We start from the raw sequence: 114,045 nt of genomic DNA on the forward strand, positions 1-114,045 counted from the left end.
GGCCGCGTGGGCCGCGCGCGTGTGCTCGAGCTCGCGGTCCCGGCCGACGAGGTGCCCGGCGACCCGATCTCGGCTCGTCGAGACGGAGGAGGGGTCGGTCACTGGACCATCGTTCCCGCATCGACGGGCAGCGTGACGCCGGTGATGTAGCGCGCCTCGTCGGAGGCGAGGAACACCATCGCGTTGGAGATGTCGAACGACTCGAGCATGTCGATGCCCATGGGGTTCATCTGCTTGGCCGCCTCGGCGAAATCGGCGGCCGTGGGGTTCTCGAGGTCGGGTCGGAAGAGCTTCGCGATCGTGTCGTTGGTGACCATGACCGTGTTGACCGAGCCGGGATGAATCGAGTTGACCCTGATGTGATCAGGAGCCAGCTCGAGCGCGAGCGTGCGCATGAGCCCGACCACCGCGTGCTTTGACGACACGTAGTGCGCGAAGTTCGGGTAGCCCATGAGGCCGGCGACGGAGCTGGTCAGAATGATCGACCCGCCCTGCTCGTTCTTCTTGAGGTGCGGGATCGCCGCCTTCGCCGTGCGCCAGACTCCCGCAACATTGATGTCGAGGGTGTCCATGAAGATGTCGTCCTCGAGCTCGTGCGCGAGCGCCGGTGCCGTGAAGACGCCCGCGTTGCCGAGCACGACGTCGAGGCGCCCGAGCTGCGCGACACCGACGTCGACCGCGCTCTTGACCGCCGCGTAGTCGCGCACGTCGGCCTTCGTCGCGATGATGCGCCGGTCGAGCGCCTCGACCTGCCGCACCGTCTCGTCCATGTCTTCCTGCGTGGCGGGTGCGGAGGGCGAGCCCTTGATCTCGTCGAGCAGGTCGAAGCCGATGATGTCGGCGCCCTCCTCGGCGAACCGGATCGCATGCCTGCGACCCTGACCCCGGGCGACACCGGTGATGAATACGACCTTTCCGTCCAAACGCCCCATTGCGCTCTCCTTACTTGTGGATGTGCCCGGCGATCGCGGCTGCGAGCCGGGTTGGTGCGGTGGGGGCGACGGGCCGTCGCCCCCACCGACGCTCAGCAGACGACCATGCCTGCGTCGACCGAGATCTGCGTGCCCGTGACGAACTTCGCCTCATCGGAGGCGAGCCACAGCACCGCGTTGGCCTGGTCGACCGCCTGAGTCGTGGTCTCGGGCAGGACGCCGTAGCCGCCCATGACGATGCCCGGGTTCTTCTCGATGTACTCGGGGAAGGCCGCGCCCATACCGCCCATCGGCGTGTCGACGCCGCCCGGGTGGATGGTGTTGACGCGAATGTTGAACCGCCCGAGCTCGAGCGCGTAGGCCTTGCCGAGACCGGTGACTCCGTGCTTGGCCGCGATGTAGGCGGTCAGGAACGGCAGCGCGACGAGCCCGGCCGCCGAGCTCGTGAGGATGATCGAGCCCGCCCCGCGCCCCTTGAGGTGCGGCACGGTCGCCTGCACGGTGTGCCACACTCCCGTGAGGTTCGTGTCGATCGTGTTCTTCCAGATCTCCGGCGTCGTGCTCTCCGCATCGGCGATGATGCAGATGCCCGCGTTGGCGACGACGATGTCGAGGCCTCCGAGCTCGGCGACCCCCTCGTCGACGACACCCTTGAGAGCATCGAAGTCGCGCACGTCCGCTTCACGCGCGACGATGCGACGGTCGAGGGCCTCGATCTGCTTCACGGTCTCGGCGAGGTCGTCGGGCGTCGCGTGGTCGTACTGAAGGTCGGGCACCGGCCCGCAGAGGTCGACGGCGATGATGTCGGCCCCCTCCTCGGCGAGACGCAGCGCGTGAGCGCGGCCCTGGCCACGCGCCGCTCCGGTGACGAACGCTACTTTTCCTGATACACGCCCCATCGCGTGCCTCCTTCGTGGTCGATGCTGCAATCGGGTGCCGCGAACCGCGCGGCGCGGTGGTAGGAGGGTGCACACCCCCGCCGTTCCGGCGACTTCCGGCCACGGTGTGGGTGTACGAGGTGAGCGGGCTGGGCTCGGCGATGGTGGTGGGTCCGGCAGCTCCTAGTGGGCGTTTCCGCAGGCGCACCCTGCGGCCTTTGACGTTGTGGGGGAGAACCCGGCGAGGGGGCTCTCGGCGCAGGCGTGCGCCGGCAGCGCATCCGGGCGACGAGTGCTCAGCGTGAGCGGCACCGGGCCCGTCGACCCGCGCGGCCGAGGCGGCGAGGTGCGGTGCGAGTGGTCGCCCGAGGGTTTCGGCAGGGCATCCTCGGCCCGCTCGGCCAGCAGCTGCTCGCCGAAGCCGCGCACGCACTCGGGGTCGGGGCCGTCGATCGGCAGGCCCGTGAAGAACTTGGCCGCCATGCAGCCGCCACGGCACGAGTCGTAGAACGAGCAGCTCGCGCAGGCCCCGCCGCCCGTGGGTTCCCGCAGGCGCTGGAAGAGCTCGCTCTCCCGCCACACCGCCTCGAACCCGCCGGGAGTGCGAATGCTGCCCGCGAGGAACTCGTCGTGGATCGCGAAGGGGCAGGCGTAGACGTCGCCGATGGGGTCGATGAGGCACACGACGCGGCCGGCGCCGCACAGGTTGAGGCCGGGCAGGGCGCTGCCGAACGCGGAGAGGTGGAAGAACGAGTCGCCCGTGAGCACTCCCTCGCCGTGGGCGACGAGCCAGTCGTACAGCTCGCGCTGCTGCTCCGGCAGGGGGTGCAGGTCGTCCCACACGTCCGCTCCGCGACCGCTCGGTCGAAGGCGCGTGAGCCGCAGCTGCGCATCGAAGCGATCGGCGATGGCCTTGAACTCGTCGAGCTGCGGGATGTTCTCGCGCGTGCACACGACCGAGATCTTGAAGCCGCGGAACCCCGCGTCTGCCAGGTTCTGCATGGCCCGCATCGCGGTGTCGTACGACCCCGGGCCCCGCACGTGGTCGTTGACCTCGGCGGTCGCCCCGTCGAGCGAGATCTGCACGTCGACGTAGTCGCTCGCGGCGAGGCGCTGAGCGACCTCGGGGGTGAGCTTGATGCCGTTCGTGGAGAACTTCACGCCGACCTGGTGGTCGGTCGCGTAGTCGACGAGCTCCCAGAAGTCGCTGCGCACGGTCGGCTCCCCGCCGCCGATGTTGACGTAGAAGACCTGCATGCGCTGCAGCTCGTCGATGACGGCCTTGCACTCCTCCGTCGTGAGCTCGCGCGGGTCGCGCCGACCGGAGCTCGAGAGGCAGTGGCTGCAGGAGAGATTGCAGGCGTAGGTGAGCTCCCACGTCAGGCAGATGGGAGCATCCAGACCGGCTTCGAAATGGCCGATGAGGGTGCTCGAGGTACGCGCCGGGGTTGTGGGCGCCGAGGTCGCGGGCGCCGACGTTGCGGCGGGTGCGGTCGAGGCGGGGGCCGTGAGCGTCATGCCGCCACCTCGCTCTCGGCGGCGTCGACGAGCATGCTCGACTCCACGAGCGTCGCGATCGCGCCGCGGTAGCGCTCGACCTGCGTGGCGTGCACGGCGGCCTCGGCGAGCGCCTCGCCGACGGTGCGGCGGCCGTCGCACGCGCGCACGGCGTCGAGCAGGCGCCGATCCTTGAGAAAGCTCAACTGGCGCGTGCCGAAGTGGTAGAGCAGGGCTCCGAAGGGCTCCGGGCGTACGGAGACCCGGGGGTGGATGATGAGCGTGCGATCGAGGCTGAGAGAGTCCATGACGGTCTCAGTAGACGCCGCACATTCCGTCGATGGAGACCTCCTCCACGAGCGACTCCTCCTCGACCAGTTCGGTGTCGATCTCGGCGTCGGGGCCTACGGTGGGGGCAGTGTCGTCGCGCACGGTGTTCTCCTCCGTCTTCGTGCGGCCTCGATGCCGCACTCGATGAGCGCTACTGTATTGGCACTCAGTGCCGAAGGGAAGGGTCTTCACAGGAAAGATGCAAGAACTCGCCGACAATGAGGGCGCTCGCGTCGTGCGCATCGGTCGCCAGCCGGCCACGACGCACGCCGAGATCAGCCACACGGGCCTTCGGCTCTTCATCGAGCGCGGCTTCGACCAGGTCACGGTCGACGACATCGCGGCGGCGAGCGGCATCGGCCGCCGCACCTTCTTTCGCTACTTCCCCTCCAAAAACGACCTGCCGTGGGGGCAGTTCGACGACATGCTCGATGGCATGCGAGAGCATCTCGCCTCCCTGCCCCGAAGCCTGCCTCTGCGGGATGCCCTGCGCATCGCGATCGTCGTGTTCAACCACATTCCCGAGGGCGAGCTGCAGTACCACCGCGAGCGCATGACGCTGCTACTCACAGTGCCCTCCCTCGTGGCGCACTCGACCATCCGCTACGCCGCCTGGCGCCAGGTCATCGCCGACTTCGTCGGGGAGCGCCTCGGCATCGACCCGGCGGGGCTGACGCCGCAGACGATCGCGTTCGTGTGCCTCGGGGTATCGATCGCCGCCTACGAGCAGTGGCTCGCGCACGAGGACGCGTCGCTGAGCGACCTGCTCGACGAGGGCTTTCTCGCCACGCGCGACCTCATGCTGCTCGACGAGCCTCGGCCGGCATGACCGGCGACGCGCTGCCCGACGTCATCGTGGTCGGCGCGGGCGGCGCGGGCGCACCGCTCGCGACGCGGCTCGCGCAGCGCGGGCGGCGCGTCCTGCTGCTCGAGGCGGGCCCGGTGCCGGCCCCCGCCTCGGTGCGCGATGCCTCGAGCCTGGCCGCGGCCATGGCCGGGCATCCTCTCGCCGCGGTCTACCCCGGTGTGCTCACGAGCGGTCGCCCTCACACGGTGACGCGAGGACGCGTTGCGGGCGGTTCCACGGCGATCAACGGCTGCTACTTCCGACGCCCGCGCGCCCATGATCTCGACGACTGGGCGGAGACGGCCGGGGACGCTCGATGGTGCGCCGCCCGGACTGCCGAGATGTGGGAGCGGATCGAGAGCGACCGCGAGTACGGGTACGCTCCGGGCCACGGAAGGCGCGGGCCCATGCCCATAACGCGCGATGACCTCGCTCATCCGCTCAGCGCGGCCCTCGTCAGTGCCGGGCTCGATGCCGGCCTGCCCCTCGAGCTCGACAAGAACGCGAGCCCCGACGGCGCTCCCGGCGTCGGCCCCACCCCCACCAACGCGCTCGACGGCGAGCGCTGGAGCACCGAGCGAGCGTACCTGGGCCTGGCAGCCGATGGCCTTGAGGTGCGGGGCGGCCACGAGGTCGTCGGCATCGTGGTGTCGCACGGCCGCGCCACGGGGGTGCGCGTGCTCGTCGATGGTCGGCTCGAGACCCTGCAGGCCGGGCTCGTCGTGCTGAGCGCCGGCGCGATCGCCACGCCGCAGCTGCTCATGCTGAGCGGCATCGGGCCGGCGAGCGCGCTGCGCGGCGCGGGTCTGGAGGTCGTGCTCGACGCACCCGCCGTGGGCACTCGGCTCAGCGACCACCCTCAGCTCGCCGTGATGTTCACGGTGCCGGAGCATGTGGGCGGCGTAGCCGCGGAGACACCGCTGGGCGTCTCCCTGCACGCGTCGAGCGGCGAGAGCCGCGACACCGGGGCCGCGGTGCCGGGCGACCTCGAGGTGCTCTCGTTCCTGCTCCCGCTCGGGCGCATGCTCGGCCTCTCGCCGAGCGACGATCGGCTGAGCCTGCTCGCCTCCCCCCTGCGCGGGTCGACGCAGGGTCGGCTCCTCCTCGACCCGGCTGATCCGACCGCGCCCCCGCACGTGCACTTCCACTATGCCGAGAGCGCGGAGGATCGCGCGCGCCTGCGTGCCGCCGCGCGGTTCGCAGCAGGGCTACTGACGAGCGCGCCCATGGTCGAGCTCGGGGCACGCGCCGAGCACCCCTCGCTCGCACAGCTCGACGATGACGAGCTCGACGCCTGGATGGGCACCTCTCTCTCGACGGCGTTGCACTCCTGCGGCACAACGCCTCTGGGCACCGACCCCGCCACCTCGGTCGTGGACGGACGGGGCGCTGTGCACGGCATCGCGGGGCTCCACGTTGCCGACGTCGGCATCCTGCCGCGCGCGCCCACGGGAGGACCGGCAGCCACGGCGGTGCTGATCGGTGAGGTCATCGCCGACGCCCTCACCGAGGAGCCCTAGGCCCTAGAACGCGAGCTCGCTCATCGCCGGGGAGGGGTTGCCGAACCGGTGCGCGGTGAGCGACACCGCCTGCTCGCGCAGGAACGGCAGCAACTCGACGCGGCCCGCGACCGTGACAGGGTTCGACCAGATGGCGACGTCGGGGTCTCCATCGAGAGCGGCGAAGAGGTCGCGCGCGATCTCCGCGGCCGGGCGAGCGCCGGGCGCATCCCGAGACCCCGGGTCGACGACCGTGCCGTCGCCCCCGATGAGCCGGATGCGCGCGGGCCGCTCCTCGAGGACGCGAGCCGTGAACGCGGCATCGCCCTCGATCTCGACCGATGTGACCCGCAGGCGCGACTCGCCGGCCTCGATCGCGGCGAGCAGGCGCGCCGGGACGGGCGCCGCGCTGCTCAGCTGCACGCGGGCGCCGACCCGCGTGGCCGCCAGGAGCACGCGCACGAGCCCGACCGTGGGGGCGCCCTCGGCGGCGCGCACGGTGACGTCGGTGCGGCGGTAGCGCAGCACGTTGCGCTCGACCCCCAGCCCGGAGGCGTCGCGGCTGATGCCGAACTCGTCCTCCCACGCCGCCTGGTCGCTCAGCGCGCCCGCGCGGGCAGCGTCGAAGCCGACGAAATCGAGCGCGGGCTGGGCGGCCTCGAGCAGGCGCCGCACGCCGTCGTGCAGGCCGCGCACGCTGAGGTTCTGCTTCGGCTCGCGCGGCACGGGGTGCCACGAGCCGAAGCCCATGACGTAGGAGGGCCCGCCGGCCTTCGTGGAGCCGCCGACGCTCGAGCGCTTCCATCCGCCGAAGGGCTGGCGGCGCACGATCGCTCCCGTGATGCCGCGGTTGACGTAGAGGTTGCCCGCTTGCGCCTGCTCGAGCCAGTGGTCGACCTCGTCGACGTCGAGCGAGTGCAGACCGGCAGTGAGACCGAACGATGTCGCGTTCTGGAGGGCGATCGCCTCGTCGAGGGTGCGGGCGCGCATGATGCCGAGGACGGGCCCGAAGTACTCGGTCGTGTGGAACTCGCTGCCCGCCGTGACGCCGCGGCGCACGCCGGAGCTCCAGCTGCGGCCCTCGTCGTCGAGCTGGCGCGGCTCGATGAGCCACGACTCGCCCTCGCCCAGCGTCGTGAGCGCCCGCAGCAGCTTGCCCTGCGCGGGCTCGATGAGCGGGCCGACGATCGTCGTCGGGTCGGTCGAGGCCCCCACCTTCATGGTCGTGATGGCGTCGACGAGCTGCCGCTCGAAGCGGTCGGAGTCGGCGACGGAGCCGACGAGGATCGCGAGCGAGGCTGCCGAGCACTTCTGACCGGCGTGCCCGAAAGCGCTCTTGGCGAGGTCGGCGACGGCGAGGTCAAAGTCGGCCGAGGGCGTCACGACGATCGCGTTCTTGCCGCTGGTCTCGGCGAGGATCGGCAGGTCGCTGCGCCACGATCGGAACAGCGCCGCGGTCTCCCACGCCCCCGTCAAGACCAGCCGGTCGACGCTCGGGTGGCTCATGAGGGCCTGGCCGACCTCGTTCTCGGGCACGTCGACGAAGCGCAGCACCTCGCGCGGCACGCCCGCGTCCCACAGCGCCCGCACCATGACGGCGGCGCAGTGCCGCACCTGCGGCGCGGGCTTGATGACGACCGAGCTGCCGGCGGCGAGCGCGGCGAGCGTGCTGCCGGCGGGGATGGCGACGGGGAAGTTCCACGGGGGCGCGACGACGGTGAGGCGCGCGGGCTCGAAGCGCGCGTCGTCGATAGAGGCGAGGTCGTGCGCGCTCTCGGCGTAGTAGTGGGCGAAGTCGATGGCCTCGCTGATCTCGGGGTCGCCCTCGGCGAGGGTCTTGCCGGCTTCGGCCACCATGACCTCGAGGAGGTCCGCGCGGCGCGAGGCGAGCATCCGACCCGCAGCGTGCAGAATCTCCGCGCGCCCGCCAGCGCCGCGATCGGCCCATCCGGATGCTGCGCCGCGGGCCTCGCTCACGATGCGTTCCAGCGCGCCCACCTCGGTGACCGCCGCCTGCTGCACGAGCTCCGAGCCGGGCAGCCGCCCGCTCTCGAGCCCCGCCGCCGCAGCGCGGAGCACCGCCCGGCCCCACTCCCGGTTGGCGGGCAGCGCGGGGTCGGTGTCGGGCTCGTTGTCGAAACCGGTCAGTACTCCTGTGCCGGACGGCAGAGGATGAGGAGCGTCGGCGAGCCGGTTCTGCACGCGGTGCACCTCCGGTGCTCCGGGTGCCGCGGCGAGGTCGTCGAGAGCGGCGCGGAATCGCCCTTCCTCGCGCGCGAAGATGGTCGCGTCGTCGACGAGCTCGAAGACGCCGCTCATGAAGTTCTCGGTGCTCGCGTTCTCTTCGAGCCGGCGGATGAGGTAGCTGATGGCCGACTCGAAGTCGCGCGGGTGCACGACGGGCGTGTACAGCAGGAGGTGCCCGACGGTGCGGCGCACGGCGTCGGCCTGGTCGGGAGCCATGCCGAGCAGCATCTCGAACTCGACGCGGTCGGTCACCCCGCGTGAGTCGGCGAGCAGGTGCGCCCACGCGATGTCGAAGAGGTTGTGGCCGGCCACGCCGATGCGCACGGCGTCGACGCGGTCGGTGTGGAGTGCGTGGTCGAGCACGCGCTTGTAGTTGGTGTCGCTCGCCTGCTTGCTGGGCAGCACAGCGACGGGCCAGCCGTGCACGGCGGCGTCGACGCGCTCCATGGCGAGGTTGGCGCCCTTGACGACTCGCACCTTGATGCCGGCGCCACCCGCGGCGCAACGTGCCTGCGCCCACGCGGTGAGGCGTTCGAGGGCGGGGAGCGCTTCGGGCAGGTAGGCCTGCAGCACGATGCCCGCCTCGTACTGGCGCAGGGTGGCGCGGTCGAGGAGACGCTCGAAGACCTCCATGGTCAGGTCGAGATCACGGAACTCCTCCATGTCGAGATTGAGGAAGGTGGGGCGCACACCGAGCGCGGCGGCCTCGTAGAGCGGCACGAGGCGGTCGACGACACGCTCGACGGTCTCGTCGAACGACCACATGGAGAGTTGGCTGACGATCGCGGAGACCTTGACGGAGACGTAGTCGACGTCGTCGCGATCAACGAGGTCGCGGATGCCCTGCAGGCGCCGGTCGGCTTCGGCGTCGCCGAGCACGGCCTCGCCGAGGAGGTTGATGTTGAGCCGGTCGCCCTCGGCGCGCAGCTTCTGAAGCGTGCGGCCCAGTCGGGAGGGGGTCGCGTCGATGATGAGGTGCCCGACCATGCCGCGCAGCGCCCGTCGCGCGATGGGCACGATGGGCCACGGGAAGAGCGGGGCAAAGCCGCCGCCGAGGCGGATCAGGAACCGCAGGTACCAGGGCAGGAAGCGGGGGATGCGCTGACTGAGCTGTTCGAGGTTGCGGGCGGCGACCCGCAGGTCGTCGGGTCGTGCCACGCGGTCGACGAAGCCGAGTGCGAACTCGAGCCCGACAGGGTCTTGCAGCAGACCGGCCAGGCGGGTGGCGCTCGCATCGGGCGTGACCCCCTCGGTCTGGCGCAACCAGTCGCGCACGAGCTCCACGGCGGGCTCGGCGAGGACGGTGGGAGTGCTGGGTGCGGTGCTGTCGACGCTCATGCCCCCAGTCTGCGCCCTTCAGTCGTGCAGGAAAAGTGACGATAGGCGTACAGTTTTGTTCGGGATGCTCGAACACTCGTCCGTGCGCTACCTGGAGGCTCCCCATGCTCGACCTTCGCCGGCTCAGCCTGCTGCGGGAGGTGCACCGCCGGGGAACCCTGCACGCCGTCGCGCGGGCGCTCTCCTACAGCCCCTCGACGATCTCGCAGCAGCTGAGCCTGCTCGAGCGCGAGGCGGGGGTGGCGCTTCTCGAACGCTCGGGGCGCCGCGTGCAGCTCACGCCTCAAGCCGAGCTGCTCGTGGCCGGGGCGAGCCGGCTGCTCGACGAGATGGAGCGGCTCGAGGCCTCTCTCGTTCCCTCCACGCAGGAGGTGACGGGCACGGTGCGGCTCGCGGTGTTCCAGTCGGCGGCACTCGGCATCGTGCCGCAGGCGCTCACCTTGCTCGCGGTGGAGCACCCCCGGGTGCGTCTGGAGATCACCCAGCGCGAGCCGGAGAACGCGCTCGACGAGGTCTGGGCCCGCGAGTTCGATCTCGTGATCGCCGAGGAGTACCCGGCGCACGCGGCGCCGCGCCGTCGCGAACTCGACCGCGTGCCGCTCGGTCGCGACGCTCTGCGCCTCGGGGTGCCCACGGGCAGCGGAATCCGCTCGCTCGCCGACGCGGCGGAGCACGCATGGGTCATGGAGCCGAGGGGCACTGCGAGCCGGCACTGGGCCGAGCAGTCGTGCCGCCTGGCCGGCTTCGAGCCCGACGTGCGCTTCGAGACAGCCGACCTTCAAGCGCACATCCGCCTCGTCGAGGCCGGGCATGCGGCGGCGCTGCTGCCCGACCTTGTATGGGGAGGCCGGCCACCGACCGTCGAGCTCGTGACGCTCGAGGGCGACCCGCACCGCACGATCTTCACCTCGACGCGCGCTGCGGCGGCCGCACGGCCGGCGATCGTCGCCGTGCGGGGCCTTCTCGCGCGCGGGCTAGGGTGACGCCATGACGCAGCGACGCGACGTGGTCATCATCGGGGGCGGGCACAACGGGCTCACGGCCGCCGCCTACCTCGCCCGGGCGGGCCTCGAGGTGCTCGTGCTCGAGAGGCTCGACGTGCTGGGCGGCGCCGCCGTCTCAGCCCAGGCGTTCGACGGGATCGACGCGCGCCTGAGCCGCTACAGCTATCTCGTGAGCTTGCTGCCTCAGCGCATCATTGACGACCTGGGGCTGAGCATCCGCCTCGCCCCCCGTCGCTATGCCTCCTACACGCCGCTGCCGGGTGGGCCGGGCGGTCTACTCATCGACACCGAGGATGCCGCGGGAACGGAGGAGAGCTTCGCGCGCGTGGGCGCGAGGAAGGACGCGCTCGCGTGGCAAGAGTTCACCTCGGCGACCCAGCGACTCGCGCGCGCGCTGTTCCCGACGATGACCGACCCTCTGCTCACGCGGCAGGAGGCGCGTGCCGCGGTCGGCGACGACCTCTGGCATCGATTCGTCGAGCAGCCCGTCGGGCAGACGATCGCGGATGCCTTCACCCACGATCTCGTGCGCGGCGTCGCGTACACCGACGCCCTCATCGGCACCTTCGCCCCCACGGTCGATTTCTCGCTGCGGGCCAACCGCTGCTTCCTGTACCACGTGATCGGGGGCGGCACGGGCGACTGGAACGTGCCGATCGGCGGCATGGGCGCCGTCACTGGCGAGCTGACCCGCGCCGCACGCCTCGCGGGCGCCGCCCTCACGACGCGCGCCGACGTGACCTCGGTGAGCCCCGACCGCGTGGTGCGGTACCGCACCACCGACGAGCACGGCGAGACGACCGAGCACGCCGTGAGCGCGGGGCACGTGCTCGTCAATGCCGCGCCCCACGAGCTGGCGCGCCTGCTCGCCGCGGCCGGCGCCTCCGACGAGGTGGGGGCCGCGGCTCCCCCCGCGGAGGGCGCCCAGGTGAAGGTCAACATGCTCCTCCACCGCCTGCCCCGGGTGCACGACGAGTCGGTGGCCCCCGAGGCCGCCTTCGAGGGAACCTTCCACATCAACGAGACGTTCACGCAGCTGCAACGCGCCTTCGTCGCGGCGAGCGAGGGCCGAGTGCCTCAGCCGATGCCCGCTGAGATCTACTGCCACTCGCTGACCGACCCCAGCATCCTCGGCCCCGAGCTGCGTGCCGCGGGAGCCCAGACGCTCACCGTCTTCGCCCTGCAGGCGCCTGACCGCCTCATCACCGAGGCCAGCAACGAGGGCATGCGCTCGACCTTGGAGCGCGCCGTGCTCGATTCGCTCGACTCCGTGCTCGCCGAGCCCATCGAGTCGATCGTCATGACGGACGCGCAGGGCAGGCCGTGCATCGAGACGAAGACGACCCGCGACCTCGAGCACACGCTGCGCCTGCCCGGCGGCAGCATCTTCCATGGCGATCTGGACTGGCCCTGGGCCGACGAGAGCGCGGACCTGGATGCTGCTGCCGAGCGTTGGGGCGTCGCCACGGGTCTCGACGGCATCCTGCTGTGCGGTTCGGGCGCCCGGCGCGGCGGCGCGGTGAGCGGACTCGGCGGCCACAACGCCGCGATGGCGGTGCTCGAGTCGCGCTAGCGGAGCATCCGACCCCTCCCGGCGTCGACTCCCCGTTCAGCGCGCGCGGTGGTCCTCGATGGTGGCTTTCGGCCCGAATCGCGGCGCCACGACCCCGCTCAGCGTGATGAGCCGCACCACGCGCTGGCGCTGCCCCGCGAATGGCGCGAGCAGCGACAGCATGCCGTCATCATCGGTGCGCTCGCCCGTCACGTAGTGGCCGACGACGTGGCTGAGATGGGCATCCCCGACGCTCACCGCATCGGGGTCGCCGTGCGCGCGCTGCGTGATCTCTGCCGCCGTCCAAACCCCCACGCCCGGGATCGAGGTGAGCGCGGCCACGATCTCGGGGCCACCGCGGCCGAGCTGCAGGGTGCGCTCCAGGGCGGGTGCGACCGCCGCCACGCGGCGTGCCGTGCGCACGCGCTGCGGGCCGACGCCCGCACGGTGCCAGTCATGGTCTGGGATGCTCCGCCACCCGTCCGGCGTCGGCACGACCCGCATGCCCTCCGGTGCAGGCCCGGGCGGCAACTCCCCGTGCTGCAGGAGCAGGCGGCGCCACGCGCGCCGGGCCTCCACGCCCGTGACCTTCTGCTCGAGGACCGCGGGAACGGCGGCCTCGAGAACGAGGCCGCTGCGGGTCAGCCGCGCTCCAGGGCGGCGGCGCTGCACCGAGGCAAGCGCGGCAACGGCCTGGGCCGGCCAGCCCGGAACGTCACGCTCGGCGGTGAGATCGAGGGATTCGGGGTCGTCTCCCTCTCCGAGGAGCGCGGGCGCCTGCGCGATGCTCCACTCAGCTCCAGGGCCCCACGCGGTGACCCGCACTGCTCCGCCGGCGGGGGCGAGCATCGGTGAGAGGTGCAGGGTCGCCGGCCCGTCGGGGGTGCGCTGAGTGCGCCACACGCTGCCGTCGGGCATAGATCGCGAGGTCGGGTCGCCGCGCCCGCGCTGCAGGGGTGAGAGGGTCGCGCCGAGGTCGAGAGGATGGCCGGGGCAGTAGTCGAGCGCGGACTTGGCGCTCGTCGGTCTCACTCCTCGGTGATGCGCACGACGACCGATGCGGAGCGGGAGCGCCCCCGCACGCGGCCGAGGGCGCGGATGGCACGGAACTGGGCGCCGTACTTGTCGAGGAACAGCTCGTCGAGCCTCGCTGACGCCTCGGCGCTGTCGTCGACGCTCGCCTGCGCGGCCACGATGGGTGCTCCGTCGCGCGGATGACCGACACGATCGCACGCCTGGAGTGTCACCGCGGGGGTGTGGCGAATCCGCTTGACCTTGCCCGCGTCGGCAACGGTGGTGACGAGGAGAGCGTCACCGTCTCTCGCAACCCACACGGGTGTGCGCACGTCGATACCGGAGCGTCGGGTGGTGGTGAGGAGCGCATACTGCTCGTCGCCGAGCGCGAGCAACGGGGAGGGGCCGGTCATGCCGCCACGCTAGAGGGGGCGGCTGAATGCAACGTGCGCTTTCTGCCGCCCCCGGAGCGGACCGCCGTGCGGTCCGCTAGAAACCGGTCGTCGTGAACAGCGCAGCGCTCGTGAGAGCCACGCCGATGCCGATGATCAGGCCGAGCACGAGGAAGATGATGCTCAGGATGATCGCCCACTTCGCGAAGGGGTTGGCGTAGCCTGCGGCCTTCGACTGGTTGTTGGCCACGATGCCGAGGATGAGGCCGAGAAGGGTGAAGAGGAAGGCGAGGACGAGGGCGACGATGCCGAGAGTCTTGCCTGGATAGTCGGCGGGGCTCGCGGCGGGCTCGGAACTGTAGGGCGTGGGCTCGGACATGCTGGGCTCCTCACAGGGTGGGGGCAAACCCGGGGCGGGCTTGCCGTCGGAAAAAAACTCTACCGGCTGAGGGCGTCTGTTCTGAAGGGGCCATGCCGAAGGTCGGCGAAGCGCGTTTCGGAGGGTGCTGCCGAGGCACCAAGATAGAACCCATGAGAATCGGAATGCTCACGAGCGGCGGCGATGCGCCCGGGCTCAACGCGGTGATCCGCGGCGCCGTGCTGATCGGCCAGACGGTGCACGGGCACGAGTTCGTTGGCCTGCGCGATGGATGGCGGGGGCTGGTCGAGGCGGACACCATGCCGCTCGGTCGCAACGAAGTCAAGGGCATCAGCAAACAGGGCGGCACGATCCTCGGCACCTCCCGCACGAACCCCTTCGAGGGGCGCGGCGGCGTTGACCGAGTCAACGACGTCATGACCGAGCTCGGGATCGATGCGATCATCGCGATCGGCGGGGAAGGCACCCTCGCGGCGGCGAAGCGCCTGACCGACGCGGGGATCCGCATCGTGGGCGTGCCGAAGACCGTGGACAACGACCTGGACGCGACGGACTACACGTTCGGCTTCGACACGGCTGTGCAGATCGCGACGGAGGCGATGGATCGCCTTCGCACGACGGGGGATGCCCACAGCAGGTGCATGGTCGCCGAGGTCATGGGGCGGCACGTCGGATGGATCGCGCTGCACTCAGGCATGGCAGCGGGCGCGCACGCTGTGCTGATCCCGGAGCAGCGAACGAGCATGGAGCAGATCGCGGCCTGGGTCTCCAGCGCCGCCGCGCGCGGCCGAGCGCCTCTCGTCGTCGTCGCGGAGGGCTTCACTCTCGACTCCATGGACGATCCGCATTCGGAGCGCGGTCTCGACGCGTTCGGCCGCCCTCGCCTGGGTGGCATCGGGGAGATCATCGCCCCACTCATCGAGGAGCGCACGGGCATCGAGACGCGAGCGACCACCCTCGGCCACATTCAGCGTGGTGGCACGCCGACCGCCTTCGACCGCGTCCTCGCGACGCGGCTCGGCATCGCCGCGGTGAGCGCCGTCACGAACGGCGACTGGGGCCGCATGGTCGCCCTGCGCAGCACGGAGATCGTGACGGTGCCGTTCGCGGAAGCCCTCGGCACGCTCAAGACCGTGCCGCAGTCGCGCTACGACGAAGCGGCGATGCTGTTCGGCTGAGCATCCGGTGCACCGCCCCTCCCAGACCTCGCGCCCAGACCGTGCGCGCGCATAGTGTGGGCGCATGACGCGAGGCTGGCAGCTCACGCGGCGTGACGACGGAGTCGACGCTCGGCTGGTCGACGACGTGGGCGACCTTGGCCCGGGAGACGTGACCGTCGAGGTGACGTGGTCGGGCATCAACTACAAGGACGCGCTCGCCTTCACCGGCAACCCTGGGGTCATGCGTCTCGACCCACTGGTGCCGGGCATCGACCTCGTGGGGCGGGTGAGCGCGAGCGACGACGCCCGCTGGACCATCGGTGACCGCGTGCTGCTCAACGGCGACGGCGCCGGTGAAACGCACCACGGCGGCCTCGCTGAGCGGGCCCGCGTCTCGGGCGCAGCGCTCGTGGCCGTGCCCGACTCTCTCACCGATCGGCAGGCGGCCGGCATCGGCACAGCCGGCTTCACCGCCATGCTCGCCGTACTCAGCCTCGAGGATCACGCTGCGCCCATGGACTCGGTGCTCGTCACGGGAGCGAGCGGAGGCGTCGGATCCTTCGCGATCGCCCTGCTCGCACGCGCCGGTGCGACCGTCATCGCCTCCTCGGGCCGGCCCGAGCATGTCGAGCACCTGCGACGGCTGGGAGCAGCCGAGATCATCGACCGCGACGAGCTCGATGTCGACAGCCGGCCGCTCGACACGCAGACCTACAGCGCCGCGATCGACTCGGTCGGCGGTCGCACGCTGGCGACGATCCTCAGCCGTACGCGGCACGGCGGCACCGTCGCGTCGTGCGGGCTCGCGGGAGGCTCCGAGCTGCCCACGACCGTGATGCCCTTCATCCTCCGCGCAGTGACGCTCACGGGCATCAACTCCGTGCACTGCCCGACCGTGCATCGCGAACGAGCCTGGCAGCGGCTCGCGCGCGACCTGAACGCGGAGGTCATCGACGCCATCATCACCGAGACGAGTCTCGACGACGCGCGAGCCGCGGCGGCGAGCCTGCTCACCGGTGGGGTGCGAGGTCGCATCGCCGTCGAGGTGCGCGGAGCATCCCGATGAGCGGCGCCAGCGCGCTCGGCCTGATCGCCGCGGGCATCGCGGTCGCCGCCCACCTCGCGATCTTCGTGCTCGAGAGTGTTCTGTTCACCCGGCCCGCTGTGCGCCGACTCTTCGGTGTGCGGTCGGCCGACGACTCGGCGCCGCTGCGGCTCTTCGCGCGCAATCAGGGTGTCTACAACCTCGGGCTCGCGCTCGTCGTGGTCGTCGGCGCCGCGCTCATCCTCACGGCGCCGTGGGGCGCCCTATCCGGAGCCGAGGTCGCTGGCCCCGCGCAGGCCGCGATCGGCATCGGCGTGCTCGTCGCGGGCTGCTCCGTGATGGTGCTGGCTGCGCTCGCTCTCGCGGTGACCGCACGGCGGTTGTGGCCGGCCGCGCTCGTGCAGGGAGTGCCGCCCGTCATCGCGATCGGAGCGCTTCTTCTGCTCTGATCTGCGGCGTGGCGGGAGAGGGGCACCCGACTCGTCAGGGCACGACAGGGGGGCAGTGGTCGTCGGGGTCCATCGCGTACTCGGCAAGTGCGCGAACGAGCGCGCTGCTCGACCGCTCCTCCGCGATCCGGTGCACGGTGAGGCCCGCGGCGCGCGCGTCGAAGGCGGTGCGCGGGCCGATGCAGGCGACCACCGTGCACTCGGGCAAGGGCGCGAACTGTTCGGCGATCTGCCGGGCCACACTGCCCGAGCTCACAAGCAGACCGTTGATGCGGCCCTCCGCGATCTCGGCGACAATGTCCGGCGGCGCGGCGACGCCGACCGTGCGGTAGGCACTGACGAATCGCGCGTCAATGCCGCGATCGCGCAGTCCGCTCACCAGGGTGGGCTCGGCGATCTCCGACTGGGGCACGAGAACGCGCGATCCGTCCGGGTCGGGCCATTCCTTGACGAGGCCGCGAGCCGAGTGGTCGCTCGGCACGAAGTCGACCGGGTACCCGGCGAGCTGCAGGGCCTGCGCGGTGGTCTCGCCGACAGCGGCAACGCGCGTGCCCTCCGGCAGCCGGACGCCTTGGCCCAGAAGAACGTCCACTGTTGTCGCACTGGTCACGACGAGCCAGCCGTACTCTCCCGCGCGCAGTGCTCGCAGCTCCGTGTCGAGCGCGGCCTGGTCGTCGGCGCCCGCGAAGTTGATGAGCGGCGCGATCACCGGTGACGCCCCGAGGGAGCGCAACTGGGCGGCGATGCCGTCGCCCCACTTGCCGCCGCGCGGCACGAGAACGCGCCAGCCGAGCAACGGCTTGATGACCGGCAGCGCGCCCGTGGGCGTGCGGTCGATCGTCATGTCTGCGGGTGGGGACATCACGTTAATGATGACCCTGGAGCGCGCAGAGTCATAATCGAGCCCCCGAAGGGCTTGGCGACGCTCAGTCGTCGCTGAAGATCGCCCACGCGACGAGCCCGACCACGACGACCGCGGCAGCGGTCGCCCCGATGATCCACGGGACGGGGTTCGACTCGTAGGAGGCCTGAGCGCGCTGAGCCGCCTCGGTGCTGCGCTTCTTGACGTCGAACTTCTCGTCGATCGCGTCCAGCGTCTGCTCGAGCTGCGCGCGCGTGGCCGATACGGTGCTCTTCACATTGCTCGTCGCCGTGTCGACGGTGTTCTTGACGGTGTCGCTCATGAGTTTACTCGCTTCCTGAGCCCGCGAATGGCGCGGACATCTTCCTTAACGCTGTCGATGGTCTCGGTGGGGGTGGGGGGAACGCCGCGCTTGAGCTGCCCGTAGCCGACGAGGCCGATGAGCGCCGCGAGCACGAGCAGGATCCCGCCGACGATCAGGGCGGCGGCCCAGGCCGGTACGACGAGAGCAAGCGCGAGCACCCCCGCCGCCGTGAGCACGAGCGCCGCGAAGAAGGCGAACACGCCTGCTCCGACGAGCAGGCCGGCGCCGATGCCCGCGGCCTTAAGCTTGCTCGAGATCTCCGCCTTCAAGGCCTCGATCTCGGCCTGCAGCAGTTCGACGATGAGTCGAGGCACGTCCGCGATGAGCGAGATCAGTCCTCGACGGGAGCGTCCTTCCGGGGGGGTGGTCATCGTCTACCCCCGCTCAGGACTTCGTCGACGAACTAGAGCCCTTGGCGGACGAGCTCTTCGTCGTCGAACTCTTGGCGGCAGAACTCGTGCCGCCGCTCGAGGTCGACTTCTTCTGGCCACCTGAGCGTGAGCCGGCGGCCTTGGTCGTGCGGGCCTTGGTCGTCCGAGCCGTGGAGGTGCGGCCAGTGATGCCGCCGACAATCTTCTTGGCACTGTCGGAGACGAATCCGGCGACCTCGGGAGCCTTGTCTTTCACGAAGTCCTCGGCCTGCTCGACCCTCTCCTGCACGCGCGGGTCGTTCCAGAGCCGCGCCGACGCGGTCTTGATCTGCTCGTAGCGCTCGCGGCCCGCGCGAGTGCCGAGTATATAGCCGACGCCGAGTCCAGCGGCGAACAGGATCTTGCCTCTCATGGCTCCTCCTTCTGCGATGGGCACGGATGTGGAGCGTCCGCGAAATTCCAGCGTAGCGCCGTCCGACCCGTACCCGCCGGGGAATACGGAGGGGATTCCCAGGGCAGTGGGGAGAGGCGGACCCCCGCAGCAGCCGCTGTGGCCCGTCATCACTACGACAGGGCGCGCACCGTTCGCTGAGCGTGAGCGATGATGGCGGCGAGGTCAGGGCCCGCGATCTGCTCACCGACCATCGGGATGCTCGCTGTCGCGTCGACGGCGTCGGCCCGGTGCCATGTGGTCACCGCTGACCCCAGAACGCTGCGCGAGGACACCTCCGTCCCCATCACGCGGCTGGCATCGGCCCGTGCCTGCTCGGCGGTGACGTCGCTCTCGTAGGTCAACCGCAGCACCTCCCGATCGTGAGCGACCTCGCGCACCCACTCCCAGGTGGCCGAGACATGGTCGAGGGCTCGGGCGCGCACGCTCGAGCCGCGCGCCACGACCACGCGAGAGCCGCGGGGGGCGCCCTCGATGCCGGAACCGTCGAGCACGAGTGTGACGACGTGCACTGCCGCGCGTGTGCCAGCCCCGACGAGCCCCGGTGCGGCGACGATCACGCGCCCCGCGATGTGCTCCCCATCCCGATCGGGGTCCGCCGTGGCGACGACCACGCCCTTCTCGTGCACCTCCGCGACGCGCGTGCCGTAGAGGACGGACACGCCGAAGCGGTCGAGTTCGGTGAGCAACGCGTCGACGAGCACCGTCATGCCGCCCGCGAGGCTTGCGGTCTCGCCGTGAGCGGGAGCGTCGAGGCGAAGACGTGTGACCGCTCGGCTCAGTGAGTTCTCGCGCAGCAGATGGTGCACGAGACCGGGTACCGCGCTGACGGGTAGCTCGTCGGGATGACGCCGGTGCCTATCGTCAACCACAGGCGCCACAAGCTTCTCGAGCACGCCGTCGCCCATGCGGCGTCGCACGAGGCCTCCGAGGGTGGCAGATCTGGCCCCCCAGGGGCCTGGCATCACGGCATCGAGCATTCCGCGCCAGGCGTGCCGCGTACCGGTGATGCTGACCACATCGGCCGACAGCGGAGCGGAGGGAATGCCGAGGAGACTCATCTCTGGAAGGCGTACGCAACGATCCTCGGCGCTGTGCAACCAGGTCGTCGCCTCCCGGCGGCGCACGATTCGTTCGCCGAGGCCCAGTCTTCCGAGATAGTCGCGCATCACATCGTCACGGGTCGCGAACGAGTCTGCGCCGACGTCAAGCCGCAGGCCCGCGATCTCCTGCGCGCGAATCTGGCCCCCGGCCACGGAGTCGGCTTCGAGAACCCGCACGGTGTAGCCCTGCAGCACAAGCTCGCGCGCTGCGACCAGACCCGCGATGCCCGCGCCGATGACGAGAGCGTCGCGCGGCGAAGCGTCGCCTGCTTCGGCACCCTCGGACGCGGAGCCGTTCACGCGTGAAGTCTCTCGAGGACCGCGAGCAAGGCCAACCCGTACGCCTCGGGTGCAGAGATGCTCTCGAACGGTGTGCGCTGGCCCGCCAGTTCGATCGTCACGCGGTATCCGTCGTCGATGACCTCCAGCGAGCGGAAGGCGGTGCGCAGCAGATCGCGCAGCTGATCTTCGTGCGGCAGCCACAGGGTGTCACCGAGGTCGACGGAGTCGAGGGCCCACTCGGTTGTGCCGTTGAAGCCGAGCACGGTGCCCGAGGGGTACTCGTGTGCCTCGATCGTGAGTTCGCTCACCGTGAAGACGTCGGCGTCGAGCTCGTGCCGGTCGATATGGAAGCGGTCACCAGACCGAGGGGTCCACGACAAACCCGCGTCCCGCAACGCTCTCGCGAGTCCGGTGCTGATCATGCCTCCAGGGTGACAGCACGAACCGGGTGCCGCCTGGAGGGCGGCACCCGGTTCCTTGCGGCTTTCCAGCGCGCTAGGCGTCGACGCGCCGACGCGCCACGACCATGCCCATTCCGGTGAGGGTGATGAGCAGCGCCGCGAGCCCGAAGGCTCCGGTCAGGTCGCTCGCTCCCGTGAGGGCCAGAGTGGGCAGGTCACCGCCAGCGAGATCGGTGCACTCCTGCTCGGGCACAAACGTGTACTCCCATTCCGTCTGCGTCTCGGCCGCGAAACCGAATCCGAAGTCCGCCACCGCCTCCACCATGACGGTGGATCCGGTCTCAGCGTCATAGGTGCCGGGCTCGGTCGCCGTGCCGTTGACAAGCCAGGAGACTCCCTCAGTCTCGCTCAGTGTGTAGGTACCGAGGAGGTCGTCGCAGTCCGGGAGGGTGAACGACGAGTTCGGAACCACGAGCGGGAAGGTGTCCAAGCACCCGCCTTCCGGTTCGGTGAAGGAGAGATTCCAGGTCGTCTGCGCTCCGTCGCTGAACTCGATATCGTCTCGATCAGGGGCGATCGAGGCGACGATCTCCACGTCCGTTCCCGCGAGAGGAACCGGGTAGAGGCCGGGCTCGACGGTCTCGCCGTCGATCGTCCACACGACGCCGTCGGTCTCCGAGAGCGTGAAGGAGCCACCGAAGAGGCAGTCGAACGCGGTGGAGTTCACGGCGGGGGTGACGAGCGTGGGCTCCGGCTCGGGGTAGCTGCACGGGTTCTCGTTCGTCGACGCGGTGCCCTTGCTCAGGCCATCACCCCAGTGAACCTTCATCCCACCAGTCGCACTATCCAGAGCGAAGAACAGGTCACCGGCGATCGACACACCCTCATGGATGACCGTGCCACCCACCTTCACCTGGAACGGAACACCAGCCTGGTCAGAACGAATCCGCACGATGTACGTGTTCGCATCCCACTCGGTGGCATCGCCCGCGTACTCCGTGTTCAGAACCGGACCATCCTCCACCGTCTTGCACATGAACGTGATGTTCATCACCGCCGGCTCCGGTGCGTCGGGCGCGGGACACTCGCTCACGCTCGGCTCGCCCTCCTGACCACCGCCGGTGCGGTTGTCCTCACCGAGGACGTAGGAACGGCCCTGCGCGTCGGCAAAGTAGGAACCCACCCCCTGGTAGTCGGGAATTGCGTTGACGCTGACGCTGATCGGGTTGTTGCCCGTCTGAAGGCGCTCGTCGACACCGGGCGTGCCGACGTACTTGCAGACGAATACTTTGGCGGAGCCGTTGGAGCTGGCGATCACCGTCGCCGGCGCACTCTCGCTCGTATCGTCGTCAGGGGCGGCGACGGCGACGCTCGCGCCACCGAGGCTCATACCGAGGGCGAGGACGGTGGCCGTCATCGCGGCGAGGAAACGCTGTCTAGACCTCATGGTGGTTGCTCCGTTTTCGGGTAGTGGAGCCTCGCGCGTCGGGTACGGCGTGGGAGGTCCGGGGGGTCTTCCGGTGTACTGCTTCTCTGTTCAGTTGTGATTCGTGTTCAGTGGTGATTCGTGAGTGGTGATTCGGGTGATGCAACCCGGCGCGACAGGCCGTTTTCGGGTCGGTCCGGCGCGCCGGGCTGCGTTGTGGTCGCGGGAGCTACTCCATCAGCTGGCGTCGAAGAACGAAGCCCAGCCCCGCGAGGATGATGATGACCGCTCCGATCCCGACGCCGGTGAGGGCGTTGCTGGCACCGGTGATCGCGAGCGTCGGCAGGTCGCAGTCGCTCTCGTCAGCCGCACCGATCGTGAGCGGGAAGCTCACAGGGTCACTGCCGGAGTCGTTGAGGCTGTCCTCCGGATCGGTCAGAACGGCGGTTACCACGTAGTCGCCTGCGGGCAGCACCGTCGTCTCGTCGGTGAGCTCCTGCTCGTTGTCCGTGCCGTACGCGAGGTAGTAGCGAACCGGGTTCGGGTTCACTTCGGGTCCGGTCGAGAACTGAACGGTGATCGAGCCGCTTGTCACACCGAAGGGTGTGCAGACCTCGTTCGTCGCGGTGGCGCTCGCCGGCCAGTTCGCCAGCTCGGGCAGCTGGCAGCCGTCCGGGTAGGTGTTGAACGTGCGATCCAGCGGCGCCGGCTGGTTGGGGTCGAGCACATAGCCCGGGTTGGCTACTGGCGTCGCGAGCACATAGTCGCCCGGATTGGCGGTGAACGTCTTCGACACCTCGTTCTCGCCGAACACGACCTCGAAGGGCTCGTCGCTGTTGACCGTCACCCAGTAGGTGAGGCCTTCCACGAAGTAGAGCGTGTACGTCGCCGTGAGGCACGTGTCGACGTACTCGAAGGGGTCGATGACGGGCAGCTGCAGGCAGAGCTCGTCGTTGGGACCCTCGAGAGTTCCGGTGAAGGTCAGCGTCTTGCCGTCCGACGACACCTCGCGGCCCTCGACATCGACGTCCGGGCTCTGGTCGAAGGTCGTGTTCGCGCCGATCGCCGTGAAGACGACCGTGTAGTCACCGTTGTCCTCTACCGTCACCTCGTCCAGTGCGGCGAGCTCGGTGTCGAAGGCGAAGCCGTCCACGTCGAGACCCTGGGGCTCGAGGCACGTCGCGTCGGTGAAGGCGAGGAACGCGTTCGTCACCGGGAGGACGCAGTCCTCCTCGCCGAGCGCCGGTGCTAGATCGCCTGTAGCGGTCAGCGTCGACTCGCCGTTGCCGAACCGGCTGCCGGACGGCGCAGTGAAGACTACCTCGTAGGATCCGCTCGTCTCACCGTCGTCGACGATCGACCATGTGACTCCGTCGGAGACGGTGAAGCCTGACTCGTCGAGACGCTCGGCGCTGAAGCACGACGGGGCCGACGTGGCGACGGCGGCCGTGGCCTCCGCGCACTGGCTCTCGTCAGCCGGCAGGAGCGAGATGGAGAAGGTCTTCGTCTTGGCGCCGTCGCCGAACAGGTAGCCGTCCGCTGCCGTGGCCACGATGACGTACAGGTCATCGCTCACGTTCACGGTTCCGAACGACGCGTTCTGCGTGGAGAGCTCCGCGTCATCCCAGGACTGACCTGACTCGCAGTCCGGGTCGGGCAACGTCACGGACGCCGAAGCGACTCCGCAGTTCTCGGTCGCGGACATGACCTCCACGTCGAACGGCGAGGAGTCGGCGGCGAGCTCGGAGCCGTCCTCGGCGACCGCCGTCACGCTGTAGGTGCCGGCTTCGAGGCCCGCGAGCGTCGCCCCCGGCGCGAAGGAGCCGTCGATGCCCGCGACCGAGTAGCTCGCGATGCCGTCGACGTCACCGAAGATAATCGTGCCGTCACCGTCGAGGCAGTTCTCCGGCGTCGACGTCGCCGTCGGAGTCACCGGGCAGTCGACGTAGTCACCGAGGTCGAACTCCCATTGCGTGGTCGTTCCCGGGGCGAAGACGTAACCGTTCATGGCGGTCGCGACCACCGTGAAGACGCCCTCCTTCGCGTCGCCGACAGCGACCGTCTCGAGCCCGGCGACGGAGCCATTCTCATCAGCGGCACCGCGGTAGACGGTGTAGCCGACATAGGGATTCTCGACGTTCGAGATGTCGATCGAGCCGTAGGTGCCGCACTCGACGATGGGAGTCGCGGTCGGTTCGTTCGGCTCGGCCTCGTTGCAGCCGGGCGTCATCACCAGGTACGTGGGCTTCGGTCCAGTGAAGCCCATGTTGTGCAGGAACTTCTCCGGGAAGGGGTTGTTCGGTCCGAACAGCTCCGTGCCGATGTACGGCATCGAGGTGAAGGATGCGTAGATGTCGCCCTGACCGCACTGGACGGGCGCGTGGAAGTAGTAGGTGCCAACCGAGTCGATGTAGCCCTCGTCGTGGTCACCGGCCGGGTCTGTGCCTCGCAGGGTCTGTGGCCAGACGCTGTCGAGCTTGGCGAAGTCCCAGGCCGCCGCGACGACCCAGAAGGGCTTGCACAGTTCGTCGCTGTAGCCGTCCATGGCGGTGACCGTGATGAGGCCCGAGTTCTTGGGGTTCGACTCGGTGAACGTGCTGAGGTTGTAGTAGCTGTAGGAGACCGCGCTCTTGGGCAGGCACGGCAGTTCGACCACGACGCAATCGGTGGGTTCCAGGAATCCGAAGGTCCACTCCGTCTGCGTCTCCGCAGCGAAGCCGTAGTCGTCGCTCTCGGTCTCCGCGCGCACATCGATGGTCGTTGCGGTGGCGACCGGGTAGGTGCCCGGGGCGACCTCGGCGTAGTCGCCGCCGTTGGTCGAGACGGTCCAGACGACGCCTTCGACGTCGTCGAGCGTGTACGAGCCGTCGGCATCGCAGGTGATCTGCTGCATCGATGCCGTGGGAACCACGAGCTCCTGGGTCGGCAGGTCACCGCAGGTCACGAACCTGTTCTCGTCGCGATCCTGGTTGAAGTAGGTGCTGTTGAACTGCACCCACTCGATCGTCCACGTTCCCGTGAAGTACGGCCCGTACTCGAAGATCAACAGCCCCGAGTTCAGCTGCTCCTGCGAGATCGGCACCTTGACGCTCTCGATGCCGAAGGCAGGGGCGAACTTGAGGAAAGCGTGGAAACCCGAGGTGCTGTCAGGATCTCCGTTGGCGAGCTGGTTCTCGTTGATCTCGAGGTTGATCTGCCCTCGCACGCCGTTGTAGACGACATCGACGTTGATGTGGTCAGCGCCGTTCAAGGGCCGCTGCGTCTCGTAGCTGATCTCGACGCAGTCGACGATCATCGTCGGGTCGGGCGTCGACACGATGCGGTACCCGACGTGGGAGGTGCCGTGCCCCGTCTGCGCCTTGAAGTCGAATGAGGAGCCGTTGTACGCGCTCGAGTCGATTCCCGCAACGATTGTCGACCCCTTCACGCAGAAATCGACGTCATAGCCCGACGCGATGGTCCAGCTGAAGGCTCCGTTCTGTGACCACGTCGCTGAACCCCAGGGTGCGCTGAAGGTGCCGCTGCTGGCATCCATCGCCCCCGGCTTCTGGTACCCGGCCTTGTCGCACGTGAGACCGTTCTCCTGGGTGAAGGTGACTCCCGTGATGGTCGGCAGTGACGACGACGGAGGTGTGGACATCGCGGGCGTGACGCCACCGACCGCGAGACCCAGCCCGACGATGGCGGTCGTGGCGGCGGCGAGGATACGACGGCGCAGGGAGGCGGCGCGTTCGGCACGGCGGGTTGCTTTGCGAGACATGATGGTGCGCTCCTGGGGGGGTTGGAGCCCCACGCTGCGGGGTGCGCAGCATGGGTACGTCGGGTTACCGCTGATCGAGTCGCTGGGTGCGCCGGGATCCGGGGAGATCGTCGGCGCCGACACGGTCGGCCGGGTGTGGGTGTTCGGGTGCTGTATCGACCCTGCGTCAACATCGGGTAGACGCAGTTCGAGAACATGGGGAGACTACTCTGTCCGCCCTTTGGGGGACAATACGGACAGAATGGTCTACCCCTGGATTGGGGAGAGCAATGATCAATTCTCAGTGCACGAACTCGAGAAGGTCAAGCCCGAATGTGCGCAGGGCGTCGATCACCCGCAGCCGTCGACCGAGATCGCTGTCCTCGAAGTGCACAGAGACCGCGTAGGAGACACCAGCGCGCGGGCCTCGGAGCACGCCCGCCTCCGATCGAACGCCCGCATCCGTGCCGGTCTTGTTCACCATCCAGGTGTTGTGCTCGACGCCGAGGTGCGCCAGCGGATCCCGGCCGAACGATCCCGCCACGAGAGACAGGTCAGCGTTGAGCGAGAGCCACCCGAGCACGCGGCGACTCGTCTCCCCGTCAACGATGTGCCCGTGCGTCAGAGCATGGAAGAGCCACGCGAGTTCCGCCGTCGAGCCCACCGACAGCTGCGGGGCGTGGTCGGGACCGCGTTCGTCCCGCACCCGATCGAGCAATGCCGTTCGCGCGAGGCCGAGCGCCTCCGACCGGGCGCGGACGGCTTGCAGTCCGATCTGGCGCAGCAGGGCGTTCGTGGCGAGGTTGTCACTCGTCGCGCCGACCAGCGCAGCGAGATCGCCGAGGGGGAAGGCTGGCGCCTGAAGGTGCCGCCACAGGCCACTGTCGGCCACTGCGTCGCCCTCGGTCCGGTCGATGATCGCGAAGTCCGAGACCGAGCGATCGGTCAGCCGCGCGCTCACCTCGATGAGGAGGAGGATCTTGCCGACGGACGCGGTCGGCAGCACGATACGCTCATCGACCGCGAAGACGCTGCTGCCGGTCGCCAGATCGCCGACAGCGACCGAGACGCGTGCGCCCTCGAGTGCGAGCGCCCCCAGCGCCCGATAGGAGGCCCTGAAGCCCGGCTCGCGATTCTCCGCACGGTGGCGCGCCACCGGAGGGGCGCCCGCGTGGGCTCCCGGAGCTCGGGTCAGGGGCAGGTCTACCAAATGGTCACACGCTCCTCGGGCGAGAGCCACAGCGCGTCCGCCGGCGTCACCTCGAAAGCATCGTAGAAGGCGTCGATGTTGCGCACGATCTGATTGCACCGGAACTCGTTCGGCGAGTGCGGGTCGATCGATAGGAGGCGCAGCGCCTCCTCCGGTCGGATCGCGATCTGCCACGCCTGAGCCCAGGAGAGAAAGAACCGCTGCGCTGCCGTGAAGCCGTCGACAACGGGAGGCTCGGCACCATCGAGCCAGATCAGGTATGCCTTCCACGCGATACCGAGACCGCCGAGGTCGCCGATGTTCTCGCCGATCGTGAGGGCGCCGTTCACGTGGTGGCCGGGCGTCTCCCGAGGTTCGAGCGCGTCGAACTGCCCGATCAGAGACGCGGTGCGCGTCTCGAAGGCGGCGCGATCCTCCTCCGTCCACCAGTCGAGCAGTCGCCCGTCGCCGTCGTAGCGCGAACCCTGGTCGTCGAAACCGTGCCCGATCTCGTGCCCGATGACCGCGCCGATGGCACCAAAGTTGGCCGCAGCATCCCGATCGGCGTCGAAGAAAGGGTGCTGGAGGATCGCGGCGGGGAAGACGATCTCGTTCATGCCCGGGTTGTAGTAGGCGTTGACCGTCTGGGGGGTCATGAACCACTCGTCGCGGTCGATGGGCTTGCCCACCTTTCCGAGCTCGCGCTGGAACTCGAACTCGCCCGCGGCGCGCACGTTGGCCAGCAGGTCATCCGCCGAGATCTGGAGCGTGCTGTAGTCGCGCCAGCGCACCGGGTACCCGATCTTGGGGGTGAAACGCTCAAGCTTCTCGAGAGCCTTCTCGCGGGTCGCCGGGGTCATCCACTCGAGCGTTGAGATGCTCTGCCGGTAGGCCTCCACGAGCGTCGCCACGAGGGCGTCCATCTCCTGCTTCGCCTCGGGCCGGAAGTGGCGCTGTACGTAGGCGGCACCCACCGCCTCCCCCATTACTCCCTCGACGAGGCCGACGCCCCGCTTCCACCGTGCGCGCTGCTCCTGCGCGCCGGTGAGGGTGCGGCCATAGAAGTCGAAGTTCGCCTCCACGAAGGCCGCCGAGAGGTAGGGGGCGTACGAGCGCACAATCGACCAGCGCAGCCAGTCGAGCCAGTGATCGAGCGGCCGCCCCGTGAGCTCGGCCGCGAACCCGGAAGTGAATTCCGGCTGCCGCACGACCACCTCGGCGAGCGCAGCTGCTGGAATGCCGTAGCCCTCTCGCCACGCATCGAGCCCGACACCCTCCGCTGAGCCAGCCCACTCATCCCACGTGCGCAGGTTGTACGTCGCCTGGGCGTCCCGGTTGCGCACGTTGTCCCAGTGGTGGCCGGCGAGCGCGGTCTCGAGGGCCATCACGCGCTCGGCACGAGCGGTCGCGTCGCCAAGGCCCGCGAGCGCGAGCATCCTCTCGATGTGCGCGAGATAGGCGCTGCGCGTCGCCTCGTGCGCGTCGACGCGGTAGTACGACTCGTCGGGCAGGCCCAACCCGCCCTGCTCGACGAGCACGACGTAGCGCTCAGGGTCGCCGGGGTCGTTGTCGACGAAGAGCTGCACGACGCCGCGGGCTCCCTCGCGCTCCAGGCGCCCCATCGTGGTCAGGAAGCCGTCGATGTCGGAGACCGCGTCGACCTGCGCGAGGAGGGGCTCGAGAGGAGCGGCTCCGAGCGCCTCGATGCGCTGCTCGTCCATGAAGCTGGCGTACAGGTCGCCCACCTTGCGCTCGGCGCTCCCGGGCTCGGCAGCCTGCGCCTCCTCGATGATCTCGAGCACCGCCTTCTCCGCCTCTTCGGCGAGGATCATGAACGACCCGTAGCGCGCCTTGTCAGCCGGAATCGGCGTGCGCGCCTGCCAGAGTCCGTTCACGTGGCGGAACAGGTCGTCCTGCGGTCGGATGCTCGGGTCGAGTTCTGCGCGGTCGATGCCGCTCGCGAAGGCGTCAGTCACGAGAATCGAGCGTAGTCGGGCTCGCTGATGCAGACCATGAGGAGAATCTCCGGCGATAGCGTGAGGGAGTGCGCGCCGCCCGAGCTCTCGACCGCGACATCCTGCGATTCGCGCTCCCCTCGCTCGGGGCGCTCATCGCCGAGCCGCTGTTCGTGCTGACCGACACGGCCATGGTCGGCCACCTCGGTGTACAGCCGCTCGCCGGCCTCGGCATCGCGAGCACGATCCTGCAGACCACGATCGGCCTGCTCATCTTCCTCGCCTATGCGACGACACCGATCGTGGCCCGGAGGATCGGGGCGGGTGACGAGCGGGGCGCGCACGCGGCCGGCATCGACGGCCTGTGGCTCGCACTCGCACTCGGGCTCCTGCTGCTGGTGGTCATGCTGCCGGCCAGCCCCTGGCTCGTCGCGCTCTTCGCCGCCGAGGCCGCGGTCGCGGACGCGGCCGTGGTCTATCTCGCGATCGCCTGGTGGGGCATCCCCGGCATGCTCCTGGTGCTCGCCGCCACGGGCGCGCTGCGCGGACTGCAGGAGGTGCGGATTCCGCTTGCGGTGGCCGCCGTCGGATTCGCGGCGAACATCGCCCTCAATGCTGTGCTCATCTACGGGCTCGGGCTGGGCATTGCCGGCTCGGCGATCGGCACCGCCATCGCCCAGTGGGGCATGGCGGTCGTGCTCGTCGCCGAGACCGTGCGCCGCGCGCGGGCGGCCGGTGCACCGCTGCGCCCGGGTACCGCGGGGCTGCTCGCCGCAGCCCGCGCCGGATCCTGGCTGCTGGTGCGCACACTGAGCCTGCGCGTCGCGCTGGTCGTGACCGTGGTCGTCGCGACCTCGCTGGGCACGGTCGAGCTCGCGGCCACCCACGTGTGGTTCGCGCTGTACGCCCTCCTCGCGCTCGCCCTCGACGCTCTCGCCGTCGCCGGTCAGGCGCTCATCGGGCGAGGCCTCGGCGCTGCCGACGTGCCGCGCGTGCACGCGATCACCCGTCGACTCGTCACCTGGGGCTTCGTCGTGGGTACCGCACTCACAGCGCTGCTGCTCGCGTGCATTCCCCTCCTGCAGATCGCCATGACCTCCGACGCCGCGGTTCGGGATGCCCTGCCGCTCGCCATCGCCATCCTCGCGCTCGGCCTGCCGCTCGCCGGAGTCGTGTTCGTGCTCGACGGCGTGCTCATCGGGGCCGGTGACGGCAGGTATCTCGCCCTGACGGGGGTGCTCACCCTCGCCGCGTACGCGGTGGCCCTGCCCTTCGTGAGCTCGCTCGGGGTTCTGCTGGGGGCGTTCACACTCATCTTCCTGGGCGCCCGTGCCCTCACGCTCGGCGTGAGGGCCCGGGGCAGGAGGTGGATCGTGACCGGCGCCACCGCCTAGTTCTGAAAGGCCTCCTTGGCCTCGTCGCCGGCCTGCTTGAGCTTGGCCCTGGTCTGGTCGACCTTGCCTTCGGCTTCGAGCTGCTCGTCGTCGGTGAGCTTGCCCGCGGCCTCCTTGGCCTTGCCACCGAGCTCTTCGCCCTTGTTGCGCACCGTGTCGTCGATACCCATCATGAACCTCTCTTCTCTCGTGAAGCGTTCGTTCGGACGCCTCCCACGTTTCCACTGCGTGAGGGCCCGCGGCACCCCCTTGACAGGCCGGCGGTGAGGTGTTCCGTGGGCGGACTCGATGACAGCGCTGGTAGCGTCGCCCTCGTTCTGCGCACCTCACCACCGCAGTCCATCCTCCGAAAGGTCGCAGTGACCACTCCCTCTTCTTCGTCCCGCTCGTCGGGCGCTGCTCGGCCGAGCCTCGCCGCGTGGCGCCTCGCTGTCTTCGTGGTCTTCGCCATCAACGGCCTCGCGATGGCGAGCTGGTTCGCCCGCACGCCCGCCATCCGGGATGCGCTGCAGGTGCGCACCGACGAGTTTGGGGTACTCATCGCGGGCATGGCGGTCGGGTCGATCGCGGGCCTCCTCGGTTCCTCCCACGTCATCGCGCGCATCGGCACGCGTTCGACGCTCCTCGTGGCCCTCACCGTGAGCATGGGGTCGATCGCGCTCCTCGGCGTGGGCTCGGCGACGCTCGGCTCTTACCCTCTCGTCCTCCTGGCGCTCGTGCTGTTCGGCGCGACGACGGGCATCATCGATGTGGCGATGAACGTGGAGGGTGCGGGCGTCGAGCAGGCGCAGGGGCGCAGCATCATGCCGTGGTTCCACGCCTCCTGGAGCCTCGGAACGATCGTCGGGGCCGCCGCGGCAGCGGGCCTCGCCGCGCTCGGCGTGGCGCTCGACGCCCACCTGCTGGGCATGGCGGCCCTGGGTCTCGTCGCGAGCGTTGTGGCCGTGCGGCACCTGCCGCGGCACCGCGCACTGCCGGGTCTCGATGACGACGGTGCCGGCCCCGAGCGCTCGACCTTCAGGGAGCGCATGGCGATCTGGCGCGAGCCGCGCACGCTCATCATCGGTGCGATCGTGCTCGGCATGGCCTTCGCGGAGGGCAGTGCGAACGACTGGCTCGCCCTCGCGATGGTCGACGACCGCGGTGCGGACGAGGCGACGGGCGCGCTCGCGTTCGGCATCTTCGCGACGGCGATGACAACCGGTCGCATCGCGGGCGTGTGGGTGCTCGACCGCTTCGGCCGCGTGCCCGTCCTGCGCGCGAGCGCGCTGCTCGCGATGGTCGGTCTTGCCCTGCTCATCCTCGTGAACCACCCCGCCGCGGCGGGCATCGGCATCTTCGCCTGGGGGCTGGGCGCCTCGCTCGGGTTCCCGGTCGGCATGTCGGCAGCGGCGGATGAGCCGTCGAAGGCCGCGGCACGGGTGGCCGCGGTGGCGACGGTGGGCTACTTCGCGTTCCTGGTGGGGCCGCCCCTTCTCGGCTTCCTGGGTGAGCAGTTCGGCCTGCTGAACGCCTTCTGGGTGGTGCTCGTGCTCATCGCGGTGACCTTCGTCGCGACGCCGGCCGCGCGTGAGCGCGGCGACTCTCGGCACGCGACACCGGTTCGGGATGCCCCGCACTAGCCTCGGCCCATGACAGGTTTCTCGCCGCCAAGGCCCGCCCTGCCACTCGACCTCGATCTGAGCGGCCGCGCGGCCCTCGTCACGGGCTGCGGATCGGCCGAGGGCATCGGCTTCGCCGCCGCTCGCGCGCTCGCCGAGCGGGGCGCCCGCGTCGTCATGACCGCCACGACCGACCGTGTCGAGCAGCGCGCCGCCGAGCTGCGCTCGCTCGGCACCGTCGAGCGCCAGGTCGAGGCGCACGGTGTCGTGGCGCGGCTCGAGACCGAGCAGGGTGCGGCGGGCGCTGTCGCGGCCGCGGTCGAGGCGGTGGGCGAGCTGAGCATCCTCGTCAACAACGCCGGCATGATCGCGACGGGCGAGGAGTTTCCGCGGGGCGACATCGCGATGAGCGTCGAGGAGTGGCGCAGCGCCGTCGACGTGAACCTCACGAGCGTGTTCCTCGTGACGCGCGCCGCGATCGCCGGCATGCGGTCTCAGGGCTGGGGGCGTGTCATCAGCGTCGCCTCGACGACCGGTGCGGTGCAGGCGGCGCGCGATGACCTCGGCTATGCCACCGCGAAGGCAGGAGTGCTGGGATCACGCGCGCGCTCGCGGTCGACGAAGCACGCCGCGGCATCACCGTCAACGCCGTCGCGCCGGGCTGGATCGCCACCGCCTCGCAGCTGCCGCAGGAAGCGGAGGAGGGCGAGCTCGTGCCGATGGGTCGCAGCGGCACCCCCGACGAGATCGCGAGCGCGATCGCCTGGCTCGCCTCGCCCGGCGCCTCGTACATCACCGGCCAGCTCGTCGTCGTCGACGGCGGCAACGGCATCGCCGAGGAGCGCCGTCCCGACCTCTGGGGGTGACCGCTCGGCCGTAGGCTGAACGGATGCGCCTCGTCATCGCCCGCTGCTCTGTCGACTATGCGGGCCGGCTGAGTGCGCACCTGCCGCTCGCGACGCGGCTGCTCATCCACAAGAGCGACGGCAGCCTGCTCGTGCATGCCGACGCGCTCAGCTACAAGCCGCTCAACTGGATGAGCCCGCCCTGCACGCTCGTCATCGACGAGCCCGACGACGACCAGCGCGAGGCCGGGGTGCTCGAACTGTGGCGCGTCACCCACGCGAAGACGGCCGACCTGCTCGTCGTGAGCATCCACGAGGTGCTGCATGACTCGGCGCACGAGCTGGGTGTCGACCCCGGTCTGCAGAAGGACGGCGTCGAAGCTCACTTGCAGAAGCTGCTCGCCGAGCACCTCGAGCTGCTGGGCGACGGGTACACGCTCGTGCGCCGCGAGTACATGACGGCGATCGGGCCGGTCGACATTCTGGCGCGCGACGCGAGTGGAGCATCCGTCGCCGTCGAGATCAAGCGGAGGGGCGGCATCGACGGCGTGGAGCAGCTGACGCGGTACCTCGAGCTCATGAACCGCGATCCGCTCCTCTCGCCCGTAGCCGGCGTCTTCGCCGCGCAAGAGATCACGCCGCAGGCGCGCACGCTCGCCGAAGACCGGGGCATTCGCTGCCTGCTGCTCGACTACGACGCCATGCGCGGCCTCGACGACGGCGTTCCCCGGCTGTTCTGATGCTCGTCGCGGGCGACGGCCGGAGGCGGTGTGCGCGCACCGTAGGCTCAAGCTCATGCCCCACTACTCGGCGATCCTGCTGGACCTCGACGGCACGGTCACCGATTCGGCCCCCGGCATCACCGACACTCTCGCGTGGACCTTCGCCCAGCTCGGGATGCCCGTGCCCCCGCCGGAGGAACTGCTCCGCTATGTCGGCCCTCCCCTGCTCGACTCGTTCCGCGACCGCGCTGGCCTGACCCTCGAGCAGCGCGAGCGCGCCCTCGAGGTGTACCGCGAGCGCTACCTCGACCGCGGTGCGTACGACTCGACCCTGTACCCCGGTATGGGGCTGCTCGTGCGCGATATCGCTGAGGCGGGCATCCCGCTCAGTCTGGCGACCTCGAAGCCCGAGACGCCCGCGACGCTCATGCTCGAGCACTTCACGATCGCCGAGCACTTCGACCTCATCACGGGGGCCTCCGACGACGAGGTGCGCAGCGCGAAAGCCGATGTCGTCGCTGAGGCTCTCGTGCGACTGGCGGGCATCGGCGCCGACCTGAGCCGGCCCGTCATGATCGGGGACCGCATCCACGACGTCGAGGGTGCCGCGGTGCACGGCATCCCGACCATCGCCGTGGCGTGGGGCTACGGCGACGCGGAGGAGCACCGGCACGCCCGCGCGATCGCGCACGACGTGGACGAGCTGCGCACTCTGCTCGGTCTCTGACGAGACGTCGATCAACCAGGGGGCGCTGGCGCGTCAGCGCGCCAGCCGCTCCACCACGGCGCCGAAGACGCCCGGTAGGCGCGCGGCGGTCGGCACGATGAGGCTGCGGGCAGGCGAGGTCGCGGCAGCCAGGAGCCCCGCGGTGAGCAGGCGGAAGTCCCGCGTCGCCCGCGCCCATGCCCGCTCGTAGCCGGGCAGGTCGTCGGCGGCGAGCCGCTCGGCGAGCACGCTCGCCTGCGCGAACCCGACACGCAGGCCTTCGCCGGTGAGCGCATCCACGTAGCCCGAGGCGTCCCCGACGAGCGCGATGCGGCCGGCCGTGCGCGCCGTGCTGCGCTGTCGCAGCGCTCCCGCCCCGCGCAGGTCGCTTGCCGACGCGGCCCCGTCGAGCCGCTCGCGCAGCTGCGGCGCCCGCGCGATCGCGGCGTCGAGGTCGGCGGGCCTGCCACCGAGCACCGCGACCCCCACGGTGCCGTCGTCGACGGGTGTGACGTACAGCTCGCAGTCGTCGAGGTAGGTGACCTCGACGAGGTCGCTCCACGGCGCGACGGCGTAGTGCCGGCGGAGGCCGAAGCGCGGTGCGCGCGGCGGGAGGCCGCGAGCGCGCCGGTGCAGGCCGGCGACGTCGCGCACCCGGGAGTGCAACCCGTCGGCTCCGGCGAGCCAGCGGGCGCGCATCCCGTTGACCGTCACCCCCGCCTCGTCTTGCGCGATGTGCTCCGCCTTCTCGGCACGCACCTCGATTCCGACCGCGTTGATCCGATCCCGCAGCGCGGCGTGCAGCACGAGTCGGCGCACTCCTCGGCCCGGCGCACCGGCGAAGCGGTGCGCGACCTCCCGGCGCGCGTCGCGATAGCGGATGCCCGCGATCGGGTGCCCCGCCGGGTCGACGCCGAGCGTGCCGAGGGCAGCGAGGGCTCCCGGCATGAGCCCCTCGCCGCACGCCTTGTCGATCGCGCCCTCGCGCGGCTCGAGCACCACCGGCGTCAGGCCGCGCGCGTGAGCCTCGAGCGCGAGCGCGAGCCCGACCGGCCCGCCCCCGACGATCGCCAGGTCGGCGTTCACTCAGGCCTCGCGCAGCGCCGCGAGCGCGCGGTTCTCGGTGGGAATGCGGAAGCCCAGCAGCAGGATCGCGTTGAGCACGGTGAAGACGAGGGCGGTGATCCACGCCGAGTGCACGAGCGGCAAGGCGATGCCCTCGATCGCGACGATCCAGTAGTTGGGGTGGCGCAACCACGACCAGCGGTAGGGGCCTCGCGTCACGCGGGTCGCGCCGGGCACCACGATGACGCGCGTGTTCCACTGCTCGCCGAGCGCCCAGATCACCCAGTAGCGACCGGCCTGGCAGAGGAGGGCGATGACGAGCATCGGCCAGCCGAGCGCGCCGAGGAACGGTCGGTCGAGGAGGACGACCTCGGCGATGCAGGCGAGCAGAAGTCCCGTGTGGAGGACCACCATCGCCGGGAAGTGGCCGAGCCCGTGCTCTACGCCGCCGCGTGCGAAGGCTCGGGCCGCGTGCCGCCGCGAGATGACGAGCTCGACGACGCGCTCGGCGCCGGTCAGCAGCACGAGACCGATGTACAGGCCGACACTCATGATCATTGACTCCTCACGACCACTCCAGCAGCACGAGTTCGGCGGTGACGCCCGGCCCGAGGGCGAAGAGCAACGCGCGGTCACCGGCAGCCCGCTCGCCCACGGCGGCGAGCACGTGCAGCACGGCGGCAGACGACATGTTGCCCGTGCGCTCCATGACTCCCCAGCTGACATCGAGGGCGGCCGGCTCGAGCTCGAGGCAGTCGGCGAACGACTCGAGCACGCGAGGGCCGCCGGGGTGCGCGATCCACACGTCGATGTCGTCGCGAGTCCACCCTCGCTCGGCGAGCAGCTCGTCGACGCCGGCCGCGAAGTGGCCGCCGATGAGCGCGGGCACTCCTGCCGCGAGCATCAGGCGGAAGCCCGCGCTGCCGATCTGCCAGCCGATCATCTCGGCGCTGTCCGGATACAGGGCGCTGCGGCTGCCGACCACGCGCGGCAGAATCACCCGGCGCCCCGTCGCACGGGGGTGCTCGTCACCGACCATGACGACGGCTGCCGCGCCATCGCCAAAGATGCCGGTGCCGACGACGTTCGCCATCGAGTGGTCATCCCATTGCAGCGTGAGCGAGCACAGCTCCACGCTCACGAGCAGGGCAACGCCCCGCGGATGCCCGGCCAGGTAGTCCGCGACGCGGGCGATCCCGGCCGCGCCCGCCACGCAGCCGAGCCCGAAGCTCGGTACGCGCCGAAGATCGGAGCGGAAGCCCATGCCGGTGGCGAGGAGCGCATCGAGGGAGGGGGCGCCGAGGCCCGTGACGGTCGTAAAGAAGAGGTGGTCGACGTCCTCCACGGCGAGACCCGCTTCGTCCAGAGCGAGGCGCACGGCGCGCTCCGCGAGCGGAAGGGCGTGCTCCACGAAGAGCTCGTTGGTCTCGGTGAACCCGCTCAGGCCCCGATAGGCGGCGAGCGGTAGAGCGAGGTGCCGGGTGCGGATGCCGCTGGAGGCATGGATGCGCTCCATGACCGAGCGTGTGCGAGCATCCTCCGTCATGCCGGCGGCGAGCGCCGCCGTGATCTCCTCCTGGGCGTGCTCGTGATCCGGCAGCGCCGGGGCCACGGAGAGAATGCGCGCCATTCGCGCACGCTAGCAGTGCCGAGTGAGCGTTCCGCGTGACATTCAGCACACCGTAGGCTGAGGAACCCGCGCCTCCTCCCCGCCTGGAGCCCCTCATCGGTCAGCCACCTCCCACGACAGAGATTCCCCTGCCGCTCACCCCGTCGACGTCGCCCGTCGACGTCGTCCGGCGGCATCCTCGAGGTCGACTGTGGTGGTGGGCGGTGGTCGTCGGCGCTGGCATCGTCTCGGCGCTCACCGCGCCAGGGCAAACGGCGGGCTTGAGTCCGCTCGTCGATCCCCTCATTCGAACCCTCGATATCACGCGCACCGAGATCAGCACGGCATACCTCATCGGCACGCTCGTGGGGGCGGGCGCGTTGCCGTTCATCGGGCGTGCGCTCGATCGCTGGGGGGCACGCTCGGTCATGCTGATCGTGGGGTCCGTCTTCGCCCTGCTCCTGGCTGCGGCAAGCTTCGCGGCCGACATTCTCGGCCTCACCGGTGCCTTCGCCGGCCTGCGAATGGCAGGCCAAGGCGCGCTGTCGCTCGCGGCTGTCACCATCGTCGCCCGCACCGTGTTCCATCGCTCGGGGCTGGCGCTCGGCATCACGAGCGCAATCGGTTCCGCGGGAATCTCGCTCGCACCCCTCGGCGTCGAGAGACTCGTCGCCGCGACTGATGTGCCAACCACATGGCGTGTGGAATCGCTCGTCGTGCTCGCGATCGTGGTGCCCATCGCGCTCCTCCTGCCGAAGGACTCTCCCGTGCGCGGCACCTCGCGCCCGCACCCCGAATCCGCCGACGACGGGTGGGAACTGCGAGAGGCACTGCGCACGGGCATGTTCTGGGTTCTCACCGCCGCGATCTTCTGCACGGGAATGCTGTCGACCGCGCTCGCGTTCCACCAGATCTCGATCCTCGGGCAGCAAGGCTTCTCGACGCTCGAGGCCGCCGCGAACTTCCTGCCGCAGACCATCACAGCCCTGCTCGCCACGCTCGGTGTGGGCGCGCTGGCCGATCGCATCGACCCCCGATGGGGTGTGGTGTTCTCCATGGCGATGATGGCGGGAACGCTCCTGTTTCTGCCCTTCGTGGCAAGCGGATTCCTCGGCATCGTGTACGGCCTGCTGCTCGGAGCAGCGGGTGGCGGGCTGCGGGGGATCGAAGCGGCCGCGTTCGTGCGCTACTTCGGCCGGCGACGCATCGGCACCATTCGCGGTGTCGCCACGTCGATCGGCCTCGCCTCGACCGCGCTCGGGCCGGTGGTGTTCGCCCTCGGGTTCGCGGCAACGGGCAGCTACCTCGAGACGGTCCTCGTCTCGGCGCTTCTCCCCCTCGCCATTCTCGTCGCCGCGATCGTCGTGCGGGCACCCGTGCGCTCCTCAGCGCTGAGCGACTAAGGTCAACAGCGCATCCGCATCCACCGCCGATCGCGACCACGAAGGAGTCCTCCGTGCCCCCATCGTCAGTGTCCGCATCGACAGCGCTCCCCACGATGGCCGAGCTCTCTCCGACCCTCGATTCCTTACGCGACGGTGCTCAACGCTGGGTAGGCATGCCGCTGTCGTCCAAGCGCGAACTGCTGCGGAGCGTGCGGGCGGCAACCCTCGCGAGCGCGGCGGACTGGGTTCGTGCGGCATGCGCCATCAAGGGCATCTCGCTCGACGAACCAGCGGCGGGTGAGGAGTGGTCCACCGGCCCCTACTCGCTCATCACCGCCACGAGCGCTCTCGAGAAGACGCTCACGCTCCTCACCGCGGGTCGCTCTCCGATCTCGCAGGTCACGGTCGGGCGTGCGCCCGGCAAGCGCTCGACGCTCGAGGTCTTCCCGTACGTCACCAAAGACGCCGTCCTCCGAGACATCGACGCCCGCGTCTGGCTGCGTCCAGGAGTGACGCTGGAGGAGGCCCGGGCGGGAATCGCGCGCGAACTTCGGCGCCCGGACGCGCCACCGCGCGTCACCCTTGTCCTCGGCGCCGGCAACATCACCGCCATCCCGGCACTCGACGTGCTGAGCGCCCTGTTCCATGAAAACTCCGCCGCGATCGTCAAGCTCAACCCTCTGACCGACGGCATGCTCCCTTCCATCGAAGCGGCCTTCGCCCCCCTGATCGAGCTCGGCGTCGTCGCCGTCACGAGGGGGGACAGCGAACTCGGCCAGCGGCTCATCGACGACGACCGCATCGACCGCGTTCACCTCACCGGCAGCAAGCAGAGCCACGACGCGATCGTGTGGGGCGAGGGTGAGGAGGCAGACCGCCGTCGCGAGGCGGGTGAGCCGCGGGTGACGAAGCCCGTCACGAGCGAACTCGGCGGCGTCGGGCCGGCGATCATCGTGCCCAACGAGAGGTGGAGCGACGAGAACGTCGATGCCGTGGCACGCAACGTCGCCACGCAACGGCTCCACAATTCGGGCTTCAACTGTGTCGCGACCCAGATCGTGATCCTCCCCGAGGCCTGGGCCAAGGCTGACGCCTTCGTCGATCGCTTGCGCCACCATCTCGCCGCCGCCCCGGCCCGGCCCGCGTACTACCCGGGCGCATCCCGTCGCCAGCTCGCCGTCATCACCGAGCATCCCGATGCGAACGTCCTCGGGGGCGACCCGAACGTGCCCCGCACCGTCGTCGACCACCTCGACCCCGAGAAGGCCGACGAGCACCTGTTCACGCAGGAAGCGTTCGGCCCCGTGCTCGGCGTCGTGCGGCTCGCCGGAACACGCGAGCCCGCGCCCTTCCTGGACTCGGCCATCGCGTTCGCCAACGACCGACTCGCGGGCAGCCTCAGTGCGAGCATCCACATTCACCCCAGCACGCTCGAGGAACTCGACACTCGCTTCGACGAGAGCATCGCAAACCTTCGCTACGGCACGATCGGCGTGAACGCCTGGGGCGGCACCGTATTCGGGATGCCCGGGGGAACATGGGGCGCCTTCCCGGGCCAGACGCTCGCCGACGTCGGCAGCGGCATCGGCATCGTGCACAATGCCCTGCTGCTGGACCCGGCGCACGTGGAGCGCACCGTCGCGCACGGCCCGTGGCATGCGCAACCCACGCCCCTCTGGTACGTCGGCAACCGCACGGCGCACGTGACCGCACGCCGTCTGACCCGCTTCGCCGGGATCGACTCGTGGGCCATTGCCGCGCCGATCGGCGCCGCCGCGCTCGACAGCTACCGCAGAGGTTGAGCATGACGGCCGAGCCCAAGCAGGAGCGCCATGTGGACGTGGTCATCGTCGGTTCAGGCTTCGGCGGCTCTGTTGCCGCACTGCGCCTGGTCGAGAAAGGCTACTCGGTGGCAGTGCTCGAAGCGGGGCGCCGCTTCGCCGACGACGAGTTCGCGAAGAACTCCTGGAATCTGAAAAGGTTCTTCTGGGCGCCCGCTCTCGGGCTGCTCGGCATTCAGCGCATCCACCTTCTCGATGACGTCATGATTCTCGCCGGGGCGGGCGTCGGCGGCGGCTCGCTCGTCTATGCCAACACGCTCTACCGGCCCGCGAGCGACGCCTTCTACCGCGACCCGCAGTGGGCGCACATCGCAGACTGGCGCGCCGAGCTCGACCCCTACTACGACCAGGCCTCGCGCATGCTCGGGGTGACGACCAACCCGACCATCACCCCCGCTGATGAGGTCATGCAGAAGGTCGCCGCCGACCTCGGTGTCTCCGTCACCTTCCGCCTGACGCCTGTCGGTGTCTTCTTCGGCGACGGGCCCGGTGTCGACGCGCCCGACCCGTACTTCGGCGGAGTCGGCCCCGCGCGGCGCGGCTGCACCGAGTGCGGCGAGTGCATGACGGGATGCCGCCACAACGCCAAGAACACGCTCGTGAAGAACTACCTCCACCTCGCCGAGTCAGCGGGCGCTCAGGTCTTCCCCCTGACGACGGTCACGCGCGTCGAGCCCCTCCCCCGTGCCAGATCTGACGCAGAAGGGCGCTCTCGCCGCGACGGATCGCCCCTTCGCGTCAGATCTGGCCCGGAAGGCGGGGGGTTTCGGGTCACCACGCGCGCGACGGGGAAGGGCCGCCGCACCGAGCGAACGTGGACGGCCGACCAGGTCGTGGTCGCGGCGGGTGCGTGGGGCACGCAGCAGTTGCTGCACCGCATGAAGGCAGAGGGGCGTCTGCCGGGAATCTCTGAGCGGTTGGGCGAGCTGACTCGAACGAATTCCGAGGCCCTCGGCGGAGCATCCACCGCCCTGCGCCACAGTCGCGGCGTCGACTACACGAGGGGCGTCGCGATCAGCTCTTCGATTCATCCCAACGACCATACGCACGTGGAACCGGTTCGCTACGGCCACGGATCGAACGCGCTCGCCCTGCTCGCCACGCTCGCCGTGCCCGGCGGTCGTCGTGCACCTCGGTGGCTGCTGTGGATCGGCCAACTACTGCGCCATCCTGGCCGCGTCGCCTCGATGGTGGTCGGTCTCGGCAGTTGGAGCGAGCGCACGATTGTCGGGCTGGTGATGCAGAATCGCGACAACTCGCTCACCGTGCGTGCGGGGCGGGGGCCGTTCGGTGGGTTTCGCCTGCGCTCGAGCCAGGGCCACGGCCAGCCGAACCCCACCTACATCCCGGAGGCCAATGAGGCCTACGCGAGCATGGCGAAGCACATGAACGGATTCGCGCAATCGGGCATCAGCGAGGTCTTCGACATTCCCATGACAGCGCACTTCCTCGGCGGCTGCCCTATTGGCGATTCGGCCGAGACGGGCGTCGTCGATGCGTACCACCGTCTCTACGGGCACGAGGGTCTGCACGTCGTCGACGGTGCGGCGATCTCGGCGAACCTGGGCGTCAACCCCTCTCTCACGATCACCGCGCAGGCGGAACGCGCCTTCGCGCTGTGGCCGAATCGCGGCGAGCCGGATGCCCGACCTGCGCTCGGTGCCGCCTACGTGCCCGTGCCGCCGGTCACCCCTGCCTCGCCCGTGGTGCCGGTCGGGGCGATGGGCGAGTTGCGCCTGCCGGTGTCGTTGGGCCTGCCCCGCGTGCGAGCGGGCGTGGGGGCTCCTAAGTGAGGCATCCGCCGCTCGTGATAGAATGCGTAAATGAGGCCCTGGTTCGCAGGATCCCGTTTACTTGATTGCACGCTCAGGGACGTAGCCGCGTCCCTCCAGAGTCAGGGAGAGCACACCCAGGCCGTCGTCTCCCACATGCCGGGAATCACTTCCGCTGAGCTCGTCGAGAGTGATGACACCACCGTGACCGTTCGCACCAACGAAGGTCTCATGACTCGCACCGGCATCTCTGTGCACACTGACACCGACGCCATCGTCGTTGAATTCACAGAGAACTACGAAGCCGGCAACGCCACAACGGCAACCGCACTTTTTCGGGAGACATTCACGACGCAGGACGATCAGGTGATGTACCACCTGCAGATCAGTGACCGCCACGCAAGCGGGGTCTTGGGCGCACTGTTTCGAACGTTCGGCGCACGCTCGACGGGCAGGGGGTTTCTTGCCGCGACGGCGGCCGTTTTGGACAAGCCCGCGCCAAGCTGACCCAGCTCTCCTCCGAATCGCGGCGAGTCGGATGCCCGCCCCGCGTTCGGATCGACCTACGAACCGGTGCCGCCGGTGACCCCGGCGTCGCCCGTGGTGCCGGTCGGCGCGATGGGCGAGTTGCGCCTGCCCGTCACTCTGCCCGTGCCCCGCCTTCGCGGGCGAACGCGATGACCGATCTGGCGCTGTTCGACGCGCCGAGGGGAACCATTGCTTCCTGAAGGCGGTGTGCCGACCCGCGCAGTGCAGCATCGCTGAGCAACCGTGCGACAATCGCCGGCAGCCGCCCGCGTCTGAGATCCCGGGCGGTGAATCGCAGGGCGTTGCCGTACTGCACACATTCGTCAATGTTGAACCGTTGCTCGGCTTGAAGGCCGATTCCCGCAAAGGGAGCCCCCGACGCGCACGCTGTCTGCACGGTTCCCTCGCCGCCGTGAATCACGCTGGCGTCGATGAGTCCTGCGAGACGATGGGCGGGGAGGTAGTCAAAGACTTGAGCATTGGCAGGAAGCAGTGCACGGTCGTGTTCGGTCAGAAACCGGCCCACGCTCGAGATGACATCGATATCGAGCGAGCCGAGCTCCCCCAGAATCGAGAGCGCCAGTTCTCTGCTCCCCGACGACCCCAGACCGACATAGACCGCTGGCCGGCGCCGATCAGCCAGGTTCAGCACCTGTTGAGGAAGCTCTCCGTCACCGTGCGCATACACCGGCCCGACGGCCTCCTCCCCGGCTGCGGAGCGTCGCTGGTCGAGGTAGGGGAACAGCGATGCAATGAGATTCAGGTCAGCGTCGATGGCCTCGACAGTGCGTGCTGGCAAGCGCACCCCGTTCTCCAGCGCAACCCGTCGAAAGGATCTCGGTATCCAGCGAAGCGCTCGCGCCACGTGCCGAAGGGACCAACCGGCCATCCGATTCAGCGCCCTTGCAGGCAGCCCGGTACCCGAGGAGACCGGGTACGAGGTCATCTCTGCGAGGTGCCCACGGCTCATCGCGTACGGACGCACATAGACCAGCGGGACGCCCTCTGCTCGCGCTGAGATGAAGAGCGTCAGGGTGGTGCCGATCACGATCGCATCGGGCTTCCACCGGGCAATGAGCGCCCTTTCGCTGGCGACTCTCTGACGAACCATGCTGAGGGTGAAGGGATGCCGGAACCCTCGACCCTGGTCGACGGCGATCATCATGGCGGCTTCGCCATCACTCAACTCAGGATTCACGAGCTCAAGCCGGAATCCCGCTTCGTCGATGTAGGAAGCGAACAGTCTCGAGTACCCCATGAAGAGCGTCTCGTGGCCCGCGTCGCGCACGGCACGAGCCACTTCAACGGCCCGGGAGGTTTCGCCGAGATTGAATGTCTCCGGGGCGAAGAGGACTCGGAGTGGCTTGTCGTCTCTCTCCACTATGCACGTCCCGTGTCGTAGGCGGCGAGCGATCGCACCACATGATCACGCGCCAATGCACGCCAATCATGATGGCGCGGGCTCGTGCCTGAGCCCGATTCGACCTGCGCTGCCAGGTGGGGGAAGCGCTCGGCGGGTAGGCGTGGACTCGCCTCAGCGGCAGACGCCATCAGAGCGTCGAGATCGCTGGTCGTACCACGGGAACTGTGGTGGCGTCGAGCGGCGAACCGGGCGTTCTCGGTGATGAGCAGAACCATCTCCAGGCGCTCGTGCCTCGGTACTCCGCACCCCTCCAAGACCCCCAGCGCAGCGTCGATCCACTCGAGATTGTGGGGTGTCAGGGCATTCGTCTCGGCAGGCAGCGCGAGGAGCCACGGGTCGCGTTCGTAGACCTCTAGCAACGAGTCCCACAGAACGATGACGTTCTCCTGCTCCGTTCCGTCAAGCCGCGGTGCGGGACCCAGCGCCCGATCGATCATCGCCGCGAGCAAGTCGCCACGGTTGCTGATGTGTCGATACAGCGCCATCTTCGCGCAACCGACCTCGTCGGCCACGCTGCTGACGGTTACCCTGGGCAACCCCTCCGAGCGCGCGATGCCGACTGCAGCGTCGACGATCCTGTCGAGGGAGATCTTGGGTACGGGGCCGCGCCTCACGCCCACAGGGCCCGCCCAGAGGCGGGCAAGCGCGAGCCCTTGGTCGGTTGTGCTGGTCGGGTGGGCTCGGTCTGTCACGCCACCAAGAATAGCGTATGCAGTACGCAATTATCCATGCCTGCCGTGCACCGTCCCGTTCAGGACGCGTACCGAGCCCTTCGGTTCTGAGGCCTACCGCGGTTGCGGCCGGAAGGCGCGCAGGCGCAGCGAGTTCGTCACGACGAACACGCTCGAGAACGCCATAGCGAGCCCGGCGAGCAGCGGGTTGAGCAACCCGAGCATGGCGATCGGGATCGCGGCGACGTTGTAGCCGAACGCCCAGAACAGGTTGCCGATGATGGTGCGCAGCGTGCGCCGCGCGAGCCGGATGGCGTCGACGACGACGAGCAGGTCGCCGCTCACGACCGTGAGGTCGGAAGCCGCCATGGCCGCGTCGGTGCCACCCCCCATCGCGATGCCGAGATCGGCTGCGGCGAGCGCCGCCGCATCGTTCACCCCGTCACCGACCATGGCGACGACGTGCCCCTCGGCCTGAAGCTGCCGAATGACGTCGAGCTTGCCCGCGGGCGTGACCCCGGCACGCACATCGTCGATGCCGAGCTGCGCTGCCACGGCCGACGCTGCCCCCGCGTTGTCTCCGGTGAGCAGAACGGGGTCCAACCCGAGCGCGCGAAGCCGCTCGAGCGCGAGCACCGACGTCGGCTTGAGGGTGTCGGCGAGCACGATGATGCCGGCCGCGGAGCCGTCGATCGCCACGACGATGGGCGTGGCACCCTCAGCTTCGTACGCAGCGATCGGGCTGGTTTCCGCGTCGATCGCCCACGACTCGGCGAGCCACGCTGCCCGCCCGATCGCGAGCGCGTGCCCGTCGACGACCGCCGTGACACCCGCTCCCGCGTGCGCCTCGAAGCTCTCGGCGGGCAGCAGCGCGAGCCGCGACGTCCGCGCGTGCTCGACGACCGCCCTGGCAAGCGGATGCTCTGAGCCGTCCTCGGCGGAGGCGGCGAGCGCGAGCATCCTGTCGCGGTCGATGCCGCCCACCGCTGTGACCGAGCGCACCGCCATGTGTCCCGTCGTGACGGTGCCGGTCTTGTCGAGCACAATGGTGTCGATGCGGCGGGTGCGCTCGAGCACCTGCGGGCCCCGAATGAGGATGCCCAGCTGCGAGCCGCGCCCCGTGCCGACGAGCAGCGCCGTCGGCGTCGCGAGGCCGAGCGCGCACGGGCACGCGATGATGAGCGTCGCGACCGCCGCCGTGAAGCCGATCTCGACCGAGTCGGCGAACACGATCCACGCGAGGAGCGTGACGAGCGCGAGCACGACGACGATCGGCACGAAGACGCCTGAGACCCGGTCGGCGAGCCGCTGCACCTCGGCCTTGCCGGTCTGCGCCTCCTCCACGAGTCGCGCGAGGCGCGCCAGCTCGGTGTCGGCCCCGATGCGGGTGGCCTCGACGACGAGTCGGCCGTCCACGGCGAGGGTGCCGCCGACGACGCGATCATCGACGGCCACGTCGACGGGCACCGACTCGCCGGTGAGCAGCGACTGGTCGACGCTCGAGGCGCCCTCGATGACGAGTCCGTCGGTCGCGATGGTCTCGCCGGGGCGCACGACGAAGCGGTCGCCGACCTGGAGCGCGTCAACGGGCACGCGCACCTCGACGCCGTCGCGCAGAACGGTCGCCTCGCGCGCGGCGAGGTCGAGCAGCGCGTCGAGGGCTTCGCGCGAGGAGCGCTTGGCGCGCGCTTCGAGGTACCGCCCGAGCAGGATGAAGACGGTGACGGCGGCAGCGACCTCGAGGTAGATCTCGTGGGCGCCGGCCTCGGGGGTGCCGAGAAGCTGCAGCTGCATGGTCATGCCGGGCATGCCGGCCTCGCCGAAGAAGAGCGCGTAGAGGCTCCACAGAAAGGCGGCGGTCACGCCGACCGAGATGAGCGTGTCCATGCTCGCGATGAAGCGCCGCGCGTTGTGCGAGGCGACGCGGTGGAACGGCCACGCGCCCCACACGGCCACGGGCGACGCGAGGGCGAGCGCGAGCCACTGCCAGTTCGTGAACTGCAGCGCGGGAATCATCGACAGTACGAGCACAGGCACCGTCAGCACGGTCGAGATGATGAGCCGCTGTCGCAGCGCGCCGAGCTCATCGGTCGCGCTGTGCCGGGCGCCGAGCCCTTCACGATCACCGGATGCTGCGCTCGCCTCGCGCGGCACGACGAGCGTCGCCGAGTACCCGGCCTTCTCGACCGCCGCGATGAGCGCGTCGGCATCGAGCCGCCCCTCCGCTCCCGCGGCCGCGCGCACGCTCGCCTTCTCGGTCGCGTAGTTGACCGTGGCCTCGACGCCGGGCACTTTGTTGAGGCTGCGCTCGATGCGGTTGGCGCACGAGGCGCACGTCATGCCCGTCAGGTCGAGCTGCAGGCCGGTGGGCTCGGTTTCGGCGCCCTGAGCGGGCCGAGCATCCGTGGTGCTCACGCTCTACAGCAGCGCGTAGCCGGCCTCGTCGACCGCCGCGCGCACCTTCTCGGGGCTGATCGAGGTGCTGGACCGCACGGTCACGCGGGAGGCGCCGTCCTTCTTGAGCACGACCTCGACCGCGTCGACGCCGTCGATCGCGCCGACCTCCTCCTTGACGGAGGAGACGCAGTGGCCGCACGTCATGCCGGTCACGAGGTACTCGACAGCGAGGGAGCCGGGCGCACCGCCGTTCGCCATACCGGCCTCGGCAGAGGCGCTCGTGCTCGCGGTCGCGGCGCTCGCATCGCTGCCGCCGTGCCCGCACATGCAGGCGCCGCCGCCGCAGCATCCGCCGGCGGCGCTCTGGTCGCCGAGAAGGTTGAGGGAGTTCTGGGGCATGCCGGTGGTGTCCATACACCCCATTTTCGCATACCCCCTAGGGGTACTCAAGAGGGGTTGTTCCAAGTAAGGCGAGCGCTAGGCAAGAGAGCAGTCGTGCACGGCCGAGCTGAGCGTGACGCCGTTGAGCTCGAGGTACAGCTGCCGCTCCGTCACCGACACGGTAACCGCATTGCGCCGCTCGAGCGCCGCCACCGCGCCATCGATGAATCCCGCATCGAAGCTGTGCAGCACGATCGCTGAAGCCTCGTGGATCCTCTTGCCCGCCCACGGCGCCATGACCTTGACCGGATCACGGTGCGTGTAAACGACGGTGCGCTCGGCGAGCTTGCTGCCGTGGTGCAGCCGTGCCGCGTCCGGAGCGCCCACCTCGATCCACGCCGTGAGCCGGCCCGTGCGGTCGCGCACGACGACGGCCGGCTCCTCCGTCGACGACAGCCCCTCGCTGAAGGCGATGCCCTGCTCGTGCTCGAGGCAGTAGGCGAGCACGCGCGTCACCATGTAAGCCTCGGTCTCAGAGGGATGGCGCGCGACGCGCAGTGCGAGATCCTCGTAGACGCCCCGATCAACATCCGCGAGCGATCCCGTGAACGTGTGGACCACTGCGCCGGCTGCCATGAGGCCCGAGCCTACGGGCACGAGCATCTCAGCAGGGTCGAGGCGAATCGAAGATGGTGGATTCGAACTCCGAGAGCATCCTCAGCCCCAACGACCGACGCAGGTTTTCACCGTGCCGGGCCTGCACCTCTCGCGCAACTCGATGCTCGAGGAGTGGGAGAACCTTGATGCGCTCGAACAACCATGCGTCAAAGTCGGCCATCGCCCGTCCCGGGCTATCGCTGCTCGAATCCCTGGTCGCCATGTATTGGTCACTCCGTAGATCCGTAGCGACAGCAAGAATCTCCGTGAGTAGCCAGCTGGGCCAGTGCATGTCGGGGCACGCCGCGAGCGTGTAGGGCGAACGGTAGACATGCTCAGTCTGCTCACCGCGGCGCCACGAGGCGAGCTCACCGGATTGTGCGACAAGGTCGTCGAATCGAGTGGCCAACCGTCCCTCCCAGACGGGACGCGCCCGAGCGATCGCATCCTCCCTCGCCACGTCGACGACCGTGAGCGACCTGTGCTCGACGATCCAGCGGGCGCGCGGCTCATCCACGACCGTCTCAATGAGCGCACTGATGCCCAGAGCCCCCTCGACGACAAGGCTCAGCAGCATCCCCCGAGTCCACGAGCCGCTCTCCGAGCCTCTCTCCACGACTCTCTCGCGCCCTCTCACCGCGACAGGCTCGGCGAACTCGTCCTCGACGTCGTCGAGGAGCTCGAACAATGAGTGGCGAAGATCATGCGGGAGTCGGCGAACAGTCGCCTCCCCGCGTAGTGGGTGGTCAGCGCAGCGGGTACATCCCGGAATCGAGATCATGCGCTCAGATGGTCGCCACCCGAGCGACTGCCCGAGCCACTCGTCGAGCCGCCGCACGCAGTATTCCCTCTCCCAGGAGCTCCGCGCTCTCGAGAGCATCTCCACCTCAGTCGTGAGTTCGACGCTGCACCGCCCGACCTGGTCGAGAACGAGGACATGCGCCTGCAGGTCGTGTGTGCACGCAGCGGACTCCCGCTCGCCCGCTGTGCACCTCTCGCACGCGAGCCACAGTTCGCGCGCGACCAGAGACGTCGCGCCTTCAAGCTGCGTGCACAGTTCGTGAAGAATGCTGTGGGGAGCGAGTCCTCGCAGCCCCGAGACCTCACCGAACAGCGACTCCCTGCAGAGCAGGCACATGAGTTGTTCCCCCACCATGGGTCGCCACGACGAGCATTTCGAGAACCAGTACTCGAAGATGTCGGCGAGAACCTCGACTTCGGGTTGCTCACTCACGGTCTCTGCCCGCGGGCGAGCTCTCCGCCGGGTTTCGGCGTCGACCGCACCGGCACGATGCCGTATGAATCCAGTTCGCCTCGAGCATCAGTCACGGCGATGATGAGGCTGTGGCAGCGTTCGGGCACCGTGATGACAAGAGCGTTCTCCCACCCTTGAGGAAATGCGCCTCGGTAGAATCGCTCCGGCAGGGACCCTAGGCTCTCCACGTCGTCGCCGCATCCCAGCAGGAGCCAGATCTCCTGCTGTCCTCCGGGCAAGTGCTCGGGCCGGACGCTCGAGAGGCCGACGGCAACGGCCGTTCTGTCTCGAGCAATGGCCACGCCGACCGTGCCGTGCGCCACCTCGCTGAGGTGAAGCGTGCCGACTCGGTGTGCGAGGATGCGCCGCACGTCGAGAGCCACTCGATCGTCGCGGATGGCGTACTGCGCCGCCGAAGCGCCCAGCGGTGCGACGAGGGATCCCACCGCGGCGCTGAGTGCCGAGCTACCCAGGTATCCGAGGGCTGCGCCCGCGATCCACAGGGGGAGAAGTGCCAGGAGGCCCCTCCCGGGGATGCGCGGGTGGTGGCGCACCCCGCTCGAGATCGGATCAGCGGCTCGATCAGTCATCGTCGGCGTCTCTGGAGTGGCGGGCGACCGCGGCAGCGAACGTCTGTGCGGGGTCGGATGTGGATCCGGGGGCGCCACTGCGCGGGCGGCCGCTCAGACGACTACCGAGGTCGAGAACCGACGTCGGGCGGTCGAGAGTTGTCGGTTCCGCCACAGATCGAGGAGCAGGGCGTGGCTCGCGGAACGGCTCGACAAGCTCACGACGCGTGGCGAGCCGAACATCCTCAACCGCGCGGGCCGCCGCAGCAGTGGTCAGTGAGGATTCGCCTCGCGTCCGGTCCACAAACAGCGTGTGCGGTCGGTCGCCGCCTCCTTGACGCGCCGAGCGCATGACGATCGCCTCTAGAACGGGAAGCGATGAGATCCGCCTCGCGTCAATGTCGCCACCCCAGCGCTCCGCTACGACCCGGGAGTCGGCCGAACCGGCCCGAAAGGCGATCGAGGTGCCGACGTTTCCGTCCAGTGCCCGCAGGAGCGCGGCATCAAGCTGGCCGAAGTGCTGGTGCGCGAGAGTCAGGGCAGCTCCGAATTTGCGGCCCTCTGCCAACAGAGTGGGCAGGCTACCCGCTCCGAAGTTCTGCGCCTCGTCGATGAAGAGGCCGTACGGGCTGGTCTCCGTTCGCGCCAGGAATGCAGCCGCAAACCGGGTGATGTAGAGGTAGCCGAGAAGCGTGGAGGCGACCTCCCCGAGCCGAGACTTCGAGAGATCGATCAGAATGATGCGCTTCTCCTGCATCGCGCGCAGCGGATCGATGGCGTCTGCGCCGCCACCGAGTATGGCGCGCATCGCCGCGGTTCCCTCGAATCGGCTGAATTTGCTCGTCACCCAGCTCGTCATCTCACCGCGCGCCGAGTCCGGAATGCTGGGGAGCTCGCGGCGCCAGAAGTCCGCGAGATTCTGATCGGTCACGCTCAACGCGACCCGCCTCTGCTCCCGTGCATCGCGATAGAGGTGGGGAATGTCGAGGATGCTCGTTCGCAGACCGTGGATGCCATAGAGTCCGCGCAGCCCATTGGTGAGCCATTGCTCGAACTTCGGCCCGACGATTCCGGACGAGTTCGGGTCGAACAGGCGCTGAAAGACGAGCACAAGGTCCTGAATCGCGACATCGCGCAGGACGGGATCGGCGATATGCAACGGGTTGAGGGGTACAGGATTCTCATGGTCTCCTGCTTCGACAAGCCAGACGCGCTCACGATGGCGTGGTGGCAGAGCTGCGATGACCGAGCGGCACGTGGTGCCATGCGGATCGAGTAGCAGGAATCCGCGCCCCGCCTCAGCCCAGGACCTTTGGAGCTGAACCAGAAGGCTGCTCTTTCCCGACCCGGTCTGGCCCGTGATATGGACATGACGGGTGAGCTCTGCATCGGAGAGCAAGACGCGCGCGCGCCGTCGGGAGGTGGTCGGAGCCGTGCCGATGAAGGTTCCACCCTGTGTGGATTCAGGAGCGCCAGGAGAACTGATGGGTAGCGGTTCAGCGCCCACCGGGGGCAGTCCCGGGAGGCGGCCATCCGGGTCCACGAGCGGCGAGAGGAGAGCGACCACCGACTCCCTGTCGGCGAGACCGGGTCGTTCTGGCCCGAGCACTACGACGCGAGCATCGCGAGCAGCAGCGCGCAGATGGGCGAGCAGCGGAAGCGGCAGAGTCGGTTCGGGATGCACCAGACCGAAGCTGACCTGGTGCCGTTCGAACTCGACCGATCGAAGGCGAATGCGCAGCGCACATCCGGGGTGGCCGAGAGTCAGTGCGAGCCACGGCTGAAGCCCGAGCACGACGGCCGCGCAGACACTGGAGTCCATGTGTGCAACAGGGTCGCCGTCTCCCTCCAGGCGGAAGCCGCTTCGCGCCGCCCGGTGACCCAGATCGAGTCGGCTCATGCGGCCATTCGACCCCGCGTCCTGCGACCCGCACCCCTCCGGCGCGTCCACCGCATCCGCCACGACCACGTCGAACACCCGCTCGAGCAACTGAGCGATCTCGAGCGCGAGCGACTCGCTCCCCTCCACGAACCAGCGCAGGAGGGCGTTGCCCGAGAGGTCGGACCCGATCTCGAGCGCCAGGCTCGCGCTCGGTTCGAGTTCGAGCATGCCTGTCACGAGCGCACCCACTTCGGACGCCGCCTTCTGCGCGCCCGGACCAATCGGTCGAGCGGCTCGAGCCGTGATGATCGCGCTCACGGGCACCGCTCGCCGTCGAGGCCGCGCGAAATCACGACGACGCGGTTCTGCTGGGCGCGCTCCTCGACCAGCTGTCCCGCTGCGTCCAGATCATCGACCCGGCACGGCCACGTCGTTCCGTAGCCCCGCACCTCGATGGAGTCGAGATCGACATCGAGCTCCACCGCGAGCAGTGTCGCCACCACGCGCGCCCGTTGCTCGGACAGCCGCTGAGACGAGCGCTCGCTGCCCGCGGAGGCGGTCGAACCGGACACCGAGACGACTCCTTCGCACTCCTGCAGCGCGAGGGAGATCTGCGCGATCGTCTCGCGGGCCGATCGCGAGTCCACGAACTCGGCGGTGTCAGGGCCGAAGGCGATGATGGAGTCCGGCAGCTCGGCCCGGCAGCTCGCCACCGCCTCACTGCGCGTCACGGGCACCGGTGTCACGTGAGGGAGGGACTCGAGGGCCCACGCCTGCGCCGACTGCGAGTCAGAGCCGATGACGACCTCCGCACCGGCCGTCCGGAGGAAGTGCTCCCATTGCGCACGGAGGCCTTCACGGGTCGACGCCGTGAGCTCATCCTGTGGCGCAACCGTGACCCCCAGGCGGCTGATCTCTACCCGGACGCCACGGAGATCCGGAACCGCGCCCGCCTCCACGAGCGCCCGCACCCTCTCTTCCGCCTCGTCGTCGAGCGCACCCCCGAGCATCGAGAGGGCGCCGGCCGTCCCGAGCATCGAGTCGAGCACGACGACCGTTCGGGACCGCGCGGTCGGGTCGAGCGCTGCGGCGGCGAGCGCGATCGCCTCCGCGACGTCGGCCTCCTCTGTGAGGGAGGCTGCCTCGAGCACGGCGTTCTCGACGATCACGCCGAGGGCCTCGAGGTCGTCCCCGCGGTCGAGCGTGTTCGTGGGCAAGCCCTCGATGCGGTGGTCGAACACGACCCTCGGAGCACCCTCCACCGACACGACGACCACGCGGTCCTGGTCGGCATCGATGAGTTCCATCGCCCCACGGACGGCAGAGCTGGGAATCGCGGGCGATCCAGTGCGCACACCGGCGACGAGGGCGACTTCGTCTCCCTCGTCGCCGGTGATGCACCCGGTGAGCACGGTCGCCGCGAGCGCCGCGACCAGCGCGGCGACCCCGGCACGGCGGGGGCGGGGGCAGTAAGTGGGTGCGAGCATGACATCTCCTGTTCAGGGGGCGGGGCCGACCCGGCTGGATGCGACCTTCGATGAGCACACCAATCCCGCATCGGTATGCGGGCGGTGCTGCCGGGGCTCAGGACCAGTAGCCGCGATGCGCGGAGCAGACGAGCCCGATGCCGCAGGGGCACACGCGACCTCGCCACGCACCGCGGCACCGCTCGCAGATGACCAGCGGCTGCGTGCAGTGTGCACACCACCCGTGGGGTGCGAGCGGCTGCTGCCGGCGCATCATCCAGCGGAGAAACCTCATGACGCCTCCTCCCCGCTGAGCTCAGCAGCAGCGGTAGTCCACTCGGGCAGCTCGACATCGTCGTGGGGCTGGAATCTCGGAGCGGACTGCACGGCGCGGTTCCGCGCGAAGCGGTCCTCGAGGGACGTCGTCATCTCCGGGTCGGCGAACGCGTTGACGAGACTCGCTCGGTACTCGGACTTGGCGCGCTCACCGCGCAGCAGGAGCTTGTCGAACTCGGTCGCGTAGACCCGATCGGTGAGCTGGATGTCCAGTTGCTGAAGCGAGACCCTGTGTCGGATCGCGGCAGCGCGAGACGTCCAACCCGCCGCGGCGTCCTCACACTGCCAGAGAGCGATGCGGTCATCGAGCTCGGCCAGGCGCGCCGTCTCGTGGAAGATGGCCTCCTTGACGAGCAGGACGGCGCCGATGCCGAGCAGCACGACCGCCCAGAAGGCAATCTCGAGCGTGGAGTCTTCCGCCTGTGGCGACGTCGCGGCCGCGGCCGCGGCCTGACCGAGCTGATCCGCTGCGCTGTCGAGGGAGGAAGTAGCGCTCGAGCGATCGGCCGCGAGCTCCCGATCAGCCTCGACCCGCATGCCCGCGAGCGTGAGGCCCGCGATGATCCAGACGGCGATGAGGAGTGCCGCAGCGATGGCGCGCGCGACGATCTCCTTCACGCTCGACACGTGGCGAAGTCCCGCAAGGACCAGTCCGGCGACGAGCGGGGCGATCGTCAGGGCGAAGACTGCGCTGAGCGCGACGGTACCGGCCTGGAACCAGTCACCCAGCCGCATGAAGACATACACGTTGCCCGCCGTGGCCGCGAGCTCGAGGAGACCGCCCGCAAGTGTCGGCACCCAGACGCGTCGCCACCAGTGAGCGCGGATCTTCGGCGCGGTCTGTCGCGTGGCGACGACGGCCGATGTGTCGCCCAACTGCGCGTGTCGGCGCTCGTGGTCCTGCTGGGCCCGGCGCAGGTCCGCCTGCGCACCGTCAAGCCGCTCCCGCGTGTAGGTGAGCGATCCTGAGGCGCCGTCTGCCGGCGGGGTGTAGTCACCATTCTCCGCCTTCATGACATGCTCGGCACCGATTCGCGCCGCGGAGTGCCGACGCTTCTCGTTCTCCGCCCGGTCGAGCTCGGTCTGCGCGTCGATGACCCACTCGCTCGGCAGCGGTCCCTCGGCGGCTTCGACGCCGTCCGAGTCGTAGGCGCCGGAGGCGGCATCGCGCTCGGCGAACTGCTGCGCTTCGAGCAGCCGGTGGCCGGTATCAATGAGCGGCTCCTCCGGCGGGATGGTCGCGGACTGCAGGTCGCGGTAGTCCTTGTCCGTCTCGGTTGGGTCGGCCGGAGTGCGCTTGCGCGAGGGAGTGGGGTCAGTCATGGTCGTTCCGTTCCGTCGTGATCGAGTCGTGTGGTGGAGGTTGATACTCAGCGCGTGCTGTCGTTCGGCGTCAGTTGCCCCACCAATCCCGTGAGGGCTCGTCGTGCCGCGAGCGGCGCCCCCAGCGCGGCGTACGCGGGAATCACGGTGTGGTCGCGACGGCCCATCCCGAAGAGGCCGAACCGACGCCGGGTGTAGATCGCCGCGCGCAGGGCGAAGGCCTTCTCGCAGAGCAGACGGGCTGCCGCTGCCTCGTCGAGCAGAACGCGACGCGCGACCTCTAGTGCTGCACGCTCGCGCCGAGCCGACTCGACACGCTGCTGCCGGCCGCGCTCGGCCGCACGTGCGCGCTTGACGGCACGCACGCCGTGCGCCCAGGCAGCGCGCTCACTCGGCGCCGCGCCGGGTGAGCCGCCGACCTCCCGGGGCGGTTCGACGGGGTCCTCCGTGACAGCGTCGGCCAGTTCCGCGAGGCGCAGTTCCATCGTCGCCACGCACCGCTCAACATCCAGCAGCAGCGCAGCCTCGATCTGTTGGAACTGCTGCTCGAGCGCGCGCAGGTAGTACGTCTGCTCGTGGTCGGGCACGGTGCGCGCCGCGATGCTGTCGTAGGCGGCGCGGAGGGCGATCCCCAGGTGCTCCGGGAATCTCACGCGCGCATCGGGTACGAGCACGTCGACAGCGTGCGGTGCTGTGCCGAGAGGGGTGGCGGTGGTCGGTCGTGTTCTCATCGGGCAGTGCTCCTCGAGTTCCTGCGGGCGCCATATCGTCCGTCAGGTACTCCACCAATCCGCGCGAGTAGCGAAGACGGCTTGTGGAGCCCAGCCTGTGGGTTGTTGGGTGAGACGCGGTCGCCAGCGTCCGTCGCTCGCTACCTCAGTCGTCGAGGTCGTCGAGGTCGCCCCGGAGAGCTGCCTGGGCCGCGTCAAGGTCTCGACGCAGGAGGACGAACTGGGGCGAGGTGCGAACAAGGGTCTCAATGGCTCGCTGTTCGCTCGAAGTTGATCTCGTGAGCAGAGCGATCATGAGGTGCACACGCCGCTGCGCGCCCGGTCGTGACGTTGATCGCGACATGTCTCCGTCACTCAAGACGCTGCGAACAACGCGCAGGTGATCGAGCGTGTCCTTGCTCACGTGCGGCGTAGCGATCTCGGCGTCGTTCGGGTGGACCGCTCCCACCGCGGCCCCATCGGGAACCGTCGACTCACCATTCGCGCTGCGCTTGTCCGCCCCAGCACGCCGGCGAAGCTCGCGTCGCGTCGCGAGAATCTTTCGGCCGATGCTCGCCACTTGCGCCGCCGTGTGGACGCCTCCGTCAGCAAGCATCGCGAATCGTCCGCCCGGCTCAAATTGAGAGAGCATAGATCTAGCATCATTCGGGATCACCACGATAGCCCGGCGATCACCCAAGAGCTTCGCAAGCGGGTCGAGCAGGTCCTTCTTGTCTGCACCACCGATGAGCGTGATGGTCGCGGGCACACCGTATTTCGACTGTGTGAGCGCATCGCGCACAAGCGCTCTCTCCGCCAGGTTCTTGCCCCATCGAACCCTGCAGCCAACAGTCCAGATCCTGTCGTGGGCCGGTTCGGCTGGGCCCGGAAGGTATCGATCAGGCAGTACCGTGGTGAAGTCGAAGCGATCGGGGGCGCTCCGCACCGCTGCCTCGAAGGCGATCACGCCTTTGTCGCCCTTCGGGGACTTCTTCGGCACCGCTGCCAGGTCAGTCGCCTCGACACACCGCGGGCCCTTGCCGTACGAGCGCACTTGGCGCACTGCGCCGGAGTCGAGTTCTTCGACGAGATGAATCATGCCTTCCAAGAGCGAGTGGGCCCCTCGAGCGTCCGCCTCCCCGGCGAATCCCTTAAAGACGTTCTCCGTGTCCAAGAGGATGTCTGCTGCGTTCACCGGCACGCCTTCATCCCCTCGGGTTCGCACGAGATACCTCCGCATCGATACACCGCCCGCTGATCTTCGCCAACGGACAGGAGAAACGATATCTTGAGGAGCGACAGATCTTCACGCCCCGGTACCCCGCACGGAAGAACCTGGAGTCGACGCTGTGGCGAACGCTGCTTCCCTGCTCAAAGGATTGTGGGCAACTCTCGACGCGAGTCGCCTAGAAGGCACCCCTTTCGAACCGCGCGTCGACGGACGTGTTCCGCTCGCTGTGCGCAAGCACCTGTTCCCGACGTGGCTGAGCCTTCGATCAGGCTCGGCAATCGATCGTGATTCCCGAGCGAAGCTGGTTCGCGCCAGTGGTCACCTGACCGACGAGGGCGCAGCGGCGACCGAGGCGTGGTTCGAGAGCGTCCGTGCGCGCATCGAGAGCGACTGCGAGTGGTACCGCATCCTGCGTAGCCAGTACGACGCGCACCGCAGCAGGTCCGACGCAAGCGACGAAGGCGCGGCCGTTCCGGCAGTCCGAGACATCGCGGGAACGCTCATGGGTCTCGTGAAGCGCCTGGGCGCGTCCCCTGTGAATCCGCTCGCCGACGCAGACGTTGCCCTGCACACCGCCGATCAGGCGCTGCGAAAGCTCGCCTCGCCGGTGGCGATGGTGGCGAGAAGCGCCTCGATCAGGGCAGAAGCTCGCCGCGGTCGAGATCGGTACGAGCGGCTGATACACGAGGCGTGGGAGGCGGCACCCCTCAATCGCCCGCCGGTCGACTCGCCGCGGGTCACAGCGCTTCTCGACACAGTGGCCGCAGGTGCAACGCACACGATCCGCGGGTCTAGGAACGCTGCCATCCAAGAAGGTGATGCGGGCTCTCGCGCACGCGAGGCGTGGGAGCACATGGTCTCCCTCGACGACGAGGTGGCCGCGTATCGGTCGCCGCATCTGCTTGGGCTGTCCGCTGTGGACAAGGTCGAGCAGCCACAACTGCTCGACTCGCGCTCGTCCGTATCTGCTTCAGACCTCCCGCGGCTGCAACAGCCTCTCGTGCCGCGCATCACGCGACTGTTGCGGCCCGATCCACTGTGGACTTCTGCTGATCTCGCCCTCGAACGGGCTATCGCGTCGTCCGCGCAGCCGTACGGTCTCGCAGACCCTCGATCGAGAGCCACACTGATCCTCGCCTATCGCGCGCGGGCAGGTATTGAGCCCGCGTATCCCGATCCCCATCTCGATTCAGCCCAGATGGCGGTTCGGTTCGCCCTGCGCAAGTCAGGGGCGGTGAGTCTCGCCCTGGAGGAGGAGTCGCGCGCAGAGAGAGTCATGAGCTACCTCACCGACCAGCACCGACCGGTGCACGGCTTGTGGCTTCAACGGGTATGGGGGAACCTCTGGCGTCGCGAGCTCAACGGTCAACGCGTGGACGATCTCGATGAAGCGTGGGACCTCATCGTCGGGGTCGCCTATTCCTTCGGACAAGCTCTCCGGCCCAAAGTGACCCGACTCGGCAAACCCGGGACGGACGGTCACGAAGCCCAGTGGACCGATGACGACGCGCTGGACTTCGGATCGACCGAGCAGCTCACTGCGATGATCGCCGTGTTCCAGGACTGGGATGACGAGGAGTCGCAAGCTCGGTTCGTGAGTCGAGTGCGGAACTACAAGCCCGAGGAGGTCGCCGCGATCCTCGACGACCTGCCGAAGCCCCTGCCGACCACGATGAGCGAAGACCAGGCTCAATGGGAGGAGGCCGTCTCCCGGTGCGCTCGACGGAGTGTCGACGAGGAGCGAATCGCGGAGCTGGCGACCTGGAAGCGCATGGTTCGGAGCGTCACCTGGGCGGGGAAGAGGACCGGCTCGTGAACGTCACCCGCAATCGGTACGCCGTGGATGACGACAGGGTAGGCGCGCGGATTGGTGGACTCTGTCATGCGACGGGGACAATGGGTCCCCACGGACACAACAGATGGTGAGAGTGTGATGACGACGTTGAGTCGAGATGAACTCGGTCTGACCTGGATCGGAGGGAGCCCCGAAGGTTCCGCCGCCGACGAGGCCGCCGCCGTATTTCGCGAAGTCCTCCCCGTCCCCGGAGGTTCCGTCTGGATCGACGTGCGAGACCCTCGGCAGCTGTACGCCGTCATCGACGATCACGACGCGGCCGGTTGGTGGGTCGAGCAGCTGTTCGGCCCCGACATCGCCGATTTCGTGATGTCCGATGGACACGATGCGAGTGTGGACGTTGCTGACAGCACATCGATGCTCTATGCGGACTCCTCCCGCCTGCTCGAGCTGGCGTGGCTTCGCCGCTGGTGGACGGCGCCGATCACCGCCGATCGCGAGTGGACCATCGACGCGCAGCTCGGCCAACTGGCGTGGAAGTGCGAGGACCTCCTCGGTGACCTCCGGCTGGCCTCGGCGTTCCTGGAGCCGGCCCCAGTGCGTGAGAAGCTCGCCGCGTACCTGCTGGATGTGGCGAGACGAGGCGGTGCTATCGATCTCGGTGCGGATCCTGTCGCGACTGTCCTGCACGAGTCGGCGAGAGCTGCTCTCGATTCGACAGCGGTCGACCCCGCTCACTCGGTGCTTCGTCGGGCTTACTCCATGGTCGGGCAGGTGGAAGACGAGCTCCGCGCCGAGGTCGACAAGCTCATCATGAGCCTTCGGTCGACGCTCGAGACCGCGTCAGCCTCGCTGCACGAGCGCGAGGCGGTGCTGGCGGCAATGGACGTGAGGAAACCCGGCGAGGCTGCCCGGTCGGATGCGACCGACGCAGCCTCGCGGTTCCCGCTGTGGATCGATCCCCGTGCAGTGCATCCGCGATCGCTCGACTACCGGCGTGATGATCCCACGGGCGTGGTCGACGTCGTTATGGAGGGGGAGAGCCAGGTTGTGACGATCACGCTGCCGACCGTCCGCGCAACGTTCACTGATCCGCGAGACGTCCTCGTCGCCGACGTCGTGCTCAATGACGAACGGCACACGGCCACGTTCGAGCGGGCTGATGGAGAGAACCTCGTCGCGACCGTACGCGTCTCCGGAACGGCCCGGCCCGATGTGGCTGTGCGGTCGTTGCTCCACGACCACAGCGGACGGCCCGACCTGCGCCACCTGAGCGCTGCAGACGTGCGCGGCGCTCTCGAGCAGTACCGACTGGCACGCGCCTCGCTGCCGCATTCAGGGCGATTCGTCTTCGAACGCGCGACGAGCGCCGACTAGCGCTTGCCCGGTAGCTCCGCCGACTGGAAGACGCCCACCGCCGCCCACAGCAGTGGGCTCTCCGCGATCGACTGCGTCTTCCGCCACCGCGCGAGTCGATGACGTTGCCACACGCTGAAGGCGTTCGGGGTCACTGAGAGAGCGCCCTGCAGCTCGTCGATCTCTCGGGCCAGGGTGTCCAGCGCTGCACTCGCCCCCAGCATCCGCAGTGCCCGAACCGCCACGAGCATCCATCGCGTCGCGATCACGGTCTCGGCTCCGAGCTCCAGGCACGCCGACACCAGGCCGAACGGCTCATGGTGGCGCACGTCCAGACCGCTCTGGCAGGCGATGAGCGCAACGTGAGGAGGCATGGGCCACAGTTCCCGGCCCGCCAACTCCCGGATACCACCCTCGGGAACGCGCGCCGCGTCGGGAACAACGGGGCCCTCGGCACCGAACACCCTCTGGCGGATCGCTTCGTCGGGGAATCGGCGGTGGTAGCCGCTGGTTCCGACGAGCAGATCTCGCGCCGAGAAGGGACGACATCCACTCGCGGCAAGAGGCGCGAGTCCATACTCCCTCGGCGCCTCGCCGAGATGCAGCGACGCGTCCGCTGCCGTCTCCCCTGACGCCGAGACGTGTCCGACGTACAACAGTCTCGAGGGCCGCGGCGCTGCCCGGAGACGGCTCGAGAGGCTTCTTCGAGTGATCGGCTCCGGGTCCGCGTTCTCCCGCTCGGCCCAACGATCGCGGTCCTCGGAGGACAGCACGTGACGCGGCTCCTGGTCGATGATGCGGATGGCGGGCCCGAGTTCGCCGTGCTCAGGCAGCCGAGGTGCGAGCGAAGCAGGCTCATCCCTCACGATCGGCGCGAGCATGACGACATCGACGAGATCCAGGAGGCGCCGGTCGGGCTCGCGATCGGCGGGCACCACGAGTAGCTCCCAGGGCACCCGGGCACACGAACCGGGCGGCAGGATGCGCAAGGTCACCGGCGGAGGGCCGTCCGGCGTGGGGAGCAGGTCGTCGACGTGCCTCTCGAGCTGCGCAACGAGCTCGTCGGGAAGGAGAACTCGCGCCAGGTCTTCACTGAGCGCCCGCTCCCCATCGTGCGAGCAGAGCGCGCTGTCAGCCCACCCTCGAACCGTGAGGATCTTCGCGACCTCTGTGGGCTGATCGCGGTGGCGACGCAGCTCCGCGTCGAGGATCGGAAAGTGCCCATCTGACTCCTGGCCCGCACCGGGGTCATCTCGTTTCAGCGCAGCGGGTTGTGGGCGTGATGACGAGAGGGGGCGCGGAAAGGGCAGCGCGAGTTCGAACGCCTCAAGGGAGCGGTCGAGGGGCGCCCGGGGCACGACCGCGTGTCCGACGATCCCGTCGCTCCACACCCACGAGAGGAACACCCGATCGCCCACATCAGCACCCGTGAGGGTGATGTGGATCGGGTCTCGTGGGAGCACATCACCAGTCTGACCTAGAATTCGACGAGTTCCGACGCCTCCGCGGTCACCCGGGCCCCGCTCATGGCCCGGCCGACCGCGCAGAAGCGCACCGTGCATGACGAGCGTGGAGGTGAGGCCGTGCCGCCAGCCGACAGAGACCGTCCCGACCACTCTCCGCTCATGCAGCGCTCGGCCACGGTTCGTGCCGAACTGGACCGCCTCCGACAGCGATCCTCCATCCAGGGCGCCACGCTCACGAAGGAGCTGGCCGACCTGCTCACCTTGGCCGGCGACTTCGCCGAAGCACGGCGGCTCTATGGTGAGTCCATCGCCACCCTCGACAGGATCCTCGCGCTCGGGTCGGGGGCTTCCCGGCCCGAGGACTTCCTGCTCTTGGCACGAGCCCTTCACAATCGCGGCAGCCTCAGCAGGCAAGAAGGGGACGGTCCTGGCGGAATTGCCGACTACATCGAGGCGGCAGAGCGCGCTCCCGACAGCGCTTTCCGGGCCCGCGTCCACCTCTCGCACGCCGACCTGCTCATCTCGTCGCTCAAACATCGGGCGGAGGGGCGGGCGATGGTCGACGCGGTGGGACGCGAAGCCCGTGGTGTGGACCCCGATGTCGGCACGCGGGTGGCCCTGCTGGAGATCACAGCGGAGCTGGCACGGCTGGAGGGGGAGGTAGGCGACGCAGGAACCCTCATCGGTGAGGCCGAGCAGACGCTCAAGAAGTTTCTGGCGAAGCCGCACGGCACGACCTGGGACCCGCTGGTCGGCCATCTTCTGCCGATGAACAGGGTGAGGGCCGGCCAGCTGGATCTTCAGCTCGGGCATCGGGACAGAGCGGTGGAACTCGTCACCCATGCACACCGGGAGTTGAGCGCGGGCGGGTACCGAGCACTCGCCATCCACGCCGGACTCGTCCGCGCCGCTGCCGAGAGGGCAGTCGGCAACGCTACCGGTTCCCTGGAGACTCTCGAGATGCTCCGCAGCGAGCTCGACGCCGTCCCCAGCATGGACAGGCGCACTCGATCGGGAATCGAACGGCTGACCGGTAGTTGGCATCACGCCAAGGGAGACCTGAGTCGTGCAGCGTTGCATCATCGACGGAGCTTGGACGTGCTGCAGCCTCCCTGCCCCGCAAACGAGGAAGAGGGGAAAGCACCGCACTACCGCGCATCCGACTGGACGGCGGAGGCTCGTGCGGCAGCACTGCGAGATCTCGCCGCCGACCATCTCGCCGTGCGCAGCCCCCGGTACTCGCGGCGAGCGGCCATCCTGCAGGACGAGGCGCTGGCGATCCTCCAGGCGGCGGGCGCGGACAAGCTCGAGATGGCCCGGTTGACGACTAACAGGGCGCTGGCGCTCACGAGTGCCGGTGAGATCGAGCCGGCACTCTCGAGCCTCGCGGAGGCGGAGGCTGTGTTCTCGGCAGCGGGGTCCTGGCTCGACCTCGCCGCCGTGGCTCACAATCGCGCCGCCGTGCTCGCCGTCCGTGGAGACGATCAAAGCCTGCGTGACGCTCTCGACGCCCTGATCCCGGCCGCACTGATGCGGGATCTCGCGCGGGTCGATCTCCAGCAGCCGAGCAGTCGTCGCGCTCAGTGGGAGCACGAGACCCGCGCGTCCGTGGAGTCCGCGCTGCGCATCGCTGACCGACTCGGTGACTCACGACTCGTTGTCGAACTGACGGTGACCTTCAGGTTGGCCACCGTCCTGCCGGGTGCAGACGACTCGCGTCCCTCCACCCTCTCCACCACCGGCATTGTCTCCACGCCGATCCTGCTCGAGGAGGGGGACCTCATCGCGAGGGTGGGCGAAGGCGGCCCTCGCCCCGTGCGCGACTCGCTTCTGCGCGACGACGACTTGCTCGACGTCAGACCCGGTGTCACCCCGGGCATCACCATTGGAGGGAGGCGAGCGCTCGAGCGCTATGTGACGCGCGCGCACTCGGTGTACCCGCCGCTGCGCGCGGCCGCAGGACGGCCGACCGTGGCGGTTGCGTAGCCACGAGTGGCGTCGAACGACCCCACCGAAAACTAGACTTGTCCTCACCGCACCGCCCGTCGTGCAAGGAGCCCCTCCATGAGTGCAGCGCATGAGCTCGCGCCTCAGGCTGCCTCGGGTCTCGACAGCTCGTTGTGGATGACCCCGGAGCGGCTGTACTCATCCGACCGCTCCGTCTTGATCACGGCCGTGAGCGAGGCGATGCCGGTGGCCCTCGATGAGCGTCTCCTCGATCTCGATCGCGCAGCCGACGCGCTCGATCGTCATGACGAGAACCGAGCTCTCGAGCTGCTGATGCGCCCCGACAATCTGGATCGCCTCGTCGTCGTGGTTGAGGAGACGCTCGGCTCGGGTGACCTGGAGAGCACGGACGTCGTCGGACTATCGGAGCGAGCTGCGGCGCTCTCGGCACTCGTGCATGATCTCTCCCGCCTGACCAGCACCCTCGCCGTGCACGCACCCGAGCTGCGGAACCTCGCCGACGACCTCCGTGCCGCGCGCAGTCTGGTCGAGCTCGCGCAACTGATCGATTCGGAACCCCTGTTGAGCCGAGCGCTCGATGATCAGGGAGGATCAAGGCTCATGTCCCGCCCGGAGACACGCCCTGGAGGCCGCACACGCAGCGGAGTGAGGTACTACCCGCTCGATCTCGCGGTCGTTCCACCCCGTACGTTCGCGTGGAGGGGGCCCGAGCACCTCGAGGTCTGCACTCGGTCCGCCACGGAGTCCATGCTGACCGTCGAGCTCGACGTGGTGGGCGACGCAGTGGGGGAATCTGTCCTGGCGTTCGCGAGTGACGTGCACGGGCGCGTGCTCGCCAGGGCCGAGGTGCACGTTGACGGGAATGCGGCCCGCGCAAGGATCGAGCTCGACGGCGGTCTCTCCGACGTGCACTCCGTCGGAATCGCGCGCGCGTCTCAGCTGTCGGCAGCGGTGCGGCGCGCGGTCCGGGGCATTGTCGTGCCGGAGCGCTACGTGCTGCAGTCGTGGGTCGATCAGCGACTCGACCTCTCCTCGCTCATGGCTTCCGACGCTCATACTCGGCCTCTAGTCGCCCTCCGACACCCCGACGACAATCTCGAGACCGCGCTGGAACTCGCGCTTGTCGCCGGGAACCACGGCGACGCACGTGCCCTCCGAGCGCAGGTGCGCGAGGCCCGCGAGCGTCGGACCTGGGATGCCCCGGCATCCCGATCAGGGCCCTCTAGGCCGCTCCTCTCGGAGTACATTTACTCTCGCAACTCTCGAAGGGCGCCTGGTGGCCACTGATCGAACCTCCGCGTGGTCATCGACCGCCGCACTGCAGGACACCACCTGGCAGCACTTCGTCGTTCGCCTGGACCTCCCTCGTGACGGCCCCCACCGTCGCGGCGCGGCGGGTGCAGCCGAGGTCGACTCCTTCGTGACCATGGACTCCGAGACGGAACTGATCGCGAAGGCAGCGCGCAGCAGCGCCGCCGACTTGTCGGACGCGGAGCGCAAGGCCCTGGGTCAGAGGCTCCTCCCCGAGGAACACGGTGCTGCGTTCGCCCAATGGCTCAGGCGGACTGCTGCGGTCCCTCGTCGCCTTGTGCTCGAGTTCGCCGGCCAGGCGACAGGGCTCGAGACGGTCCCCTGGGAGGCGGCCATCGTCGCGAACAGGGAACTGTGGGACTACAACGATCTCTCGATCGTTCGTCGAGTGGCAGGCGTGGCCCTGTCGCCAGCACTCACACCCCGGCACGCACGCGAGACGTTCGTCCTTCAGTCCGACATTGAGATTCCCCTGCCTTCGCTCGACACCGAGTCACACCCCACCCGCGGATTCCTGGCAGACCTAGATCGGAACGTGCAGGTCGGGTCGCGCTCGACCGCGCTTCTGCACATGACAGCCCATGGCGCCGAGGACGAGCTGAAACTCGACTCGAAGGGCACCAAATGGATGTCGGCGGACCGCGTGCGCGGGATCCTCCACCGGCAATTTCCCGAGCTGCAGGTCATCGTCATCGCGGCATGTGGAGGAACCGGTCAGCCTGAACGTGCGCACGTTCCCTCAGCAACCACATTCAGCGAGATCGCGCCCGCGGTGATCAGCTTTCGAGAACCGATCTCGAGAGACCAGGCAGAGCAGTTCTGCGCAGAGCTCTACGCAACGCTCAGCGCGGGGAGCAGTGTCGACTCTGCCGTCGCCCGTGCGCGCCGTTCACTCTACGAATCGGATCGCAGTTCCGCGGCGCTGCCCCAGCTACAGCTACGGGTTCTGGGCGACACCCGGCTGTGGACGCCAGCCGGCGACTCCCCCTCCGGCCCAGTCGACAAGAGTACTCCGGATCGCGACGACTCGCCCGCCCTCGATGTACCCTGCCGGATCTCCGTAGGCGACCGCAGCGCACTCCTGTGGACGCGTCGAGGCAAAGTGGTCCAGCAGTCGATTTCGACGGGGCGATTCGATGATGCCGAGTGGGACTTCGAGGAGGGGGGCTCGTTCGCCGTCTCGGTCGTCGGAAGGGTTGCCGCCAGCGTGCGCAACGACACCATCACCGTCGTGACGTGCCGATCGACGACATCCGGCGTCGCGATATCGGCGTATCCGTGGGCCGCTGATCTGCGACTGCCCGACGAGCTGCGCGGCCGCGACGCCCGCGTCACGACCGTCTCCCTGCAGAATGGCCCCCACCTTCGGCTGTACCTGAGCACGAATGACGGCACCTGGCTCGCCTTTCTCGGCCCCTACGGGTGGAGCAACTGCAGGCGCATCCTCGAGGAGGAGGTCATCTCGGGGTTCGACGCTCCTCAAGGCACCGTGCTCGTCACTCGAGACGGCCGGGATGTGAGCGTCGCCGAGCAGGATCTGCCCGACTTGACGGCGACGCTGCCGCGCCTCGCGGGCGTGGACTTCGCCCACGTCGGGGGCGTCTCGTACGCCCTCGCTTGGGGCTGGCGACGCGGAGCACGCCAGGTTCGTGCCGCGCAGCAGGTCCAGGGGACGCCGTGGCAGAGCATCCCCCTCGGTGACATTCTCGAGAACCGGGCCGGCTTCCGTCAGCACGACGTCATGGCCGTCAGAATCGAACGGATGCCCCCCACACCTCGTGCCGAGCACGACTCGGCACCTCTCGATCACGTCCGTATCCTCATGGCCGTGCACAACGCCGGCCTCGCCGAGATCGAGCTCCCACTGGGGGACCGGCTCGCGACAGGGTCGACCGCGGGAGGAGGAATCCTATGAGTCGTCACACCCTCGTCGATGAGGTGAGCCGCGCCCTCGGTCACCGGCGGCTCGTGTGGGCGGGCCTGCGGGGCGACGACATCGAGCCGCTCGCCGACCTTCCGCAGCTGGGTGCGTCGTTCTCGATCCTCTCGCGCTACACCAGCCGGTCCGGCGTCACGGCCATCGCCTACGAGGACCTCACGGGTGTGCGGGAGGACCCCGAGGTCTGGGACATCGATGAGCACCTCGACGACCCTGCCACGACCGAGTTCCGGCGCGGCCTCCTCGCGGCCCTCGGCGGAGGCTCTGCCGCACTGCTGCCGTACCGTCCCTCCTCATTCCTGTCTTCTCTCTGGTTCGCTCGACGCGAGGCGTCTCTCAACCTGGGACTGTTCAGCGCTCAGCAGGCGGCGTTCGAGCACAAGCCCTGGGTGGAGTCGTCATTGAGAAGTCTGGGGATCCCGGGGGTGCCGTGGCGGTATATCGCCGATGAGGACCAGTTGGATGCCTATCATCGCTTTCCGAAGGACGGCGTTCTGCTGCGCCGCAGCCGCACCTCCGGGGGCGAGGGCTTCGTGAGGGTGACCAGCCCGGAAGACCTCCACGACCTGTGGCCGCGTGCCCAGGAGCGCTTCATGAGTGTCGCGCCGTACCTGGCCTCCGCCACGCCTCTCAACGTGGGCGCCACCGTGTGGCCCGAGACGGTCACGGTGCATCACCCCTCGGTGCAGCTCGTGGGGATTCCGCAGCTCGTCACCCGACCGTTTGGCTACTGCGGCAATGACTTCGGCCTCATGAAAGACGCGGATCCCGCGATCGTCGATGAGGTCGAGTCGATCACGATCCGCGTGGGCGAGTGGCTCCGCAGCCAGGGCTACCTGGGCACGTTCGGTGTCGACTTCCTGGTTCACGACGGACAGGTGCTCTTCTCCGAGGTCAATCCGCGGTTCCAGGGGTCCACGCACGCCTCCTGCCGACTCTCGATCGAGGAGGATCGCGCGTGCCTCATGCTCGAGCACCTCGCATCGCGGCTCGGCCTCGGCCCGCCGCCGCGCCCTCCCCTGCGCGACCTCGTCGCCGAGAGCAGCACACTCGCGCACGTCGTGTTCCACTCCGTCGCACGCGAGCCGATCACCATCAACGCCCGCCGGGCAGCCGAGGCGTTCCCCAGACATGACACACTGTCACTGGAGTTGTGGCCCGCGCCCGAGACGAGCGTCATGCCGGGCGCGGCGGTCACGCGATGGACGACTCGGCAGAGAGTGACCAGCACGGGCTTCGACCTCGTCGACACCCTCGCCGATATCCCCTCCGCCGTGATCGCCCACAACGACGCAAGGAGCGCGCCATGAGTGCAGACGACCGATCGGGTCCTCGTCAGATCTGGTTCCCGGCGAGACGGCAATCAGCGCGCCACTTTGCGTCGGAGGCATCGTTCCTGGCTCAACGCACAGGAACGTCGGGCTCGCTCTGGGACATCGCGTCGACCTTCGGTCGGCCCGTGCCAGAACCTCCGAGTACGCATGATTTCCCTCTGGCGTCTGGTCAGGGGGCCGCGGCGGGGCTCAAGGATCCTATCCAGGAACGCAGACGAGCGGTCTCGGTACTGCGCGTGCCCTGGTTCACCTTCGTGCTGGGTAGCGGGTGCCTGTCAGCGGCCGACACGGGACCCGAAGCAGGGTCGGATCCCGACTTCCCGACTCGGCTCCGCGCCGCACTGGCCACGAGCTTGGTCGACTTCACAGACACCTTTTCGACGAGCAATCTCGACGGCCGCACTGCGGATTTCATCACTCTCCTCATGAGAGATCGCACCGGTCGGGACGACCCCACGGCGGCATCAGCCGCCGTCGACCTGAACCTCGATTTCGGCGACGAGGGCTACCCCGCCACGGTGGCCCTCGCGGCGATGCTCGCGACGCACCTCCACGCGAACGCGAGGCAGGGAACGATGCGCATTCTGCGTGATGAGGAGCCGAACGGCGTGGCGTACCCGAGGCCCGACACCGAATTCGCCGACTGGGTCGTCGAGCCCCTCAAGACAGTGCTCGACGCTCTCGTCCGGGAGGGCGACGGTCGCTCGACGAAGTCGTCCCGAAAGGCGCTCGCCGCGCTCTGCGCATCGATACTCCAGTCCATGGCGATGGGTCGCGTTCGTGCACTGCACGTCGAGCTGATCACTGCATTCGCATGGCACTTCCTCACCGAGGGCACGAAGGTCTACCCGGGATGGAACGAGCTGCTGCTCTTCGGTGCCATGGAAGCGGACGATGGTGGTCACCCGATCGGAGAGTGGTACCGGAACGAAGTCGTGAACGCTCGTGACTCCAAACTCCGCCCGCCGGTCATCCGAGTGGATGCGGCCAACCAGTGGATTCGAGAGCGCATCGTCGCGGTCTCGAACCACTCATGGGAGTCGCGTCAGATCGATCGTGAGCCCTCAGAGCGAGCGCGCTTCTACAACTCCATCGCCGGCATCCTTCACGAGCAGGCGAGCGCCACAACGCTGAGTACGGTGAAGACACCGGTCCCGGTGGGCGTCGTCACGTCGTTCGACCTCGAGCTGGAGATGGCGCTCTGGCACCAGAAGACGCCCTACGTCGTGGTCATGCCGATCTTCGCGATCGAGGAGCGGGAGCAGAGCGCCTCCCTGCACTGGGTGTGGACCGAGGTTGACCCTCACGCCGCCGATACCACTAGCCCCGAGGGTGGCCTGCGGCTGCCCCGGGGTCTCGTGGCGCCAGGAGGGTGGAAACTCCTCAAGGATGGGACGGTCTTGGGGAACAAGCTCTCCCGGGAGCGATCACGGCCAGTCGTGGTCAGACTCACCGGATCCCCCCTCATGGACGTTCCCGAGCTCGCGAGCCTGAGCTTCACTGAGGAGACCAAGGCTCTTCATCACGCACTCCTGCTCGACGAGTACACCTCGCTCCAACTCTCGGCCCAGGACCTGTCTGGAGCAGCCGACGGTCTGCCGACCTTCCTGACGAGCGACGTGCCGGGCAGCCCGCCACGATTCTGGTTGTTCTTCGGCGCTCAGCTCGCTGATCCCGGGGTTCGTCTGAGGCTCATATCCCAGCATCTCGCGGCTCGAATGATGCGACATCAGGATGCCCATACGGAAGAGGTTGACGGTGATGATCGCGGCGGCGGCAATCCCGACCGCGCCGACCCGGACCGCGCCGACACGATGCCCTCGGGGCGGATCTCCGGACTCCTCATCAATGAGCGCTCCCACTTGAGCGATCGCGAGCTCTTCCTGTGGCATGACTTCGACGTCATCGATGGTCGGCACGTGGATTGGATCGACCGGCTCGACGAGGTTCGAGAACGACTTCACCACAAGTTCGAACAGTTGCGCACATCGATGGCGCCGGCGGAAGGAGACGATCGTGGCGCTGCTTGAGCGATGGGCGAGCACCCTCGAGGCGAACGAGGGCCAGTGCTTCTGGCCCGGCCCGCGACCGATGACCGACCCGGCGCGAGCGGCCCAGTTGATCGGCCGCGAAGACGAGGCGTACGACTTCTCCGATCGAGTCCGCGAGTTCCGCCTTGTGGTGCTGTCTGGCGAAACGGGAGTCGGCAAGTCATCGATGCTGCAGCTCGGTATCCGCCCGCAGCTTCAGCGGGACGGCTTCCTCGTCGTGACCTGCACGACCTGGCCGAACCCCGGCGAACTGGACGGGCTCGACGAGTCAGAGGTTCTCGACACCGTGGAGCGACTCTTCAGCCGGGCGGTCCGGGAGCAGTTGCCCTTCGAACTCGACGCGGACGAGGGGGTTGCGCGAGCCCTGCACCGGCGCTTCCCCGAATCGGGCGTCATCATCCTGGATCAGTTCGAAGAGCTCATCCGCAATCAGCCTCGGTTGTACGACGCCGTTCTGCGGTGGATTGAGCACGTCGTCAAGCGCTACCGCGTGCACGTCGTGATCTCCCTGCGCACCGAGTTCGAGCACCGCCTGCGCGACCTTCGAGTCGGCCCGTTCACGCGCAAGGACTTCTACCTGAGTCCCCTCCGCGCAACGGAGACGATCGCGCAGATCATCCGCTCAGCGCAGCGCCACGACGGCCTCGAGGCTCCAGCCATCGAGGAAGGCGACGGCGACGCTGATGGCGCGGTCGGTCGTATTCTCGAGCTGTGGGCAACGGAGGAGGGCGGACGAAACTGGTCGGGCGTAGGCCTCTTGCACCTCCAGGCGCTTCTGTACATCCTCTGGCGCACCCGTCAGGGGCCCACCGTGACGAGAGCCGACGTCGAGCGAGCAGAGTCGAGACTGGCCGAGAGATACCCCGGCGACTCCCTGCTCGGAGCCGCACTGGCGGAGGCTGTGTCGCTGAGGCTCGAGCAGTGCGCACTCGCGTTGCACGAGGTGTCGAGTCACGACCGTGCCTTGATCGATGGTGTCGTGGAGCAGATCGTTCGGATGACACGTCATCTCTCGAGCGGCGGCTACAAGGTTGATCACGAGCGGCGAGAGCTCGCCGAGCTCGTCCTCGAATCAGAACTGAGCCTCCTCGATACCGCCGACCCGACGGGAGAGCTCGCCGCGCAAGCGCGCGGCATCTTCGATCATTTCGCGAGAGAGACCGGCGTGAGCGATGGTTGGCTCGACTGCTCCCGCACGGTCCTCGTGCCGAATGGACTGCACGAGTTCATCGCGTCCGATAGAGGCGACCCCCACGAGCTCTCCGCTGGCCCGCTGCTGGGGATGCCGCCGCTCGCGGTCGCCGTGGAGGAGTTCCGACGGTTCTTCTTCGCCCTCGCCTGGCTTGATCGGAGCAGCATCATTCGCCAGGGGGCAGGCGAGGACACCGAGGCGCGGCTGTCCCTCATCCACGACGGATTCGCGCGCGGTCTGCGCACCTGGGCCGACAAGCACGGCCGCCAGCCCGCGCACGCGCTCACCCGCCTCTCGACGTCGGTCGGTGTCGTCATGCAATGGGAGCACGAAAGCGCGCTTGCCGAGCCCACGGGGGACTCGGAGACGCGTCGGATCGTCCCCAACCTGAGGTGGCGAGCATGTCGCGTCGTCAAGGCCACGTGGCGTCACGTCACCTTCGTGAACTGCGATCTGCGGGAGACGCACTTCGTCGACTGCACATTCGAGGGAGTGACCTTCGTCAACTGCCTGCTCGACGGAGTCTCGTTCCACAAGAGCACAATCCTCGGCATGCCGGCCGCCCCGGAGGAGATGCAGGGGGCCCATCGCGAGCGCCTACTTCCTTCCTTCGTCCTCGAGACTCCTCAGACCGTCGCCGTGCTCGACAAGTACCTCGAGCAGAACAGCGATACGCCCTACCTCGCCTCGTGGACCTCGGGTCGCCCCGCGCAGCCCAGTTCCGATGCTCTTCGAGCATCCCTTTCCGAATCCCGGCTCGACGACTTCCGACTGGAGCGCGAGGCGCCGCAGCGCGGTGGGCTCGTCTTCTACGGCGGTCGCGTGAGCTCGCTCATGTTCATCGACACAGCGTTCAACGAGGGTGGGGTCTCGCTCCGCCACGTGGCGGGCACCTCTCTCGACTTCGTCGAGCAACGCGGAGGGTCGATCGAATTGTTCGATGTCGCTATTCGCGGCTTCAGCGTGAGCCCCCCGGTCGCCGTATCGGCCGGAGGCCGGGTGAGTTCACACGCCGCGACACCTCCCCGCCGGGCGCCGCTCACCGTAGCCGTCATCGACTCCATCCTGCAGAACGCGTGGTTCTCGGTGCCGTTGCTGGGTGCCGCCACGATCACCAATACCGTGATCTGGCAACTGTTCAACGGCAACGCTCGCAACGCGGAGGGTTTCACGGTCACTGTCGACGAGAGCCCCAATCTCTCGACGGTCAACGCCACGAAGGGGCCGGGAAGCGCGGTGCTCGATCCCGACGACTTCCTCGCGGTCGACGAACCGCGCGGTGATGTGCTGACACTCGCGAGCCGCATCGACTACCAGTCACTGCATAGACTGCTGCAGTCCTTGCCTCCTGTGCCCGAGGAGTAGCTCGAGAAGAGCGACGCGAACGTGCAGCGCGAGGTCGCTCTGGCGATGGAACGCCATCCGCGGGTCGCTTCGCGCCGACCACGCGATCTCATCGACGATCGGCATGGGCGAGAGCACCACGCCGCCGTGCTCCCTGAGGGTCAGGAGCGCCGCCCTGTCGATGCGCAGTCGCGTGCGGGCCGCCTCTGAGATCGTGTCGTCAGGAACACCGACCACATAGATGACGTCGAACTCCGTGAGACCAGCGAAGTCGTGTCGCAGCTCTGCCGAGGACAGCGCCGAGGGAAGGGTGAAACCCTCATACAACACGGGGTCGCTCACGACGACCAGAGCACCTGGAGGCCGCACCGCGAAAAGATCCAGCAGGCTTCGTGCTGCGCGCATCCTCATGTCTCCTACCATGAGCACGCGCGCGCTGCTGAGAACACCGACGAGCTGCTCGATGGCGAACAGATCGATCAGCGCTTGCGAGGGATGCTGCGGCGCCGACCCGCGGTCGCCGGCGTTCAGCACCGGCACGTCGACGGGTGTCCCCGCGAGCACCGTCCTCAGCGATTCCGGGACTCGCGCAATGAGCACGTCCACATACCCCGCGACCGTTCGGAGCGTGTCGCCCACGCTCTCGGCCACACTCGGGCCGGTAGCACGGCGATCATCGACGGCCACCGTCTGCATACCCAGCCGGTGGGCGGCGGCAGTGAATCCGACGCGAGTACGCAGGGAGGGCTCCAACGTCACGACACCCGCAATGCCTGATGCGACCTGGGGCCGCGCCCCCAGCATGATCTCTCTCGCCCGCTCCTGCACATCCTCGATCTCCGCCGGCGTCAGGTCCCGGGTCTCGAGGATCCGCCGTGGACCGCTGTCAGACACGGGCGACCAGCTCGGGAACCTCATGGGAATAGCGCACCCCTGATTCGTCGCGATCGGCGAGCGCCAGGGTGTTGTGCGTGCACGGCGGACACCCCGGCCCCAGGGGGGACCCGAACTCCGCGGCCATCTCTCGAGCCCGGAGGAACACGGAGAGCGAAAGTTCCGCGGTGGGTGCCGGGGCCTGGGCCATCGGCGTGACCGGATCCGGAGTGAACGAGCTCAGCACCGGAACGCACCCTCGCTCGAGGATGGCGCGAACGCCAGCAAGCGTCGACTCTTCAGGCTCGAGTCCGACCATGAGCATCGAGCGCACCCGTCCGGGCCCGAGGGTCTCGGCGGCGTCTGCCAAGAAGTCGAGGTAGTACTGCCGACCCTGTCGATGCTTGTGCCGCATCACCGACTTGGCGATGTCTTCGTCGAAGATCTCCAGGTTGACGGAGAACTCGTTGACCCCCAGCTCATCGAGCCTCGGAAGATCGAAGAGTCCCGGGAGGGGCACCATCATGATGTCGACATCGATCCCCGGAAAGGTCGTGAGCACAGACTCGTAGACGTGCTTCAGGGCGTCGACGTGCGCTGGGCCGGGTGTTCCGCCCGAGATGAGAAAGTGATGGGCGGGCTGGCGCTCATCCTGCAGAGCGACAATCGCCGCTTCCAGCAGAGGATCGAGCGGCTTCACGCCGGCATAGGTGTCATCGAACGGAATGTTGCAGAAGTCGCAGACCATCGCGCAGCCAATCGTGGGCGACAGCCGCGCCCGGTCGCCATGCGTAACGACATAGTTCCAGAAAGGACGACCGTTCTTTCCGGTCTCGAAGTGGTACTTCGCGGGCGGCCAGAACTCGGCGCGAACCTCGACGCCCGGTGCGCGCACGACGAATCCGTCGCTGTCGTGATCGAGCATGTATGCCGCATCGTCGCTCGAATCCGGAGCCAGCATCGAGACGTTCACCCAGACGTGACCGTCAAGTCGAAGAATGACACCTCGGGTGGAGGCATAGTCATCCGGTGACCAGGGCCCACCGTCCACGACGTGATTGATCGCAGCGGTCGCGCGCGCCGTGGGCGCTGCACCGGTCGACAGCAGCTCGAACTTGAGTCTCTCCGCAGTCGAGAGCGTGGCCGACATGTGTTCCTCAGATTCGTTCGACAGTGCGCTGGTAGTGCCCTCGAGCCGGGCGTCCCGGGTTCGCTCGAACGATACTCACTAGAGTCGGATGTCATGGAGACCGATGAACCGGGGGATCGCTCAGTAGTGTCCACGATCCTATCGCGACGCAGCATTCGGGAAGGTTTCGAGAAGCGATCGGTGAGCAGGACCGATCTGGAGACGATCCTCGCGTGCGGGCTCGCCGCTCCATCCTCCAAGAATGCCCAGCCATGGCGGTTCCACGTCCTTCTGGATGACGCAGTCCGCTCTCACATCGCCGATGCGGCCGAGCTGTCGCCCGATGCCGACGACTACGTCCCCCACGATCCACGCACCGGACGACCGGACGCGGCGTGGAGCTCAACTGTCGCGGAGTCAGCCGCCGTGCTGCGCTCCGTTCCCGTCGCCATCGCCATCGAGAATCGCGGTGTGTTCAGCGGAGGGCTGCAGGTGATGCGTCGCGCGAGCCACGAGAATCTCGTCGCGTCACTGACCGCGTTCGGCCTCGAGAACATGGGATTAGGCACAGCGTTGAGCAATATGTGGCTCGCGGCCAACTCACTCGGCATCAGCGCGGCCTTCCTTGGCGACCTTGCGATCGCCGAGGAGGTGGCCGGTCCGCTGTTGGGATGCTCGGGCGACCTGATCGGCATTCTCGCGCTGGGCTACTCCAGCGCCGTGGCGCCTCCGCGTCGCCAGCCGCCTCGCTCCACCCAGGTCGCTGAGCCCGTTGTGTGGCACTAGGGTCGAGCAGCCCGGATCGTCTCGACCCGAGCGTCAGAGTATTTCGTACAGCAGCAGATCGCGGCCTGCGCCATCCATGACGCGCGCGTTGTGCTCAGCAATGCCAGCCACGTCAGCCTCATCGATCTCCTCGGCACGGCGACGGACGGCACGTGTCTCCTCCGCGAAGGCGGTTGTCGGGGAACCGTCGTCCAGCGCAATCATGTACCGAGCGAGCGCAAGCCCCCCGCGCGCCTTCAGCTCTCCGCGGACCCCTTCCGCAGCGTCCACCGCGCGCGCGAAGCTCTCCTCTGCTGACGACCAGTCGTGCATCGCGAGTTGAAAGCTCCCGCGCTTCTCGGAAAGGAATCGGCGGATGAGGGCCGGGCTGGGCGACTTGGGGGTCACCGAGATCCCGCTGCTCGGCACGCCCATGAAGGGTTCCAGCTCTTGCAGGATCTCGAGTGCCTGCGGCTCGCCCTCGATGACGTCGAGCGTGCGTCCGCGGGCATAGTCCTCGTTCCTCCGCGACAGAGCGATGAAGGCCTCCGCCATCAGGAGAGCCGCCACCGCCTCGTGCCACCCGACAAGGCTCGCTCTGGTGAGCGCACGCCTCCTCCACACCGCGGCGAGACCCCATGCACGAAGCTCCGCGGCGCAAAGCGACAGCAACCGGCACGATTCCGCATCCTCCGCAGACGGCGGTCTGACCTGCATCGACGGCCATGCCGCTGCGCCCAGATCGAGCGCGCGCTGCGGATGTCGCGCGGGAGCATCCTCGAATATGGCTGCAAGCAAGTCGTTCTGATCCACGGGGCGGTCCTGTCATCGCTAGTGCGTGCCGAGCGTCTACGGGAATCACGATAGCCGCTCAGCTTCATGACGCACTAGGCCGCACCCGAACGGATTGTCCACTCCCCGCGCATCGCGCGCAGTGACATGCACGGATTGGTGAGCGGGGCATGACGCCCCTCTCGAACTCCGCGCCCCCCGCCCGCTGGTCTGCACGTTGCCAGCGGATCACCTCGATGCTTGCAGCATCCCTCACCGCCACAGTGCTGCTGCTGACGGCATGCAGTCCGTCGTCTCCCGGCGGGCCGAGCCCCGAGCAGTGCGACCGCCTGCTCGGCCACCCGGTCGAGACCGAGTCGCCGCGCCTCATCCTCGTGCTCGACCGCTCCGCGAGCCGCTGGGACTCCCCGCTAGAGCAGAGCTCGGTCGACGCGATCCGAACGATCTCGGAGACCAAGGGAGCCGCCTCGGTGCTCCTCGTGGAGGGTGCTGGCGCGCCTCCTCGATGGCTGGTGGAGGACGCGTCTCTCAACGACCCCGCCACGGGTCGCGACACTGCGGCCCACAGGACCGCGGTGTCGCGCGCCGCAGCCTGCCTCGAGGCGCGCGTAGTGGATCGGGCCCCCGCCCATGCCGGCACCGACCTCGGTGAGGCGATCCGGGCGGCGGTCGAGCGTGGACGCACGCTGGGCGTGCCGGTCTCGATCGTCATCGAGACGGACGGGCTGAGCAACGCAGGTCCGCTGGACCTCACCGATCGAGTGCTTGAGCAGTCCGTCGAGGACACGGTCGACGATCTCGAGGAACGCGGTTGGGTGCTGGCCGCGCCGACGGAGATGGCGATGACGTTCTCCGGGATCGCGCGAACGGCGGAAGGCGCGATCGCACCTCCCGCGGCGGAGTGGCTTCGCACCTTCTACGAAGAAGTGTGCACGAGGATCGGTGCCGACCCGTGCGCGGTCTCGTCCGCTGACCAAGGGGTGCCCGACGGAGTCCACCAAGCCTCCCCCGAGCACGAGGACCCCAGCGTCAACCTGCCCAGCATCACGCTTTCACGCGAGCCCGAGTCGTCGTCGTTCGAGGTCGCGGGGTCGCTCCTGTTCGGAGGAAACTCGGCCGAGCTTCGGACTGGCGCCGAGACGCTTCTCGCCCCCATCGCGGCCTGCTTGTCCGGGGGCGGAGCGGTGCGGGTGGTCGGGCACGCCGCCCGCGATGGCGCGTCTGCCGATGTCGATCAGCGACTTTCAGAGCAACGCGCCTCAGCGGTGGCAGAACTGCTGCGCAGCCTCGCCCCCGAGTCGACGATCACTGCCCAAGGCATGGGCAGCACGCAGCCTCTCCCTCCGGACGGCACCGCCGACCCGAGACCTCAGGACCGACGGGTCGAGGTCTTCGTCGATCGGGAATGCACATGAGCACGGACCTTCCCCGACTGCGCGCTGCACTCGACCGGCGCGGAGGCCTCTCTCGCGGTCGCGTGCGCCGCATCGGCCCAGCGTTCCTTCTGGTGCTCACGGTGCTGCTGCCTCTCGCGATCCTCCCTGCGCTGACGTCGCACGACGATCCTCTCGACCGGCTCGCGCTCGCCGGTGCCCGAGGGCCTGCGTGCGTGCGGCTGGTCATCCTTCCGGATGTCAGTGGATCGATGGCCGACTACGCGGCAGTCCGCGCCGAGGCGCTCGGGCAGGTCATCGCATGGGCTCCCGGGAACCTGCGCCCTGATGACGAAGTGGCGGTGATCCGGTGGGACGACCGAGCCGAGCTCGTCATGAAGCCCACCCCAGTGGACGACTTGGCACGAGTACCGGACCGAGCAGGCCGACCGCTCGGCGGCAGCGGCTCTGATGTCGGTCAGGCGCTGAAGGTGCTCGCACAGCTGGCTCCGACTGTCTGTCACACCTCGCTGATCGCGATCACGGACACCATCGTGGAGCCCCTCGACTCATCGACCACGGACCAGCTCTTGCGTGACGCGGGAGTCGGAGGCATCGACGTCATCCTGCCCCTCCGCACCGATGTGAGTCAGGAGTGGATGGCGACGTTCCCCTCCACCCGAATGCACGTCGCCGCGCCCGATGACCCGACGATGACAGCGAGATCAGTCGGTGAAGCGGTTGCGGCGGCCACCGGTCAGAGCCTCGAGAGACGTGAGCGCTGATCCGCACGGATTGGTGCCGTGGGTGACCCCGTACCCCTGAGAAAGGACCGCCATGTTCGACTGGTTGCGCAACGCCTTCCGAGGCCTGTCCGAGCCGCGCCTCGCTCGACGGCTCGCGTCAGACGACGCACCGCATGACGCGGGCGAGACCACCCACCTCATGTGGTCCGTCGGCGTGTACGGCGCGAACGCCTTCGCCGCGCTAGCGCGGCGAACTCGACGTCAGCGCGCCCGGCTGGGCTCCGCTCTCCGTCGACGAGTCGACGTGGTGACGGCAACCCACCTGCAGGCGCGCGCGTGGGGGTCGGATCCGGACATTGCCGGAATCCGTGCGGCTCACGCGAAGCTCGCACCGCGGCGGGCGAGCGGGTTTCGCCGCTTTCTCGACGTTCGAAGCCCCGGATGGGTGTCGGTCGTGATCGCCATCATCATCCTCGTCGTCGACTACGGCTTCATCAACGGCCTCGCTCGGGATCTCTTCTCCATCTCCTTCACGGAGTTCAGCTTCGCGGAACTCGGTGAATTCGTGGCGATCTGGTTCTTGCCCTTGTTCTTTCCCGTGCTCACCATCGCGCTTGCCGAGCGGGGCGGTCGGTTGTCTGCGCAGGCTCGTGCTGCGCGGGTTCACGAGGATCGCCTCGCCGAGATGATGCCGAGCGGCTTTCCCGCCGACGGGATCACGAGACGCGAGCCCTTCGTGCTGTGGGCGATGACCGCCGCGATCGGCGTGTACTTCTTCGCCATGGCCACGATTCGCTTCGGGGCGGCAGCCGAAGACGCCGGTCTGAACTTCCCCGCGTGGCTCATCGCAGTCCTGTACGGCCTGCTTCCGACTGCGGCCATGCTCGCCGTCTCGCTGTCGAGCGACCCCGTACTCGCGCACGCGGCGGCGCTGGAGCGTGGCGTGCGTCGAGCGGATCGAGGCGCGGCGCGGCTGCAGAAGCGCCTGCTGGCCGCTCACCGGCGGCACCATGAGGCCTGGTTCCGCCTCGCGCGGCTGCTGGATCGCATCGTTGCTGACGCATCCCAATCGATCAGACTCGTCGAGCAGCTGTACGCAGAGGCCTACGCGCGAAGCGGCGCGATCGGTCCACTCGCCCCGACTGCGGCACCGCCCGACGTGCTCGACGAGCAACGGGGTCTCACGACGTCGGCATTCGGGGATCCTCGCCTGAAGCCCCACCGTGCCCTCTCCATGCCCTTTCCTCCCTGGATCACGATAGAACTCGAACGAGACCTCGAGTTGCTGCGCGCGTACCGTCCGGATCCCCGCTGCGGCAGCGCCGTGAACGACGAACTGCATGCGCTCATGGAACCCGAGGAGGACGCGGAGTCGGACGCCAGCTCGACGTCGAGTGACGAACGCGCGGATTGGTGATGCAGGCAACACCCCCCCCCCCGCGTCCGAAGGAGACATCATGAGCAGGAACGACCTGGCGGCATCCGTACGACCCTCGATCACCCGACTCGTCATCGCCGATGTCGACAACCTCGTCGGTGATCCCGCCGCGAACCAGGACGAGCACACGCGACTCTGGCGCATCATCCGAGGCGAAGCGATTCGCTTCGACGAGCACACGAGGACGGTCGCTGCCGCAACCTCCCTCTCGGCCATGCCCGCATTCTGCGCGATGGCCTCGGAGGGCGTTCCCGCCCAACGCCTGGTCCGCAACGGCAAAGACGGCGCGGATCTGGCCCTACTGGAGAGCGTCGACATCGACCACCTCGTGCGGTGTGGACTGCGTGAGGTCGTACTGGCGACAGGTGACGGCATCTTCACTGACCTGGCCCTGGCCTTCCGTGCCCGGGGGATCAGAGTGATTCTGCTCCTGGGGCGGGGGGCTCCCGCGAGGCGACTGCTGGAGGCCTGCCCGATGAAGATGAGGCTGCGCCTCGACGGGCGCTCGTCGCTGTGGTCGCCCGCCGCGCGTCGAGTTCGTGCGCGCACGACGTCCATGATCAATGCCGCGCCTCGACGACGGGGCTCACTGGTCGTGGCCTAAATCCGGTCAGCGCAGAAGGCTCCCGTCCGCGCCTGCACCGAGGCGCGGACTGACGTGCATTCCCCTTGCGTCGCCGCCCGATGGTCGGGCACCGGCGTCTTCTAGAGTGTGCCTCATGGATGCGCTCGAGAATATTGCGCGGCTTCTACGGCAGGAATCCTTGGGGCTGGTGACTTCTGAGGAGTTCTGCTCGACGGTCGGGATGTCGATTTCTGAGGCGTACGAGGCCCAAGACCCGTCGTTTCCTGACGCGGTCGTCCTCGCCCTGGGCTCCCCCCTCCTCGATCTCGAGCGCTTCGCATACGTGTCGCACCGCACCTCCTCCGCGATCGCGACGGGACGGATCCCGGAGGGTGGCCAATGCTCTCTTGCCGATGCGCGCGGAGCGATCGTCGACTATGCGCGGCGGAGGCTGGGCGACGACCAGGAGCCCGTTGCGCGTGCCCTGCTGTTGTCCTGCCTCCCCGTGCGATGGTGCGATCCATCGTGGATCGCTGATGTCGCCGCCGCGGGTGCGGAGGGCGGTATGCAGCCCTCGGTGCTTCGTCTCCTTCTCCGTGCTCTCCAGTACCACGAATCCGATGCGGGCGCCTACCGCATCGCCGTCGAGCCGTACCTCTTCTCCGACGACGCAGAGGCTCTTGCCTTGGTGGCCGACGCGTACCTACTGCTCTCCCCTGGAATCGAGCACCAGTGGACCATGCTCGACCGACTGGACGATGGCCGAGGCAGTCTCGACAGCGCGACGCTGCTCGCACTCGGGGTGCGTCTCTCCATCGAGGCCCGTGACGATCTGGCCGCCCGTCTCGTGCGTACCGCCCTGAGCGCTGGATTGCGCAGTCCGGAACTGCCGGCTGCGGCGTTCGTGCTCTGGACCGCCGGGCATCGCTCAGAGGGGCTGGACGTGTGCGACGCCTTCGACACAGCGGCGGCCGATTGGCACACCCAGGCCGGCATGTCCCTCATGACATTCATGAGAACAGCCGATGCAGACCCGGCAACCGTTCTGCGCCTGGCGGCATCGTCGGAATCAGAAGGGCTCATCACGCAGCCACCCGCGATCGGCGCGCTCGTCGCGCGACTCGCCCTCCATCGGATGCGGGCCTACGCTTCCCAGGCGCACGGGGAGGACGCCGCGCTGGAGGCGCACGCGGTCATCACCTACTCCAGCTACCGCGGTTACGACCTGCACATGCAGGGTCGCAACGCCGAGTTCGACGTGAGGCTGGTCGACAGAGTTCAGGTCACTCCCGACGAGGTGCTCGAAGCGCGCCGGATCATTGATGCGCATGCAGGAATCGACCCGCCGCGATGGATGCTCACGGAGGGGAAGCTGATCCGAGAACCACGACCCTGACGGCACCGTCCGCATCGGGGGTAGAGGCCCGACTCTGCGACCAGGTCCCGCGGGCGGTGACCTCAGTTGAGCTTGATCTTGCACACGGGGCAGCGCAGGAACCGCTGCGGATACGCGATCTCTGTGCCGCATCCTCGGCAGATGTACATTGCTCGCAGGGCGAAAGGTCCACGGTGGGTCATCATCAGAGTCTCTCTTCAGGATTCGTAGCGAACTCGCTCGCGGTATGGCGGCGAGGCATCTCTCCCTCGTCACCAATCCGCGCAACGCCCCTCGAGCCCGCCGATCATCGTGAGAGCAGACGCACGGTCAACCGGCGTAGACCTCCGCGTGCCACGACGGCAGTCCCTCCACGATCATCCGGTCGGCATCCTCCCGACTGGGAAGAACGAGAACGACATCCCCCTCGGGCATCCGATTCCCGAGCGCGCGGATGCACCCAATGTCCAGAGACATCCGCCCGCGGTCGCTGCTGTAGAATGGCCCGTCGACTGCGTCCCCCACCATGCCCTCGCCCGGATCAGGAACCCGAGCCGGGTCGGCCGCCGGGCGCTCGAGCTCGAGAGCGAGCCGCTCGGCTAGGCCCCCGACATTCACCGACAGCGGTTCGCCGCCCCACCGCACTGCGTCCCCGTCGATAGTGAAATCCCACACCTCGTGCGCGAGCGCCTGATCTCGCGAGGCGTAGGCGATGATCGCCGCTTCGGTCACCCACCCGCGAGCCACGCCGTCGCTCTCCCGCCACAGCTGCTCGGCCTCTCCCCCTTCCCAGGGAGATCCGGTCACGGGGTTCTCGGGCACGATCGGAAAAACCCCTTCGACAACGAGAGCGAGAGAGTCGGCCCCGAGCATGGTGCCGGCGATCCCAGCATTGCCCAGGACGTCACTCACGTCGGACGACGCGAGCGCTGCGACCACCCGTCCGCTCCGGCCCACGAGAAGGCGGTGGGCCGACGCAGTGGGATCCGCGTTCTTCCGATGCTGGGCGTAGCTCCGAAAGGCCCGCGGCACCGAAGGCATCAGCACAGGGATTTCCCTCCTCGCGGATGAGCACTGCTCGACAGTGTCACCGTATCGCAGTCCGGATTCGTTCCTCCACGGTCAGCGCGTGGTGGTCGTGGTGTCACGCCGACCGTCGACAATCCCTTCACCACCACACTGGGGCGAAGGCACATGACGGCGGCATGGTCCCGCGAGCTCAACCGAGCGCAGACCTACTGGCGGGTGACGTCAGCGAGACCCTTGCCGCTCGCCTCGCCGAACGGTTCGAGGTCGACGGCGCGATCGTGACGTCTAATGAACGGTAGGCAAGGACGGTCTAGATGAGTAGTCAACCCCGTCGAGGCGCTATGGGGCGCGACTCAGATGACCCTGTGGTGCGCGAGGGGGGACTTGAACCCCCACGTCCTTTCGAACACTGGCACCTGAAGCCAGCGCGTCTGCCAATTCCGCCACTCGCGCGCGACGGCCGCGAGCTTCGTCCCCCGAGAGGATGAGTGCCGTGCCGTCAACCAGGTGACATTATCACAGCGCGCACTCACCTCCCGTTCGGCCCCTGCTCCCTGCGCCGACTACCATCAGGAGGGTCGTCGGCGCCCAGGCAGGTGCTTCCACCACGATCATCGAAGGAGGCGGCGATGGGGCTTCTCGACAGCTTCGAGCGCGGTCTCGAACGCGTGGTGGGCGGCGCTTTCGCCAAGACCTTCAAGAGCGGCGTGCAGCCGCTCGAGGTCGCGGCCGCCCTGCGTCGCGAGCTCGACACGAAGGCCGCTGTCGTCTCCCGCGAACGGATCCTCGTGCCGAACATCCTCACGGTGCACCTCGCCCCCGCCGACCACGCGCGCATGGCCTCGCTCGGCGAGGCCCTCATCGACGAGCTCACGCAGCTGCTGCAACAGCACGCGACCGCGCAGCACTACACCTTCCCGGGCGGCATCGGCATCACGCTCACCGTCGACGAGGGGCTCGCGGAGGGCGTCGTCGTCGTCGACTCGGAGTCGGTCAAGAACAGGGTCGTGTGGTCTCCCGTGGTCGAGATCGACGGCGAGCGCCACCGGCTCGCGCACTCCCGCACGGTTATCGGCCGCGGCAGCGAGGCCGACATCACGATCGCCGACACGGGCACGAGCCGCACCCACATCGAGATCCTGTGGGACGGCGAACGGGCGCAGCTCACCGACCTCGGCAGCACGAACGGCACGACCCTCAACGGTGCGCCGGTGTCGCGTGCCGTGCTGCCTCCCGATAGCGTGATCGAGATCGGCCGCACCCGGATCGTCTTCCGCGTGCTGGCGCAAACCGGTCGCGGCGCCGGCCCGACCCCGCACCGAGGAGGCCAGCGATGAGTGAACTGACTCTGCTGGTGCTCCGCATCGGCTTCCTGCTGCTGCTGTGGTCGTTCGTCTTCGCGATCGTCTACGCCCTGCGCTCCGACCTATTCGGGCAGAAGGTGCGACGCATCTCGCCGCCGGCGGCGCCGGCCGCCCCCCGAGCCGCCGACCCCTTCCCCCCCACTCCTCCCACGCCCGCGCCGCAGCCGACGGCCGACGACCCGCCCGCCAGGCGCCTCGTCATCACCTCCGGCAGCAAGGAGGGTCTCGAGATCGAGCTCACCGACGAGCAGCTCACGATCGGCCGCTCCTCCGACTCCGCCCTCGTCGTGCGCGACGACTACACCTCGACCCACCACGCTCGGCTGATGCTGTGGGACGGCCAGTGGATGGTGCAGGATCTCGACTCCACCAACGGCACCTTCCTGGCGGGTGAGCGTGTCAGCGTTCCCGTTCCGGTTCCGCTCAACACGCCCGTCAGCATAGGCACGACGACCTTCGAGTTGCGGCGGTAGGGGCCGTGACGACGCTCTCCTGGGCCGGATCCCACGTCGGTCGCATCCGCGCCAACAATCAGGACTCCGGCTACGCCGGCTCCCATCTCTTCGTCGTCGCCGACGGCATGGGCGGCCACGCAGGAGGGGATGTCGCGAGCGCGCTCGCGATCCAGTCGATCGCCCACATCGATCGCGAGTTCGAGAACCCCGAGGAGGCGGAGGAAGCGCTCGCCGCCGCCCTCCTGGAGGCCAACAAGGAGCTCGCCGAGACCGTCTTCGAGCATCCCGAGCTGACCGGTATGGGCACGACCGTCAGCGGATTCGTGCGCGTGGGCGACCGTCTTGCCATCGCCCATATCGGCGACAGCCGCATCTACCGGTGGCGCGACCACGAGCTCACGCAGATCACAAAGGACCACACCTTCGTGCAGCGCCTCGTCGACAGCGGCCGCATCACCGAGGAGGAGGCGGCGACGCACCCGCGGCGATCGGTGCTCATGCGCGTGCTCGGCGACGTCGACATCACTCCCGAGGTCGACACGATGGTCGTCGACACCCAACCGGGCGACCGCTGGCTGCTGTGCTCAGACGGCCTGACCGGCTACGTGCCCGAGGCGGAGATCGCGAGCGTGCTCTCCCGCCAGCCGGATGCCGAGGAAGCCGGCCAGCAGCTGATCGAGGCGACGCTCGAGAACGGCGCCCCCGACAACGTGACGATCGTCATCGTCGGTGTCGAGGCCGACAGGGCGAGCGGCGTGCCGCAGCCGACCCTCGTGGGAGCCGCTGGAGCGCCGCTGAGCTACGAGCCTGTGGCGGCCAAGCGATCGCTGCGCATCCCGGCGATGCTGCTGCACCCCATCCGTGCCGCGATCACCGATCCTGAGGATGAGCACTTCGAGCCGGAGTCCGAGGAGTTCCTGCGCGAGCTCATCGCGGAGGACCGGCGGCGGCGCATTCGCCGTCGCATCACGTGGTCTGTCGGCATCGTCCTCGTGGTCGGCATCGTGGTGGCCTCCCTGACCGCCGGGTACCAGTGGACCCAGACGCGCTACTTCGTCGGAACCGCCGACGGCAACGTCGCCATCTACCAGGGCGTGCAGCAGAATCTGGGGCCATTCCCGCTGTCGAGCATCGTCGTTGAGACGCAGATCGCGGTCGACGAGCTGCCCGACTTCACGCGGCGCAGCGTCGAGGCAACGATCAACGCCGACAGCTTGAGCGACGCGTACAGCATCGTTGAGAGGCTCGATGATGTCCTCGACTGAGCCCACCGCGCCCATGGCCGGCCCCGTCATCGACGCGGATGCTCCGCTCGCGCCCGCGACGCAGTCCATCAGGATCCGCCTGCGCACGCCGTCCCCGCTGCGCACCCTCGAGTTCTGGCTCCTGCTGATCGCGATCGCGATCACGGGTGCGGCGGTCACCCTCGTGCAGCTCGGCGCGCTCGGCGCGCTCGACCCGCAGGTGCTGCTGTACAGCGCAGGGCTCGGCGTGCTCGGCCTCGGTGTGCACGTCGTGCTGCGGATCGTGGCCCGCGACGCCGACCCGTTCGTGCTCCCGATCAGCATGACCCTCAACGGCCTCGGCATCGCCATGATCTACCGGCTCGACATCGCTGAGGGCTTCGAGGGGTGGGAAAGCGCCGGGATTCGCCAGATGGTGTGGACCGCGATCGCCATGCTCGCGGCCATCGGAGTGCTCGTTCTCGTGCGCAACCACCGCCTCCTCGCTCGCTACCGGTACGTTGCGATGGTGGTCGGCATCGGTCTGCTGCTGCTGCCGCTGCTGCCCGGCATCGGTCAGACGATCAACGGCGCGCGCCTGTGGATCCAACTCGGCCCGTTCTCCTTCCAACCCGGCGAGATCGGCAAGATCGCGCTCGCGGTGTTCTTCGCGGGATACCTGGTGACCGCACGCGAGTCGCTCTCCATCGTCGGGCGCCGCGTGATGGGCATCCAGTTGCCGCGGGGGCGAGACCTGGGCCCGATCCTCATCATCTGGATCGCCGCGATGGGAGTGCTGGTCTTCCAGCGCGACCTCGGCACCTCGCTCCTCTACTTCGGGCTGTTCCTCGTCATGATCTACGTGGCGACGGGCCGCCTCAGCTGGGTGCTGCTGGGCCTCACCCTGTTCGTCGGCGGCGCGCTCATCGCGAGCCGCGTCCTCGGCTACGTCGGCGGCCGCTTCGATGCGTGGCTCGACTCCTTCAACCCCGAGGTCTACGAGGCCGTGGGCGGCAGCTACCAGCTCGTGCAGGGCATGTTCGGTCTCGCCAACGGGGGCCTTATCGGCACGGGGCTGGGGCAGGGCAGGCCCGATATCGTGCCGCTCGCTGAGAGCGACTACATCATCGCGAGCCTTGGCGAGGAGCTCGGGCTCGTGGGACTGTTCGGCATTCTGGCGCTCTACCTGCTGCTCGTGGCACGCGGATTCCGCATCGGCTTCAACGGCAGTGACGACTTCGGGCGTCTGCTCGCCGTCGGGCTCTCGTTCGTGATCGCCCTGCAGGTCTTCGTCGTCATCGGCGGGGTGACGCGCGTCATTCCGCTCACCGGTCTCACGACGCCGTTCCTCGCTGCGGGCGGCTCCTCGCTCGTCGCCAACTGGATCATCGTCGCGCTGCTCCTCAGGCTGAGTGACAGCGTGCGCCATCAGCCGCGACGGGTGGTGGAGGACTGATGAACAAGGAGCTGCGCCGGGTGAGCGTCGCGACGCTCGCGATGTTCCTCGCGCTGTTCGTGTCCACGAGCGTCATCCAGGTGTTCGCCGTCGACGACCTCCAGGCGGATGACCGCAACGTGCGCACGCTGTATGCCAGCTACTCGGCCGAGCGCGGGCCGATCCTCGTCGGCAACACGGCGATCGCCGAATCGGTGCGGGTCGATGACGAGTACGAGTTCTTGCGCACCTACCCGCAACCTCTGCCGTACGCCCACGTGACGGGGTACTTCACCCTCAATCAGGGCATCACGGGTGTCGAGTCCGCTTTCAACGATTTCCTCACGGGCACCGCGAACGAGCAATTCCTCGACCAGCTCAGCGCGATCGTCACGGGCCAGAGCCCTCGAGGGGCGGCCGTCGAGCTGACGATCGACCCGATCGTGCAGCAGGCAGCCTACGAGGCGATGGGCGACCTGACCGGCTCGATCGTCGCGATCGAGCCGGCGACGGGGCGCATTCTCGCGCTCGTGTCGACGCCGAGCTACGACCCGAACCGGCTCTCCTCCCACAGCACCTCGCAGGTTCTCGAGGTGTACGACGAGCTGCTCGCCGCCGAGGGCGACCCGCTCATCAACCGGGCCATCAGCGGAGACCTCTATGCGCCGGGCTCCGTGTTCAAGCTCGTCGTCACCGCGGCCGCCCTCGACAGCGGCGCCTTCGACGCCAAGGACGAGTTCGCGAACCCCGCCACTCTGACCCTGCCTCTCAGCTCCTCAGTGGTGACCAACTCGAACAACGGCACGTGCGGCCCGGGCGATACGACCACCCTCGCGACGGCTTTGCGCCTGAGCTGCAACATTCCCTTCGCCGAGCTGGGCCGCGAGTTGGGCGAGCAGACTCTCGTCGACTACACGACCGCCTTTGGGTTCGGCGCCGCCCAGGAGATTCCTCTCACGGCGACCCCGAGCACCTTCCCCACGGGGCTCGATGAGGCCCAACTCATGCTCTCGTCCTTCGGCCAGTTCGACGTCCGCGTCACGCCCCTGCAGGTGGCGATGGTGAGCGCCGCGATCGCCAACGGTGGGAATCTCATGAAGCCGACCCTGCTCGAGCGCATTATCGCGCCGGACCTAGCGACGATCGACGCACCCGAACCCGTGCTGCTGAGCCAGCCGATCGCGCGCTCCACGGCCACCGAGCTGACCGCGCTCATGGTCGAGGGGGTCGCCAACGGGGCCGCATCTAATGCCAGAATAGAAGGCGTCGCCGTCGCGGGTAAGACCGGCACGGCTGAGAACGGCGCGACCGAGCCATACACCCTGTGGTTCACCGGCTTCGCCCCCGCAGACAATCCGCAGGTCGCGATCGCGGTCGTGATCGAGGATGGCGGCGGGCAGGGGCAGTCGGCGTTCGGCAACCAGATCGCGGCTCCGATCGCGAAGAGAGTTCTTGAGGCGGTGCTGAGCAGATGAGGCCCACGAGCGGGCTCACCTTCGGTGGGCGCTACCAATTGCTCTCTCGTATCGCGATCGGCGGTATGGGGGAGGTCTGGCAGGCGACCGATCTCGTCATCGGCCGCACTGTCGCGCTGAAGATCCTCAAAGACGAGTACATGGGCGACCCCGGGTTCTTGGAGCGCTTCCGCGCCGAAGCCCGGCACGCCGCGCTCGTCAACCACGAGGGCATCGCGAACGTCTACGACTACGGCGAGGAAGAGGGCAGTGCCTTCCTCGTGATGGAGCTCGTTCCCGGTGAGGCCCTCTCCACGATCCTCGAGCGCGAGCGCGTGCTGCCCGCCGATCAGGTGCTGGACATCATCGCCCAGACCGCCTTGGCTCTGCACGCCGCCCACCAGGCGGGGCTCGTCCACCGCGACATCAAGCCGGGAAATCTGCTGATCACCCCTGACCGTCGGGTGAAGATCACCGACTTCGGCATCGCGCGCATCGCTGACCAGGTACCGCTCACGGCGACCGGTCAGGTCATGGGCACCGTGCAGTACCTGTCGCCAGAACAGGCGAGCGGGCATTCCGCCTCACCGTCGACCGACGTCTACTCCCTCGGCATCGTCGCCTACGAGGCTCTCGCGGGCCGACGGCCGTTCACGGGTGAGTCGCAGGTCGCGATCGCCATGGCGCAGATCAACGAGGCGCCCCCGGAACTGCCGGTCACCGTCGCTGAGCCGGTGCGCAATCTGATCTTCGCGTCGATCGCCAAGAAGCCCTCCGATCGCCCCGCCTCGGCTCAGGCATTCGCCCGTGCGGCACAGGCGCTGCGGCGCGGGGATGTGGGCGCGGCGTCCGCGATCGTGCCCGCCATCACCGGTGGTGCGGCGACCGAGGCGACCCAGGTGCTCGGCGCCATCGGATCGGAGGATGCGACGAGGGTGCTGCCGAGCATGGGCGGCGCGACGCCCCCGACGACCGCCCCGCAACCCGCTGTGCCGCAGCGCAGCCCGTGGACGTGGCCGCTCGTCGCCCTGTCGAGCGTGCTGCTGCTCGCTCTCGTCGGTGTGCTCATCGCCGTGTTCGCCGCACCGAACGACCCCGCTCCCGTGCCGACCGACACCGCGAGCGTGGAGCCGACCGACGTCGAGACACCCACTCCGACCCCGACGGTGGACACAGTGCTCATTGTCGAGCAGGAGTGGGTCGGCCTCACGCGCGCTCAAGTTCAGGAAAAGGCTGCCGACCTCGAGCTGCGCATCGAGGAGGTCGAGGGCAACATCGCCCCGAGCCGCGACCAGCAGGGTCTCTCCTACCGCACGACGCCGATCCGCGGCGAGGTGCAGACCGGCACGCTGCTCACCGTCTACTTCTACACGGACATCCCGACCCCCCCGAAGCCGAGCAATCTCGCCATCGCCCCGGGCGAGGGTCCGTACCCCGCGGGAAGCGAGGTCACGCTCAGCTGGCCGAACTACACCGATTGCCCCGCGGGCTACAGCCTCGAGGGCTACAACGTGACGATCGTCGGCGGAACCCCCGCGCAGGGCAACCCGCTCTCGGCATCGACCACGAGCCTCGTGGTGACCCTCGCTGACAGCGGTCAACTGCGTGTGACCTACGTCGCGCAGTGCGGCTCGCTGCAGTCAGAGCGCTCCAGCGAGCTCGCCGTTCCCATCACCGAGGAGTGAGTGCTCCTGCCGCGATGCTCGGGTGGTGGTGCACCGCGACCACCTACACTGTGATCGAGTCGGACACAGCAGTGAGGATACGGTGACGATGGACGGTGTCGCGCAGGGTTCGCGGGTTCTCGCGGGCCGCTACGAGCTGGGAGCGCTCATCGGCCGCGGCGGCATGTCAGACGTGCACGTCGCGTCGGACGCCAAGCTGGGGCGCCGCGTCGCCGTCAAGCTGTTGAAGTCCGCGCTCGCGAGCGACCCCGTCTTCCGCACCCGCTTCCGCCAGGAGGCCCAGGCCGCCGCCCGCATGGCACATCCCACGATCGTCCGGGTTTTCGATGCGGGCGAGGAGATCGTGACCGAGTCCGGCGCCGGCGAGACGGTCGTTCCGTTCATCGTCATGGAGTACGTCGAAGGCCGTCTCCTCAAGGACATCATCGCTGACGGTCCGCTGCCGGTGGCCGAAGCCGGTCGCATCATCGAAGGCGTGCTCACGGCTCTGGAGTACTCCCACCGTGCGGGCGTGGTGCATCGCGACATCAAGCCGGGCAACATCATGGTGACCCCCACCGGCCAGGTTAAGGTCATGGACTTCGGCATCGCTCGCGCAATCTCCGACTCTGCGGCCACCGTGGCGCAGACCAGCAGCATTCTCGGCACGGCGCAGTACTTCTCGCCCGAGCAAGCGCGCGGCGAAACCGTCGATGCGCGCACCGACCTCTACTCCACGGGTGTCGTCCTGTTCGAGATGATCACCGGTCGGCCGCCGTTCCAAGGCGACTCGCCCGTCGCTGTGGCCTACCAGCATGTGAGTGAGCCTCCCGTGGCGCCGAGCATGCTCGCACCCCAAGTCACCCCTGCCCTGGACGCCGTCGTCATGCACGCTCTCTCGAAAGACCGCTTCACGCGGTTTCAGTCGGCTGCGGAGTTCCGAACCGAGGTGGCCTCCGCCCTCGGCGGGAGCGCTCCCGTGATGCGGCCCGAGAGCGGCCCCGACTTCAGCGCCACCCTCTTCGGTGTCAACCCGCAGGCCACGGCGAGCACCGAGTCGGCGATGCGGCAGCTGAGCGTCGACGACGAGGAGCGTCGCAGCCGCAGCCAGACGCGACCACCCGTCGCATGGATCTGGTCGGGCGTCGCCGTCATGATTGTCATCGTCGCGGCCGTCCTGTACTGGGTGTTCAACCTCGAGCAGACTCCCTTGACGAACTCGGTCGCCATCGAGGTTCCCCAGCTCGTGGGCCAGCAGTACGAGGATGGTGCTCAGGAGCTCATCGACTTGGGCCTCGAGCCGGTACCCTTCACCGAGTCCACCCCCGATGTTCCGGAGGGGCAGATTCTTCGCACCGAGCCGCCGGCCGGCATTGCCGTGGGGCCGGGTCAGGAGATCGAGGTGTACGTTTCCTCAGGTGCCCCGCTGGTCGACGTGCCGAGCCTGACCCTCCTCACGCTCGAGCAGGCGGAGGCGGCACTGGCCGAGCGCGGCCTCGTCGTCGGCACCGTCGCCAGCGAGAATTCGCCGAACGTACGGCCCGATGTCGTGATCCGCACCGATCCTGAATTCGGCGCCGAACTTCGTGAAGGCGACTCCGTCAACCTGGTCGTCTCGAACGGCCTCGTGACCGTGCCCGACGTGCGCGGCGAGACCATCGGCGAGGCGACGTCGCAGATGAGTGCGCTGCAACTGAGCGTGACAGTGCAGGGCGATTCCAGTTGCACAGGCCAGACGGTCACCGGTCAATCGCTCGCGCCCGGAGACCATCCGCAGAACTCTGCTGTGACCCTGCGGTACTGCAACGGCTCGGCCGAGGGCGACTAGGGTCACCCCGCGCCGCGAGATCGATCAGGTCGCAAGAGACGCGGAGCTGACGAGCGGCGTCAGGTCGCGCGCCGTCACAGCGGCCTCAGCGAGGCCGGCTTCCGCGAGCCAGTTGCCGAGCATCCGGTAGCCGCCCTCGGTGAGCACCGACTCAGGGTGGAACTGCACCCCGTGCACGCGCGCGGAGCGGTGCCGAACCCCCATGATGACCCCGCCTGCGGTGCGCGCCGTGATGACGAGCTCATCGGGAACAGTGCCCTCCACGATCGCGAGGCTGTGATAGCGCGTGGCGCGGAAGGACTGCGGCACGCCCGCGAAGAAGGGGCTGTCGTCGTGCTCGATGAGCGACGTCTTGCCGTGCATGAGCTCCTCGGCGTGCGTGACGACGCCACCGAGGGCTTCCGCAATCGCCTGGTGGCCGAGGCAGACGCCCAGCAGGGGCGTGTCAGCAGCGATCGCGGCGTGCACCACAGCGATCGAGATGCCCGCCGAAGCCGGGTTGCCAGGCCCGGGTGAGAGCAGCACGGCGTCGTAGACGTCGATCAGGTCCGCCGCGCGGCCGTCGTCTACGACGTCGTTGCGCACGACGGTCGTCTGCGCGCCGAGCTGCTGCAGGTATCCGTCGAGGGTGTAGACGAAGCTGTCGTAGTTGTCGATGACGAGAACCTTCATGGCATCGACTCCACCACGGACTCCTGCTGAAGGAACGTCTCCGCGACCCACGGAAAGACCCAGGCCACCAGGGCGAGGAGGATGCTCGCCGCGAGCACGAGCACGATCAGCAGTCGCACCACGAACGGACCGGGGAGCACCCGCCAGAGTGCTGCGTACATGGGATTCCTCTCGTGCCTATCGACCCGACGCTTGGACGAGCTCGGAGATCTCTGCGGGCGCGCCGCCCGAGCGCGGATGCCAGTCTTCGAGCACGGCGTAGGCGATCATGCGCTCTGCGGTGGAGAAGCGTGGGTTGCACGTGGTCAGGGTCAGGATGTGCTCTCCGGGCTCCACTTGCGGCGCCTGCGGCACGGGGAGGAGCACATCGACTCCGGAGGGCCAGACGTATTCGAGCCCGCGGAACCCGTACTGGTACCAGCCGTCCCGCGTCTCGATGTACAGGCTGTCACCCAGCTGCAACTCTCCGACCTCGCTGAAGGCGCCGCCCCAGGTGTTGCGGTGAGCGGCGAGGGCCACATTGCCGAGCTCCCCCGGCATCTGCGTATCGGAGTAGTGCCCGACACCGAGCGTTCTGCTGTTCAGCACGGTCGCTGGGTCGACGCCTTCGCCGATCGCGCGCACGTAGTCCTCGCCGAAGCGGGGAACGATGAGCGCGCCCCAGCGCTCGCCAGCAGCGGGCGCGATGGCGACGGGCGGATCAAGAGGAGCACCAGGATCAGCATCGTCGGGCTCGGGCTCCGGCTCGGGCTGGGCGGCGAGGTCGTCTTCCCACTCCTGCTGCAGTTCGCGCTGCACATCGACCGCGGCACCCTGCTGCACCGACCCTGTCACGATGTCGTTGAGCCAGACGTACCAGCCAAGGAAGAGCATCACGAGTACACCAGCAGTGATGAGGAGCTCGCCGAGCACTCCCGTGATGCTCACGGGGTGAGTCGACTGCGTGCTCCTGGCCACGCGCTCATTGTAGGCGGAGGTGCTGGGCCGGCGGGTCGGGCTAGAATCGCCCCATGGCCAGGACGACGAGCGACTCCGAGAACACGCCCACTCCCAGCAGCAAAGACACCCCGAACCCGGTCTGGTTCAAGCCGGTGATGTTCGGGTTCATGCTCGTGGGCCTGCTGTGGATTCTCGTCTACTACGTGAGTCAGAGCTCGTGGCCCGTGCCGAGCATCGGCCCGTGGAACATCATGGTCGGCTTCGGCATCATGTTCATCGGCTTCCTCATGACGACACGCTGGCGCTGATCGGGCCTTCTGCGATGACGCCCCCCGAGCGGGGGTGAAACTACACGTCTGTGATTATCCCCAGTGTGGAATCAGATGTGGATAACTTTCTCTCACGTTCGTGCGAGGCGCGTCAGAGCAGCGTGAAGCGCACAGCGGTGGCGATGACGAGCGCCACGCCGAGACCGGCCAGCAGCAGCGCTTGTCGCCTCTGCTGATCGGCCCGTCGGGTGCGCAGCAGCACGAGCGCGGCGAGTGCCCCGACGATGAGCCCCCCGATGTGGGCTTGCCACGAGACGCCCGGGATGACGAAGCCGAGCCCCAGGTTGATGGCGATGAGGACGATGAGTTGGATGCTCCCCCCACCCAGACGGCGCTGGATCACGAAGAACGCCCCGAGCAGCCCGAAGATGCCGCCGGACGCTCCCACGACCACCGTGAGCGGTGCGAGCCAGAGCACGGCGACCGATCCGCCGAGGATCGACAGCCCGTACACCGCGAGGAAGCGTACTCGCCCGATGAGCCGCTCGAGCAGAGACCCCAGCACGAACAGCGAGTACATGTTGACCAGGATGTGGAAGATGGATCGCTCGCTGTGCACGAGCGCGACCGTGAGCATCCGCCATGGTTGCTCGGGAGTGAACGGGGGGTAGTACGCGAACATCTGCGTGAGCAGGCCCTGGGTGAGCCATTGCAGGAGGAAGGCTGCCGTCGTGACGGCGATGATCGTGTAGGTCACGACCGGAACGCTGCTCCCGCGTCGGAAGGCGCGCGCGACGCGCGACGGGCGGCGGGGTGCGGCGGCGGCCGCCGCGGCGCGGCACTCCGGGCAGTGGACGCCGACGGGGGCGGGCGTCTGGCACTCCGGGCACACCGGACGGCCGCAGCGCTGGCAGCGGACGAGGCTGCGCCGGTCGGTGTGCCGATAGCAGACGGACGCGCCGGTCGCGGCGCCCGGGTCGCTCACGCGGCCTGCGCCACCTCGATGCTCGAGATGACGACGTCCTCGAGGGGCTTGTCACCCGCACCGGTCGGCACGGCTTCGATGGCGTCGACGACCCTGCGGGAGGCGTCGTCGGCGACGGCACCGAAGATCGTGTGGTTGCCGTTGAGCCACGGCGTCGGCACCGTCGTGATGAAGAACTGCGAGCCGTTGGTGCCGCGACCGCCGCGCTTGCCGGCGTTCGCCATCGCGAGAAGGTAGGGCTCGGTGAACTGCAGTTCGGGGTGGATCTCGTCGTCGAACTGGTAGCCGGGGCCGCCCGTGCCCTGACCGATCGGATCGCCGCCCTGCAGCATGAAGCCGGTGATGATGCGGTGGAAGATGACGCCGTTGTACAGCGGCTCGCTCGTCGCCTGGCCGCTGTGCGGGTCGGTCCACTCTCGCGTCCCCGTCGCGAGGCCGACGAAGTTGTCGACGGTCTTGGGCGCGTGGTTGCCGTAGAGGTTGACGACGATGTCGCCGTGGTTGGTGTGGATGGTCGCGACAGCGGTGTGGATCGTCATGCCCGCCATTCTTCCACGCTCAGCACCGGGCGATTCCTGAGCATTCGGTCTGTGCCGTTGGGGAGCCTCGTGCATCAGTGCCAGGATGGACGGGTCACCGATCGCCACCTGCTGGAGGATGAGGACCATGGGATTGTCACGCAAGCGCCGCCGCGAGATCAAGAAGCTTCGCGGGTCGGCCTCGGATGTGTGGAGCGAGCAGCGCGAGGTTCTCGAGCATGCCGCGAAGGTTCTGCGTGCGGCGAGCCGCGAGGCGGCGACGGTCGCGCGCGACGACGTCGCGCCCCGCGTGAAGAGCGCGTACGAGAAGCGCGTGCAGCCGAGCATCGACGCCGGCGTCGGATCGGTGCGGTCGGCCGCGAGCGCGACGCGCTCCACGTTCACCGACGATGTACTGCCCGCCGTCTCAGGCGCACTGGGATCGGCGATCGCCGTTCTCGACATCGCGCGCAACAAGCAGCTGCGGGATGCCCTCAAGTCGGCTTCCGCGTCCGGTCGCGAGCTCGCCACCCGGGCAGGTCAGCGCGTCGGCCTCATCGAGGTCAAGCCCAAGCCCGGCCCCGGCACGTACATCCTCATCGGGCTCGGTGTGGTCGCCGCCGCGGGCGTCGCCTACGCCGCCTGGCACACTCTGCGTGCCGACGACGACCTGTGGGTCGAGGCCGAGGACGAGCCGACTCCGGCCACGTAGCTCGCACCACACGAAGCGGCGCCGCCCTCTGGGCCGGCGCCGCTGTGCTGTGTGGTGCGGGCGCGCGTCGTGCCCGAGCGCGAGCAACACAGCGGCGGGATCTGAGTGGAGCCTAGGAGAATCGAACTCCTGACCTCCTGCTTGCAAAGCAGGCGCTCTACCAATTGAGCTAAGGCCCCTTGTGGGTTGTGCGCGTGGGGATACGAGGACTTGAACCTCGGACCTCTTCGTTATCAGCGAAGCGCTCTAACCGCCTGAGCTATATCCCCGTGAGACCGGATACGACTGTACAGCACCCGGTCACCCTCCCCCAATTCGCGACGATGCGGCAGGGGAGGGGCGTGTCAGTTGTTGGTGAATCCGACGAGGAGCCCGCCGGTGAGTCGCACGCTGAGGTTGTAGATGAGCGCGCTCACCGCACCGAGCACCGTGCCGCCCACCGCGTTCAGCACCGCGACGATGCTCGCGAAGAACATCACCTGACCGAGCGAGAGGATCTCGGCGAGGCTCAGGGCGTCCTCCCCGAGGATCTCCGCGAAGAGCGAGTCGAGCTGCGAGATGACGCCGAGCGAGGAGAGGACGATCCACACCATGAGCGTCGCGATGAGGAGCGCGATCGACAGGCAGATCGCGACGAGGAAGGAGAGCTTCACCGCCGACCAGAAGTCGATGTAGACGAGTTTGAGGCGCACCTGCTTGACGGGGGCGCTGCGCTGCGACTTGCGCTGCAGCTTCTCGGCGACTGTACTCACGAGCTGTGGTCCTTCCCGGCCTCGGTCGCGGTCGCGGCCGGAGCGGCATTGTCAGTATCGGCATCCGTCGCCGTGTCGGCATCCGGATCCACCAGATGGCGCTCGCTGTTGCGAGCGATGGCGATGATGCGGTCGTCGTCGTCCGGCCGGGCGAACACGACGCCCATGGTGTCGCGCCCCTTGGCGGGCACCTCGGCCACGGCAGAGCGTACCACCTTGCCGTTTTGCAGGACGACGAGCACTTCGTCGTCCTCAGCGACGATGAGGGCGCCGGCGAGCGCGCCACGGTCGTCATTCAGTTTGGCGACCTTGATGCCGAGCCCCCCGCGCTGCTGGATGCGGTACTGGTCGACGGCGGTGCGCTTGGCGTATCCGCCCTCCGTGACGACGAAGACGTAGCCGCGATCGCCGACGACGGAGGCCGAGAGCAGTTCGTCGCCCTGGCGGAACTTCATGCCCGTGACGCCGGAGGTGGAGCGGCCCATGGGGCGCAGCGCGCTGTCATCCCCGGTGAACCGCAACGACATTCCCAGACGGGAAACGAGCAGGATGTCGTCGGACTCGTCGGCGAGCATGGCCGACACGAGCTCGTCGCCCTCGCGCAGGTTGATGGCGATGATGCCGCCCGTGCGATTGGTGTCGTACTCGGTGAGGGCCGTCTTCTTCACGAGACCGTTGCGCGTGGCGAGCACGAGGTGCTCGGCGACCGAGTAGTCGCGGATGTCGAGGATCTGGGCGATCTGCTCATGCGGCTGCAGGGCGAGGAGGTTGGCGACGTGCTGGCCCTTCGCGTCGCGGCTGCCCTCCTGAATCTCGTAGGTCTTGAGCCGGTAGACGCGCCCCGTCGTGGTGAAGAACAGCAGCCAGTGGTGCGTGGTGGTGACGAAGAAGTGCTCGACGACGTCGTCCGCGCGCAGCTGCGCGCCGCGCACCCCTTTTCCGCCCCGATGCTGAGGGCGGTAGTTGTCGCTGCGCGTGCGCTTGATGTAGCCGCCTCGCGTGACGGTGACCACCATCTCTTCGACGGGGATGAGGTCTTCGACGCTCATGTCGCCGTCGAAGCCGAACATGATCTCGGTGCGGCGGTCGTCGCCGTACTTGTCGACGATCTCGGTGAGCTCCTCGCCGACGATCGTGCGCTGGCGTTCGGGGCTGGCGAGGATGCTCTGGTAGTCGGCGATGAGCCGCTCGAGCTCCTCCGCCTGCTCCTGGATCTTCTGCCGCTCGAGCGCCGCGAGGCGGCGCAGCTGCAGGTTGAGGATGGCGGTGGCCTGCAACTCGTCCACGGTCAAGAGCTGCATGAGCCCGTCGCGTGCCTCTTCGGTGGTCTGCGAGCGGCGGATGAGCGCGATGACCTCGTCGAGAGCATCCAGAGCCTTGAGGTAGCCGCGCAGGATGTGGGCGTCCGCCTCCGCTTTGGCGAGGCGGAACGCTGTGCGCCGCACGATGACCTCGATCTGGTGGGTGACCCAGTGGCGAATGAAGCCGTCGATCGGGAGGGTGCGGGGCACGCCGTCGACGATGGCGAGCATGTTGGCACCGAAGTTGTCTTGCAGCTGCGTGTGCTTGTACAGGTTGTTGAGCACGACCTTGGCGACGGCGTCGCGCTTGAGCACGATGACGAGACGCTGACCGGTGCGGCCGGAGGACTCGTCGCGGATGTCTGCGATGCCGGCGAGCTTGCCCTCCTTGACGAGATCGGCGATCTTGATCGCGAGGTTGTCGGGGTTGACCTGGTACGGCAGCTCGGTGATGACGAGGCACGTGCGGTTCTGGATCTCCTCGACCGTGACGACGGCGCGCATCGTGATCGACCCGCGTCCCGTGCGGTAGGCGTCCTGAATGCCCTTGACGCCGAGAATCTGGGCGCCGGTCGGGAAGTCGGGGCCCTTCACGCGCTGCAGGATCGCGTCGAGCAGCTTTTCCCGATCCGCTTCGGGGTTCTCGAGGTGCCACAGCGCGGCGGAGGCGACTTCGCGCAGATTGTGGGGCGGGATGTTCGTCGCCATGCCGACCGCGATGCCGACGGAGCCGTTGACGAGGAGGTTCGGGAACCGCGAAGGCAGGATGCTCGGCTCGCGCGTGCGCCCGTCGTAGTTGTCCTGGAAGTCGACCGTGTCTTCCTCGATATCGCGCACCATCTCCATGGCGAGCGGAGCCATCTTGGTCTCGGTGTACCGCGGGGCGGCGGCGCCGTCGTTGCCCGGCGAGCCGAAGTTGCCCTGACCCGCGGCGAGCGGGTAGCGCATCGACCACGGCTGGACGAGGCGCACGAGAGCGTCGTAGATGGCGGAGTCGCCGTGCGGGTGGAACTGCCCCATGACGTCGCCGACGACGCGCGAGCACTTCGAGTACGCCTTGTCAGGTCGGTATCCGCCGTCGAACATGGCGTACAGCACGCGGCGGTGCACGGGCTTGAGCCCATCGCGCACATCGGGCAGCGCGCGCCCGACGATGACGCTCATCGCGTAGTCGAGGTAGGAGCGCTGCATCTCGAGCTGCAGGTCCACCTGGTTCACGCGCCCGCCGGGGCCGTAGTCGATGGGCTCGGTCGCCTCAGCGTCGATCGGCCCGGTGCCGGTGCTGTCGTCTGCCATGGTGTTGCTGCCTTCGGTGGTGGTGGAGTGGGGGTCCGCGTTCGCGCTGCTCGGTGACGAGCGGCGCGGTCAGATGTCCAAGAACCGCACGTCCTTCGCGTTCTGCTGGATGAACGTGCGTCGCGACTCGACGTCCTCGCCCATGAGGGTGGAGAACACGGCGTCGGCCATGGCCGCGTCGTCGAGCGTCACCTGCAGCAGAGTGCGGCTGACGGGGTTCATCGTCGTGTCCCACAGTTCCTGGTGGTTCATCTCACCAAGACCCTTGTACCGCTGCACCCCGTTGTCTTTCGGGATGCGCTTGCCGCTCGCCAGCCCGGATTCCATGAGGGCATCGCGCTCACGGTCGCTGAACACGTACTCGTGATCGGCGTTGGTCCACTTGAGGCGGTAGAGGGGAGGCTGTGCCAGGTAGACGTAGCCGAGATCGATGAGGGGCCGCATGTACCGGAAGAGCAGGGTGAGGAGGAGGGTCGTGATGTGCTGGCCGTCCACGTCGGCATCGGCCATGAGCACGATCTTGTGGTAGCGCACCTTGTCGGGGTCGAAGTCCTCCCCGATGCCCGCGCCGAACGCCGTGATCATCGCCTGCACCTCGGCGTTGCCGAGCGCGCGATCGAGTCGGGCCTTCTCGACATTGAGGATCTTGCCGCGCAGCGGCAGGATCGCCTGCGTCTCCGGATTGCGGCCCTGGACGGCGGAACCGCCTGCGGAATCGCCCTCGACGATGAAGATCTCGCTGAGCGACGGGTCCTTCGATTGGCAGTCCTTGAGCTTGCCGGGCATGCCGCCGGATTCCAACAGGCCCTTACGCCGGGTCTGCTCGCGCGCCTTGCGCGCGGCGAGGCGCGCGGCGGCCGCCTGCATCGCCTTGCGGATGACGTCCTTGCCCTGCACGGGGTTGCGCTCGAACCAGTCCGAGAGGTGCTCGCCGGTGACTTTCTGCACGAACGACTTGGCCTCGGTGTTGCCGAGCTTGGTCTTGGTCTGGCCCTCAAACTGCGGCTCACCGAGCTTGATGGAGATGACCGCGGTGAGGCCTTCGCGCACGTCATCGCCCGAGAGGTTCTCGTCCTTCTCCTTGAGGATGCCTTTCTCTCGCGCATAGCGGTTGACGAGCGTGGTCAGCGCAGCGCGGAAGCCCTCCTCGTGGGTGCCGCCCTCGTGCGTGTTGATCGTGTTGGCGTAGGTGTGCACCGACTCGCTGTATCCATTGGTCCACTGCATGGCGACCTCGAGCGCGATGCGGCGCTCGGTGTCCTCCGACTCGAAGGAGATGATCTCGGGGTGCACGACCTCGGTCTTCTTCGCCGAGTTGAGGAACTCCACGTAGTCGACGAGGCCCTGCTCGTAGTGGAACTCCTCGCGCAGCGGCTCGTCGCCGGCTTCCTTGGCGACGATCGTCTCGCCCTCGGTGGCGACGCGCTCGTCGGTGATGGTGATGCGCAGCCCCTTGTTGAGGAAGGCCATCTGCTGGAAGCGCGTGCGCAGGGTATCCCAGTCGAACTGCACGGTCTCGAAGATCTCGGCGTTCGGCCAGAAGGTGATCGTGGTGCCGGTCTCGGTCGTCGCCTCGCCCTGCGCGAGCGGAGCATCCGGAACGCCGTTCTGGTAGCTCTGCCGCCACACGGAGCCTTGACGCCTCACCTCCACGGCGAGGCGGGAGGAGAGCGCGTTGACGACCGAGCTGCCCACGCCGTGGAGCCCCCCGGAGACCGCGTATCCGGTGCCGCCGAACTTCCCTCCCGCGTGGAGGATCGTCAGCACCACCTCGACGGTCGAGCGCTTCTCGACCGGATGCTCATCGACCGGGATGCCACGGCCGTTGTCGACGACCTGCACGCCGCCGTTCTCGAGCAGCGTGATGTGGATCGTGTCGCAGTGGCCGGCGAGCGCTTCGTCGACGGAGTTGTCGACGATCTCGTACACCAGGTGATGCAGACCGCGGGGCCCGGTGGAGCCGATGTACATGCCGGGCCGCTTGCGCACCGCCTCGAGCCCCTCGAGTACCTGGATGTCGCCGGCGCCGTATCCGTTGTCCGAGTGCGAAGTCGAGGCTGTCATGTGCGTGTGGGTGCTCCCGCCGAGTCGATCGTGGTGGCCGATCACGGGCCCAGGAATGGGTCCCCGACGACGTGTCCATCCTACCAATAAATGCGTGCTCAGCGGCGCCAGAAAGGGCCTCTGGGGAGATTTCGGCGCTGTACTGGAGTGATTCGTCTTCCTAGCCGTACGTGTCGCGTGGACCACGACCGGGCACCGAACGCGGGCCGCGCTTCCAACTGGGCGCTCCCGGCCCCAGAATCCGCACCCCCGACACCCCCGCCTCGGGGAAGGTGCGCACGATCGACGTCAGAATATCGCTCTGCATCAAGCGCAGCTGTGTCGCCCACGCTGTCGAATCGCACTGGATGCTCAGCACGCCCTCCTCGATGCCGACCGGCTGCGACCGGGCCGCGACGTCTTCCCCGACGATGCTCGACCACGCGGAGAGCAGCTCTCCTCGCGCGAGCGGGGAGGTCCAGCCCATGACACGCGTGAGCGAGTCGATGACGTCGTCCAGCCCCGCCGGATCGCGCCCCGCGCCGAAGGGCGAGGTCGCTCCGCGTGTGCGGGCCCCCGCAGCTCTCTTGCGTGCATCCGACGACCGCATGGAAGGATCGCCGAAGACCCGGCGGAGTCGCTGATAGACGGCACTGGCCTCCGACTCCGGCTGAACCGCGTGGCGCTGGTCGGCGTCGCCGGGCGTTGACCCAGGGGGTGCGGGCGTGTCACTCATCGTTTGCGTCCCCGCTCGCACCGACGATCGCCCCGGCCGCGATACTCACGCTCCTGGCCCGCAAGCGCTCCGGCACGTCCCGCCCGACGGCCGCGGTGATGAGCACCTGCTCGTAATCGACGATCGCATCCGCGAGGCGTTCGCGACGCCCCTCATCGAGCTCGGCGAATACATCGTCGAGCACGAGCACCGGGTCGCCGGCCACCGCGTCGACGCGCAGCACGGCGGCCGAGGCAAGCTTGAGGGCGAGCGCGAACGACCAGCTCTCTCCGTGGCTCGCGTACCCCCGCGCCGGCAGACCGTTGAGGTCGAGCACCAGGTCGTCCCGATGGGGGCCGACGAGTGTGACGGCGCGATCGAGCTCATCCCGCCGCCGAGCGACCAGCCGTTCTCGGAAGATCGCTCCCACTCGGTCAGGGTCTCCCCCGGCCTCACCCCCGACAACCTCAGCCGACGATGCAGCATCGGGGGAAGCATCCGCATCGATGCTGCGCTGGATGCTCACCCCCGTGTCGTGCTCATCGCCAGCGACCGCCCGGTAGGCCCGCGAGATTTCCGGCCGCAGCTGCTCGACCAGTTCGTGCCGCGCCACCATGATCGCCGTGCCGAGCTCTACGAGGCGGTCATCCCAGACGTCGAGGGTGCTCAGCGAGTCGGCTGGCAGGCGGGAGGCTCGAGCCGACTTGAGAAGGGAGTTGCGCTGTCGTACGACCCTCTCGTAATCGGCCATGATGCCCGCGAAGCGGGGCGATCTCTGCACGACGAGGGAGTCGAGGTAGGCGCGGCGTCCCGAAGGCTCGCCTCGCACGAGCGAGAGATCCTCGGGAGAGAAGAGCACGCTGGCAAAATACCGCGGCAGCTCTCGCGTGCGGACGGCACCGCGATTGACCTGCGCCTTGTTCGCGCCAGCGCGGTTGAGCTGCAGCTCGATCACGAGCGACCGCTCCTCGTGCTGAACCCGCATGCGCACGATCGCGCTCTCCTGTCCAGCCCGCACGAGCGGCTGGTCCGTAGACACCCGGTGAGAGGAGACCGTGCTCAGATACCCGATGGCCTCGACGAGGTTGGTCTTCCCCTGCCCATTGCGCCCGACGAACAGGGTCGTGCCCGGCGACAGCTCTACGTCGGCCCGCGCATAGTTGCGATAGTCGACGAGGGTGAGGTGCGTGACGTGCACGCCGCTCAGCGCAGGAGCAGGTTCGGCTGCAGCAGGTAGCGGTAGTTGTCCGAACCCGGCTGGTCCTTCGACGACTGGCTCGTGATGAGGACCGGGCCCGGCTTGTTCGGGTTATCGGTCTTCGTAAACGACAGGCGCACGAACTCGCTGTGCACCGCCGCCAGGCCGTCGATGAGGAACTGCGGCTTGAGGGACACGGTTGTGTCGCCCCCCGTCACGTGGGCGTCGATCGTCTCGGACGCCTGCGCGTTCTCGGACCCGATCGCCTCGAGGGTCAGTCCGTCTTCGGTGAAGGAGTACCGCAGGGCGGCGTCGCGCTCGAGCACGAGCGCGACTCGGCGCGTGGCCTCAACGAGCTCAGCGGTGTTCATGACCGCGTAGTTCTCGACCGACTCCGGGAAGAGCCGCTTGACGGGCGGGAAGTTGCCCTTGATGAGCAGGGAGGTCACCGTCTTCTTGTCCGCAGAGAAGGCGATGAGCTCGCGGTCGCCTCCGGTCACGATCGTCACGGTGACCGCGGAACTGTGGCCGAAGATCTTGCCGATCTCGGACAGGGTGCGCGACGGTACGAGCGCGGTCACCCCGACCTCGACAGCCGTGGACTCCCAGTCGATCTCGCGCACCGCTACCCGGTACCGGTCGGTCGCGACGAGGGAGAGGCGGTTCTCGACGATCTCGAGCTGCACGCCCGTGATGACCGGGGTCACGTCGTCCCGGGACGCGGCCACGGCCACCTGGCCGACGGCGTCGGAGAAGTCCTCGCCCGGCAGCACGCCGCTCGGGCCGTCCACCTCGGGCAGGCTCGGATACTCCTCCACAGGCATGCTCGAGAGGGTGAATCTGGCCGAACCGCAGGTGACGGCGATCTTCGACTCGATCGTCGTGAACTCAACGGGCGCGGCAGGAAGCCTCGAAGCGATGTCGGCCAAGAGCCGACCGGAGACGAGAACGGTGCCTTCCTCGGTGATGTCAGCAGCGATCGTGGTCTGAGCCGACACCTCATAGTCGAACGACGACAGGGTCACGGATCCGTTCTCCGCCCGCACGAGCACGCCGCTGAGAATCGGCAAGGTGGTGCGCTGCGGAAGGAGCTTGACGGCGAACGACACGGCGTCGCTCAGAACGTCGCGATTGACCTGGAACTTCACGCGGCTGCCTCTCGGTCGTCCCTCACCCACCCGAATCCCGGGCCTTCCATACTGGCACAGCGGGTGCGCTGTTCGGCGGGGACGATGAAGTTATCCCTCGTCATCCTCTGAAGAGAAACAAGAACAACACCCTTAACCGCTGTGCACAGTGTGGATAAGGCGGCCAGCCGCCCGAGTCCTGGCTGAACCACATCTCTGTAACTTGTGGAGGAGGGGTACGAACCCCGCGGCCGATACGTGCACTCGGTGCCGGAGCTGCACGTCCGCACCCACAGGCGGAAGGAGTCATTCAACAATCGCTCCCCACCCTCGATGGAGTTATCCACAGGCTGTCCCCAGTGTGCGAAAGTGCTCGGAACCGGACGACGGGAGCGCGATCACGAGAAGGAGGGAGGGCGATGGTGGCCGTGCGCCTGGGTATCGGATGGGCAGCACACAGCGTCGACGTGTCGATCAGCTGTAGCGGTTGTTCTGCTTGATGCGGCTCGTAAGCTCGGTCACCTGGTTGTAGATCGACCGGCGCTCCTTCATGAGCTCGCTGATCTTCTTGTTGGCGTACATCACCGTGGTGTGATCACGGTTGCCGAACAGCTGCCCGATCTTGGGGAGCGAGAGATTGGTGAGCTCGCGACACAGGTACATCGCGATCTGGCGCGCGGTAGCGACAGCCTGGGAGCGCGAGGACCCGTAGAGGTCGTCGACGGTGAGCTTGAAGTAGGCGGCCGTGTGATTGATGATGTCGACCGGTGCGATGACGTTGTCCTCGTCAAGCGTGATGAGGTCCTTGAGCACGGTTTGCACGAGCTGCAGGTCGACGGGTGTGCGGTTGAGGTTGGCGAATGCTGTGACTCGAATGAGCGTGCCCTCGAGTTCGCGGATGTTGCTCGACACCTTCGACGCCATGTACTCGAGCACGTCGTCGCGAACCTGAAGTCGGTCGTTCTGCGCCTTCTTGCGCAGGATCGCGATGCGGGTCTCGAGGTCGGGGGCCTGCACGTCGGTGATGAGGCCCCACTCGAATCGACTGCGCATGCGGTCTTCGAAGCCGGTGAGGTGCTTGGGGGGAAGGTCGCTCGTGATGACCACCTGCTTGTTGTGATCATGCAGCGTGTTGAACGTGTGGAAGAACGCCTCCTGCGTGGAGTCCTTCCCCTGGAGGAACTGGATGTCGTCGATGAGGAGGATGTCGATCTCGCGGTAGCGGGACTGGAACACGCTGGCTCGGTTGTTGGCGATCGAGTTGATGAAGTCGTTCGTGAACTCCTCGCTCGAGACGTAGCGCACGCGGATGCCCGGATAGAGGCTTTCCGCGTAGTGCCCGATCGCATGGAGGAGGTGTGTCTTGCCCAGACCGGACTCGCCGTAGACGAACAGCGGGTTGTACGCCTTGGCAGGTGCCTCGGCGACCGCGACAGCCGCCGCATGCGCGAAGCGGTTGGAGCCGCCGATGACGAAGTTGTCGAAGCTGTACTTGGGATTGAGCCGACTGTCACCCCGTCGCCCCCCGGCATCAGTGGGCGGCGGGGGGCTCGACTGCTCGATGTAGGGAGCAGAGGACTCTGACGTCTCGAGCGAGTCTTCGAGACCGTCGTTCTGGATCTCGGGGTTCACGACGATCGCGAAGCTCGAGACGTTGTCGCCGGCGACGGTCGTCAGAGCGGTGAGGAGGGGCAGCCGGATTCGCTGCTCGAGCATGCCGCGGGTGAGTTCGTTGGGCACTTCGAGGTACAGGGTTCCGGCCATGATGCCGCGCGGCTCGACGAGGTTGATGAAGCCGCGCAGTTGCGGGGTGATGCGATCGTCCGTCGTGAGTGCGGTGCGCACCGAGTTCCACAGCTCCTGTGGTGACTCGGCGTCGTCGGCCATGACGGGGGTCCTCCTCGCTTCTGGGTGGCAGGTGTCGTGAGCGCGGTGTGCGCGCGATGTGAGGGCTCGGTGGCGATCGTGCGCGGTTGTGCGCGCGGTCTCGCAGGCGTCGGGCCGTCTGCCCACTGTAGTTCGATACCGCGCGTCGTGCCCAACGATCCCCGGATCGATGGGGATAATGCGCGCCCGCGGGCCGCGCGGTTTGACCGGCCGAGCGGGCGGACCTATTGTTAACCGGTTGACTTCTGTCTGCGTTCGTCATGACCGCCGCAGACAGCCTTCCTTCCGTCGTCGCAGCCCTCGCGGGCCGAGGAGATCACATCATGAGCAAGCGCACCTTCCAGCCCAACAACCGTCGTCGCGCCAAGGTGCACGGTTTCCGTCTCCGCATGCGCACGCGCGCCGGACGTGCGATTCTCGCTGCCCGCCGCCGCAAGGGGCGCACCGAGCTCTCGGCGTAGCCGAGCACGTCAGGTGCTCCCGCGCGCGCACCGCATTTTGCGCGGTGAGGATTTCCGCCGGATCGTGCGTCGCGGTCGACGCGCGCCATCGACCCTCGCGGTGATCTACTGCGCACCGAGCGTCGACGGGGCGGGGCCACGGTTTGGTTTCATCGTGTCGTCGCAAGTCGGTAATGCGGTGCATCGCAATCGTGTGCGTCGACGTTTGCGGGCGATCTGCACGTCGGCAAGCTTCGTACCGGCGACGGCCGACGTCGTGATCCGCGCACTCCCAGGGGCTACCGACGTTGGCTGGGATACCCTGCGTTCTGACATCGAGGGCGGTCTCCGACGGGTGGTGATGACGTGACGACTACGGGCGTGCTGCGTGTGCTGCGCGCGATCGGGCTCATTCCCCGTAACGCGGTCGTCGCGGTGCTCCATGTCTACCGAGCGGTCATCTCGCCGCTCTACGGCGACGTCTGTCGCTACTACCCGAGTTGCTCGGCCTACGGGTTGCGATCGGTGCAAGAGCACGGTGTCCTCAAGGGAGCCTGGCTGACCACGCTCCGCCTGGCCCGCTGTCATCCTTGGTCGGAGGGCGGCATCGACGACGTCCCCGTGCTCGCGCACTCCCCGTACCGCCGCACCCGTTTCGGGTTCATCACTCTTGAGAGAAAGGCGTAGCCCCCCGCATGGACATCATCGGCGGCATCCTCTGGCCCATCAAGTGGGTCATCGAGGCGATCCTCGTCGGCTTCCATTCACTGCTCACGATGGCGGGGATGGAATCGGCAGCCGGCATCACCTGGGTGCTGTCGATTTGCGGATTGGTCGTGGTGGTGCGGGCTGCGCTCATTCCCGTCTTCGTCCGCCAGATCAAGAGCCAGCGGAAGATGCTCGAGATCTCCCCCGAGCTCAAGAAGGTCCAGGACAGGTACAAGGGCAAGAAGGACCAGTTCTCGCGCGAGGCCATGTCTCGCGAGACGATGGCGCTGTACAAGAAGCACGGCACCAACCCGCTCTCCTCGTGCCTGCCGCTCCTGCTGCAGATGCCGATCTTCTTCGGTCTCTTCTCGGTGCTCAACGATGCCTACGCCGACCGTCCCGGCGTCGGGCTTCTCGACGCTCGGCTCTCTGCGGAGTTCGGCAGTGCCGAGCTGTTCGGCATCGCTCCGTTGGGCAGCTCCATTGCCGGCTCCGAGGGCAACGTCGCGGTCATCATCATCGCCGTCGTCCTGGTGATCCTGATGACGGGCTCGCAGTTCATCACGCAGCTGCAGATCATGTCCAAGAACCAGTCGCCGGAGATGAAGGCATCTCCGATGTACCGGCAGCAGCGCATCATGCTCTACCTGCTGCCCCTCGTCTTCGTCTTCTCGGGCTTCGCCTTCCCCATCGGCGTGATGTTCTACTGGTTCACGTCCAACATCTGGACGATGGTGCAGCAGTTCATCGTGATCCGGAACATGCCGACTCCGGGCAGCGAGGCGGCCCAGGCTCGCGAGGCGCGGCTGGCGCGACGGCGCCAGCGCAAGGGCCTTCCCGACCCGGATGACGATGCGCCTGGCACCGTCGCCGTGGAGGAGCCGAAGAAGCCCCAGCGCCAGCAGCCCGTGAGCAAGCAACGAGCGAAGAAGAAGAAGTCATGAGTGACGCGACCCCTGCGACGATCGACCCGACCCTCGACGAGGGCGAGGTCGCGGCCGACTACCTCGAGGAGCTCTTGGACATCGCCGATCTCGACGGCGATCTGGATATCGAGGAGCGCGCCGGCCGCGTCTATCTCTCGGTCGTCGCGGAGGAACCGGATGCCCTGCGCACGCTCTCCAAGCCGGAGACCGTCTCGGCTCTCCAGGAGTTGACGCGCCTCGCCGTGCTGGCTCGCACAGGCGAGTTCTCACGTCTCATCCTCGACATCGCCGGTTCGCGCGACGCGCGCGCCGAAGAGCTGCAGCGCCTCGTGGATCGCGCCGTCGAGCGGATCGAGGACGGCGCGTCATCAGCGGCGCTTCCCCCGATGTCGAGCTACGAGCGCAAGCTGGTGCACGACCTCGTCGCGGCTCGCGGCTTCACCTCGGAGTCCGAGGGCGAGGGCGCGGATCGCCACACGGTCATCCGTCGCGGCTAGCAGGCATGTTTCACGTGAAACATGACGACTGATCTCGAGGCAGAGCCGGCCGCAGCACGCGAGATTCTGGGCGACGGGCTGGAGCGTGCCCGCGCGTTCGCAGCCGACCTCGCTGAGCAGGGCGAGGAGCTCGGGCTCATCGGCCCAATGGAGGCCGAGAGGTTGTGGTCGCGCCACGTCTTGAACTGCGCCCTCGTCGCGCCCCTCCTGCGGGGAGGTTCCCGAGTCGCCGACGTGGGAAGCGGCGCGGGCCTCCCCGGGCTCGTGCTCGCGATCGCTCGACCGGATGTCGAGCTCGTGCTCATCGAGCCGATGGAGCGCCGGACGGCGTGGTTGCTCGCGGAGACCGCGCGACTCGCGCTCGACAACGTCACCGTGGTGCGCGCCCGCGCCGAGGACGCGGTGGGCGCGGGGCCCTTCGAGCAGATAACGGCACGCGCGGTGAGCGCGTTGACCAAGCTCATACCGCTGACGGTTCCCCTCGCCTCGGACGGCGGAGAGCTGCTGTTCCTCAAGGGAGCGCGCGTCCACGACGAGGTCCTCGCCGCACGCGCGGTCTTGCGACGTCACGGCATCCGGGAGTACGAGGTGCTCGAGCTGGGCGGCGACCTCCTTCCGGAGGCCACCCGGTTGTTTCGGGCTACAGTGGTCGGGGCATCCTGAGGCGCATCGCCCAGGGGACGGGACGGGCGCTGAGGACAGCGCCCGTTTCACGTGAAACATTCGAGCGGGAGGCTCATCGGTGACGACGGACGGCACCTACGACGACACCACGCCGTTGGCGCGCGAGATCGCAGACATCACGCGTCGCCGAATGGCGCTCGAGGCGCAGGCGTTCGCGCTGCCAGAGGCGGCGCGCGTCATCACGGTGTCCAACCAGAAGGGCGGCGTCGGCAAGACCACCACGACCGTCAATCTCGCAGCCGCCCTCGCCCGCTCCGGGGCGCGCGTTCTCGTCATCGACCTCGACCCCCAGGGCAACGCGTCCACGGCGCTCGGCGTCGAGCACCGCGCTGACACGCCCAGCGTGTACGACGTCGTCGTGGGCGACTCGGCTCTGCAGGACGTCGTGCAGAAGAGTCCGGAGTTCGAGCACCTGTACTGCGTCCCCGCCACCATCCACCTGGCCGGAGCAGAGATCGAGCTGGTCTCGCTCGTGGCCCGCGAGCAGCGGCTGCGCACGGCCCTCGACGCGTACCTCGCGGAGGTCGACGAGCCGGTGCACTACGTGTTCATCGACTGCCCTCCCTCTCTGGGTCTCCTGACGATCAACGCCTTCGTCGCTGCGCGCGAGGTGCTCATCCCGATCCAGTGCGAGTACTACGCGCTTGAAGGCCTGAGCCAGCTGCTCAACAGCATCGAGCTCATCCAGAAGCACCTCAACCCCGAGCTGAGGGTCTCCACGATCCTGCTCACGATGTACGACTCGCGCACGAACCTCGCGAACCAGGTGGCTGACGATGTGCGTCAGCACTTTCCCGACCAGGTGCTGACGACCCTCATCCCCCGCTCCGTGCGCATCAGCGAGGCACCCAGCTACGGGCAGAGCGTCATCAGCTATGACACCAGTTCCCCCGGCTCGCTCTCGTACCTCGAGGCTGCCGCCGAGATCGCACAGAGAGGCGCGGCATCCTGATGGCGACCAAGAGAACGGGGCTCGGGCGCGGTATCGGCGCGCTCATCCCGACGGCAGATGGCGACCGTCCCGTCGACGTCTTCTTCCCGCAGCCGGCCCCCGCTGACGGGGACCTCTCGGCCGTGCCCGGCGCGCGGCTCGCGGCGATCGCTCCGGCCGACATCGTGCCGAACCCGCAGCAGCCCCGCACTGAGTTCGACCCCGAGGCCCTGCAGGAGCTCGTGCACTCGGTGCGAGAGTTCGGCGTGCTGCAGCCGATTGTCGTGCGCGAGCGCATGGGCGCTGGCGAGGGCGAGCCGCGGTACGAACTCATTATGGGCGAGCGGCGCCTGCGAGCATCGACGATCGCTGGCCTCGAAGCGATCCCCGCGATCGTGCGGAACACCGCGGACGACGCGATGCTGCGGGATGCTCTTCTCGAGAATCTCCATCGCGCTCAGCTGAATCCGCTCGAGGAGGCGAGCGCGTACCAGCAGCTGCTCGAAGACTTCGGCATCACGCAGGAGCAGCTGGCGGAGCGGCTCGGGCGGTCACGCCCGCAGATCACGAACACCCTGAGATTGCTGCGACTGCCGGAGGCTGTGCAGGCGCGGGTCGCTGCGGGGGTGCTCTCCGCGGGCCACGCGCGGGCCATCCTCTCGACGGGCTCGGGCGAGGCCATGGCCCGTCTCGCCGACAAGATCGTCAACGAAGAGCTGTCGGTGCGACAGTCCGAAGCGGCAGCGCAGGCGATCACGGGCAAGGGAGGCACTGCGGGGGCGCAGAAGCGCAGGCCTGCAGCCGGAGGACGGCAGGGGCAGCTCAACGAGATTGCCGAACGACTCGGCGATCGGCTCGATACTCGAGTCTCGATCACTCTCGGTCAGAAGAAGGGCACGGTCGTGATCGACTTCGCGACCGTGGCCGATCTCAACCGCATCCTGGGCGAGCTCGGCGAGCCCCGCTTCCGCTGAGCGACGCCGGGGTGACACCGTCGCGGACCGCGGACCGCGGACCACGGACCACGGACCGTGCAGCATGCCGCGCGCTCAGGCCGCGCGTCGGTCGCCGTGCGCGAGGCTGTTCAGCGGCGCGCGTCGCGCACGGCGGCCTGGGCGAGCTCGGCGTACACCCACCCGACGTCGTGGCCTGCCGCGTCGAGCGCGAGGGCGAGAGTCGAGGTCTCGGTGAGCCCGGGCATGACGCTCGCCTCGAGGAACCACGGCGTGCCGGTGCCATCGATGATGAGGTCGATGCGGCTCAGGTGCCGCAGGCCGAGCGCGTCATGCGAGGCGAGGGCGACCTCGGTGGCGCGCGCCGCAACGGTGCCGTCAATACGAGCCGGCGCGTAGAACCGCGTGGCTCCCGCGTTGTAGCGAGCCTCGAAGTCGTAGAACCCGGAGAGCGGTTCGATCTCGACGGGCGGCAGCGCGACAGGTCCGTCTCCGGTGTCGATGACGCCGATGCACACCTCGGTGCCGCTGATGCGTTGCTCGATGAGGGCGACGTCGCAATACGTGTAGGCGAGCACCATCGCCCTGCGCAGCTCTTCGTCCGTGTCGACGAGGCTGACGCCCTGTGCCGAACCGCCCTGGGCCGGTTTGACGGCCACGGGCGGGGGCAGCTCGCTGCGCACGACGTCGAGCACGCTCTCCGCTCCGAGTTCGCGAAAGGCGTCGCGCGTGAGCGCGATCGAGTGCGGGGTGGGCACCCCGACCCGCCCGACGAGCGTCTTGGCGGTGGGCTTGTCCCAGGCGAGCCGCGTCGCGCTCGCCGAGGAGCCGACGTAGGGCAGCCCGAGAAACTCGAGGAGGCTGCGCAGAGCTCCGTCCTCTCCGCTCGCGCCGTGCAGGGTGGGCCAGATGACATCCGGCGGCTGCGCGATGAGGTTCGGCAGAAGGGACGCGTCGGGGTCCCGCAGCTCGACCTCCAGGCCGTGGGCGGCCAGAGCGTCGGCGACCTGCCGACCGGACCGCAGCGAGATATCCCGCTCGTGGGAGATCCCGCCCGCGAGCACGACGACGCGCTCAGCGGGGGAGGCGCCGCGCGTCACGGCGCACCCCGCTCCGCCGGAGGCAGGGGCTCTGCGCTCGCGGTGGCGTGCGCGCGGCGCACCGTCTCGATGGGGCCGGTCGGCGAGAAGGTCTGCAGCAGCTCGGTCTCGCTGCGCACCACGGTCGCGAGGCGGCGCACGCCCTCCCGCACCTGGGCTGCCTCTGGATAGCAGAAGGCGAGACGCAGCGCTTCGCGCCCTGAACCGTCGGCGTAGAAGGCCGTTCCGGGCGTGTAGGCGACGAGTTCCTTGACCGCGCGGGGCAGCATGCCCTTCGAGTCGAGACCGCCGGGCAGGGTGAGCCACACGTAGAACCCCCCGTTGGGCACAGTCCAGGTGAGGTCGGGCAGGTAGTGATCGAGTGCGTCGAGCATCGCGTCGCGTCGCTCTCGATAGAGATCGCGGAAGACGTCGACCTGGCCGCGCCAGTCGGCGCGATCGAGGTAGTCGCTGATGATCATCTGGTTGAGGGAGCTGGGGCTCAGAATGGCCGACTCGGCGGCCAGCACGAGTTTCTCGCGGATCGCGTGCGGCGCGAGCGCCCACCCGACGCGGAACCCGGGCGCGAAGGTCTTGGAGAACGAGCCGAGGTACACGATGCCCTCATCGTCGACGGACCGCATTGCTTGCGGCGCGGGTCGGTCGAACCACAACAACCCATAAGGGTTGTCCTCAATGATGAGGATGTCGTTGCGCCGGGCAATGTCCAGGATCTCGAGGCGCCGCTCAGCCGAGAGGGTCACCCCAGCAGGGTTGTGGAAGTTCGGGATGAGGTACAGGAGCTTGATCGACCGCCCCGCCGCGCGCAAGGAGGCGATGCGCTCGGTGAGAGCGTGGGGGATCATCCCGTCGTCGTCCATCGGCACGTGGGCGACCTCAGACTGGTACGAGCGGAAGATGCCCATCGCGCCGACGTAGGAGGGCGACTCGGCGATCACGACATCACCGGGGTTCAGGAAGAGCTTGGCGACGAGATCGAGCGCCTGCTGCGACCCCGTCGTGACGACGACGTCGTCTACGCCGGCACGAATGCCCTCCAGCGCCATGATCTCGAGAATGTGCTCGCGCAGCTCGGGGGTTCCCTGACCCGAGCCGTACTGCAGAGCGGCAGGACCCCGCTCGGCCATGACGCGCTCCATCGACGCCGCGACGGTGTCGAGGGGCAGAGCCGAGACGGCCGGCATCCCGCCGGCCAGGGAGACGACCTCAGGGCGCGACGCGACGGCGAACAGTGCGCGCACCTCGGAGGCGCTCAGGCCGGCGGTGCGCTCGGCGTAGTGCCCGTACCAGGGGTCGAGGTTCGTGCCCTCACGCGAAATGGTCATGGTCGTGAATCCCGTTCGGTCCGACGTCAGGCGTGGTGCTCACCCCCCCAGGATAGGCGCACCCGACACGAGGGCCCGCCCCCCGACGGTCGAGGAGCGGGCCAGGGTTGCCCTAGCGCGACGTCGGGGACGGCAGCCCTACGCGAGGAACTCGGCGAGGTCGGCTTCGAGGGCCGGCTTGGGCTTGGCGCCGATGACGGTCTTGACGACCTCGCCCCCTCGGAAGACCTTCATCGCGGGAATCGACGTGATCTGGTACTTCATGGCCGTCTCGGGGTTGTCGTCGACGTTGAGCTTGACGATGTCGATCTTCTCCGAGTTCTCCGTC

General features: G+C 68.4%; 102 protein-coding genes and 3 tRNA genes (1 of these 105 only partly in view). 47 read left to right on the forward strand and 58 right to left on the reverse strand.

The features are described 5' to 3' along the window. Positions 1-98 precede the first annotated feature (98 nt). The 5 genes from RJQ01_RS09950 to mftA all read right to left on the reverse strand — a co-directional run bounded on the left by RJQ01_RS09950 (position 99) and on the right by mftA (position 3,739). Positions 99-932 carry a mycofactocin-coupled SDR family oxidoreductase gene (locus RJQ01_RS09950; RefSeq protein WP_350476575.1) on the reverse strand — a complete coding sequence of 278 codons (834 nt, stop codon included), beginning with the start codon at positions 930-932 and terminating at the stop codon, positions 99-101. Between the two features lie 92 nt (positions 933-1,024). Beyond that, a complete protein-coding gene (locus RJQ01_RS09955; RefSeq protein WP_350476576.1) occupies positions 1,025-1,831 on the reverse strand; it encodes a mycofactocin-coupled SDR family oxidoreductase in 807 nt (268 codons plus the stop codon). Positions 1,832-1,993: 162 nt separating this feature from the next. After that, a complete protein-coding gene (mftC, locus tag RJQ01_RS09960; RefSeq protein WP_350476577.1) occupies positions 1,994-3,328 on the reverse strand; it encodes a mycofactocin radical SAM maturase in 1,335 nt (444 codons plus the stop codon). Continuing rightward, positions 3,325-3,615, reverse strand: a complete 291-nt coding sequence (gene mftB, locus RJQ01_RS09965; protein ID WP_350476578.1) for a mycofactocin biosynthesis chaperone MftB — start codon at positions 3,613-3,615, stop codon at positions 3,325-3,327. Before mftB ends, mftC begins: the two co-directional genes overlap by 4 nt. Positions 3,616-3,622: 7 nt before the next feature. Then, positions 3,623-3,739 carry a mycofactocin precursor MftA gene (gene mftA / locus RJQ01_RS09970; RefSeq protein WP_350471428.1) on the reverse strand — a complete coding sequence of 39 codons (117 nt, stop codon included), beginning with the start codon at positions 3,737-3,739 and terminating at the stop codon, positions 3,623-3,625. Positions 3,740-3,836: 97 nt separating this feature from the next. Here mftA and mftR point away from each other — a divergent pair, with 97 nt between their 5' ends. Beyond that, positions 3,837-4,466, forward strand: coding sequence for a mycofactocin system transcriptional regulator MftR (mftR, locus tag RJQ01_RS09975; RefSeq protein ID WP_350476579.1), 630 nt, complete (start codon positions 3,837-3,839; stop codon positions 4,464-4,466). Then, positions 4,463-6,004, forward strand: coding sequence for a GMC family oxidoreductase (locus RJQ01_RS09980; protein ID WP_350476580.1), 1,542 nt, complete (start codon positions 4,463-4,465; stop codon positions 6,002-6,004). The genes mftR and RJQ01_RS09980 overlap by 4 nt, the downstream gene beginning before the upstream one ends. A 3-nt stretch (positions 6,005-6,007) precedes the next feature. On the opposite strand, the gene RJQ01_RS09985 is transcribed toward RJQ01_RS09980, so the two are convergent. Continuing rightward, positions 6,008-9,568, reverse strand: a complete 3,561-nt coding sequence (locus RJQ01_RS09985) for a proline dehydrogenase family protein (protein WP_350476581.1) — start codon at positions 9,566-9,568, stop codon at positions 6,008-6,010. Positions 9,569-9,672: 104 nt separating this feature from the next. Between RJQ01_RS09985 and RJQ01_RS09990 the strand changes: the two genes are divergently transcribed. Together RJQ01_RS09990 and RJQ01_RS09995 are read left to right on the forward strand one after the other, a co-directional pair. Beyond that, positions 9,673-10,551 carry a LysR substrate-binding domain-containing protein gene (locus tag RJQ01_RS09990; RefSeq protein ID WP_350476582.1) on the forward strand — a complete coding sequence of 293 codons (879 nt, stop codon included), beginning with the start codon at positions 9,673-9,675 and terminating at the stop codon, positions 10,549-10,551. Between the two features lie 4 nt (positions 10,552-10,555). Further along, positions 10,556-12,145: a phytoene desaturase family protein gene (locus RJQ01_RS09995; protein ID WP_350476583.1), complete on the forward strand. Its 1,590-nt coding sequence runs from the start codon at positions 10,556-10,558 to the stop codon at positions 12,143-12,145. Between the two features lie 36 nt (positions 12,146-12,181). On the opposite strand, the gene RJQ01_RS10000 is transcribed toward RJQ01_RS09995, so the two are convergent. The 3 genes from RJQ01_RS10000 to RJQ01_RS10010 form a co-directional block, all read right to left on the reverse strand. Then, on the reverse strand, positions 12,182-13,156 hold the full coding sequence (locus RJQ01_RS10000) for a DNA-3-methyladenine glycosylase family protein (RefSeq protein ID WP_350476584.1): 975 nt from the start codon (positions 13,154-13,156) through the stop codon (positions 12,182-12,184). Beyond that, on the reverse strand, positions 13,153-13,551 hold the full coding sequence (locus RJQ01_RS10005; RefSeq protein ID WP_350476585.1) for a PPOX class F420-dependent oxidoreductase: 399 nt from the start codon (positions 13,549-13,551) through the stop codon (positions 13,153-13,155). The genes RJQ01_RS10000 and RJQ01_RS10005 overlap by 4 nt, the downstream gene beginning before the upstream one ends. A 76-nt stretch (positions 13,552-13,627) precedes the next feature. Further along, positions 13,628-13,909, reverse strand: coding sequence for a hypothetical protein (locus RJQ01_RS10010; RefSeq protein ID WP_350476586.1), 282 nt, complete (start codon positions 13,907-13,909; stop codon positions 13,628-13,630). A 152-nt stretch (positions 13,910-14,061) separates the two neighbouring features. Between RJQ01_RS10010 and RJQ01_RS10015 the strand changes: the two genes are divergently transcribed. The 3 genes from RJQ01_RS10015 (at position 14,062) to RJQ01_RS10025 (ending at position 16,563) form a co-directional block, all read left to right on the forward strand. After that, the gene (locus RJQ01_RS10015; RefSeq protein ID WP_350476587.1) at positions 14,062-15,087 is read left to right on the forward strand and encodes a 6-phosphofructokinase; all 1,026 of its coding nucleotides are present in this window, start codon (positions 14,062-14,064) and stop codon (positions 15,085-15,087) included. 64 nt (positions 15,088-15,151) lie between these two features. Next, the gene (locus tag RJQ01_RS10020) at positions 15,152-16,135 is read left to right on the forward strand and encodes an MDR family oxidoreductase (RefSeq protein WP_350476588.1); all 984 of its coding nucleotides are present in this window, start codon (positions 15,152-15,154) and stop codon (positions 16,133-16,135) included. Then, positions 16,132-16,563, forward strand: coding sequence for a DUF1304 family protein (locus tag RJQ01_RS10025; protein ID WP_350476589.1), 432 nt, complete (start codon positions 16,132-16,134; stop codon positions 16,561-16,563). The genes RJQ01_RS10020 and RJQ01_RS10025 overlap by 4 nt, the downstream gene beginning before the upstream one ends. A gap of 34 nt (positions 16,564-16,597) precedes the next feature. Here the strand turns inward: RJQ01_RS10025 and RJQ01_RS10030 are convergent, their stop codons facing one another. From RJQ01_RS10030 to RJQ01_RS10075, 10 genes are all read right to left on the reverse strand, one after another. Beyond that, complete coding sequence (locus RJQ01_RS10030) at positions 16,598-17,425, reverse strand: uroporphyrinogen-III synthase (protein ID WP_350476590.1); 828 nt, start codon at positions 17,423-17,425, stop codon at positions 16,598-16,600. A gap of 64 nt (positions 17,426-17,489) precedes the next feature. Next, on the reverse strand, positions 17,490-17,747 hold the full coding sequence (locus RJQ01_RS10035; RefSeq protein ID WP_350476591.1) for a DUF3618 domain-containing protein: 258 nt from the start codon (positions 17,745-17,747) through the stop codon (positions 17,490-17,492). Further along, on the reverse strand, positions 17,744-18,160 hold the full coding sequence (locus RJQ01_RS10040) for a phage holin family protein (RefSeq protein ID WP_350476592.1): 417 nt from the start codon (positions 18,158-18,160) through the stop codon (positions 17,744-17,746). The genes RJQ01_RS10035 and RJQ01_RS10040 overlap by 4 nt, the downstream gene beginning before the upstream one ends. 13 nt (positions 18,161-18,173) lie before the next feature. Further along, positions 18,174-18,572 carry a YtxH domain-containing protein gene (locus RJQ01_RS10045; protein WP_350476593.1) on the reverse strand — a complete coding sequence of 133 codons (399 nt, stop codon included), beginning with the start codon at positions 18,570-18,572 and terminating at the stop codon, positions 18,174-18,176. A 152-nt stretch (positions 18,573-18,724) separates the two neighbouring features. After that, positions 18,725-20,014: a protoporphyrinogen/coproporphyrinogen oxidase gene (locus RJQ01_RS10050; RefSeq protein WP_350476594.1), complete on the reverse strand. Its 1,290-nt coding sequence runs from the start codon at positions 20,012-20,014 to the stop codon at positions 18,725-18,727. Continuing rightward, positions 20,011-20,418 (reverse strand): pilus assembly protein CpaE, encoded by a 408-nt coding sequence (locus RJQ01_RS10055; RefSeq protein WP_350476595.1) that lies wholly within the window; start codon positions 20,416-20,418, stop codon positions 20,011-20,013. The genes RJQ01_RS10050 and RJQ01_RS10055 overlap by 4 nt, the downstream gene beginning before the upstream one ends. A 73-nt stretch (positions 20,419-20,491) precedes the next feature. Next, a complete protein-coding gene (locus RJQ01_RS10060) occupies positions 20,492-21,814 on the reverse strand; it encodes a hypothetical protein (protein WP_350476596.1) in 1,323 nt (440 codons plus the stop codon). 238 nt (positions 21,815-22,052) lie between these two features. Further along, positions 22,053-25,583, reverse strand: coding sequence for a hypothetical protein (locus tag RJQ01_RS10065; protein ID WP_350476597.1), 3,531 nt, complete (start codon positions 25,581-25,583; stop codon positions 22,053-22,055). 280 nt (positions 25,584-25,863) lie between these two features. Further along, positions 25,864-26,718 (reverse strand): serine hydrolase, encoded by an 855-nt coding sequence (locus RJQ01_RS10070; protein ID WP_350476598.1) that lies wholly within the window; start codon positions 26,716-26,718, stop codon positions 25,864-25,866. 47 nt (positions 26,719-26,765) lie between these two features. Further along, a complete protein-coding gene (locus RJQ01_RS10075) occupies positions 26,766-28,727 on the reverse strand; it encodes a M13 family metallopeptidase (RefSeq protein WP_350476599.1) in 1,962 nt (653 codons plus the stop codon). A gap of 68 nt (positions 28,728-28,795) precedes the next feature. Between RJQ01_RS10075 and RJQ01_RS10080 the strand changes: the two genes are divergently transcribed. Continuing rightward, entirely contained in the window at positions 28,796-30,100 is a 1,305-nt protein-coding gene (locus tag RJQ01_RS10080; RefSeq protein WP_350476600.1) for an MATE family efflux transporter, read from the forward strand. Here the strand turns inward: RJQ01_RS10080 and RJQ01_RS10085 are convergent. After that, positions 30,097-30,273 (reverse strand): CsbD family protein, encoded by a 177-nt coding sequence (locus tag RJQ01_RS10085; RefSeq protein ID WP_502885258.1) that lies wholly within the window; start codon positions 30,271-30,273, stop codon positions 30,097-30,099. The genes RJQ01_RS10080 and RJQ01_RS10085 overlap by 4 nt on opposite strands. Before the next feature lie 186 nt (positions 30,274-30,459). On the opposite strand from RJQ01_RS10085, the gene RJQ01_RS10090 reads away from it, so the two are divergent. From RJQ01_RS10090 to RJQ01_RS10105, 4 genes are read left to right on the forward strand one after another with little or no spacing between them, the layout of a single operon-like run. Continuing rightward, the gene (locus tag RJQ01_RS10090; RefSeq protein WP_350476601.1) at positions 30,460-31,722 is read left to right on the forward strand and encodes an MFS transporter; all 1,263 of its coding nucleotides are present in this window, start codon (positions 30,460-30,462) and stop codon (positions 31,720-31,722) included. A 9-nt stretch (positions 31,723-31,731) separates the two neighbouring features. Further along, complete coding sequence (locus RJQ01_RS10095) at positions 31,732-32,586, forward strand: SDR family NAD(P)-dependent oxidoreductase (protein WP_502885259.1); 855 nt, start codon at positions 31,732-31,734, stop codon at positions 32,584-32,586. Positions 32,587-32,590: 4 nt separating this feature from the next. Then, entirely contained in the window at positions 32,591-33,286 is a 696-nt protein-coding gene (nucS, locus tag RJQ01_RS10100) for an endonuclease NucS (RefSeq protein WP_350476602.1), read from the forward strand. A 55-nt stretch (positions 33,287-33,341) separates the two neighbouring features. Continuing rightward, positions 33,342-33,995, forward strand: a complete 654-nt coding sequence (locus RJQ01_RS10105; protein WP_350476603.1) for an HAD hydrolase-like protein — start codon at positions 33,342-33,344, stop codon at positions 33,993-33,995. Between the two features lie 33 nt (positions 33,996-34,028). Here RJQ01_RS10105 and RJQ01_RS10110 read toward each other — a convergent pair whose 3' ends face one another. Genes RJQ01_RS10110 through RJQ01_RS10120 form a run of 3 tightly spaced genes read right to left on the reverse strand, consistent with a single transcriptional unit; the run spans position 34,029 to position 36,669 of the window. Next, entirely contained in the window at positions 34,029-35,060 is a 1,032-nt protein-coding gene (locus RJQ01_RS10110; protein WP_350476604.1) for an NAD(P)/FAD-dependent oxidoreductase, read from the reverse strand. Next, a complete protein-coding gene (locus RJQ01_RS10115) occupies positions 35,061-35,591 on the reverse strand; it encodes an isoprenylcysteine carboxyl methyltransferase family protein (RefSeq protein ID WP_350476605.1) in 531 nt (176 codons plus the stop codon). A 13-nt stretch (positions 35,592-35,604) separates the two neighbouring features. Then, positions 35,605-36,669, reverse strand: coding sequence for a type III polyketide synthase (locus tag RJQ01_RS10120; protein ID WP_350476606.1), 1,065 nt, complete (start codon positions 36,667-36,669; stop codon positions 35,605-35,607). A gap of 203 nt (positions 36,670-36,872) precedes the next feature. Between RJQ01_RS10120 and RJQ01_RS10125 the strand changes: the two genes are divergently transcribed. From RJQ01_RS10125 to RJQ01_RS10140, 4 genes are all read left to right on the forward strand, one after another. After that, the gene (locus tag RJQ01_RS10125) at positions 36,873-38,051 is read left to right on the forward strand and encodes an MFS transporter (RefSeq protein ID WP_350476607.1); all 1,179 of its coding nucleotides are present in this window, start codon (positions 36,873-36,875) and stop codon (positions 38,049-38,051) included. A gap of 155 nt (positions 38,052-38,206) precedes the next feature. After that, positions 38,207-39,835, forward strand: a complete 1,629-nt coding sequence (locus tag RJQ01_RS10130) for an aldehyde dehydrogenase family protein (protein WP_350476608.1) — start codon at positions 38,207-38,209, stop codon at positions 39,833-39,835. Between the two features lie 2 nt (positions 39,836-39,837). Then, positions 39,838-41,667, forward strand: a complete 1,830-nt coding sequence (locus RJQ01_RS10135) for a GMC family oxidoreductase N-terminal domain-containing protein (RefSeq protein ID WP_350476609.1) — start codon at positions 39,838-39,840, stop codon at positions 41,665-41,667. 30 nt (positions 41,668-41,697) lie between these two features. Further along, the gene (locus tag RJQ01_RS10140) at positions 41,698-42,153 is read left to right on the forward strand and encodes a hypothetical protein (protein WP_350476610.1); all 456 of its coding nucleotides are present in this window, start codon (positions 41,698-41,700) and stop codon (positions 42,151-42,153) included. A 133-nt stretch (positions 42,154-42,286) separates the two neighbouring features. On the opposite strand, the gene RJQ01_RS10145 is transcribed toward RJQ01_RS10140, so the two are convergent. The 12 genes from RJQ01_RS10145 to RJQ01_RS10200 all read right to left on the reverse strand — a co-directional run bounded on the left by RJQ01_RS10145 (position 42,287) and on the right by RJQ01_RS10200 (position 56,439). After that, the gene (locus RJQ01_RS10145; RefSeq protein WP_350476611.1) at positions 42,287-43,555 is read right to left on the reverse strand and encodes a glycosyltransferase; all 1,269 of its coding nucleotides are present in this window, start codon (positions 43,553-43,555) and stop codon (positions 42,287-42,289) included. Continuing rightward, the gene (locus tag RJQ01_RS10150) at positions 43,555-44,289 is read right to left on the reverse strand and encodes a TetR/AcrR family transcriptional regulator (protein ID WP_350476612.1); all 735 of its coding nucleotides are present in this window, start codon (positions 44,287-44,289) and stop codon (positions 43,555-43,557) included. The genes RJQ01_RS10145 and RJQ01_RS10150 overlap by 1 nt, the downstream gene beginning before the upstream one ends. Before the next feature lie 93 nt (positions 44,290-44,382). Then, positions 44,383-46,608 (reverse strand): heavy metal translocating P-type ATPase, encoded by a 2,226-nt coding sequence (locus RJQ01_RS10155; RefSeq protein WP_350476821.1) that lies wholly within the window; start codon positions 46,606-46,608, stop codon positions 44,383-44,385. Between the two features lie 78 nt (positions 46,609-46,686). Next, positions 46,687-47,079, reverse strand: a complete 393-nt coding sequence (locus RJQ01_RS10160) for a heavy-metal-associated domain-containing protein (protein ID WP_350476613.1) — start codon at positions 47,077-47,079, stop codon at positions 46,687-46,689. Between the two features lie 63 nt (positions 47,080-47,142). Further along, entirely contained in the window at positions 47,143-47,682 is a 540-nt protein-coding gene (locus RJQ01_RS10165; RefSeq protein ID WP_350476614.1) for a YaeQ family protein, read from the reverse strand. 28 nt (positions 47,683-47,710) lie between these two features. After that, positions 47,711-48,280, reverse strand: a complete 570-nt coding sequence (locus RJQ01_RS10170; protein ID WP_350476615.1) for a hypothetical protein — start codon at positions 48,278-48,280, stop codon at positions 47,711-47,713. Positions 48,281-48,933: 653 nt separating this feature from the next. After that, positions 48,934-49,548 (reverse strand): hypothetical protein, encoded by a 615-nt coding sequence (locus RJQ01_RS10175; protein ID WP_350476616.1) that lies wholly within the window; start codon positions 49,546-49,548, stop codon positions 48,934-48,936. Further along, entirely contained in the window at positions 49,541-51,727 is a 2,187-nt protein-coding gene (locus RJQ01_RS10180; RefSeq protein WP_350476617.1) for a type IV secretory system conjugative DNA transfer family protein, read from the reverse strand. Before RJQ01_RS10180 ends, RJQ01_RS10175 begins: the two co-directional genes overlap by 8 nt. Then, positions 51,724-52,896, reverse strand: a complete 1,173-nt coding sequence (locus RJQ01_RS10185; protein WP_350476618.1) for an OmpA family protein — start codon at positions 52,894-52,896, stop codon at positions 51,724-51,726. The genes RJQ01_RS10180 and RJQ01_RS10185 overlap by 4 nt, the downstream gene beginning before the upstream one ends. 270 nt (positions 52,897-53,166) lie before the next feature. Next, entirely contained in the window at positions 53,167-54,534 is a 1,368-nt protein-coding gene (locus RJQ01_RS10190) for a hypothetical protein (RefSeq protein ID WP_350476619.1), read from the reverse strand. Positions 54,535-54,581: 47 nt separating this feature from the next. Further along, positions 54,582-55,265 carry a hypothetical protein gene (locus RJQ01_RS10195; RefSeq protein WP_350476620.1) on the reverse strand — a complete coding sequence of 228 codons (684 nt, stop codon included), beginning with the start codon at positions 55,263-55,265 and terminating at the stop codon, positions 54,582-54,584. Between the two features lie 145 nt (positions 55,266-55,410). Further along, a complete protein-coding gene (locus RJQ01_RS10200) occupies positions 55,411-56,439 on the reverse strand; it encodes a hypothetical protein (RefSeq protein ID WP_350476621.1) in 1,029 nt (342 codons plus the stop codon). A 154-nt stretch (positions 56,440-56,593) separates the two neighbouring features. On the opposite strand from RJQ01_RS10200, the gene RJQ01_RS10205 reads away from it, so the two are divergent. Together RJQ01_RS10205 and RJQ01_RS10210 are read left to right on the forward strand one after the other, a co-directional pair. Next, positions 56,594-58,291, forward strand: a complete 1,698-nt coding sequence (locus RJQ01_RS10205; RefSeq protein ID WP_350476622.1) for a hypothetical protein — start codon at positions 56,594-56,596, stop codon at positions 58,289-58,291. A gap of 117 nt (positions 58,292-58,408) precedes the next feature. Then, positions 58,409-59,647: a hypothetical protein gene (locus RJQ01_RS10210; RefSeq protein ID WP_350476623.1), complete on the forward strand. Its 1,239-nt coding sequence runs from the start codon at positions 58,409-58,411 to the stop codon at positions 59,645-59,647. Here RJQ01_RS10210 and RJQ01_RS10215 read toward each other — a convergent pair. Continuing rightward, positions 59,644-61,089 (reverse strand): CHAT domain-containing protein, encoded by a 1,446-nt coding sequence (locus RJQ01_RS10215; protein ID WP_350476624.1) that lies wholly within the window; start codon positions 61,087-61,089, stop codon positions 59,644-59,646. The two genes, RJQ01_RS10210 and RJQ01_RS10215, sit on opposite strands and share 4 nt — an antisense overlap. A gap of 63 nt (positions 61,090-61,152) precedes the next feature. On the opposite strand from RJQ01_RS10215, the gene RJQ01_RS10220 reads away from it, so the two are divergent. From RJQ01_RS10220 to RJQ01_RS10245, 6 genes are all read left to right on the forward strand, one after another. After that, entirely contained in the window at positions 61,153-63,078 is a 1,926-nt protein-coding gene (locus tag RJQ01_RS10220; RefSeq protein WP_350476625.1) for a hypothetical protein, read from the forward strand. 78 nt (positions 63,079-63,156) lie between these two features. Continuing rightward, entirely contained in the window at positions 63,157-64,347 is a 1,191-nt protein-coding gene (locus RJQ01_RS10225; RefSeq protein ID WP_350476626.1) for a hypothetical protein, read from the forward strand. Continuing rightward, the gene (locus RJQ01_RS10230) at positions 64,337-66,286 is read left to right on the forward strand and encodes a CHAT domain-containing protein (protein WP_350476627.1); all 1,950 of its coding nucleotides are present in this window, start codon (positions 64,337-64,339) and stop codon (positions 66,284-66,286) included. Before RJQ01_RS10225 ends, RJQ01_RS10230 begins: the two co-directional genes overlap by 11 nt. After that, a complete protein-coding gene (locus RJQ01_RS10235) occupies positions 66,283-67,620 on the forward strand; it encodes an ATP-grasp domain-containing protein (RefSeq protein WP_350476628.1) in 1,338 nt (445 codons plus the stop codon). The genes RJQ01_RS10230 and RJQ01_RS10235 overlap by 4 nt, the downstream gene beginning before the upstream one ends. A 449-nt stretch (positions 67,621-68,069) precedes the next feature. Next, positions 68,070-69,674 (forward strand): hypothetical protein, encoded by a 1,605-nt coding sequence (locus tag RJQ01_RS10240; protein WP_350476629.1) that lies wholly within the window; start codon positions 68,070-68,072, stop codon positions 69,672-69,674. Next, positions 69,661-72,252: an nSTAND1 domain-containing NTPase gene (locus RJQ01_RS10245; protein WP_350476630.1), complete on the forward strand. Its 2,592-nt coding sequence runs from the start codon at positions 69,661-69,663 to the stop codon at positions 72,250-72,252. The genes RJQ01_RS10240 and RJQ01_RS10245 overlap by 14 nt, the downstream gene beginning before the upstream one ends. On the opposite strand, the gene RJQ01_RS10250 is transcribed toward RJQ01_RS10245, so the two are convergent. Then, positions 72,205-73,149 (reverse strand): aspartate carbamoyltransferase, encoded by a 945-nt coding sequence (locus RJQ01_RS10250; RefSeq protein ID WP_350476631.1) that lies wholly within the window; start codon positions 73,147-73,149, stop codon positions 72,205-72,207. The two genes, RJQ01_RS10245 and RJQ01_RS10250, sit on opposite strands and share 48 nt — an antisense overlap. After that, positions 73,118-74,254 carry a radical SAM protein gene (locus RJQ01_RS10255; protein ID WP_350476632.1) on the reverse strand — a complete coding sequence of 379 codons (1,137 nt, stop codon included), beginning with the start codon at positions 74,252-74,254 and terminating at the stop codon, positions 73,118-73,120. Before RJQ01_RS10255 ends, RJQ01_RS10250 begins: the two co-directional genes overlap by 32 nt. 93 nt (positions 74,255-74,347) lie before the next feature. Between RJQ01_RS10255 and RJQ01_RS10260 the strand changes: the two genes are divergently transcribed. Next, complete coding sequence (locus RJQ01_RS10260; protein ID WP_350476633.1) at positions 74,348-75,019, forward strand: nitroreductase family protein; 672 nt, start codon at positions 74,348-74,350, stop codon at positions 75,017-75,019. A 33-nt stretch (positions 75,020-75,052) separates the two neighbouring features. On the opposite strand, the gene RJQ01_RS10265 is transcribed toward RJQ01_RS10260, so the two are convergent. Next, positions 75,053-75,568 carry a hypothetical protein gene (locus tag RJQ01_RS10265; protein WP_350476634.1) on the reverse strand — a complete coding sequence of 172 codons (516 nt, stop codon included), beginning with the start codon at positions 75,566-75,568 and terminating at the stop codon, positions 75,053-75,055. Between the two features lie 458 nt (positions 75,569-76,026). On the opposite strand from RJQ01_RS10265, the gene RJQ01_RS10270 reads away from it, so the two are divergent. From RJQ01_RS10270 to RJQ01_RS10290, 5 genes are all read left to right on the forward strand, one after another. Then, positions 76,027-77,205, forward strand: coding sequence for an OmpA family protein (locus RJQ01_RS10270; protein WP_350476635.1), 1,179 nt, complete (start codon positions 76,027-76,029; stop codon positions 77,203-77,205). Next, the gene (locus RJQ01_RS10275; RefSeq protein ID WP_350476636.1) at positions 77,202-77,948 is read left to right on the forward strand and encodes a VWA domain-containing protein; all 747 of its coding nucleotides are present in this window, start codon (positions 77,202-77,204) and stop codon (positions 77,946-77,948) included. Before RJQ01_RS10270 ends, RJQ01_RS10275 begins: the two co-directional genes overlap by 4 nt. Before the next feature lie 52 nt (positions 77,949-78,000). Further along, positions 78,001-79,326, forward strand: a complete 1,326-nt coding sequence (locus RJQ01_RS10280) for a hypothetical protein (protein ID WP_350476637.1) — start codon at positions 78,001-78,003, stop codon at positions 79,324-79,326. Between the two features lie 40 nt (positions 79,327-79,366). Then, entirely contained in the window at positions 79,367-79,951 is a 585-nt protein-coding gene (locus tag RJQ01_RS10285; RefSeq protein ID WP_350476638.1) for an NYN domain-containing protein, read from the forward strand. 115 nt (positions 79,952-80,066) lie between these two features. Further along, the gene (locus RJQ01_RS10290; protein WP_350476639.1) at positions 80,067-81,308 is read left to right on the forward strand and encodes a hypothetical protein; all 1,242 of its coding nucleotides are present in this window, start codon (positions 80,067-80,069) and stop codon (positions 81,306-81,308) included. A gap of 309 nt (positions 81,309-81,617) precedes the next feature. Here the strand turns inward: RJQ01_RS10290 and RJQ01_RS10295 are convergent, their stop codons facing one another. Both RJQ01_RS10295 and RJQ01_RS10300 read right to left on the reverse strand, forming a co-directional pair. Continuing rightward, the gene (locus RJQ01_RS10295) at positions 81,618-82,199 is read right to left on the reverse strand and encodes a hypothetical protein (RefSeq protein WP_350476640.1); all 582 of its coding nucleotides are present in this window, start codon (positions 82,197-82,199) and stop codon (positions 81,618-81,620) included. Between the two features lie 483 nt (positions 82,200-82,682). Next, positions 82,683-82,769, reverse strand: a tRNA-Leu gene (locus RJQ01_RS10300). A 176-nt stretch (positions 82,770-82,945) separates the two neighbouring features. Between RJQ01_RS10300 and RJQ01_RS10305 the strand changes: the two genes are divergently transcribed. The 7 genes from RJQ01_RS10305 (at position 82,946) to pknB (ending at position 91,739) form a co-directional block, all read left to right on the forward strand. Then, positions 82,946-83,653 (forward strand): FHA domain-containing protein, encoded by a 708-nt coding sequence (locus RJQ01_RS10305; protein ID WP_350476641.1) that lies wholly within the window; start codon positions 82,946-82,948, stop codon positions 83,651-83,653. Beyond that, positions 83,650-84,153, forward strand: coding sequence for an FHA domain-containing protein FhaB/FipA (locus tag RJQ01_RS10310; RefSeq protein WP_350476642.1), 504 nt, complete (start codon positions 83,650-83,652; stop codon positions 84,151-84,153). The genes RJQ01_RS10305 and RJQ01_RS10310 overlap by 4 nt, the downstream gene beginning before the upstream one ends. 5 nt (positions 84,154-84,158) lie before the next feature. Beyond that, entirely contained in the window at positions 84,159-85,400 is a 1,242-nt protein-coding gene (locus tag RJQ01_RS10315; RefSeq protein ID WP_350476643.1) for a Stp1/IreP family PP2C-type Ser/Thr phosphatase, read from the forward strand. A gap of 13 nt (positions 85,401-85,413) precedes the next feature. After that, positions 85,414-86,814 (forward strand): FtsW/RodA/SpoVE family cell cycle protein, encoded by a 1,401-nt coding sequence (locus tag RJQ01_RS10320; RefSeq protein ID WP_350476822.1) that lies wholly within the window; start codon positions 85,414-85,416, stop codon positions 86,812-86,814. Further along, positions 86,814-88,268, forward strand: coding sequence for a peptidoglycan D,D-transpeptidase FtsI family protein (locus tag RJQ01_RS10325; protein WP_350476644.1), 1,455 nt, complete (start codon positions 86,814-86,816; stop codon positions 88,266-88,268). Before RJQ01_RS10320 ends, RJQ01_RS10325 begins: the two co-directional genes overlap by 1 nt. Continuing rightward, complete coding sequence (locus tag RJQ01_RS10330) at positions 88,265-89,932, forward strand: serine/threonine-protein kinase (protein WP_350476645.1); 1,668 nt, start codon at positions 88,265-88,267, stop codon at positions 89,930-89,932. Before RJQ01_RS10325 ends, RJQ01_RS10330 begins: the two co-directional genes overlap by 4 nt. A gap of 88 nt (positions 89,933-90,020) precedes the next feature. Next, the gene (pknB, locus tag RJQ01_RS10335; protein WP_350476646.1) at positions 90,021-91,739 is read left to right on the forward strand and encodes a Stk1 family PASTA domain-containing Ser/Thr kinase; all 1,719 of its coding nucleotides are present in this window, start codon (positions 90,021-90,023) and stop codon (positions 91,737-91,739) included. Between the two features lie 24 nt (positions 91,740-91,763). Here the strand turns inward: pknB and RJQ01_RS10340 are convergent, their stop codons facing one another. From RJQ01_RS10340 to RJQ01_RS10350, 3 genes are read right to left on the reverse strand one after another with little or no spacing between them, the layout of a single operon-like run. Then, positions 91,764-92,411 carry an anthranilate synthase component II gene (locus RJQ01_RS10340; protein WP_350476647.1) on the reverse strand — a complete coding sequence of 216 codons (648 nt, stop codon included), beginning with the start codon at positions 92,409-92,411 and terminating at the stop codon, positions 91,764-91,766. Further along, the gene (locus RJQ01_RS10345; protein ID WP_350476648.1) at positions 92,408-92,572 is read right to left on the reverse strand and encodes a hypothetical protein; all 165 of its coding nucleotides are present in this window, start codon (positions 92,570-92,572) and stop codon (positions 92,408-92,410) included. Before RJQ01_RS10345 ends, RJQ01_RS10340 begins: the two co-directional genes overlap by 4 nt. Positions 92,573-92,588: 16 nt before the next feature. Further along, entirely contained in the window at positions 92,589-93,368 is a 780-nt protein-coding gene (locus RJQ01_RS10350) for a class E sortase (RefSeq protein WP_350476649.1), read from the reverse strand. A gap of 53 nt (positions 93,369-93,421) precedes the next feature. Here RJQ01_RS10350 and RJQ01_RS10355 point away from each other — a divergent pair, with 53 nt between their 5' ends. Continuing rightward, positions 93,422-93,658 carry a cell division protein CrgA gene (locus tag RJQ01_RS10355; protein ID WP_350476650.1) on the forward strand — a complete coding sequence of 79 codons (237 nt, stop codon included), beginning with the start codon at positions 93,422-93,424 and terminating at the stop codon, positions 93,656-93,658. A 112-nt stretch (positions 93,659-93,770) separates the two neighbouring features. Here the strand turns inward: RJQ01_RS10355 and RJQ01_RS10360 are convergent, their stop codons facing one another. Then, entirely contained in the window at positions 93,771-94,376 is a 606-nt protein-coding gene (locus RJQ01_RS10360) for a rhomboid family intramembrane serine protease (protein ID WP_350476651.1), read from the reverse strand. Positions 94,377-94,600: 224 nt separating this feature from the next. Beyond that, positions 94,601-95,143 (reverse strand): peptidylprolyl isomerase, encoded by a 543-nt coding sequence (locus RJQ01_RS10365; RefSeq protein ID WP_350476652.1) that lies wholly within the window; start codon positions 95,141-95,143, stop codon positions 94,601-94,603. Between the two features lie 127 nt (positions 95,144-95,270). On the opposite strand from RJQ01_RS10365, the gene RJQ01_RS10370 reads away from it, so the two are divergent. Further along, complete coding sequence (locus RJQ01_RS10370; protein ID WP_350476653.1) at positions 95,271-95,834, forward strand: type 1 glutamine amidotransferase family protein; 564 nt, start codon at positions 95,271-95,273, stop codon at positions 95,832-95,834. Positions 95,835-95,940: 106 nt separating this feature from the next. Here RJQ01_RS10370 and RJQ01_RS10375 read toward each other — a convergent pair. The 9 genes from RJQ01_RS10375 to dnaA all read right to left on the reverse strand — a co-directional run bounded on the left by RJQ01_RS10375 (position 95,941) and on the right by dnaA (position 106,153). After that, positions 95,941-96,013: transfer RNA gene (locus RJQ01_RS10375), tRNA-Ala, on the reverse strand. A 16-nt stretch (positions 96,014-96,029) separates the two neighbouring features. Beyond that, a tRNA-Ile gene (locus RJQ01_RS10380) sits at positions 96,030-96,103 on the reverse strand. A 75-nt stretch (positions 96,104-96,178) separates the two neighbouring features. Next, positions 96,179-96,586 carry a DUF3566 domain-containing protein gene (locus RJQ01_RS10385; protein ID WP_350476654.1) on the reverse strand — a complete coding sequence of 136 codons (408 nt, stop codon included), beginning with the start codon at positions 96,584-96,586 and terminating at the stop codon, positions 96,179-96,181. After that, positions 96,583-99,183, reverse strand: a complete 2,601-nt coding sequence (gyrA, locus tag RJQ01_RS10390) for a DNA gyrase subunit A (RefSeq protein WP_350476655.1) — start codon at positions 99,181-99,183, stop codon at positions 96,583-96,585. Before gyrA ends, RJQ01_RS10385 begins: the two co-directional genes overlap by 4 nt. Before the next feature lie 69 nt (positions 99,184-99,252). Then, positions 99,253-101,247, reverse strand: coding sequence for a DNA topoisomerase (ATP-hydrolyzing) subunit B (gene gyrB, locus RJQ01_RS10395; protein WP_350476656.1), 1,995 nt, complete (start codon positions 101,245-101,247; stop codon positions 99,253-99,255). 160 nt (positions 101,248-101,407) lie between these two features. Beyond that, a complete protein-coding gene (locus RJQ01_RS10400) occupies positions 101,408-101,836 on the reverse strand; it encodes a DciA family protein (RefSeq protein WP_502885261.1) in 429 nt (142 codons plus the stop codon). A gap of 118 nt (positions 101,837-101,954) precedes the next feature. Continuing rightward, on the reverse strand, positions 101,955-103,139 hold the full coding sequence (recF, locus tag RJQ01_RS10405; RefSeq protein WP_350476658.1) for a DNA replication/repair protein RecF: 1,185 nt from the start codon (positions 103,137-103,139) through the stop codon (positions 101,955-101,957). A 5-nt stretch (positions 103,140-103,144) separates the two neighbouring features. Next, positions 103,145-104,287 (reverse strand): DNA polymerase III subunit beta, encoded by a 1,143-nt coding sequence (gene dnaN / locus RJQ01_RS10410; protein ID WP_350476659.1) that lies wholly within the window; start codon positions 104,285-104,287, stop codon positions 103,145-103,147. A gap of 453 nt (positions 104,288-104,740) precedes the next feature. Then, entirely contained in the window at positions 104,741-106,153 is a 1,413-nt protein-coding gene (dnaA, locus tag RJQ01_RS10415) for a chromosomal replication initiator protein DnaA (RefSeq protein WP_350476660.1), read from the reverse strand. 323 nt (positions 106,154-106,476) lie between these two features. Here dnaA and rpmH point away from each other — a divergent pair, with 323 nt between their 5' ends. From rpmH to RJQ01_RS10455, 8 genes are all read left to right on the forward strand, one after another. After that, entirely contained in the window at positions 106,477-106,614 is a 138-nt protein-coding gene (gene rpmH / locus RJQ01_RS10420) for a 50S ribosomal protein L34 (RefSeq protein WP_022881903.1), read from the forward strand. Positions 106,615-106,627: 13 nt separating this feature from the next. Next, positions 106,628-106,963 carry a ribonuclease P protein component gene (gene rnpA / locus RJQ01_RS10425; RefSeq protein ID WP_350476661.1) on the forward strand — a complete coding sequence of 112 codons (336 nt, stop codon included), beginning with the start codon at positions 106,628-106,630 and terminating at the stop codon, positions 106,961-106,963. Positions 106,964-106,974: 11 nt separating this feature from the next. Next, on the forward strand, positions 106,975-107,280 hold the full coding sequence (gene yidD, locus RJQ01_RS10430; protein ID WP_350476823.1) for a membrane protein insertion efficiency factor YidD: 306 nt from the start codon (positions 106,975-106,977) through the stop codon (positions 107,278-107,280). An 8-nt stretch (positions 107,281-107,288) separates the two neighbouring features. Beyond that, positions 107,289-108,245: a membrane protein insertase YidC gene (gene yidC, locus RJQ01_RS10435; RefSeq protein WP_350476662.1), complete on the forward strand. Its 957-nt coding sequence runs from the start codon at positions 107,289-107,291 to the stop codon at positions 108,243-108,245. Continuing rightward, positions 108,242-108,724: a Jag family protein gene (locus RJQ01_RS10440; protein WP_350476663.1), complete on the forward strand. Its 483-nt coding sequence runs from the start codon at positions 108,242-108,244 to the stop codon at positions 108,722-108,724. The genes yidC and RJQ01_RS10440 overlap by 4 nt, the downstream gene beginning before the upstream one ends. Before the next feature lie 21 nt (positions 108,725-108,745). After that, positions 108,746-109,387, forward strand: a complete 642-nt coding sequence (gene rsmG, locus RJQ01_RS10445; protein WP_350476664.1) for a 16S rRNA (guanine(527)-N(7))-methyltransferase RsmG — start codon at positions 108,746-108,748, stop codon at positions 109,385-109,387. Between the two features lie 151 nt (positions 109,388-109,538). After that, a complete protein-coding gene (locus tag RJQ01_RS10450) occupies positions 109,539-110,360 on the forward strand; it encodes a ParA family protein (RefSeq protein ID WP_350476824.1) in 822 nt (273 codons plus the stop codon). Then, entirely contained in the window at positions 110,360-111,313 is a 954-nt protein-coding gene (locus RJQ01_RS10455; RefSeq protein WP_350476665.1) for a ParB/RepB/Spo0J family partition protein, read from the forward strand. The genes RJQ01_RS10450 and RJQ01_RS10455 overlap by 1 nt, the downstream gene beginning before the upstream one ends. 110 nt (positions 111,314-111,423) lie before the next feature. Here RJQ01_RS10455 and RJQ01_RS10460 read toward each other — a convergent pair whose 3' ends face one another. From RJQ01_RS10460 to trxA, 3 genes are all read right to left on the reverse strand, one after another. Then, the gene (locus RJQ01_RS10460; RefSeq protein ID WP_350476666.1) at positions 111,424-112,392 is read right to left on the reverse strand and encodes a D-alanine--D-alanine ligase family protein; all 969 of its coding nucleotides are present in this window, start codon (positions 112,390-112,392) and stop codon (positions 111,424-111,426) included. After that, the gene (locus RJQ01_RS10465) at positions 112,389-113,717 is read right to left on the reverse strand and encodes an aminotransferase-like domain-containing protein (RefSeq protein ID WP_350476667.1); all 1,329 of its coding nucleotides are present in this window, start codon (positions 113,715-113,717) and stop codon (positions 112,389-112,391) included. Before RJQ01_RS10465 ends, RJQ01_RS10460 begins: the two co-directional genes overlap by 4 nt. 138 nt (positions 113,718-113,855) lie before the next feature. Beyond that, positions 113,856-114,045 carry the 3' portion of a thioredoxin gene (gene trxA / locus RJQ01_RS10470; RefSeq protein ID WP_350476668.1) on the reverse strand. Its footprint extends 134 nt past the window's final position, so only the last 190 of its 324 coding nucleotides appear in the window; the start codon falls outside the window, past its right edge — the gene reads right to left on this strand; its stop codon occupies positions 113,856-113,858.

The sequence above is a fragment of the Microcella sp. genome (assembly GCF_040286215.1).
In the GTDB taxonomy this organism is placed as follows: Bacteria; Actinomycetota; Actinomycetes; order Actinomycetales; family Microbacteriaceae; genus Microcella.

What these genes read in the sequence shown, in the direction of transcription:
- RJQ01_RS09950 (WP_350476575.1), bottom strand. Translation starts at nt 932, where the DNA reads ATGGGGCGTTTGGACGGAAAGGTCGTATTCATCACCGGTGTCGCCCGG.
- RJQ01_RS09955 (WP_350476576.1), bottom strand. Translation starts at nt 1,831, where the DNA reads ATGGGGCGTGTATCAGGAAAAGTAGCGTTCGTCACCGGAGCGGCGCGT.
- mftC (WP_350476577.1), bottom strand. Translation starts at nt 3,328, where the DNA reads ATGACGCTCACGGCCCCCGCCTCGACCGCACCCGCCGCAACGTCGGCG.
- mftB (WP_350476578.1), bottom strand. Translation starts at nt 3,615, where the DNA reads ATGGACTCTCTCAGCCTCGATCGCACGCTCATCATCCACCCCCGGGTC.
- mftR (WP_350476579.1), top strand. Translation starts at nt 3,837, where the DNA reads ATGCAAGAACTCGCCGACAATGAGGGCGCTCGCGTCGTGCGCATCGGT.
- RJQ01_RS09980 (WP_350476580.1), top strand. Translation starts at nt 4,463, where the DNA reads ATGACCGGCGACGCGCTGCCCGACGTCATCGTGGTCGGCGCGGGCGGC.
- RJQ01_RS09985 (WP_350476581.1), bottom strand. Translation starts at nt 9,568, where the DNA reads ATGAGCGTCGACAGCACCGCACCCAGCACTCCCACCGTCCTCGCCGAG.
- RJQ01_RS09990 (WP_350476582.1), top strand. Translation starts at nt 9,673, where the DNA reads ATGCTCGACCTTCGCCGGCTCAGCCTGCTGCGGGAGGTGCACCGCCGG.
- RJQ01_RS09995 (WP_350476583.1), top strand. Translation starts at nt 10,556, where the DNA reads ATGACGCAGCGACGCGACGTGGTCATCATCGGGGGCGGGCACAACGGG.
- RJQ01_RS10005 (WP_350476585.1), bottom strand. Translation starts at nt 13,551, where the DNA reads ATGACCGGCCCCTCCCCGTTGCTCGCGCTCGGCGACGAGCAGTATGCG.
- RJQ01_RS10010 (WP_350476586.1), bottom strand. Translation starts at nt 13,909, where the DNA reads ATGTCCGAGCCCACGCCCTACAGTTCCGAGCCCGCCGCGAGCCCCGCC.
- RJQ01_RS10015 (WP_350476587.1), top strand. Translation starts at nt 14,062, where the DNA reads ATGAGAATCGGAATGCTCACGAGCGGCGGCGATGCGCCCGGGCTCAAC.
- RJQ01_RS10020 (WP_350476588.1), top strand. Translation starts at nt 15,152, where the DNA reads ATGACGCGAGGCTGGCAGCTCACGCGGCGTGACGACGGAGTCGACGCT.
- RJQ01_RS10025 (WP_350476589.1), top strand. Translation starts at nt 16,132, where the DNA reads ATGAGCGGCGCCAGCGCGCTCGGCCTGATCGCCGCGGGCATCGCGGTC.
- RJQ01_RS10030 (WP_350476590.1), bottom strand. Translation starts at nt 17,425, where the DNA reads ATGTCCCCACCCGCAGACATGACGATCGACCGCACGCCCACGGGCGCG.
- RJQ01_RS10035 (WP_350476591.1), bottom strand. Translation starts at nt 17,747, where the DNA reads ATGAGCGACACCGTCAAGAACACCGTCGACACGGCGACGAGCAATGTG.
- RJQ01_RS10040 (WP_350476592.1), bottom strand. Translation starts at nt 18,160, where the DNA reads ATGACCACCCCCCCGGAAGGACGCTCCCGTCGAGGACTGATCTCGCTC.
- RJQ01_RS10045 (WP_350476593.1), bottom strand. Translation starts at nt 18,572, where the DNA reads ATGAGAGGCAAGATCCTGTTCGCCGCTGGACTCGGCGTCGGCTATATA.
- RJQ01_RS10055 (WP_350476595.1), bottom strand. Translation starts at nt 20,418, where the DNA reads ATGATCAGCACCGGACTCGCGAGAGCGTTGCGGGACGCGGGTTTGTCG.
- RJQ01_RS10060 (WP_350476596.1), bottom strand. Translation starts at nt 21,814, where the DNA reads ATGACGGCCACCGTCCTCGCCCTCGGTATGAGCCTCGGTGGCGCGAGC.
- RJQ01_RS10065 (WP_350476597.1), bottom strand. Translation starts at nt 25,583, where the DNA reads ATGTCTCGCAAAGCAACCCGCCGTGCCGAACGCGCCGCCTCCCTGCGC.
- RJQ01_RS10085 (WP_502885258.1), bottom strand. Translation starts at nt 30,273, where the DNA reads ATGATGGGTATCGACGACACGGTGCGCAACAAGGGCGAAGAGCTCGGT.
- RJQ01_RS10095 (WP_502885259.1), top strand. Translation starts at nt 31,732, where the DNA reads ATGACAGGTTTCTCGCCGCCAAGGCCCGCCCTGCCACTCGACCTCGAT.
- nucS (WP_350476602.1), top strand. Translation starts at nt 32,591, where the DNA reads ATGCGCCTCGTCATCGCCCGCTGCTCTGTCGACTATGCGGGCCGGCTG.
- RJQ01_RS10105 (WP_350476603.1), top strand. Translation starts at nt 33,342, where the DNA reads ATGCCCCACTACTCGGCGATCCTGCTGGACCTCGACGGCACGGTCACC.
- RJQ01_RS10115 (WP_350476605.1), bottom strand. Translation starts at nt 35,591, where the DNA reads ATGAGTGTCGGCCTGTACATCGGTCTCGTGCTGCTGACCGGCGCCGAG.
- RJQ01_RS10120 (WP_350476606.1), bottom strand. Translation starts at nt 36,669, where the DNA reads ATGGCGCGCATTCTCTCCGTGGCCCCGGCGCTGCCGGATCACGAGCAC.
- RJQ01_RS10130 (WP_350476608.1), top strand. Translation starts at nt 38,207, where the DNA reads ATGCCGCTGTCGTCCAAGCGCGAACTGCTGCGGAGCGTGCGGGCGGCA.
- RJQ01_RS10135 (WP_350476609.1), top strand. Translation starts at nt 39,838, where the DNA reads ATGACGGCCGAGCCCAAGCAGGAGCGCCATGTGGACGTGGTCATCGTC.
- RJQ01_RS10140 (WP_350476610.1), top strand. Translation starts at nt 41,698, where the DNA reads ATGAGGCCCTGGTTCGCAGGATCCCGTTTACTTGATTGCACGCTCAGG.
- RJQ01_RS10155 (WP_350476821.1), bottom strand. Translation starts at nt 46,608, where the DNA reads ATGACGTGCGCCTCGTGCGCCAACCGCATCGAGCGCAGCCTCAACAAA.
- RJQ01_RS10160 (WP_350476613.1), bottom strand. Translation starts at nt 47,079, where the DNA reads ATGGACACCACCGGCATGCCCCAGAACTCCCTCAACCTTCTCGGCGAC.
- RJQ01_RS10165 (WP_350476614.1), bottom strand. Translation starts at nt 47,682, where the DNA reads ATGGCAGCCGGCGCAGTGGTCCACACGTTCACGGGATCGCTCGCGGAT.
- RJQ01_RS10170 (WP_350476615.1), bottom strand. Translation starts at nt 48,280, where the DNA reads ATGCTGCTGAGCCTTGTCGTCGAGGGGGCTCTGGGCATCAGTGCGCTC.
- RJQ01_RS10175 (WP_350476616.1), bottom strand. Translation starts at nt 49,548, where the DNA reads ATGACTGATCGAGCCGCTGATCCGATCTCGAGCGGGGTGCGCCACCAC.
- RJQ01_RS10185 (WP_350476618.1), bottom strand. Translation starts at nt 52,896, where the DNA reads ATGCTCGCACCCACTTACTGCCCCCGCCCCCGCCGTGCCGGGGTCGCC.
- RJQ01_RS10190 (WP_350476619.1), bottom strand. Translation starts at nt 54,534, where the DNA reads ATGACTGACCCCACTCCCTCGCGCAAGCGCACTCCGGCCGACCCAACC.
- RJQ01_RS10195 (WP_350476620.1), bottom strand. Translation starts at nt 55,265, where the DNA reads ATGAGAACACGACCGACCACCGCCACCCCTCTCGGCACAGCACCGCAC.
- RJQ01_RS10210 (WP_350476623.1), top strand. Translation starts at nt 58,409, where the DNA reads ATGACGACGTTGAGTCGAGATGAACTCGGTCTGACCTGGATCGGAGGG.
- RJQ01_RS10220 (WP_350476625.1), top strand. Translation starts at nt 61,153, where the DNA reads ATGGCCCGGCCGACCGCGCAGAAGCGCACCGTGCATGACGAGCGTGGA.
- RJQ01_RS10225 (WP_350476626.1), top strand. Translation starts at nt 63,157, where the DNA reads ATGAGTGCAGCGCATGAGCTCGCGCCTCAGGCTGCCTCGGGTCTCGAC.
- RJQ01_RS10235 (WP_350476628.1), top strand. Translation starts at nt 66,283, where the DNA reads ATGAGTCGTCACACCCTCGTCGATGAGGTGAGCCGCGCCCTCGGTCAC.
- RJQ01_RS10240 (WP_350476629.1), top strand. Translation starts at nt 68,070, where the DNA reads ATGAGAGATCGCACCGGTCGGGACGACCCCACGGCGGCATCAGCCGCC.
- RJQ01_RS10250 (WP_350476631.1), bottom strand. Translation starts at nt 73,149, where the DNA reads ATGAGGTTCCCGAGCTGGTCGCCCGTGTCTGACAGCGGTCCACGGCGG.
- RJQ01_RS10255 (WP_350476632.1), bottom strand. Translation starts at nt 74,254, where the DNA reads ATGTCGGCCACGCTCTCGACTGCGGAGAGACTCAAGTTCGAGCTGCTG.
- RJQ01_RS10260 (WP_350476633.1), top strand. Translation starts at nt 74,348, where the DNA reads ATGGAGACCGATGAACCGGGGGATCGCTCAGTAGTGTCCACGATCCTA.
- RJQ01_RS10270 (WP_350476635.1), top strand. Translation starts at nt 76,027, where the DNA reads ATGCTTGCAGCATCCCTCACCGCCACAGTGCTGCTGCTGACGGCATGC.
- RJQ01_RS10275 (WP_350476636.1), top strand. Translation starts at nt 77,202, where the DNA reads ATGAGCACGGACCTTCCCCGACTGCGCGCTGCACTCGACCGGCGCGGA.
- RJQ01_RS10280 (WP_350476637.1), top strand. Translation starts at nt 78,001, where the DNA reads ATGTTCGACTGGTTGCGCAACGCCTTCCGAGGCCTGTCCGAGCCGCGC.
- RJQ01_RS10285 (WP_350476638.1), top strand. Translation starts at nt 79,367, where the DNA reads ATGAGCAGGAACGACCTGGCGGCATCCGTACGACCCTCGATCACCCGA.
- RJQ01_RS10290 (WP_350476639.1), top strand. Translation starts at nt 80,067, where the DNA reads ATGGATGCGCTCGAGAATATTGCGCGGCTTCTACGGCAGGAATCCTTG.
- RJQ01_RS10305 (WP_350476641.1), top strand. Translation starts at nt 82,946, where the DNA reads ATGGGGCTTCTCGACAGCTTCGAGCGCGGTCTCGAACGCGTGGTGGGC.
- RJQ01_RS10310 (WP_350476642.1), top strand. Translation starts at nt 83,650, where the DNA reads ATGAGTGAACTGACTCTGCTGGTGCTCCGCATCGGCTTCCTGCTGCTG.
- RJQ01_RS10320 (WP_350476822.1), top strand. Translation starts at nt 85,414, where the DNA reads ATGGCCGGCCCCGTCATCGACGCGGATGCTCCGCTCGCGCCCGCGACG.
- RJQ01_RS10325 (WP_350476644.1), top strand. Translation starts at nt 86,814, where the DNA reads ATGAACAAGGAGCTGCGCCGGGTGAGCGTCGCGACGCTCGCGATGTTC.
- RJQ01_RS10330 (WP_350476645.1), top strand. Translation starts at nt 88,265, where the DNA reads ATGAGGCCCACGAGCGGGCTCACCTTCGGTGGGCGCTACCAATTGCTC.
- pknB (WP_350476646.1), top strand. Translation starts at nt 90,021, where the DNA reads ATGGACGGTGTCGCGCAGGGTTCGCGGGTTCTCGCGGGCCGCTACGAG.
- RJQ01_RS10340 (WP_350476647.1), bottom strand. Translation starts at nt 92,411, where the DNA reads ATGAAGGTTCTCGTCATCGACAACTACGACAGCTTCGTCTACACCCTC.
- RJQ01_RS10345 (WP_350476648.1), bottom strand. Translation starts at nt 92,572, where the DNA reads ATGTACGCAGCACTCTGGCGGGTGCTCCCCGGTCCGTTCGTGGTGCGA.
- RJQ01_RS10355 (WP_350476650.1), top strand. Translation starts at nt 93,422, where the DNA reads ATGGCCAGGACGACGAGCGACTCCGAGAACACGCCCACTCCCAGCAGC.
- RJQ01_RS10365 (WP_350476652.1), bottom strand. Translation starts at nt 95,143, where the DNA reads ATGACGATCCACACCGCTGTCGCGACCATCCACACCAACCACGGCGAC.
- RJQ01_RS10370 (WP_350476653.1), top strand. Translation starts at nt 95,271, where the DNA reads ATGGGATTGTCACGCAAGCGCCGCCGCGAGATCAAGAAGCTTCGCGGG.
- gyrA (WP_350476655.1), bottom strand. Translation starts at nt 99,183, where the DNA reads ATGGCAGACGACAGCACCGGCACCGGGCCGATCGACGCTGAGGCGACC.
- gyrB (WP_350476656.1), bottom strand. Translation starts at nt 101,247, where the DNA reads ATGACAGCCTCGACTTCGCACTCGGACAACGGATACGGCGCCGGCGAC.
- RJQ01_RS10400 (WP_502885261.1), bottom strand. Translation starts at nt 101,836, where the DNA reads ATGCGGTCGTCGGATGCACGCAAGAGAGCTGCGGGGGCCCGCACACGC.
- dnaA (WP_350476660.1), bottom strand. Translation starts at nt 106,153, where the DNA reads ATGGCCGACGACGCCGAGTCACCACAGGAGCTGTGGAACTCGGTGCGC.
- rpmH (WP_022881903.1), top strand. Translation starts at nt 106,477, where the DNA reads ATGAGCAAGCGCACCTTCCAGCCCAACAACCGTCGTCGCGCCAAGGTG.
- yidC (WP_350476662.1), top strand. Translation starts at nt 107,289, where the DNA reads ATGGACATCATCGGCGGCATCCTCTGGCCCATCAAGTGGGTCATCGAG.
- RJQ01_RS10440 (WP_350476663.1), top strand. Translation starts at nt 108,242, where the DNA reads ATGAGTGACGCGACCCCTGCGACGATCGACCCGACCCTCGACGAGGGC.
- rsmG (WP_350476664.1), top strand. Translation starts at nt 108,746, where the DNA reads ATGACGACTGATCTCGAGGCAGAGCCGGCCGCAGCACGCGAGATTCTG.
- RJQ01_RS10450 (WP_350476824.1), top strand. Translation starts at nt 109,539, where the DNA reads ATGGCGCTCGAGGCGCAGGCGTTCGCGCTGCCAGAGGCGGCGCGCGTC.
- RJQ01_RS10455 (WP_350476665.1), top strand. Translation starts at nt 110,360, where the DNA reads ATGGCGACCAAGAGAACGGGGCTCGGGCGCGGTATCGGCGCGCTCATC.
- RJQ01_RS10465 (WP_350476667.1), bottom strand. Translation starts at nt 113,717, where the DNA reads ATGACCATTTCGCGTGAGGGCACGAACCTCGACCCCTGGTACGGGCAC.